Source organism: Curtobacterium sp. NPDC089991, assembly GCF_044748425.1.
In the GTDB taxonomy this organism is placed as follows: domain Bacteria; phylum Actinomycetota; class Actinomycetes; order Actinomycetales; family Microbacteriaceae; genus Curtobacterium.
Window position 1 is genome coordinate 1 of the sequence record NZ_JBIVGB010000008.1, and the last position, 100,345, is coordinate 100,345.

At 70.4% G+C, this 100,345-nt stretch carries 98 protein-coding genes, 2 tRNA genes and 1 pseudogene; 34 read left to right on the forward strand and 67 right to left on the reverse strand.

Annotated features, from left to right (window positions below):
• Nucleotides 1-440 precede the first annotated feature (440 nt).
• The 15 genes from tyrS to infC all read right to left on the reverse strand — a co-directional run bounded on the left by tyrS (nucleotide 441) and on the right by infC (nucleotide 16,746).
• A complete protein-coding gene (gene tyrS / locus ACIPV1_RS18110) occupies nucleotides 441-1,754 on the reverse strand; it encodes a tyrosine--tRNA ligase (protein ID WP_123936793.1) in 1,314 nt (437 codons plus the stop codon).
• A 127-nt stretch (nucleotides 1,755-1,881) separates the two neighbouring features.
• Complete coding sequence (locus ACIPV1_RS18115; protein WP_402726969.1) at nucleotides 1,882-2,577, reverse strand: DNA-3-methyladenine glycosylase; 696 nt, start codon at nucleotides 2,575-2,577, stop codon at nucleotides 1,882-1,884.
• Nucleotides 2,574-4,010 (reverse strand): argininosuccinate lyase, encoded by a 1,437-nt coding sequence (gene argH, locus ACIPV1_RS18120; protein WP_123293380.1) that lies wholly within the window; start codon nucleotides 4,008-4,010, stop codon nucleotides 2,574-2,576. The genes ACIPV1_RS18115 and argH overlap by 4 nt, the downstream gene beginning before the upstream one ends.
• Before the next feature lie 42 nt (nucleotides 4,011-4,052).
• Nucleotides 4,053-5,249, reverse strand: a complete 1,197-nt coding sequence (locus ACIPV1_RS18125; RefSeq protein WP_173170806.1) for an argininosuccinate synthase — start codon at nucleotides 5,247-5,249, stop codon at nucleotides 4,053-4,055.
• 5 nt (nucleotides 5,250-5,254) lie between these two features.
• Nucleotides 5,255-6,181 (reverse strand): ornithine carbamoyltransferase, encoded by a 927-nt coding sequence (gene argF, locus ACIPV1_RS18130; protein ID WP_131921865.1) that lies wholly within the window; start codon nucleotides 6,179-6,181, stop codon nucleotides 5,255-5,257.
• Nucleotides 6,178-7,347 (reverse strand): acetylornithine transaminase, encoded by a 1,170-nt coding sequence (locus tag ACIPV1_RS18135; RefSeq protein WP_402727013.1) that lies wholly within the window; start codon nucleotides 7,345-7,347, stop codon nucleotides 6,178-6,180. Before ACIPV1_RS18135 ends, argF begins: the two co-directional genes overlap by 4 nt.
• A gap of 50 nt (nucleotides 7,348-7,397) precedes the next feature.
• Complete coding sequence (argB, locus tag ACIPV1_RS18140; RefSeq protein WP_123293376.1) at nucleotides 7,398-8,450, reverse strand: acetylglutamate kinase; 1,053 nt, start codon at nucleotides 8,448-8,450, stop codon at nucleotides 7,398-7,400.
• Nucleotides 8,450-9,658, reverse strand: a complete 1,209-nt coding sequence (gene argJ / locus ACIPV1_RS18145; protein ID WP_402726970.1) for a bifunctional glutamate N-acetyltransferase/amino-acid acetyltransferase ArgJ — start codon at nucleotides 9,656-9,658, stop codon at nucleotides 8,450-8,452. Before argJ ends, argB begins: the two co-directional genes overlap by 1 nt.
• Entirely contained in the window at nucleotides 9,655-10,752 is a 1,098-nt protein-coding gene (locus ACIPV1_RS18150; RefSeq protein WP_402726971.1) for an N-acetyl-gamma-glutamyl-phosphate reductase, read from the reverse strand. Before ACIPV1_RS18150 ends, argJ begins: the two co-directional genes overlap by 4 nt.
• A gap of 78 nt (nucleotides 10,753-10,830) precedes the next feature.
• A complete protein-coding gene (gene pheT / locus ACIPV1_RS18155) occupies nucleotides 10,831-13,323 on the reverse strand; it encodes a phenylalanine--tRNA ligase subunit beta (RefSeq protein ID WP_402726972.1) in 2,493 nt (830 codons plus the stop codon).
• Nucleotides 13,323-14,363, reverse strand: coding sequence for a phenylalanine--tRNA ligase subunit alpha (gene pheS, locus ACIPV1_RS18160; protein ID WP_111086283.1), 1,041 nt, complete (start codon nucleotides 14,361-14,363; stop codon nucleotides 13,323-13,325). The genes pheT and pheS overlap by 1 nt, the downstream gene beginning before the upstream one ends.
• A 92-nt stretch (nucleotides 14,364-14,455) precedes the next feature.
• Complete coding sequence (locus ACIPV1_RS18165; protein WP_402726973.1) at nucleotides 14,456-15,319, reverse strand: TrmH family RNA methyltransferase; 864 nt, start codon at nucleotides 15,317-15,319, stop codon at nucleotides 14,456-14,458.
• 65 nt (nucleotides 15,320-15,384) lie between these two features.
• Nucleotides 15,385-15,768: a 50S ribosomal protein L20 gene (gene rplT, locus ACIPV1_RS18170; RefSeq protein WP_111086285.1), complete on the reverse strand. Its 384-nt coding sequence runs from the start codon at nucleotides 15,766-15,768 to the stop codon at nucleotides 15,385-15,387.
• A 27-nt stretch (nucleotides 15,769-15,795) separates the two neighbouring features.
• Complete coding sequence (gene rpmI, locus ACIPV1_RS18175; RefSeq protein ID WP_111086286.1) at nucleotides 15,796-15,990, reverse strand: 50S ribosomal protein L35; 195 nt, start codon at nucleotides 15,988-15,990, stop codon at nucleotides 15,796-15,798.
• 60 nt (nucleotides 15,991-16,050) lie between these two features.
• Complete coding sequence (infC, locus tag ACIPV1_RS18180) at nucleotides 16,051-16,746, reverse strand: translation initiation factor IF-3 (protein WP_123293372.1); 696 nt, start codon at nucleotides 16,744-16,746, stop codon at nucleotides 16,051-16,053.
• Between the two features lie 288 nt (nucleotides 16,747-17,034).
• Here infC and ACIPV1_RS18185 point away from each other — a divergent pair, with 288 nt between their 5' ends.
• Nucleotides 17,035-17,391 carry a DUF1844 domain-containing protein gene (locus ACIPV1_RS18185; RefSeq protein ID WP_173170823.1) on the forward strand — a complete coding sequence of 119 codons (357 nt, stop codon included), beginning with the start codon at nucleotides 17,035-17,037 and terminating at the stop codon, nucleotides 17,389-17,391.
• 109 nt (nucleotides 17,392-17,500) lie between these two features.
• Here ACIPV1_RS18185 and ACIPV1_RS18190 read toward each other — a convergent pair whose 3' ends face one another.
• Complete coding sequence (locus ACIPV1_RS18190; RefSeq protein WP_402726974.1) at nucleotides 17,501-18,841, reverse strand: phosphotransferase; 1,341 nt, start codon at nucleotides 18,839-18,841, stop codon at nucleotides 17,501-17,503.
• A 141-nt stretch (nucleotides 18,842-18,982) separates the two neighbouring features.
• Between ACIPV1_RS18190 and ACIPV1_RS18195 the strand changes: the two genes are divergently transcribed.
• From ACIPV1_RS18195 to ACIPV1_RS18210, 4 genes are all read left to right on the forward strand, one after another.
• Complete coding sequence (locus tag ACIPV1_RS18195; protein ID WP_402726975.1) at nucleotides 18,983-20,443, forward strand: CHAD domain-containing protein; 1,461 nt, start codon at nucleotides 18,983-18,985, stop codon at nucleotides 20,441-20,443.
• 49 nt (nucleotides 20,444-20,492) lie between these two features.
• Nucleotides 20,493-20,948, forward strand: a complete 456-nt coding sequence (locus ACIPV1_RS18200; protein WP_131877385.1) for a MaoC/PaaZ C-terminal domain-containing protein — start codon at nucleotides 20,493-20,495, stop codon at nucleotides 20,946-20,948.
• 87 nt (nucleotides 20,949-21,035) lie between these two features.
• Nucleotides 21,036-22,898, forward strand: a complete 1,863-nt coding sequence (locus ACIPV1_RS18205; RefSeq protein WP_402726976.1) for a glycoside hydrolase family 2 protein — start codon at nucleotides 21,036-21,038, stop codon at nucleotides 22,896-22,898.
• A gap of 151 nt (nucleotides 22,899-23,049) precedes the next feature.
• Nucleotides 23,050-24,279, forward strand: a complete 1,230-nt coding sequence (locus tag ACIPV1_RS18210; protein ID WP_402726977.1) for a hypothetical protein — start codon at nucleotides 23,050-23,052, stop codon at nucleotides 24,277-24,279.
• A gap of 61 nt (nucleotides 24,280-24,340) precedes the next feature.
• Here ACIPV1_RS18210 and ACIPV1_RS18215 read toward each other — a convergent pair whose 3' ends face one another.
• Complete coding sequence (locus ACIPV1_RS18215; protein WP_402726978.1) at nucleotides 24,341-25,390, reverse strand: amidase domain-containing protein; 1,050 nt, start codon at nucleotides 25,388-25,390, stop codon at nucleotides 24,341-24,343.
• Between the two features lie 110 nt (nucleotides 25,391-25,500).
• Here ACIPV1_RS18215 and ACIPV1_RS18220 point away from each other — a divergent pair, with 110 nt between their 5' ends.
• The gene (locus ACIPV1_RS18220) at nucleotides 25,501-25,884 is read left to right on the forward strand and encodes a hypothetical protein (RefSeq protein ID WP_402726979.1); all 384 of its coding nucleotides are present in this window, start codon (nucleotides 25,501-25,503) and stop codon (nucleotides 25,882-25,884) included.
• 25 nt (nucleotides 25,885-25,909) lie between these two features.
• On the opposite strand, the gene ACIPV1_RS18225 is transcribed toward ACIPV1_RS18220, so the two are convergent.
• The 7 genes from ACIPV1_RS18225 to galU all read right to left on the reverse strand — a co-directional run bounded on the left by ACIPV1_RS18225 (nucleotide 25,910) and on the right by galU (nucleotide 33,284).
• On the reverse strand, nucleotides 25,910-28,552 hold the full coding sequence (locus ACIPV1_RS18225) for a P-loop ATPase, Sll1717 family (protein WP_402726980.1): 2,643 nt from the start codon (nucleotides 28,550-28,552) through the stop codon (nucleotides 25,910-25,912).
• On the reverse strand, nucleotides 28,549-28,980 hold the full coding sequence (locus tag ACIPV1_RS18230) for a hypothetical protein (RefSeq protein ID WP_402726981.1): 432 nt from the start codon (nucleotides 28,978-28,980) through the stop codon (nucleotides 28,549-28,551). Before ACIPV1_RS18230 ends, ACIPV1_RS18225 begins: the two co-directional genes overlap by 4 nt.
• A 302-nt stretch (nucleotides 28,981-29,282) precedes the next feature.
• Entirely contained in the window at nucleotides 29,283-29,825 is a 543-nt protein-coding gene (locus tag ACIPV1_RS18235) for a hypothetical protein (protein WP_402726982.1), read from the reverse strand.
• Between the two features lie 481 nt (nucleotides 29,826-30,306).
• Nucleotides 30,307-30,382 (reverse strand) — tRNA-Ala (locus ACIPV1_RS18240).
• A gap of 73 nt (nucleotides 30,383-30,455) precedes the next feature.
• A complete protein-coding gene (locus ACIPV1_RS18245; protein ID WP_402726983.1) occupies nucleotides 30,456-31,547 on the reverse strand; it encodes a hypothetical protein in 1,092 nt (363 codons plus the stop codon).
• A gap of 99 nt (nucleotides 31,548-31,646) precedes the next feature.
• The gene (locus tag ACIPV1_RS18250; protein WP_111086296.1) at nucleotides 31,647-32,306 is read right to left on the reverse strand and encodes a GNAT family N-acetyltransferase; all 660 of its coding nucleotides are present in this window, start codon (nucleotides 32,304-32,306) and stop codon (nucleotides 31,647-31,649) included.
• Nucleotides 32,307-32,393: 87 nt separating this feature from the next.
• Nucleotides 32,394-33,284 carry a UTP--glucose-1-phosphate uridylyltransferase GalU gene (gene galU / locus ACIPV1_RS18255; protein ID WP_111086297.1) on the reverse strand — a complete coding sequence of 297 codons (891 nt, stop codon included), beginning with the start codon at nucleotides 33,282-33,284 and terminating at the stop codon, nucleotides 32,394-32,396.
• Nucleotides 33,285-33,399: 115 nt separating this feature from the next.
• On the opposite strand from galU, the gene ACIPV1_RS18260 reads away from it, so the two are divergent.
• The 3 genes from ACIPV1_RS18260 (at nucleotide 33,400) to mscL (ending at nucleotide 34,842) form a co-directional block, all read left to right on the forward strand.
• Complete coding sequence (locus ACIPV1_RS18260) at nucleotides 33,400-33,984, forward strand: 5-formyltetrahydrofolate cyclo-ligase (RefSeq protein ID WP_123293363.1); 585 nt, start codon at nucleotides 33,400-33,402, stop codon at nucleotides 33,982-33,984.
• 1 nt (nucleotide 33,985) lies between these two features.
• Nucleotides 33,986-34,270 carry an FmdB family zinc ribbon protein gene (locus ACIPV1_RS18265; RefSeq protein ID WP_123293362.1) on the forward strand — a complete coding sequence of 95 codons (285 nt, stop codon included), beginning with the start codon at nucleotides 33,986-33,988 and terminating at the stop codon, nucleotides 34,268-34,270.
• A 71-nt stretch (nucleotides 34,271-34,341) separates the two neighbouring features.
• Nucleotides 34,342-34,842 carry a large conductance mechanosensitive channel protein MscL gene (mscL, locus tag ACIPV1_RS18270; RefSeq protein WP_402726984.1) on the forward strand — a complete coding sequence of 167 codons (501 nt, stop codon included), beginning with the start codon at nucleotides 34,342-34,344 and terminating at the stop codon, nucleotides 34,840-34,842.
• Nucleotides 34,843-34,983: 141 nt separating this feature from the next.
• On the opposite strand, the gene ACIPV1_RS18275 is transcribed toward mscL, so the two are convergent.
• Together ACIPV1_RS18275 and ACIPV1_RS18280 are read right to left on the reverse strand one after the other, a co-directional pair.
• On the reverse strand, nucleotides 34,984-35,568 hold the full coding sequence (locus ACIPV1_RS18275; RefSeq protein ID WP_123936808.1) for a CDP-alcohol phosphatidyltransferase family protein: 585 nt from the start codon (nucleotides 35,566-35,568) through the stop codon (nucleotides 34,984-34,986).
• 314 nt (nucleotides 35,569-35,882) lie between these two features.
• On the reverse strand, nucleotides 35,883-39,755 hold the full coding sequence (locus ACIPV1_RS18280; protein WP_131846099.1) for an ATP-binding protein: 3,873 nt from the start codon (nucleotides 39,753-39,755) through the stop codon (nucleotides 35,883-35,885).
• 140 nt (nucleotides 39,756-39,895) lie between these two features.
• On the opposite strand from ACIPV1_RS18280, the gene ACIPV1_RS18285 reads away from it, so the two are divergent.
• The 4 genes from ACIPV1_RS18285 (at nucleotide 39,896) to ACIPV1_RS18300 (ending at nucleotide 43,626) form a co-directional block, all read left to right on the forward strand.
• Nucleotides 39,896-40,768 (forward strand): HpcH/HpaI aldolase/citrate lyase family protein, encoded by an 873-nt coding sequence (locus tag ACIPV1_RS18285; RefSeq protein WP_402726985.1) that lies wholly within the window; start codon nucleotides 39,896-39,898, stop codon nucleotides 40,766-40,768.
• Between the two features lie 10 nt (nucleotides 40,769-40,778).
• Nucleotides 40,779-41,246 (forward strand): DUF6264 family protein, encoded by a 468-nt coding sequence (locus ACIPV1_RS18290; RefSeq protein ID WP_131877397.1) that lies wholly within the window; start codon nucleotides 40,779-40,781, stop codon nucleotides 41,244-41,246.
• Nucleotides 41,247-41,354: 108 nt separating this feature from the next.
• Nucleotides 41,355-42,602 carry an FAD-dependent oxidoreductase gene (locus tag ACIPV1_RS18295; RefSeq protein ID WP_402726986.1) on the forward strand — a complete coding sequence of 416 codons (1,248 nt, stop codon included), beginning with the start codon at nucleotides 41,355-41,357 and terminating at the stop codon, nucleotides 42,600-42,602.
• Nucleotides 42,603-42,747: 145 nt separating this feature from the next.
• Entirely contained in the window at nucleotides 42,748-43,626 is an 879-nt protein-coding gene (locus ACIPV1_RS18300; protein ID WP_214547183.1) for an aldo/keto reductase, read from the forward strand.
• Nucleotides 43,627-43,721: 95 nt separating this feature from the next.
• On the opposite strand, the gene ACIPV1_RS18305 is transcribed toward ACIPV1_RS18300, so the two are convergent.
• Both ACIPV1_RS18305 and ACIPV1_RS18310 read right to left on the reverse strand, forming a co-directional pair.
• Nucleotides 43,722-44,207: a hypothetical protein gene (locus ACIPV1_RS18305; protein WP_194673306.1), complete on the reverse strand. Its 486-nt coding sequence runs from the start codon at nucleotides 44,205-44,207 to the stop codon at nucleotides 43,722-43,724.
• Entirely contained in the window at nucleotides 44,207-44,617 is a 411-nt protein-coding gene (locus tag ACIPV1_RS18310; RefSeq protein ID WP_123936814.1) for a hypothetical protein, read from the reverse strand. The genes ACIPV1_RS18305 and ACIPV1_RS18310 overlap by 1 nt, the downstream gene beginning before the upstream one ends.
• A gap of 114 nt (nucleotides 44,618-44,731) precedes the next feature.
• On the opposite strand from ACIPV1_RS18310, the gene ACIPV1_RS18315 reads away from it, so the two are divergent.
• Entirely contained in the window at nucleotides 44,732-45,697 is a 966-nt protein-coding gene (locus ACIPV1_RS18315) for an NAD(P)H-quinone oxidoreductase (RefSeq protein ID WP_123293353.1), read from the forward strand.
• Here ACIPV1_RS18315 and ACIPV1_RS18320 read toward each other — a convergent pair.
• Complete coding sequence (locus ACIPV1_RS18320; RefSeq protein ID WP_402726987.1) at nucleotides 45,694-46,398, reverse strand: TetR/AcrR family transcriptional regulator; 705 nt, start codon at nucleotides 46,396-46,398, stop codon at nucleotides 45,694-45,696. The genes ACIPV1_RS18315 and ACIPV1_RS18320 overlap by 4 nt on opposite strands.
• 76 nt (nucleotides 46,399-46,474) lie before the next feature.
• Between ACIPV1_RS18320 and ACIPV1_RS18325 the strand changes: the two genes are divergently transcribed.
• Nucleotides 46,475-47,926 (forward strand): DHA2 family efflux MFS transporter permease subunit, encoded by a 1,452-nt coding sequence (locus ACIPV1_RS18325; protein WP_402726988.1) that lies wholly within the window; start codon nucleotides 46,475-46,477, stop codon nucleotides 47,924-47,926.
• A 66-nt stretch (nucleotides 47,927-47,992) separates the two neighbouring features.
• Here ACIPV1_RS18325 and ACIPV1_RS18330 read toward each other — a convergent pair whose 3' ends face one another.
• From ACIPV1_RS18330 to ACIPV1_RS18360, 7 genes and pseudogenes are all read right to left on the reverse strand, one after another.
• On the reverse strand, nucleotides 47,993-48,769 hold the full coding sequence (locus tag ACIPV1_RS18330) for an amino acid ABC transporter ATP-binding protein (RefSeq protein WP_173170852.1): 777 nt from the start codon (nucleotides 48,767-48,769) through the stop codon (nucleotides 47,993-47,995).
• Nucleotides 48,766-49,622 (reverse strand): annotated as a pseudogene (locus ACIPV1_RS18335) (amino acid ABC transporter permease). The gene ACIPV1_RS18330 and the pseudogene ACIPV1_RS18335 overlap by 4 nt, the downstream one beginning before the upstream one ends.
• A gap of 4 nt (nucleotides 49,623-49,626) precedes the next feature.
• Complete coding sequence (locus ACIPV1_RS18340; RefSeq protein WP_123293348.1) at nucleotides 49,627-50,448, reverse strand: ABC transporter substrate-binding protein; 822 nt, start codon at nucleotides 50,446-50,448, stop codon at nucleotides 49,627-49,629.
• A gap of 244 nt (nucleotides 50,449-50,692) precedes the next feature.
• The gene (locus tag ACIPV1_RS18345; RefSeq protein ID WP_185020994.1) at nucleotides 50,693-51,001 is read right to left on the reverse strand and encodes a DUF3800 domain-containing protein; all 309 of its coding nucleotides are present in this window, start codon (nucleotides 50,999-51,001) and stop codon (nucleotides 50,693-50,695) included.
• A gap of 24 nt (nucleotides 51,002-51,025) precedes the next feature.
• Nucleotides 51,026-51,523 carry a cupin domain-containing protein gene (locus ACIPV1_RS18350; protein WP_235035774.1) on the reverse strand — a complete coding sequence of 166 codons (498 nt, stop codon included), beginning with the start codon at nucleotides 51,521-51,523 and terminating at the stop codon, nucleotides 51,026-51,028.
• A complete protein-coding gene (locus tag ACIPV1_RS18355) occupies nucleotides 51,520-52,956 on the reverse strand; it encodes an amidohydrolase family protein (RefSeq protein ID WP_402726989.1) in 1,437 nt (478 codons plus the stop codon). The genes ACIPV1_RS18350 and ACIPV1_RS18355 overlap by 4 nt, the downstream gene beginning before the upstream one ends.
• Complete coding sequence (locus ACIPV1_RS18360) at nucleotides 52,953-54,641, reverse strand: adenosylhomocysteinase (RefSeq protein WP_402726990.1); 1,689 nt, start codon at nucleotides 54,639-54,641, stop codon at nucleotides 52,953-52,955. Before ACIPV1_RS18360 ends, ACIPV1_RS18355 begins: the two co-directional genes overlap by 4 nt.
• A 49-nt stretch (nucleotides 54,642-54,690) precedes the next feature.
• Between ACIPV1_RS18360 and ACIPV1_RS18365 the strand changes: the two genes are divergently transcribed.
• From ACIPV1_RS18365 to ACIPV1_RS18390, 6 genes are all read left to right on the forward strand, one after another.
• Nucleotides 54,691-54,966, forward strand: a complete 276-nt coding sequence (locus ACIPV1_RS18365; RefSeq protein ID WP_402726991.1) for a glutaredoxin family protein — start codon at nucleotides 54,691-54,693, stop codon at nucleotides 54,964-54,966.
• Between the two features lie 124 nt (nucleotides 54,967-55,090).
• A complete protein-coding gene (locus tag ACIPV1_RS18370; protein WP_402726992.1) occupies nucleotides 55,091-55,930 on the forward strand; it encodes an amidohydrolase family protein in 840 nt (279 codons plus the stop codon).
• Between the two features lie 42 nt (nucleotides 55,931-55,972).
• Nucleotides 55,973-56,842, forward strand: a complete 870-nt coding sequence (locus ACIPV1_RS18375; RefSeq protein ID WP_402726993.1) for a fumarylacetoacetate hydrolase family protein — start codon at nucleotides 55,973-55,975, stop codon at nucleotides 56,840-56,842.
• On the forward strand, nucleotides 56,842-57,669 hold the full coding sequence (locus ACIPV1_RS18380) for an SDR family NAD(P)-dependent oxidoreductase (RefSeq protein ID WP_402726994.1): 828 nt from the start codon (nucleotides 56,842-56,844) through the stop codon (nucleotides 57,667-57,669). Before ACIPV1_RS18375 ends, ACIPV1_RS18380 begins: the two co-directional genes overlap by 1 nt.
• An 87-nt stretch (nucleotides 57,670-57,756) precedes the next feature.
• Complete coding sequence (locus ACIPV1_RS18385; protein ID WP_111086323.1) at nucleotides 57,757-58,434, forward strand: FadR/GntR family transcriptional regulator; 678 nt, start codon at nucleotides 57,757-57,759, stop codon at nucleotides 58,432-58,434.
• A gap of 101 nt (nucleotides 58,435-58,535) precedes the next feature.
• Nucleotides 58,536-58,820 (forward strand): GlsB/YeaQ/YmgE family stress response membrane protein, encoded by a 285-nt coding sequence (locus ACIPV1_RS18390; RefSeq protein WP_123293341.1) that lies wholly within the window; start codon nucleotides 58,536-58,538, stop codon nucleotides 58,818-58,820.
• 94 nt (nucleotides 58,821-58,914) lie between these two features.
• Here ACIPV1_RS18390 and ACIPV1_RS18395 read toward each other — a convergent pair whose 3' ends face one another.
• From ACIPV1_RS18395 to ACIPV1_RS18435, 9 genes are all read right to left on the reverse strand, one after another.
• Nucleotides 58,915-59,871: an aldo/keto reductase gene (locus ACIPV1_RS18395; RefSeq protein ID WP_402726995.1), complete on the reverse strand. Its 957-nt coding sequence runs from the start codon at nucleotides 59,869-59,871 to the stop codon at nucleotides 58,915-58,917.
• Complete coding sequence (locus ACIPV1_RS18400; RefSeq protein WP_159570229.1) at nucleotides 59,868-60,194, reverse strand: L-rhamnose mutarotase; 327 nt, start codon at nucleotides 60,192-60,194, stop codon at nucleotides 59,868-59,870. The genes ACIPV1_RS18395 and ACIPV1_RS18400 overlap by 4 nt, the downstream gene beginning before the upstream one ends.
• A complete protein-coding gene (locus ACIPV1_RS18405) occupies nucleotides 60,194-61,519 on the reverse strand; it encodes an alpha-L-fucosidase (protein ID WP_402726996.1) in 1,326 nt (441 codons plus the stop codon). The genes ACIPV1_RS18400 and ACIPV1_RS18405 overlap by 1 nt, the downstream gene beginning before the upstream one ends.
• Nucleotides 61,520-61,553: 34 nt before the next feature.
• A complete protein-coding gene (locus ACIPV1_RS18410; protein ID WP_111086328.1) occupies nucleotides 61,554-62,471 on the reverse strand; it encodes a carbohydrate ABC transporter permease in 918 nt (305 codons plus the stop codon).
• Nucleotides 62,464-63,429 (reverse strand): carbohydrate ABC transporter permease, encoded by a 966-nt coding sequence (locus tag ACIPV1_RS18415; protein ID WP_402726997.1) that lies wholly within the window; start codon nucleotides 63,427-63,429, stop codon nucleotides 62,464-62,466. Before ACIPV1_RS18415 ends, ACIPV1_RS18410 begins: the two co-directional genes overlap by 8 nt.
• 107 nt (nucleotides 63,430-63,536) lie before the next feature.
• Complete coding sequence (locus ACIPV1_RS18420) at nucleotides 63,537-64,775, reverse strand: sugar ABC transporter substrate-binding protein (RefSeq protein ID WP_243649969.1); 1,239 nt, start codon at nucleotides 64,773-64,775, stop codon at nucleotides 63,537-63,539.
• A gap of 44 nt (nucleotides 64,776-64,819) precedes the next feature.
• Nucleotides 64,820-66,157 (reverse strand): enolase C-terminal domain-like protein, encoded by a 1,338-nt coding sequence (locus ACIPV1_RS18425; RefSeq protein ID WP_402726998.1) that lies wholly within the window; start codon nucleotides 66,155-66,157, stop codon nucleotides 64,820-64,822.
• A 204-nt stretch (nucleotides 66,158-66,361) separates the two neighbouring features.
• Nucleotides 66,362-66,946 carry a TetR/AcrR family transcriptional regulator gene (locus ACIPV1_RS18430; RefSeq protein WP_123293333.1) on the reverse strand — a complete coding sequence of 195 codons (585 nt, stop codon included), beginning with the start codon at nucleotides 66,944-66,946 and terminating at the stop codon, nucleotides 66,362-66,364.
• Nucleotides 66,947-67,007: 61 nt separating this feature from the next.
• Entirely contained in the window at nucleotides 67,008-69,062 is a 2,055-nt protein-coding gene (locus ACIPV1_RS18435; RefSeq protein WP_402726999.1) for an MDR family MFS transporter, read from the reverse strand.
• A gap of 188 nt (nucleotides 69,063-69,250) precedes the next feature.
• Here ACIPV1_RS18435 and ACIPV1_RS18440 point away from each other — a divergent pair, with 188 nt between their 5' ends.
• Nucleotides 69,251-70,210 carry a phosphotransferase gene (locus ACIPV1_RS18440; protein ID WP_402727000.1) on the forward strand — a complete coding sequence of 320 codons (960 nt, stop codon included), beginning with the start codon at nucleotides 69,251-69,253 and terminating at the stop codon, nucleotides 70,208-70,210.
• Nucleotides 70,211-70,295: 85 nt separating this feature from the next.
• Nucleotides 70,296-70,685 (forward strand): hypothetical protein, encoded by a 390-nt coding sequence (locus ACIPV1_RS18445; protein WP_123293330.1) that lies wholly within the window; start codon nucleotides 70,296-70,298, stop codon nucleotides 70,683-70,685.
• 34 nt (nucleotides 70,686-70,719) lie between these two features.
• Here ACIPV1_RS18445 and ACIPV1_RS18450 read toward each other — a convergent pair whose 3' ends face one another.
• The 3 genes from ACIPV1_RS18450 to ACIPV1_RS18460 all read right to left on the reverse strand — a co-directional run bounded on the left by ACIPV1_RS18450 (nucleotide 70,720) and on the right by ACIPV1_RS18460 (nucleotide 73,356).
• Complete coding sequence (locus ACIPV1_RS18450) at nucleotides 70,720-72,177, reverse strand: SPFH domain-containing protein (protein ID WP_402727001.1); 1,458 nt, start codon at nucleotides 72,175-72,177, stop codon at nucleotides 70,720-70,722.
• Between the two features lie 143 nt (nucleotides 72,178-72,320).
• Nucleotides 72,321-73,148: an ammonia-dependent NAD(+) synthetase gene (gene nadE / locus ACIPV1_RS18455; RefSeq protein WP_402727002.1), complete on the reverse strand. Its 828-nt coding sequence runs from the start codon at nucleotides 73,146-73,148 to the stop codon at nucleotides 72,321-72,323.
• A gap of 40 nt (nucleotides 73,149-73,188) precedes the next feature.
• Nucleotides 73,189-73,356, reverse strand: coding sequence for a hypothetical protein (locus ACIPV1_RS18460; protein WP_165901387.1), 168 nt, complete (start codon nucleotides 73,354-73,356; stop codon nucleotides 73,189-73,191).
• 410 nt (nucleotides 73,357-73,766) lie between these two features.
• Here ACIPV1_RS18460 and ACIPV1_RS18465 point away from each other — a divergent pair, with 410 nt between their 5' ends.
• Entirely contained in the window at nucleotides 73,767-74,204 is a 438-nt protein-coding gene (locus ACIPV1_RS18465) for a MarR family winged helix-turn-helix transcriptional regulator (RefSeq protein ID WP_123340836.1), read from the forward strand.
• A gap of 116 nt (nucleotides 74,205-74,320) precedes the next feature.
• A complete protein-coding gene (locus tag ACIPV1_RS18470; protein ID WP_123936834.1) occupies nucleotides 74,321-75,760 on the forward strand; it encodes an MATE family efflux transporter in 1,440 nt (479 codons plus the stop codon).
• 233 nt (nucleotides 75,761-75,993) lie between these two features.
• Here the strand turns inward: ACIPV1_RS18470 and ACIPV1_RS18475 are convergent, their stop codons facing one another.
• From ACIPV1_RS18475 to ACIPV1_RS18485, 3 genes are read right to left on the reverse strand one after another with little or no spacing between them, the layout of a single operon-like run.
• Nucleotides 75,994-76,599: a copper resistance protein CopC gene (locus ACIPV1_RS18475; RefSeq protein ID WP_402727003.1), complete on the reverse strand. Its 606-nt coding sequence runs from the start codon at nucleotides 76,597-76,599 to the stop codon at nucleotides 75,994-75,996.
• 41 nt (nucleotides 76,600-76,640) lie between these two features.
• Nucleotides 76,641-76,808: a hypothetical protein gene (locus ACIPV1_RS18480; protein ID WP_159570266.1), complete on the reverse strand. Its 168-nt coding sequence runs from the start codon at nucleotides 76,806-76,808 to the stop codon at nucleotides 76,641-76,643.
• Nucleotides 76,805-77,023: a hypothetical protein gene (locus ACIPV1_RS18485; protein WP_402727004.1), complete on the reverse strand. Its 219-nt coding sequence runs from the start codon at nucleotides 77,021-77,023 to the stop codon at nucleotides 76,805-76,807. Before ACIPV1_RS18485 ends, ACIPV1_RS18480 begins: the two co-directional genes overlap by 4 nt.
• Between ACIPV1_RS18485 and ACIPV1_RS18490 the strand changes: the two genes are divergently transcribed.
• Nucleotides 77,022-77,753 carry an alpha/beta hydrolase gene (locus tag ACIPV1_RS18490; protein WP_402727005.1) on the forward strand — a complete coding sequence of 244 codons (732 nt, stop codon included), beginning with the start codon at nucleotides 77,022-77,024 and terminating at the stop codon, nucleotides 77,751-77,753. The two genes, ACIPV1_RS18485 and ACIPV1_RS18490, sit on opposite strands and share 2 nt — an antisense overlap.
• A gap of 109 nt (nucleotides 77,754-77,862) precedes the next feature.
• Here ACIPV1_RS18490 and argG read toward each other — a convergent pair whose 3' ends face one another.
• Nucleotides 77,863-79,305 (reverse strand): argininosuccinate synthase, encoded by a 1,443-nt coding sequence (gene argG, locus ACIPV1_RS18495; protein WP_402727006.1) that lies wholly within the window; start codon nucleotides 79,303-79,305, stop codon nucleotides 77,863-77,865.
• A gap of 110 nt (nucleotides 79,306-79,415) precedes the next feature.
• Here argG and ACIPV1_RS18500 point away from each other — a divergent pair, with 110 nt between their 5' ends.
• Nucleotides 79,416-79,970 carry an RNA polymerase sigma factor gene (locus ACIPV1_RS18500; RefSeq protein ID WP_123293323.1) on the forward strand — a complete coding sequence of 185 codons (555 nt, stop codon included), beginning with the start codon at nucleotides 79,416-79,418 and terminating at the stop codon, nucleotides 79,968-79,970.
• The gene (locus tag ACIPV1_RS18505) at nucleotides 79,967-80,845 is read left to right on the forward strand and encodes a hypothetical protein (RefSeq protein ID WP_131877445.1); all 879 of its coding nucleotides are present in this window, start codon (nucleotides 79,967-79,969) and stop codon (nucleotides 80,843-80,845) included. The genes ACIPV1_RS18500 and ACIPV1_RS18505 overlap by 4 nt, the downstream gene beginning before the upstream one ends.
• Nucleotides 80,846-80,865: 20 nt before the next feature.
• Here ACIPV1_RS18505 and ACIPV1_RS18510 read toward each other — a convergent pair.
• From ACIPV1_RS18510 to ACIPV1_RS18540, 7 genes are all read right to left on the reverse strand, one after another.
• Nucleotides 80,866-80,937 (reverse strand) — tRNA-Arg (locus ACIPV1_RS18510).
• A 13-nt stretch (nucleotides 80,938-80,950) separates the two neighbouring features.
• Nucleotides 80,951-82,054: an epoxide hydrolase family protein gene (locus ACIPV1_RS18515; protein WP_402727007.1), complete on the reverse strand. Its 1,104-nt coding sequence runs from the start codon at nucleotides 82,052-82,054 to the stop codon at nucleotides 80,951-80,953.
• Nucleotides 82,055-82,115: 61 nt separating this feature from the next.
• Nucleotides 82,116-82,790, reverse strand: a complete 675-nt coding sequence (locus ACIPV1_RS18520) for a cation diffusion facilitator family transporter (protein ID WP_133938850.1) — start codon at nucleotides 82,788-82,790, stop codon at nucleotides 82,116-82,118.
• The gene (locus tag ACIPV1_RS18525; protein ID WP_133938848.1) at nucleotides 82,787-83,140 is read right to left on the reverse strand and encodes a helix-turn-helix transcriptional regulator; all 354 of its coding nucleotides are present in this window, start codon (nucleotides 83,138-83,140) and stop codon (nucleotides 82,787-82,789) included. The genes ACIPV1_RS18520 and ACIPV1_RS18525 overlap by 4 nt, the downstream gene beginning before the upstream one ends.
• A gap of 167 nt (nucleotides 83,141-83,307) precedes the next feature.
• Nucleotides 83,308-83,802, reverse strand: coding sequence for an HNH endonuclease (locus ACIPV1_RS18530; protein WP_111085210.1), 495 nt, complete (start codon nucleotides 83,800-83,802; stop codon nucleotides 83,308-83,310).
• A gap of 365 nt (nucleotides 83,803-84,167) precedes the next feature.
• Nucleotides 84,168-85,211 (reverse strand): C40 family peptidase, encoded by a 1,044-nt coding sequence (locus ACIPV1_RS18535; RefSeq protein ID WP_123293317.1) that lies wholly within the window; start codon nucleotides 85,209-85,211, stop codon nucleotides 84,168-84,170.
• A 177-nt stretch (nucleotides 85,212-85,388) separates the two neighbouring features.
• Nucleotides 85,389-86,084, reverse strand: coding sequence for a metal-dependent transcriptional regulator (locus ACIPV1_RS18540; RefSeq protein ID WP_111085212.1), 696 nt, complete (start codon nucleotides 86,082-86,084; stop codon nucleotides 85,389-85,391).
• A 174-nt stretch (nucleotides 86,085-86,258) separates the two neighbouring features.
• Here ACIPV1_RS18540 and serC point away from each other — a divergent pair, with 174 nt between their 5' ends.
• Nucleotides 86,259-87,374, forward strand: coding sequence for a phosphoserine transaminase (gene serC / locus ACIPV1_RS18545; protein WP_402727008.1), 1,116 nt, complete (start codon nucleotides 86,259-86,261; stop codon nucleotides 87,372-87,374).
• A 96-nt stretch (nucleotides 87,375-87,470) separates the two neighbouring features.
• Here the strand turns inward: serC and ACIPV1_RS18550 are convergent, their stop codons facing one another.
• The gene (locus ACIPV1_RS18550) at nucleotides 87,471-88,181 is read right to left on the reverse strand and encodes a DUF3027 domain-containing protein (protein WP_402727009.1); all 711 of its coding nucleotides are present in this window, start codon (nucleotides 88,179-88,181) and stop codon (nucleotides 87,471-87,473) included.
• A gap of 4 nt (nucleotides 88,182-88,185) precedes the next feature.
• Nucleotides 88,186-88,563, reverse strand: coding sequence for a cold-shock protein (locus tag ACIPV1_RS18555; protein WP_131846066.1), 378 nt, complete (start codon nucleotides 88,561-88,563; stop codon nucleotides 88,186-88,188).
• 109 nt (nucleotides 88,564-88,672) lie between these two features.
• On the opposite strand from ACIPV1_RS18555, the gene ACIPV1_RS18560 reads away from it, so the two are divergent.
• The 5 genes from ACIPV1_RS18560 to ACIPV1_RS18580 all read left to right on the forward strand — a co-directional run bounded on the left by ACIPV1_RS18560 (nucleotide 88,673) and on the right by ACIPV1_RS18580 (nucleotide 94,993).
• Nucleotides 88,673-88,918, forward strand: a complete 246-nt coding sequence (locus ACIPV1_RS18560; protein WP_123340886.1) for a hypothetical protein — start codon at nucleotides 88,673-88,675, stop codon at nucleotides 88,916-88,918.
• A 28-nt stretch (nucleotides 88,919-88,946) separates the two neighbouring features.
• Entirely contained in the window at nucleotides 88,947-90,710 is a 1,764-nt protein-coding gene (locus ACIPV1_RS18565) for a helicase-associated domain-containing protein (protein ID WP_402727010.1), read from the forward strand.
• Nucleotides 90,711-90,758: 48 nt separating this feature from the next.
• Entirely contained in the window at nucleotides 90,759-92,456 is a 1,698-nt protein-coding gene (locus tag ACIPV1_RS18570; RefSeq protein WP_402727011.1) for a DNA repair helicase XPB, read from the forward strand.
• A 51-nt stretch (nucleotides 92,457-92,507) separates the two neighbouring features.
• Entirely contained in the window at nucleotides 92,508-93,203 is a 696-nt protein-coding gene (locus ACIPV1_RS18575) for a response regulator transcription factor (RefSeq protein ID WP_017888045.1), read from the forward strand.
• A 65-nt stretch (nucleotides 93,204-93,268) separates the two neighbouring features.
• Entirely contained in the window at nucleotides 93,269-94,993 is a 1,725-nt protein-coding gene (locus ACIPV1_RS18580) for a cell wall metabolism sensor histidine kinase WalK (protein WP_123936847.1), read from the forward strand.
• Between the two features lie 124 nt (nucleotides 94,994-95,117).
• Here ACIPV1_RS18580 and ACIPV1_RS18585 read toward each other — a convergent pair whose 3' ends face one another.
• From ACIPV1_RS18585 to ACIPV1_RS18610, 6 genes are all read right to left on the reverse strand, one after another.
• On the reverse strand, nucleotides 95,118-96,014 hold the full coding sequence (locus tag ACIPV1_RS18585; protein WP_123936848.1) for a hypothetical protein: 897 nt from the start codon (nucleotides 96,012-96,014) through the stop codon (nucleotides 95,118-95,120).
• 297 nt (nucleotides 96,015-96,311) lie between these two features.
• Nucleotides 96,312-97,934, reverse strand: coding sequence for a chaperonin GroEL (gene groL, locus ACIPV1_RS18590; RefSeq protein WP_111085221.1), 1,623 nt, complete (start codon nucleotides 97,932-97,934; stop codon nucleotides 96,312-96,314).
• A gap of 261 nt (nucleotides 97,935-98,195) precedes the next feature.
• Entirely contained in the window at nucleotides 98,196-98,399 is a 204-nt protein-coding gene (locus tag ACIPV1_RS18595; protein ID WP_111085222.1) for a cold-shock protein, read from the reverse strand.
• 181 nt (nucleotides 98,400-98,580) lie between these two features.
• Nucleotides 98,581-99,186, reverse strand: coding sequence for a LytR C-terminal domain-containing protein (locus tag ACIPV1_RS18600; protein ID WP_111085223.1), 606 nt, complete (start codon nucleotides 99,184-99,186; stop codon nucleotides 98,581-98,583).
• Nucleotides 99,183-99,524: a DUF3263 domain-containing protein gene (locus tag ACIPV1_RS18605; RefSeq protein WP_243692318.1), complete on the reverse strand. Its 342-nt coding sequence runs from the start codon at nucleotides 99,522-99,524 to the stop codon at nucleotides 99,183-99,185. Before ACIPV1_RS18605 ends, ACIPV1_RS18600 begins: the two co-directional genes overlap by 4 nt.
• A 96-nt stretch (nucleotides 99,525-99,620) precedes the next feature.
• Nucleotides 99,621-100,190 carry a DUF2332 family protein gene (locus tag ACIPV1_RS18610; RefSeq protein WP_402727012.1) on the reverse strand — a complete coding sequence of 190 codons (570 nt, stop codon included), beginning with the start codon at nucleotides 100,188-100,190 and terminating at the stop codon, nucleotides 99,621-99,623.
• Nucleotides 100,191-100,345 lie beyond the last annotated feature (155 nt).

The window sequence follows — 100,345 nt, forward strand, 5'->3', positions numbered from 1 at the left end:
ACCTGAACAACCGAAGCTGCCCAGGCACGAGGTCAATCAATAAATTGGCATTGACAATGTGCACGCTGTTGAGTTCTCAAGGACCAGACGCACTCGCTCTTCGGCTCAGGTTCGAGCTCCAGCCACGAGGCTTGTGTACTTGGCTTGCCACCGGTGTGTCGTCGGACCCGGAGGTCCTGTGGCTCATCCCCGAGGGGAGAGAACCGGTGGGTTTGTCATCCTAGGCGTCGAAGCGATCGAGCACAAGGCCAGATCTGATCTTCAGTGGAGGATGGTCCCGCTTGAGGGCCGACGTGCTCTGGGCTTTCGCTCCAGCCGCTCCGCCGCACCTTTGGGGTGACGAGTAGGAACTTTACGCAGGCCTGGGCGAGTGTGCCAAGCCAGGCCCGATCCCGGGCGTGTCGCGTTGTGCAACACGCGTCGCCCGGGTGCCGGGGCGATCAGGCCAGCGTCACGCCGGCGAGGGTCTTCTTGCCGCGGCGGAGCACGAGGACTCCCCCGGGCAGGGCGAGGTCCGACAGCGGTGCGGTGGCGTCCTCGGCTCGGACGTTGTTCACGTACACGCCGCCCTGGTCAATCGCCCGGCGCGCTTCGCCGAGGGACTTCACGAGCTCGGTCTCGACGAGTGCCCGGGCCACGTCGGCTCCGGCCTCGATGGTGACCGACCCCGGCAGCTCCGCGATCGCCGACCGCAGGGTGTCCGGATCCAGCGCACCGAGGTCCCCGTTGCCGAACAGCGCGGCCGCAGCGTCGATCGCGGCCTGGGTGGCGTCGAACCCGTGCACGAGCGAGGTGACCTCGAACGCGAGGGTCCGCTGCGCTTCGCGCCGGAACGGTTCGTCGGCGACCGCCTGCTCGAGTCGCTCGATCTCGGCACGGGACAGGAACGTGAACTCCCGCAACCGGGCGATCACGTCGGCATCCGCCGTGTTGAGCCAGAACTGGTACAGCGCGTACGGCGACGTCATCTCGGCGTCGAGCCAGATGGCGTTGCCCTCGCTCTTGCCGAACTTCGTGCCGTCCGAGTTCGTGATCAAGGGTGTCCCGAGCGCGTGCACCGTCGCACCCTCGGCACGACGGATGAGCTCCGTCCCCGAGGTCAGGTTGCCCCACTGGTCCGAGCCACCCGTCTGCAGCGTGCAGCCGTACTGCCGGAAGAGCTCGCGGTAGTCGAGGCCCTGCAGGATCTGGTAGCTGAACTCCGTGTAGCTGATGCCCGCGTCGGAGTTCAGCCGCGCGGCGACGGCGTCCTTCTTGAGCATCGAGTTCACCCGGAAGTACTTGCCGACGTCGCGCAGGAAGTCGATGGCGGACATCGGTGACGTCCAGTCGAGGTTGTTCACCAGCCGGACGCCGTTGTCACCGTCCGGACTGAGGAACCGCGACACCTGTCCCTGCAGACGCGCCACCCACTCGGCGACGGTCTCGCGGGTGTTCAGCGTGCGCTCCGCCGTCGGACGCGGGTCGCCGATGAGCCCCGTCGATCCCCCGACGAGCGCCAGCGGCTTGTGCCCGGCGAGCTGCAACCGACGCATGGTCAGGAGCTGCAGCAGGTTGCCGCAGTGCAGCGACGGTGCCGTGGGGTCGAAGCCGCAGTAGTACGTGATCGGATCACCGTCGAGGGCCTCTTGGAGTGCGGTCTCGTCGGTCGAGACCTGCACCAGACCGCGCCAGCGCAGTTCGTCCCACACCGAGGCGAAGGTGGGGTCGTTCTGCTGGCGCGTCAGGACGTCTTGAGCGGTATCACTGGACACCCCGCCATCGTAGCGGCGGCGCACCACCGACAGCGCGCCGTCGACCGGGAGGCCCGTGGTGCGTCTGGGCCCACGCCGCCGGTTCCGGCGCGACGCGCCAGCGGCGGGCCGGCCGTGCCGGTGGGGATCAGTCGAGGGCACCCTTGTGCCGTCGGTACGTCGAGACCGTCGGGTCGCCCGTCAACCAGAAGCGCCAGGGGTACTGCGCACCGCCGGCGATGCCGCCGACGCCGGTGCGCGGTCCGCGCGAGATGCGCGGGACCGGACCCGTCCCGCCGGGGCCGGGTGCGGTCTCGGTCAGGAGTTCCTCGACGACGCGGGCCGGAGAGGCGGAGGCGAGCCGCGCCTCCAGGCCGGGTGCCAACGTGAGCACGAACGGACCGGACCCGTCGAGCAGCGAGGTGCCGTCGTCCTGTCCGAGCACCGCGCCGAGGGCGCCACCGAGGTTGCCGGGGCCACGCGCCAACGCGACGTCGGCGACCGACGGGCCACGTCGTCCGCGTGCGGTGTCGACGCCCTCGATCACCTGCGCACCGCGGAGCAGGGAACCGGAGGAGATGCCGGCCGGTGCACTCACGACGTTGACGCAGGTGTGGATGCCGTACGAGCGGTACGCGTACAGGGTGCCCGGCGACCCGAACAGGTGGCGGTTGCGCTCGGTCGGACCGCGGTGCCCGTGCGAGCCGGGGTCGGTGGGGCCGAAGTAGGCCTCGACCTCGGTGATGCGCAGGGTCACGCCTCGGCCCGCGATCGTCGCGCCGAGCAGCGCCGGGGCGATGCGCGGCGCCGGCTTAGCGAGCATCGCGAGCAGCCCCTCGGTCATCGCGTGAAGGGTGCGCCCTCGGCCAGGTCGTGGACGCGACGCGTGACGGACGCCAGCTGCTCGGCCACACGGTCCGGAGCGGTTCCGCCGACACCCGAGCGGGACGCGACACTGCCCTCGATCGTGAGCACGGCACGGACCCCGGGGGTCAGGTGCTCGGAGACCGACCGGTACTCGTCGTCGGTCGGGTCGTCGAGCTCGATGCCCCGCTGTTCGCAGTACCGGACCAGCGCACCGGACACCTCGTGCGCATCGCGGAACGGGACGCCCTGACGGACCAGCCACTCGGCCACGTCGGTCGCGAGCGAGAAGCCCTGCGGCGCGAGCTCGGCCATCCGGTCCGTGTCGAACGTGAGCGTCGCGATCATGCCGGTGAAGGCCGGCAGCAGGACCTCGAGCGTGGCGACCGAGTCGAAGACGGGCTCCTTGTCCTCCTGCAGGTCGCGGTTGTAGGCGAGCGGCAGTCCCTTCAAGGTCGCGAGCAGGCCCGTCAGGTTGCCGATCAGACGACCGGACTTGCCGCGCGCGAGCTCGGCGATGTCCGGGTTCTTCTTCTGCGGCATGATGCTCGAGCCGGTCGAGAAGGCGTCGTGGAGCCGGACGAAGCCGAACTCCTTCGTGTTCCAGAGGATGACCTCTTCCGACAGACGCGAGACGTCGATGCCGATCTGCGCGAGGACGAACGCGAACTCGGCGACGACGTCGCGGGCGGCCGTGGCGTCGATCGAGTTGTCGGCCGGGCGGTCGAACCCGAGCTCCGCGGCGATCGCGGCGGGGTCGAGACCGAGCGAACTGCCGGCGAGGGCACCGGCGCCGTACGGGCTCACGCTCGCGCGGCCCGCCCAGTCGCGGAGGCGCTCGAGGTCGCGGACCAACGGCCACGCGTGCGCCAGCAGGTGGTGCGCGAGGAGGACGGGCTGCGCGTGCTGCAGGTGCGTGCGACCCGGCATGATCGCCGACGGGTGCTCGTTGGCCTGCTGGGTGATCGCGTCGACCAGGTCGATCACGAGCCGACCGATCCGGCGCCCGTGGTCGAGCATGTGCATGCGGCCGAGCGTCGCGATCTGGTCGTTGCGGCTGCGGCCGGCGCGGAGCTTGCCGCCGAGCTCCGGACCGAGGTCGGCGATGAGGAGGCGCTCGAGGGCACCGTGGACGTCCTCGTCTGACTCGTCGGGCTGCAGCGTGCCGTCGGCGTGCGCGGCCTCGAGCCGGTCGAGTCCGGCGAGCATGCGCTCGAGCTCGTCCGCCGTCAGGTACCCGGCCGTGTGCAGGGCCCGGGCGTGCGCGCGGGAGCCGGCGATGTCGTACGGGGCGAGCTGCCAGTCGAAGTGCGTCGACTTCGACAGCGCTGCCAGGGCCGCACTCGGGCCGTCGGCGAAGCGGGCGCCCCAGAGGGCTCCGGTGTTGGTGGCGTCGGTCTTCTCGTCGGTCATGTCGTCCTGCGTCGTTGTCGTCGGGCCGGGTGGCGGCGGGTGTCAGTTCGCCGCGTCGCGGCGGGCGGAGATCTTGCTGGGGAGCGACCAGAGTTCGATGAAGCCCTTCGAGAGGGACTGGTCGAACGTGTCGCCGGTGTCGTACGTTGCGAGGTCGAAGTCGTACAGGCTCTGCTCCGAGCGACGGCCGGTCACCGTCGCCCGACCGCCGTGCAGCTGGAGGCGGACGTCGCCGGAGACGTGCTGCTGGGTGTGGTCGACGAAGGCGTCGAGGCTGCGCTTCAGCCCGCCGAACCACAGACCGTCGTAGACCAGGTCGGCCCACTCCGACTCGACACCGCGCTTGTAGCGGTTCACGTCGCGCTCGAGGGTGAGGCGCTCGAGCTCCTCGTGCGCCGTGATGAGCGCGATCGCCGCAGGGGCCTCGTACACCTCGCGCGACTTGATGCCGACGAGGCGGTCCTCGACGACGTCGATCCGACCGACGCCGTGCTTGCCGGCCACGGCGTTCAGCTCCTGCACGATCCGCAGCACGCTGAAGCGCTGCCCGTCGAGCGCCACCGGGACGCCGCGCTCGAACGTGATGGTCACCTCGTCCGGCTCGCGCGGGACGGCGGGGTCCTGCGTGTACGCGTAGAGGTCCTCGGTCGGGGCGTTCCACGGGTCTTCGAGGAAGCCGGTCTCGACGGCCCGGCCCCACACGTTCTGGTCGATCGAGTACGGCGACCGCTGCGACTGCTGGATCGGCAGGGCGTGCTGCTCGGCGTACGCGATCGCCTTGTCCCGGGTCAGGGCGAGGTCACGCACCGGTGCCACGCTCCGCAGGTCCGGGGCGATCGCCGCGACGGCGGCTTCGAACCGGACCTGGTCGTTGCCCTTGCCGGTGCAGCCGTGCGCGACGCTGTCGGCACCGAGCTGCTTCGCCGTCAGCGCGAGGTGCTTCGCGATGAGCGGGCGGCTCAGCGCCGACACCAGCGGGTAGCGCTTTTGGTACAGCGCGTTGGCCTTGAGGGCCGGCACGATGTACTCGTCGGCGTACTCGTCCTTGGCGTCGACCACGATCGACTCGACGGCCCCGCAGTCGAGCGCGCGCTGTCGGATCGCGTCGAGGTCCTCGCCGCCCTGGCCGACGTCGACCGCCAGCGCCACCACCTCTTTGCCGGTGGCGTCACGCAGCCAGCCGATCCCGACGGAGGTGTCGAGGCCGCCGGAGTAGGCGAGGACGACGCGGTCAGCCATGGTGCTCAGACGTTCGCGGCGAGGAGCCAGGCCAGCAGCGCCTTCTGGGCGTGCAGACGGTTCTCCGCCTCGTCCCAGATGATGCTGCGCGGCCCGTCGATGACGTCGGCGGTCACCTCGTAGCCACGGTCGGCGGGCAGGCAGTGCATGAACACCGCGTCGTCGGCAGCGTGCGCCATCAGGGCGTCGTCCACGCGGTACCCGGAGAAGGTGTCGAGGCGCGACTGCTTCTCGGACTCCTTGCCCATCGACACCCAGGTGTCGGTGACCACGACGTCGGCACCGGCGACCGCTGCCACCGGGTCGGTGACGACCAGGACGGAACCGCCGGTCTCGGCCGAACGGTGCTCGGCGTCGGTGACGACCTGCGGGGACGGCGAGAACTCGGCGGGAGCCGCGACGCGGACGTGCATGCCCGCGGTCGCGCCGGCGAGCAGGTACGACTGCGCCATGTTGCTCGCGCCGTCGCCGATGAACGCCACGGTCTGGCCCGCCAGCGTGCCGCGGTGCTCGCGGATGGTGAGCAGGTCGGCGAGCAGCTGGCAGGGGTGGAAGTCGTCGGACAGTGCGTTGACGACGGGGACGGTCGTGCCGGCGGCCATCTCCTCGAGACCGGCCTGCCCGTAGGTGCGCCAGACGATCGCCGACACCATGCGCTCGAGCACGCGGGCGGTGTCCGACGGGGTCTCCTTGCCGCCGAGCTGGCTGTTCGCCGTCGAGATGATGAGCGGGCTGCCGCCCAGGTCGGAGATGCCGACGTGGAACGACACCCGGGTGCGGGTCGACGACTTGTCGAAGATGACCGCGACGCTCTGCGGGCCGGCGAGGGGCTTCGCACCCCAACGGTCGGCCTTCATCTGGTCGGCGATGTCGAGGATCGCGGACTGCTCGGCCTGGCTGAGGTCGTCGTCCCGGAGGAAGTGGCGGGTCATGCGGAGGTCTCCTGGGCGGCAGCGACGGCCGCGAGGCTCTGGGCGAGGATCGACACGAACTCGTCGATCTCGGCGTCGGACACGATGAGCGGCGGCGCGAGGCGCAGGCTCGACTCGTTCGGGGCGTTGATGATGAGGCCACGCTCGAGGGCGGCGGCGTTGACCGCGGCCGCGATCGGGCCGGTGAGCCCGACGCCGATGAGCAGACCGGTGCCGCGGACCTCTTCGACGAGCGGTGAGCCGATGCCGGCGATGCCGGTCCGGATCCGCTCGCCCTTGACCACGGCGGCAGCGACGAGGTCCGCGCGTTCGATCTCCTCGAGCACCGCGTTCGCCACGCGGGTGCCGAGCGGGTTGCCGCCGAAGGTCGAACCGTGCTGACCGGCCGAGAACAGGTCGGACGCCCACCCGAAGGTCACGAGCGCACCGATCGGGAAGCCGCCGGCGATGCCCTTGGCCACCGTGACGGCGTCGGGGGTGAAGCCGTGGCCCTGGTAGGTGAACCAGTTGCCCGTCCGGCCGACACCGGTCTGGATCTCGTCGAGGATCAGCAGCGCACCGTGCTCCTCGGTCAGCCGGCGCGCGGCGAGCAGGAAGCCCTCGGGCAGGTCGACGACGCCGGCCTCGCCCTTGATCGGCTCGATGACGATCGCCGCGACCGTGTCGTCGATGGACGCCTCGAGCGCTGCGACGGTGGAGTCGATGTGCTCGACGCCCGGGATCATCGGCAGGAAGTCCTGCTGCAGCGCGGGCTTGCCGGTGAGCGCGAGTGCCCCCATCGTCCGGCCGTGGAACCCCTGCTTCAGCGCGAGGATGCGGGTCTTCTGCCCGTCGGCGCCCTTGTTCAGGCGCGCGAGCTTGAACGCGGCCTCGTTCGCCTCTGCCCCGGAGTTGCCGAAGTACACCCGCCCGGCGTCGACCGCACCGGTGATGCGCTTGAGGCGCTCCGCCAGCTCGAGCTGGGGCGGCGTCGCGAAGTAGTTCGACACGTGCACGAGCTTCGCGGCCTGGTCGGCGATCGCCTCGACCAGGACGGGGTGCGCGTGGCCGAGCGAGTTGACGGCGATGCCCGCCAGGAAGTCGAGGTACTCGTTGCCCTCGACGTCCCAGACACGGCAGCCCTGTCCGCGCTCGAGCATGATCTTCGGCGGGGTCAGGGATCGCATGAGCGACGCCCCGAACCGGTCGTTCCAGGTCTCGGTCTGCGTCTCGCTGCTCACGGCTGCTGCCCCTTCTCGGTCGTGCTGGCCACGTGTTGGCCGGTGCTGGTGCTCGTCGACGGTGCTGCGACGCGTCGGCCGATCTCGGCGTGGGTCATCTGGTTCTCGGTGCGTCGGCTCGGGTCCGGGATCACCTCGGTGCCCGCACCGCGCAGGGTGAAGACCTCGAGCAGGATCGAGTGCGGGATCCGACCGTCGATGATCGTCGCCCCGCCGACCCCGCCGACCACGGCGTCGAGGCACGCGGTCATCTTCGGGATCATGCCCGACTCGAGGGACGGCAGGAGCGCGCGGAGCTCCTCGACCGCGATGAGGTCGACGAGCGAGTCACGGTCCGGCCAGTTGCGGTAGAGGCCGGGGACGTCGGTGAGCATGATGAGCTTCGACGCACGCAGCGCGATCGCCAGGGCACCCGCGGCCGCATCGGCGTTCACGTTGAGGGCCTGGTCCGGGTGGGCGTCGTCGATCGCGATGCTCGAGACCACCGGGATGCGGCCGGCCTCGATCGCGGCGAGCACCCCTGACGGGTCGACGTGGGTGATGTCACCGACGTGCCCGAGGTCGTACTCCTGCCCGTCGACGACCACGCCCTTCTGCTCGCCGGTGAACAGGGACCCGCCGTCGCCGAACACGCCGACGGCCAGGCCCTCGCCGTGCTCGTTCATCAGGTCGACGATCTCGCGGTTGACCTCGCCCGCCAGGACGTCGCGGACGACCGAGATCGCCTCGGTCGTGGTGACGCGGTAGCCGCCACGGAACTCGGACTCGATCCCCTGCTCCTTGAGCGCGGCCGAGATCTGCGGACCCCCGCCGTGCACGACGACGGGGTGCAACCCGGCGTAGCGGAGGTAGACCATGTCCTCGGCGAACGCACGCTTGAGGTCCTCGTTCACCATCGCGTTGCCGCCGAACTTGACGACGACGACCTTGCCGGAGAACCGCTTGAGCCACGGCAGGGACTCGATCAGGGTCGCGGCCTTGACGGCGGCGAACTCGTGCTCTTCTTCCTTCGTGAGGGGCGTCCCGGCCCCTTCGGTGTCGTTCGCCATCAGCTGGAGTACGCGCTGTTCTCGTGCACGTAGTCGTGCGTGAGGTCGTTGGTCAGGATCGTCGCCGAGTGCGTCCCGACGCCGAGGTCGATGCGCACGTGGGTGTCCCGCGGCGTCAGGTCGACGGTGTCGCTCGGCTGGTCCGGGGCGCCGGCGTGGCAGACCCGGACACCGTTCATGCTGACGTCGACCGCGTACGGGTCGAAGTCGGCGTCCGTGGTGCCGATGGCCGCGAGGACCCGGCCCCAGTTCGGGTCGTTGCCGAAGACGGCCGCCTTGAACAGGTTGTTGCGCGCGACACTCCGGCCGACGGTGACGGCGTCGTCCTCGGTCGCGGCGTGCACGACCTCGATCGCGATGTCGTGGCTGGCGCCCTCGGCGTCCTGCTGCAGCTGGCGGGCCAGGTCGGCGCAGACCGCGGTCAGGGCTTCCTGGAAGTCGCCGACCTCGGGCGTCACCCCGCTCGCACCCGACGACAGCAGCACGACGGTGTCGTTCGTCGACATGCAGCCGTCCGAGTCGACGCGGTCGAAGGTGATGCGGGTGGCCGCGCGGAGCGCCTGGTCGAGCTGGTCCGGGGTCTGCACGGCGTCGGTCGTGATCACGACGAGCATCGTCGCGAGTCCGGGTGCGAGCATGCCCGCACCCTTCGCCATGCCACCGACGGTCCAGCCGTCCTCGGTCACCACGGACTGCTTCGCCCTGGTGTCGGTCGTCATGATGGCCGTGGCCGCGTCCGGGCCGCCATCACCGGTGAGCGCAGCGCCCGCGAGGTCGACGCCCCGGAGCACGTTGTCGCGGAACGTCTGGTCGCCCACCCCGATGAGGCCGGTGGAGCAGACGACGACGTCGCCCGCACCGATGCCGAGGGCGTCACCGACGGCTTCGGCGGTCAAGTGCGTGGTCTGGAAGCCGAAGGGGCCCGTGAAGCAGTTGGCACCGCCGGAGTTCAGGACGACGGCGCGCGCGACGCCGTCACCGACGACCTGGCGGGACCAGATCACCGGATGCGCCTGCGCGCGGTTGCTGGTGAAGACCGCGGCCACGGCCGCGTCGGGGCCGTCGTTGACGACGAGGGCCACGTCCGGCTTGCCGCTGGTCTTCAGGCCGGCGGTCACGCCGGCAGCGCGGAAACCCGCTGCCGCGGTGACGCCCTGGAGGCCCGGTTCGCCCTGGGTGGGCTTGCTCACGTCGGTGAGGTCGGTCACGGTGCGACTCCGTCCACGCTGAGGCCCAGGGTCTCCGGCAGACCCAGGGCGATGTTGGTCGACTGGACGGCGGCACCCGCCGTGCCCTTCGCGAGGTTGTCGAGAGCCGTCACGGCGACGACGCGGCCTGCGGCCTCGTCCACCGCGATACCGACGAGTGCGGTGTTCGCACCGATGGTGTCCGAGACCCGGGGGAACTCGCCCTCGGGCAACAGGTGCACGAACGGCTCGTCGGCGTAGGCCTGTTCCCAGGCGAGCCGCACGTCGCGCGCGCTGACACCCGGGGTGAGCTTGGCCGTCGTCGTCGCGAGGATGCCCCGCGACATCGGGACGAGCACGGGCGTGAACGAGATCGTCACGTCGGCAGCACCCGCCACGACCAGGTTCTGCTGGATCTCCGGGACGTGCCGGTGCGTGCCGCCCACCGCGTAGGCGCTGGCGGAACCCATGATCTCGGACGCCAGGTAGGTGTTGGCGAGCTTCTTGCCGGCACCGCTCGGGCCGACGCTCAGCACGGCGACGATGTCGTCCGACTCGACGAGCCCGGCCTGGATGCCCGGCTGGATGCCGAGCGTCACCGCGGTGACGTTGCACCCGGGGACCGCGATCCGCTTGGTGCCGACCAGGGCCGAACGCTGCTTGCCCTGCGACGCGATGTCCTCGACCTCGCGCCACTCGTCGGCCGAACCCGGGGTCGGGGCGGCGAGCAGGAGCTCCGGCAGGCCGTAGGTCCAGGCGCCGTGGTAGTCACCGCCGTAGAACTGCTCCCAGGCTGCGGGGTCCGTCAGACGGTGGTCCGCGCCGCAGTCCACCACGAGGGCGTCGTCGCCGAGCTCCTCGGTGATCGCCCCCGACTGACCGTGCGGCAGCGCCAGGAACACGACGTCGTGCCCGCGGAGCGTCTCGGCCGTCGTCTTCTCGAGGGTCAGGTGCGACAGCGACCGGAGGTGCGGCTGCGTCGCGATCAACGGCTGTCCGGCGTTCGAGAACGCCGTCACCGTCCTGACGTCGAACTCGGGATGGGCGGAGAGCACGCGCAGGAGCTCACCACCCGCGTAGCCGGAGGCTCCCGCCACGGCGACGGATACGGACATGGGATTCCACCTTTGGTCGGACTGGTCGTCGAGAGAGTCGGAGGCGGCGACCCCGGGCGGTGCTGATCCCGTCGTGGGTCAGTCGCGCAGGGTCGCCCCGAATCGCTCGCCGGCACGTCGGACTGCGCCGTCACGGGCCTCGGTGGCCTCGGCAGCGGTCAGCGTGCGGTCCGTGGCACGGAAGCGCAGGGCGAACGTCAGGGACTTCTGTCCCTCGTCCACGCCGGAGCCCCGGTAGTCATCCACGAGCCGAGCATACTCCAACAGGTCTCCGGCACCAGAGCGGACCGCATCCAACACGTCACCGGCCGGCACCCCGGCGTCGACGACCAGGGACAGGTCCTGCGTCGCTGCCGGGTACGACACGATCGGCGCGACCGCGACGAGGTCGGGGGCCGCGGCCACCATGGCGTCGAGGTCGAGCTCGACCACGGCCACCACGCGGGGCAGCACCGCAGCGGCGGACAGCTCCGGCAGGAGTTCGCCGGCGACGCCCACGACGGTGTCGCCCACGAGCAGCGACGCCGCGCGGCCCGGGTGCAGGGACGGGTGGGTGGTCTGCACGACGCGCAGTTCCACGCCGACGGCCCACGCGACCTGGCGAGCCGCGTCGATCGCGTCGGCGATGCCGTACGGCTCCGCCGCGACGCCCGCCTGCTTGCCGACGCGGTTGCCGGTGAGCAGGGCGGACACGTGGAACGGCTGTGCGGGCAGGGACGCGTCGAGCGCCTCGAGCGTCGCGCGGTCGGGCAGCGCGGCACCGGCCGGGACCTCGTCGGTGCCGAGCGTCACGCCCGTCGCTGGAAGGAACACCCGCGAGGTCTCGTAGAGCGCGACGTCGAGCAGGCCGCGCGAGACGTTCCGGCGAGCGGCGTCGACGAGGGCCGGCACACCACTGCGGCGGAGCAGGTTCTGCTCGCTGTCGAGGGCGTTGGCGAGGACGACGCTCGGGCCGCCCTCCGGGTCGATCCCCGGGTAGGCGTCCTGCGTCGCGGCGGAGACGAACGGCGCCGTCACCGCTTCGACCAGACCCGCGGCGGCGAGGGCCGCGGAGATCCGACGGCGCGCCTGCTGGTGCGGGGTGAGCCCGCGTCCGGGCGGGGCCACGGGGAGCACGCTCGGGATGCGGTCGTACCCGACGATCCGCGCGACCTCTTCGACCAACGTGGTGTCGTCGGTCAGGTCCGGACGCCAGGTCGGCGGGGTGACGGCGAGCTGCGCGCCGTCGGCCTGCACCGTCGCGCCGATCGCACGGAGGGTGTCCACGACCTCGGCGTCGCTGTAGTCCACGCCGATGAGCTCGGCCGGACGCGAGGTCCGCATGGCGACCGTTGCACGGGGCTCGGTGTCGACGAGCGTGGAACCGAGGGCATCGGCCGTGCCGCCGGCCAGCTCGACGAGGAGGTCGACGGCACGGTTCGCAGCAGCCTCGGCCACGAGCGGGTCGACGCCGCGCTCGAACCGACGGGAGGCCTCGCTCGGCAGCTTGTGGCGGCGAGCGGTCCGCGCGATCGAGACCTGGTCGAAGCCAGCTGCCTCGATCAGGACGTCGGTCGTGCTCGCCGAGATCTCCGTCCGGGCACCGCCCATCACGCCGGCGAGCCCGACGGGGCCGTCGTGGTCGGTGATGACGAGGTCCTCGGGGTCGAGCTTCCGCTCGGCGCCGTCGAGGGTCTCGAGCGTCTCGCCAACAGCGGCACGACGGACGCCCAGGCCACCGCGGACGGTCGACAGGTCGTAGCCGTGCAGCGGCTGGCCGAGCTCGAACATGACGTAGTTCGTGATGTCGACGGGCAGCGAGATCGAACGGACGCCTGCCAGGGCGAGACGCGACACCATCCAAGCCGGTGTCTTCGCGGTGGGGTCGATGCCTCGGACGACGCGGGTGACGAAGGTGCTCGCGCCGACGCGACCGCGGATCGGAGCCTGGTCGTCGATCGTGACCGAGAAGCCCTCTGCCGTGCGGGGTGCGACGCGGTCGACGGGGTCGTGGAAGCTCGCGCCGGTGGCGTGGGCGTACTCACGCGCGACACCGCGCATGCTCAGCACGTACCCGCGGTCCGGCGTGACGTTGATCTCGACCGCCGCGTCGTCGAGGCCGAGGAGCGCGATGGCGTCCTGGCCGACGTCGGGCTCCATGTCGAGGTCTGCGAAGCGGAGGATGCCCTCGTGCTCGTCACCGAGACCGAGCTCACGCGCGGAGGCGATCATGCCGTCGGAGACGTGGCCGTAGGTCTTGCGGGCCGCGATCGGGAACGGTCCGGGCAGCACGGCGCCGGGCAGCGTCACGACGACGAGGTCGCCCACGTCGAAGTTGTGCGCACCGCAGACGATGCCGCGGGGCTCGGGCTCACCGACGTCCACCTGGCACCAGTTGATCGTCTTGCCGTTCTTCTGCGGTTCCGGGACGCGCTCGAGCACCCGGCCGACCACGACGGGGCCGGTCAGGTCGAAGGTGTGGACGTCCTCTTCCTCGAAGCCGACCGACACGAGCGCCGCGTGGACGTGTTCGAGGGTGACGTCCTCGGGGAGGTCGACGGACTCGCCGAGCCAGCGGAGTGGGACGCGCATCAGACCACCGTTCCGAACTGCTGCGAGAAGCGGATGTCGCCCTCGAGGAAGTCACGCATGTCGTTCAGGCCGTTGCGGAACTGCAGCGTCCGCTCGATGCCCATGCCGAAGGCGAAGCCCTGGTACTCGTCCGGGTCGATGCCGGCGGCACGCAGGACGTTGGGGTTGACCATGCCGCAGCCGCCCCACTCGACCCACCGCGCGCCACCCTTGGCGTTCGGCTGCCAGACGTCCATCTCGGCGCTGGGCTCGGTGAACGGGAAGTAGTTCGGGCGCAGGCGGATCTGCGCCTCGGCACCGAAGACCTGGCGGGCGAAGTGCTCGAGCGTGCCACGCAGGTGCGCCATCGTCAGGCCCTTGTCGATCGCGATGCCCTCGACCTGGGTGAAGACCGGCAGGTGCGTGGCGTCGAGCTCGTCGGCGCGGTACACGCGGCCCGGAGCGATGACGTAGAGCGGGAGGTCGCGGGACAGCAGGGACCGCACCTGCACGGGCGACGTGTGGGTGCGCATGACCAGGTGCCGGTCGACGGGCTCGACGAAGATCGTGTCCGCCATGGCCCGGGCCGGGTGGTCCTGGTCGAAGTTCAGGGCGTCGAAGTTGAACCACTCGTGCTCGAGCTCGGGGCCCTCTGCCACTTCCCACCCCATGCCGACGAAGATGTCCGCGACGGCTTCGTTGAGCAGCGAGAGCGGGTGGCGCGAGCCGGTCGGGCGGTGGGTCGGCAACGCGGTGACGTCGACGCGCTCGGCCTCGAGCCGCGCGCGCTCTTCAGCCACGGCGAGGACCGACTCCTGCTCCGCGATCGCCGCGTTCAGCCGCCCGCGGGCCTGACCGACGAGCTTGCCGGCCGCGGCCTTCTGCTCCGGCGGGACGCTGCGCATCGACGCGTTCATCCGAGCCAGCGGCGACTGCTCACCGGTGTGCTCGGCCCTGGCCTGCTTCAGTTCGGCGACCGTCGTCGTGGCGCGGACGGCGGCGAGTGCTGCATCCACGGCGTCGGCGACGGCCGATTCGCTGATCTCGAGAGGTTCTGACACGAGACCCAAGCCTACCGGCCGACGGGATACCACCCGCCTGCACCGATCAGACGGTGGATGACCGTCAGTACCGGCAGGCCTGTGGAGGAACGTCAGCTCCGGAGTGCGAACGCCGACTCGTACAGGCAGACCGAGGCCGCCGTCGCCAGGTTCATCGACTCCGCCTGACCGTAGATCGGCACCTTCACCGCACGGTCGACGAGCGCGAGGTCCTCGGTGGTGAGCCCGCGAGCCTCGTTGCCGAACACCCACGCGGTCGGACCGTCGAGCATGCCATCGGCCCGGACCACCGGCAGGTCGTCGCCCGAGACGTCGGCCGCGAGCACGGTGTACCCGAGTGCCTTCGCCCGCGCGATCGTGTCGGCCAGGGTCACGCCGACCGACACCGGCACGTGGAACAGCGAGCCCGTGGTCGACCGGACGACCTTCGGGTTGTACGGGTCCACCGACCGCCCGGTGAGGACCACCGCGTCGGCGCCGGCGGAGTCGGCGGCGCGGATGATCGTGCCGGCGTTCCCCGGGTCCCGTACCTCTTCGAGGATGGCGACCAGCCCCGGCAACGCGGCCGGCTCGTCGGCGTCCCCACGGGCCTCCAGGTCGACGGCAGCAGCAGCGTCACCGACGCGACGGTCCGGGAAGACGTCCTTGACCGACGTCGGGAACTGCTGGCAGACGGCGACGACGCCCTGCGGCGTCACGGTGTCCGCCATCGCGTCGAGGACCTGCTCCGTCACGAACCAGGTGTCGACCGGAGCGTCGTCGAGCCCGTAGCGGGCTGCGGCAGTCGGCGTCACGTAGAGCTCGCGCAAGAGCTCCGGGGCGTACTCGAGTGCTTCACGCACCGCCTGCGGCCCCTCCAGCAGGAAGAGGCCCGTTTCGGCACGGACGTCCTTCTTCGACAGGGCCGCGACGGCCTTCACGCGTCCGGCACGGGGGTTCTCGAGGAGTTCGCTCACGACCCAAGTCTAGGAACGACGAAACCCCCGCCGTGCGGCGGGGGTTTCGCGAGCAGAAGAACTGACTACGCAGCCTTCGGGGCCGAGGTGTCGGCCGGGAGGGCCTTCTTCGCGGTCTCGACGAGCGCGGTGAAGGTCTCGGGGTTGTTCACCGCGAGGTCGGCGAGGATGCGACGGTCGACCTCGACACCGGCCAGACCCAGACCCTGGATCAGACGGTTGTAGGTCAGGCCGTTCGCACGGGACGCAGCGTTGATGCGCTGGATCCACAGGCGACGGAACTCGCCCTTCTTCGCGTGACGGTCGCGGTACGCGTAGACCAGGGAGTGGGTGACCTGCTCCTTGGCCTTGCGGTACAGACGCGAACGCTGGCCGCGGTAACCCTCGGCGCGCTCGAGGATGACGCGGCGCTTCTTGGCGGCGTTGACCGCTCTCTTTACTCGTGCCATTGCACTATTCCTTTACGATCCGGGGGCTCAGTGGCCGAGGAGCTTCTTGACGTTCTTCGCGTCTGCCTTGGAGAGGACCTGGTCCTCGTTCAGGCGGGCCTTGCGCTTGGAGCTCTTGACCTCGAGGTTGTGACGCATACCGGCCTGCTGCTTCATGACCTTGCCGGTACCGGTGATCTTGAAGCGCTTCTTCGACCCGGAGTGGGTCTTCTGCTTGGGCATGGTGGTGCCTTTCCGTGGGATGGATGGGAGCCGCGTCGTTGCGGGGTCGGTCTGGGTGACCTACTCGGCGGGAGCGTCGCTCTTGGCCGGTGCCGTGTCCTGCGCGGGAGCCTCGGCCGGGGCCTCGGTCTCGGTCTCGGCGTCCGAGTGGTCCTTCGCAGCGTGCTCGGTGGCACGACGCTCGGCCTTCTGTGCAGCGCGCTTCGCGTTCTGCTCGCCCTTGACGTCGGACTTGTTCTTCAGGGGGGCGATGATCATCGTCATGTTGCGGCCGTCCTGGGTGGGACGGGACTCGACGACGCCGAACTCGGCGATCTCCTCCGCGAACTTGTGGAGGAGACGGACACCCTGCTCCGGACGCGACTGCTCGCGGCCACGGAAGAGGATCATCGCCTTCACCTTGTCGCCACCGAGGAGGAACCCCTCGGCGCGCTTGCGCTTCGTCTCGTAGTCGTGCACGTCGATCTTCAGGCGGAAACGGACCTCTTTCAGGTCCGTGTTCACCTGGTTGCGACGGGCTTCCTTGGCCTTCTGAGCGGCTTCGTACTTGAACTTGCCGTAGTCCATGATCTTGGCCACGGGCGGCTTCGAGTTCGGCGCGACCTCGACCAGATCCAGTTCGGCTTCCTGCGCGAGGCGCAGTGCCATGGCGATCGGGACAACGCCGACCTGCTCACCCTGCGGGCCGACGAGTCGGACTTCGGGAACGCGGATTCGGTCGTTGGTACGGGGATCGGTGATGCGGAGCTCCTTCAATCAGGTGGTGGTCGCCCGGGACGTTTGCCCTGGACGACAGCACGAGAGAGGAGATCTGACGCACGGATCGGAACCCGTTCGGCAGCCGCCCTGCGTCGGATCCGTGGACCCGACCGACGCGTGCACCCAGTTGCTGTGCACTCGCGGAGCGGTGGTGACCCGGTAGCCTGGTGGAACGCGGCCGCGGGTGGGAGAGACTCCTCTTTCGTGACACCGTCCGAGCGCTTCAGGAGAACCTGATGGCACACGGACAGCATCTGCCGCGAGTGAGTCTAGCAGAGGAGCACCGTGACCGACACCCCGATCGACGACGACGGCAGCGGCATCGACGCCGCCAGGGACATCTCGGAGGTGCCGGCCGTCGAACTCATCAACACCGTGGCCGTGCACCTGCTCAGTGCCGCCGCCGTGAAGGTCGGCCTGGCCGACGACCCCCAGGAGCAGACCGACCTGGACGAGGCGCGCAAGCTCATCACCGCACTGGCCGGACTGGTCACCGCCGCGGCGACCGAGATCGGCGACCACCACGCCCGTCCGCTGCGCGACGGGCTGCGCTCGGTGCAGCTCGCGTTCCGCGAGGCATCGGCGATCCCGGACGCACCGGGCGCCGGACCGGGCGAGAAGTACACCGGCCCCGTCAACTGACGGCTGGCGGCTGGCGACTGACGCGCGACGGGCACTGTCCGTCACGGCGTACGACGGGAGGCCCGTGGCGGGATCGCCACGGGCCTCCCGTCCGCCTTCGGGTGCGCGGTCAGGACCCGCTGCGGCCGACCAGGCGCGTGACGGCCGCGAGCGGGATGCCGACCCAGTCGGGTCGGTTCCGGGTCTCGTAGACGACCTCGTAGACGGCCTTGTCGAGCTCGAACGCATCCAGGAGCTCCCGGTGCGCGCCGAGGTCGGTGCCGGTCCCCCGCTGGTACCCGTCGAGGAACCGCACGCGTGCCTCGTCCGCCCAGCCCGCTGCGTCGACCGGTTCCGCGTCGTGCGCCAGGGCTCCGGCGACGTAGTCGAACGACCGGAGCATGCCGGCCACGTCACGGAGCGTGACGTCCGGCAACGAGCGTTCGGCCAGGGGGCGGAGCGGCTCCCCCTCGAAGTCGAGGAAGACCCACCCGCGCGGCTCGGGGGCAGCGAGCACCTGCCCGAGGTGCAGGTCGCCGTGGATGCGCTGCAGGTCCGGCCAGGGCGTCGCCGTCGCTGCCGCGTACACCGCTCGGATCGCGTCTGCGTGCTCGGCGACGGCCGGGGCCTCACGCGCGGCGGTGTCGAGCCGCTCGTGCATCGTCGCGACGGCGGTCCGTCGTCGCGCCTCGTCGGCGGGCTCGGACGGCAGCGCCTCGGCGAGGGTGCGGTGGACTTCGGCGAGCGCCGCCCCGAGCTGCTCGGCCCGATCGCCGAAGGGCGTGCCGGCGTGCGCTTCCTCGAGGGCCACACGCCAGGCGTCCTCGAGGCCCGGCAGGAACTCCTGCGCGAACGCGAGGTGACCGGTCGCCGTGCCGCTGCCCTGCCCGACGTCGGGCCAGCTACCCCGCAGTGCGCCGTAGACCTGGGGGACGCGTGCGCTGCCGGCTGCAGACAATGCGAGCTGCGTCGTGACGTCGGGGTTGTCGCCGTGGTGCAGGACGCGGAACACCTTGATGATGACGCGGGCACCGGACTCGGTGTCGCAGATGACCGAGGTGTTGGACTGCTCGCCGGTCAGGACGCGGGCAGCCGTGACGGTGCCGATGGGGCGGAGGCTCTGCGGGTCCGCGTCGATGCGTGCGGCGAGCGCCGTGATCCACGCGTGGTCGGCGGTGGCGTCGGCGATGGTGCCGTCGGGGCCGCTGGTCACGGGTGACTGGTAGAGGACCGGAGCCGCGGGTGCTGCGGGGGCTTCGTCGAGGACGAGCCGGGTGCCGTCGGCGGTGGAGAGGGTGCGGAGGCGCGGCACGGACCCCTTCGACGCGTACCACCGGCGGTCGGCGATCCAGGACTCGAGGTCGTGGTCGCTCGGGGCGGTGGCGCTCGGGGGTGCGGTGTCGCGGGTGTCGGGTGCGGTGTCGCGGGTGTCGGGTGCGGTGTCGCGGGGGTGGCGGGCTCCGTCGCTCATGCAGCGGACCGTACGCGCCGAGTGCTGGCGAGGTGCCGAGTCCGTCACTCATCCCTGCACAGCTCGCGGTTCTGGGCCGTCCGTCCACAGAACGCGCCTGCGCTCGGACCGCACGGGTGCTGGCGGACGACACTTGCGGACATGCCGAGCCAGCACCCCGCCCCCGACACCGCCCACACCGATCCCCGCCGGAGCTGGCGGATCCCCGACGACCGCCGGTTGCCGGCACTCGAGCCTCTCGCATCCGCCGTCGAACGGCACGAGCCCGTGTCGCTCCGCGAGACCGTGTGGGACTCCGACGAGCGCGTGCTCGCGGCCGAAGGGGTGACGCTCACCCGCGCCCAGGACGGTTCCTGGAGCCTCGACCACGGCGACGGCCCGGTACCGGTGGGCGCGGACCTCGATCGACCGGACGGCGAGCAGCCCCCGCGTGACGGGGTCGAGGTGTTCCTGCGCGGGCGGGCGGTGGCGACGGTCCGCCTCCGGGACACCACGACGACGCTCGTGACCCTGCGCGGGAAGGACGGTCGGGTCCGAGCCGAGATCGCCGACGTCCGGGTGGACGAAGGCGACCCGGACACCTCCGTGCTGCGGTCCGCACGGTGGTGGGCGCTGTCGGACGACGGGCGGGACGGCACCACGGCACGGGCCGCGGAGCGAGCACTGGACGACGCGGCCACCGAGCCGCCGTCGACCTCGGCGGTCGTGGTCCCGCCCGCCCCCGTGCTCGCCCCGGAGCGGCGCGGCAACCGGGCGAAGCGACCACGTTCGGGCACCGCTGCGGCGTTCGTGCTGCGGGTCCTCGAGTCACTCCGCGCCGACCTCGTCGCGGTCGACCCCCGAGTCCGCGCCGACGACCACGAGTCGGTGCACGACTTCCGGAAGATGGTCCGTCGGCTGCGGAGCGTGCTCGCGGCGTACCGCGGAGCCCTCGACCGCGAGGCGACCGAGGCACTGCGGGCCGCCCTCGCCGAAGCCGGACGTGTCGCCGGGGTCGCCCGCGATGCCGAGGTCCTGCACGGCGGGCTGTTCCGGTCGGCGGCTCGGACCCCCGAGGGCTTCGTCGACGCGCCGACACTGGACCGGATCGGCGAGCAGGCGGCGGCACTCCACAGCGCGGCCGCAGCGGAACTCCGCCAGGCCCTGCGCTCGGACGACTGGTTCCGCACCCTCGACGCGCTCGACCAGCTGCTGCTCCGCGCCCCGGCCGGACCGCACGCCGACGACGCCGCCGCCGCCTTCGTGGCGCAGCGCATCGACCGCGAGCGCGCTCGGGTCCGACGACTGGTCGACGGTGGCGCGGCGGGTCTCGACGTCCTGCACGAGATCCGGAAGGCGGCACGGCGCCTGCGGTACGCGCTGGAAGCAGCCGGTGACGTCGCCGACCTCGGGAAGCGGCGGCTCAGCCGGCTGCGGCGGGTGCAGGAGACGCTCGGTGACGCCCTCGACGCGGCACACGCGGCAGATGCCTACCGGCGGCTCTCCGGGCCCGCGGCCCGGGACGGCGCCGACACCTTCGGGTACGGGGCGCTGGCGACGGCCGAGCACGCCGTGCTCGAGCGGGGGCTGCGACGTTCGCGGAAGGTGCTCGCCCGACTGTGAGCGCGGCCGGGCGTGAGGCTCGTCGCGCTCCTCTGCGAGAATCGCGGACGTGCCCCACTACCTCGAGGACCTCGCCGCCGGACAGACCTTCACGACCCCGGGTCGCACGATCACCGAGGCGGACGTCGTGTCCTTCGCCTCGTGGACGAACGACAACAACCAGGTGCACACCGACGTCGAGTTCGCCGGCAAGACCCGGTACGGCCAGCGGGTCGTGCACGGGCTGCTCGGCACCTCGCTCTGCCTGGGGCTGATCGCACGGACCGGGGTGTTCGAGGGGTCGGCCGTGGCACTGCTCGGGATCGACCAGTGGCGGTTCACCGCGCCGGTGTTCATCGGGGACACCGTGACCTGCGAGGTCGAGATCCTGTCGACGCGCCTGACGAGCTCCGGCACGACCGGCATCGTCGAGCGGACGGTCTCACTGCGGAACCAGCGCGGCGACGTCGTGCAGCAGGGACGCATGGACGTGATGGTCCTGACGCGCGGCGCCGCGATCGCCTGACGTCGCCCCGAGCACCCGCCGGGTTCTCCGGACGGCAATCGTTGCGACGCCCTTTACAACGATGTACCGGCGCGGGAGCATGGACCCATGAGCACGCTCGACGGCACCGTGGCCGCACCTGACACCGCATCCGCTCCCGCACTCCCCCTCGCCTCGCGGCAGGACGGCACCTACCCCCGGCCGCAGATGCTCCGCACCGCGTGGGCTGACCTCGACGGCACGTGGTCCTTCCGGAACGACGGCGACGACACCGCCTGGCGCACCGGGTTCCCCGACGCCCGCGACATCGTCGTGCCGTTCCCGCCCGAGTCGGTCGCCTCGGGCATCGACGAGCCCGGCTTCCACCCGGTGGTCTGGTACTCCCGTGCGATCACCCGCGCCGATCTCGAGGCCGCCGGTCTCGGCACCGCCGCACCCCGACTCGTCCTGCACTTCGGCGCCGTCGACTACCGCGCCCGCGTCTGGATCGACGGCCAGTTCGTCGGCGAGCACGAGGGCGGCCACACGCCGTTCTCCTTCGACGTGACCGACGCCCTCGCCACCGACCCCGACGCTGTCCACACCCTGGTCGTCCGCGCCGAGGACGACCCGCACGACCTGACCCAGCCCCGCGGCAAGCAGGACTGGCACGAGGACCCGCACGCCATCTGGTACCGCCGCACCACGGGCATCTGGCAGACCGTGTGGCTCGAAGCCGTGCCGACCGCCTCGATCGAGTACCTGCGTTGGACGAACGTCGACCACGCCACCGTCCGCCTGACGGTCCGGATCGCTGGCGGCCGCACCGGCGGCGAGCGCCTGCGCGTCGTCGCCCGGTGGGACGAGCGTGACGAGCACCTCGCCACCGTCGAGGCCACGCTCGGTGACACCTCGGACGAGTTCGACGTGGTCGTGCCGATCGCGCGCCAGACGAACGGGCAGGCCGAGGACGAACTGCACTGGACCCCGGACGCCCCGCGCCTGGTCGACGCCACGGTCTCGCTCCTCCCCCGTACCGGCACGACGCCGATCGACTCCGTCGCGTCCTACTTCGGGCTCCGCACCGTCGGCGTCGACGGCGGCACCTTCCTGCTGAACGGCCACAGCTACGACGTCCGCAGTGTCCTGAACCAGGGCTACTGGCCGGACTCGCACATCGCCGCGCCGTCGCGCGAAGCACTGCGCCGCGAGGTCGAGCTCATCAAGGAGCTCGGCTTCAACGCGGCCCGCAACCACCAGAAGATCGAGGACCCCCGGTTCCTGTACTGGGCGGACCGACTCGGCATCCTGGTCTGGGGCGAGGCCCCCGGTGCCTACGCCTTCTCACCGCGTGCCGTCCAGCGCCTGATGCGTGAGTGGATGGACGCCGTCGAGCGTGATGCATCGCACCCGTCGATCGTCACGTGGGTGCCGGCGAACGAGAGCTGGGGCGTGCAGCACATCAGCACGGATCCGGCGCAGCAGGCCTACGCCCGGTCCCTGGCCGACGTCACGCGGGCGATCGACCCGACGCGTCCGGTGATCTCGAACGACGGGTGGGAGCACACCAACTCCGACATCGTCACGATCCACGACTACGAGGGTGCCGGCGACGCACTCGCCCGCACCTACGCCGACGACGCAGCACGCACGGCGCTGTTCACCCACTTCGGCCCGTCAGACCGCTGGGTGCTTGTGGGTGGCGCGCAGGACCTCGGCCAGCCGGTGATGCTCACCGAGTTCGGTGGCGTGAACTACCAGCCGGGTGCACAGCGCGAGGACGGCTGGGGCTACACCTCGGCCACCGACGGCGACGACTGGGTCACCCGCATCACGGCACTGTACGACGCGATCCGGGCGAGCTCGTTCCTGGCCGGCTCCTGCTACACGCAGCTGACCGACACCATGCAGGAGACGAACGGCCTGCTCAACGCCGACCGCTCCCCGAAGGTCCCGATCGAGCAGATCCGTCGCGCGGTCACCGGTCGCTAGCCGGGAGGCCCGCACTTCGTGAGCAGGAATGGTCGGGTCCGGTAGACGGACCCGACCATTGCTGCTCACCATGAGGGCAGATCGGCGCGCAGCCCGACGCACGGCCGCCCGCTGGCGCGGGCCCGAGCCCTGGTCTGCGAGGATCGGGCGGGTGACGAGCGTGGCGGAGACGAGCCGGGCCTCCCGGTCGGGGGTGCGCAGCCTGCTGACCGGACCCCGCAGCGCGTGGACCGCGCCCCTGCTCATCTGGGCCGCCTCGCGCCTGGTGAGCACGCTGCTGCTCGCCACGATGTACGTGCTGGCGACCGCGAACGGCTGGACGTTCGCGTCGTACCGGCAGGACCCGTCGTTCTTCACGTTCTCCGGATCGTGGGACGCCTCGTTCTACCGGACCATCGCGGAGCACGGGTACCCGGCCACGCTCCCCCTCGACGATGCGGGCCACGTCGCGCCGAACGCCTGGGCGTTCCTGCCGGTGTTCCCGGCCATCGTGCGGGCCGTCATGACCCTGACGGGGGCCTCGTTCTGGGTCGCGGGAGTGCTCGTCGCGACTATCGCCGGCGCCGGGGCCTGCGTCCTGCTGTACCGGCTCGTGCTCGCGGTGGGCTGCTCGCACCGGGCCCGCTGGGCCACCGCACTGTTCGCGTTCGCGCCGACCGGGTTCCTGCTGCAGGTCGCCTACGCCGAGAGCCTGCTGCTCGTGCTGCTGTTCGGAGCGCTGCTGGCGCTGGTCCGACGGCGGTACTGGCTGATCGCGCCGCTCGGGGTGGTCGCGGCGTTCACGAAACCCGGGGTCCTCGCGTTGGCCGTGGCGCTGGCCGTGCACCTGGTCGTCCGGTGGGTCGGGTCCCGCCGGTCTGCTCGACCTGCCGAGGTGTTCCCGTGGCGTGACCGCATCGCGATCGTGGTCTCCGGCCTCGTCGTCGCGGCGGCGGGTCTGGCCTGGCCGGTGATCGCCTCGGCGGTGACCGGGCGGCCGAACGCCTACCTGGACACCGAACTGTCGTGGTGGGTGGGGTTCGTCGGGCGACAGCACTTCGCCCCGTTGACGCCGTGGTTCACGATGGCATCGACGTGGCTCGGACCGCTTGGCATCGTGCTCGTCGTCGCGGTGCTCGTCGGCGCGGTGTGGTTCTTCTCGCGCAGGAGCACCCGGGCCCTCGGGCCGGACGTGCTCGCGTTCACGGCGTCGTACGGGCTGTACCTGGTCGCGGTGTTCCTGCCGCAGCAGTCGTTGCCGCGGCTGCTCATGCCGATGGCGCCGTTGCTCGGGTCGGACGTGTTCGTGCGGACGCGGCGGCGAGCGGTGACGTGGCTCGTGGTCGGGGTGTGCCTGCAGCCGGTCGCGATCGTGCTGCTCTGGTTCCTCGGGTACCCCTGAGCTGTTCGGGGTGTTCCTGAGCTGCTCGCGGTGCTCCTGAGCGCGGCGCGCGCCCGTCGGGCTACGCGTCGAAGGTGTGGAACCAGGCGCTTCCGCCCGGGTGCTGCACCGTGATCATCTCGTCGAGGTCGCGGTACGGGCCGTCCTGGTTGTGGCTCGCCGACTTGATGCGGATGGTGCCGTCCGACTCGGTGAAGACCTCGGACACGATGGTGGTGTGGTCCGGCGATCCGTTCGCGTTCCAGTCGTAGAAGACGATGTCGCCGACCTTGACCTTGTCGCGCTCGTCCGAGGAGCGCCGGGTGAGCCCGAACTCCGCAGCGTTCGTCTCGAGCCACGGGTCCATCGTCGGGCAGTACGTCCACGTGGCGCTGTGCTCGGCACCGGCTGCGCGGTTGTACCAGTCGGAGCGCTGCTCCCAGCCGCGGGCGATGAGCGTCTGGCTGACGTAGTTCGCGCAGTCGCCGCCGATCGGGTTCATGGTGCCGTACTCGGACAGGTTGTAGTCCTTCCAGTGCGCCATCGCGTACTGGAGCTGCCGGTCGACGTCGGTCAACGCGGCGTAGGCCATCGACGACGTCGCCACCGCGGTGGACGCATCGGGCACCGGCGCTGCCGTGGGGGTCGGCGTCGCAGTGGCCGAGTCCTGCGTCGCGCCGGTCTGCCCGTCGTTCGCGGCGCTGCCGTTGCCGTCGGACGACTGGTTGGCGGACGGGGTCGGCTCGATCGACTCGGTGAAGAGCGCGACGGCGGCGTCACCGGCGGTGTACATCGCCTGGTGTGGAGCCGTGAAGGTGACCTTCGACTCGGTGGCCGTGACGTCGCGGGCAGCGACCCCGCCGACGGTGACGCCCTTGACCGCGGCGAGACCGGTGCCCGCGACGGTGACCGTGACGCCGCCGACGAGCGGGACCTGCGCAGGGGTCAGGGACTTCGCGGCGGGCTTCGGGGTGGTCGTGCTCGTGCCGGCCTCGGCGTTGTCGTCCTTGCCGCTGCTGCTGTTCTTCTTGCCGGCATCGTCACTGCCGGACGAGCACGCGGCGACCGCGAGCCCGATCCCGGCGACACCGGCGAGGGACAGGAGTGCGCGGCGGTTCATCGAGGCAGTCATGACACAGCCAGCGTAAGCGACACACCTGACGTTCCGGCACGGCATGATCGTCGTCGGGGGGCGAGCGTCCTCCGTGTCCGCACGGACGCCTTCGAGAGGATCAGCAGACAATGCCCGAGAGTCACGACTTCTTCGTCGCCACCGACCCCGAGACCGCTCGCGGCCAGGTCCGCTCGGCACTCGCCAACGAGGGCTACACGGTGGAGGACGCCGAGCAGGGCGCGCTCCGAGCCACCCGCGGCAGCCTGGGCCTCACGCTGCTCATCGGCGGTCTCGCGAACGACCGCACCTTCCACACTCGGCTCGACGTGCAGATCATGGTCACCGCGGACGGCCGCACCGTCGCTCGACTGCTGCGCGGCTCCGGCAAGTCCGCGATCAAGGGCGGGGCGATCGGGATCTCGCGTGGCAACCGCGCGTTCGAGCAGGCCGCGAACGCGATCCACACGTCCTTCGTGCAGTCCGGCATGCTGATCGAGAGCATCGCCGGCTGAACTCTGAACCGTTAATACATCGTGGTTACTGCTGCCCCTGACGGTTCATACCCAAGGGTCGTCGGTAGATATCCGGCACCCTGTAACGCCCGTCGGTAAACCGAGAAACAAGCCCGACCTCCCGCGCTAGCTCCACCTCCCCGGACAGCTCCTCATCAAACGGTGTACGACCAATTTCCCGAAGCTCCTGCAGTATCTCCTCGAGCTCAGGAAACTCCTCCTCGAGAGCATCAAGGGCGCCCTCACTGACGGAATCGAGCGCCTCAGTCAGCGCCCTCGGGCGAATTAAGGCACGCGAGTAAGGGGCCCCTTGCTCGAGCGTCCGCTCCTTCTCTACTGCGTGTTCGAATAGCCCGATCAAGTGACGAGGAGCGTGGTCTTCGTTCACATCCGCCAAGCGCGCCCAAACCCAATTCTGAGTGAAGGCCGTCTTGCCGCCAGACATCCGTTCACCTACGAGAACTCGCCAGACAGCCAATACGATGTCGTCGGGCCAATATTCAATGTCCGTATTGAAATTGAATGCCCTCTCCGGAGCAAGCCCTGCATCATCTTGCACGAGCGCCGCTTCGACATACGTGCGAAATTCCCCGGACCGCCAGACCTGCCGAATTACGAGCCTTAGGTAGTCGTACTGATCATTCCAGGCGAGGACCGATGCCTCCGACCGAAGGTGCGTTCGGTTTGGGATATCCACCGAGCGGAAGATGTCTTCACGCAAGAACACCTTGAAGTGAAGTCGCTTGAAAGCTCGCGCCTCACCATTCAGAAGCAGTAGCAAACCGGTCACGGCACGATTACGGAGGCCCCTATCCGTATTAAACCCGGTATCTAAACCGTCGAAAAGGGCGTAAATGGGGGCGTCGAGGGATTCATCAACCTCTCCGAGCCAGTCCGCAATAACTACGTCGGCATCCGGGATAGCCAACAGGCTACGCACGTCGGCGAGCAGCGCCTGTCCGCGGTACGTCGAGCTCAGTTGCTCCGCTTTGAGCTCCGGGAGGCTGCCGGGCCGTGAGATGTGTCCGTCACGGAGCAAAGCGAGCAGAATAAGCGCGCGCCAGGCCACATCCCACGGCAATCCATGCTCAATGAGGATTTTGTCGAGGTTTGTATACTGAGCCGCGCTGATTCCCAGAGGACCCGGATCCTCCCCAGCCGGCATAGTGACCGCAACGCTCTTGATTCGCTCGTTGAAGTGGATCTGCCGGAAAAGAAGAGTCTTTCCGGTCCCCTTACGGCCGATGACGAGGCGAGTGTCAGAACGAAGCGCCTTAGCAACTGCCTCCGTACTCACAAAAATGTCGCGAATATCCTCCGCGCTTTGCCCATCCGCCGTCTGTCCAGTGAATCCGAGCGATTCGAGGACCTCCAGCTTTGACGGAATAATCTCATTGCTTGCTTCACCAGGACCGGCCACCTCGGCTGTTTCGACGAAGCCAGCGATCCACTGCGCGATCGGTTCATATGCCCCGTGCAGCGAAGCACCGCGCGCGGTGTCGCTAGAAGCGATCTCTTCGTTGTAACCAACTACATGGATGATCTCTTCCAAGTCATCGAACGGCTTATTGCCCTCATTGTCGCGAGCGGGTGCCAACCACTCACTAATCCAATTCAGGGCGCGCTGTTGCGCGCGTGCAAAGTTTTCCTCACTCGGAGCAACCGGTGAGACGACGAATCGAGGCTCAGGTGTTAGACGCACCCCATCAGCCGTTGCACGCGACGATCGGGCAGAAAGCAGGGCGCGCGTAAGAAGCGATGTCCCGACTCGCGCCTGCGGATGAGGCAGGAACGCAATGATTGCCAAGTCCGCGATATCGAAGAGAAGCGGGGCCGCGATCGGACTAAGTCCAGTGCGGGAGTCGACGAGAATTACATCAGGACGAACGGCAACGTCCAACTCTCGTATCGCGTCGACAAGCACGCGTAGTGGGTTGAAGTCTTCCCGATACCAGGCCTCGGGGTCGATCAACCCGAGGTCGCGGGCGTAGGAGGGCGATATTGTACCTGCGTGAAGAACCTCAAGTCGACTATTCGCGTCAGCTGTGGGAACGCGAATGAACGAGTCAGTAAAACCGGTCGGCACTTCACCATTGATATCGATAGAGCCGAGAATGTCGACGACTCCAGGGCGCTCGACCGCTTCGGCTTCGACTCCGAAGAGCGCAGCAAGACCCGGGGCCTCAAGGTCCATATCCACACAAAGAACGGCTAGCCCTTGCGCCGCGAGGTTGTAGGCCGCATGGGCTAAAGCAGTCGAGCGACCAACCCCGCCGCGTAGAGAATAGAAAGTCGCCACGATTGGTGGAGTCAGCTGTTCCTGCCTCGAAGAGGGGAGATGCACCTGCAGCGTCGGACTCGCGCTACCCTCGGCCAGGGTGTCAGCCCAGAGCGGCAGGTCCTCGCTATCTCGTTCGATTCGGACGTCGTCTGGACCGTCAACTTCCTCAGGCGAAAGTAGAGCGAGTGCTGCTATCTCTTCATCGTCTACGATGTCAAGCACGGCTTCGCGACGTGCTGACTTGTCCATCAGACGAAATCGTGAAGACACGATCCGCAATCGAAGGCCGCGGAAGTCATCGGGGATGACCGTTACCTCGTCGTGCACATCGTCGAAGAACGCCTCAAGTGACTGCACCAAGGTGTCAAGATCGTCTTGCTCGATCATCGACGGCTCCTATCTTCTCGTATGCGTGTGCGCCGGAGCTTTCGATCGACCATCCGCTGTACCCGCTTGTCCACAGTGTGCATCAGGCGCTGCATCCGTTTAATTTCGTCGAGGTCAAATCCGCTTGGAAGCTCACTCTGATACCGAAGGGATACATCGCGGATTTCTGCTGTCCTTCGAAGCTCAGTCGACAGACTGGTTCTCGGAACTCCCCCCAGTTCGAGCAGCTCGATGAGATTATGGGATTGCTTCATTTTACTCTGATACCGAGGTAGCTGAGCTAGAAGCGCTTTCGCGTAGCACTCGACGGCAAAGCCGTAGAAATAAAGCGCAGCAAGTGTCCGACCATCGCCGTGCAGACTAGATGCATCGATTTTCCGAGCCTCGGCCACACCTCGCCATTCGTGCGGCGTGCTTGGATCCTGCACCTGCCCCTCCTAACAGTATCTGTTGGACCAACTCTAGCCGGGAAGCCGCCCCTCGTCACGGTGCCGGGCTCGCGCGACTTGCCGCCACGCCAGCATGCCGTGGTTACGCTCACTTCTGGATTCATCTCCCAGGCAATTGTCTCGCTGCGTCCACGGTCCGCGAAGATCGGCCCGGGTAGGGCGATTCTGGCACAAGAGGCGGGGAAGGGAAGCAGCATGGCTCTCGACAACCGGCAGCCCGAACAGCGTCCACTTTGGGTAACGGATCTTGGCGAACATGCCCCTTGATCAGGTCAGCGCGATCAGGTGCAGGAGACGTTGCGGTCGATGGTGCCGGAGCCGTAGGGCACCTCGACCTGGACCATGGCGATCCGTCCGCCGGGCAGCGGTGTGCCGGAGCAGGCTTTGCGCGCCTTGGTGACGGTGCTGCGACCGAGAGCGATCCAGTTCGATCGTCCGTAGAGCGGGCTGTTCGACTTGACCGGACCTGCGATGGTCTTCCACTGCGAGACCGTCGAGTACAGGCCGATCGTGCGGACCCCACCGGCCTTGAGGCCAGTGATCATGCCCTGCATCGCAGCGCGGTTCTGCGCAGTGTTCGACTGGTAGGACAGCCCAGTCTCGACGTCCAGCCACCATCGGTAGGCGGCCGGGCGCCCGGCACCACGGATGGTGACGTCGTCGTACGCCCTCGCGTACCCGTACATGTACGAGCACGCCAGGGTGAGCTGCTTCTTTCCGCCCTTGGTCGCGCACTTTCCGAACGGGTTCGACGGCGTCTTGCCGCGGTAGGCGTTCGACGTCGGCCAGACCTTCGCCTTGAGTCCCGGGTTGGCGAACAACACGTACAGCTGTGTCTTGGGCTGAGTCGATCCGCCTACGGACTGTGCAGCCCAGCGAAGCTGTTCGGCGAGGCACGGGTTCGTTGAGTCACCGAGGGAGCCGTTCACCCCGACGATGGCGAAAGCTTGACCCGTCGGCACCTGAGCGCCGCACTGCGGCCAGGAGATGTCGACGCCCAGCGGCGTGACAGCGGCAGAAGCCCCCGAAGCCGGCCCTGCCACTGCGAGGCCCGCAGCCACGACGACGGCGGCCGAGATGGTCGCGACAAGACGACTGAGACGGTTCATGTTCTCCCCCTGACTGGACCTGCGCGTGGGCGGGCCGCGCCCCGTCGGCGCACCGGGAGTCTAGAACGATGCGCTCAGCAACACACCACCCCTGTTCGCGAACTGTGCACGACGACACAGTCACGCGACCCTGTGGAACACACCGAACGCAGAACGGCCCGGAACCTGTCGGTTCCGGGCCGTTTCGGCATTGCCTTGGTGGAGCTAAGGGGATTCGAACCCCTGACCTTCTCATTGCGAACGAGACGCGCTACCAACTGCGCCATAGCCCCAAGTGCTCGACCACACTAGCACCACCGTTCGGCCGATCCGAAATCGTGGACAGCCGGTCGGGCGAGCCGCGACTCAGACCGCGCGGCGCCGACGCATGATCGCGTCGAGGTCGGCCTGCTGGTACGCGTCGTCGTCCAGGACTCCCATGCCGGCCCACTTGCTCGGCGGACCCGGCGGCGTGGTCGGCTCGTCAGGGATCTCTGCGACGAGCTCGGGCACGGCGGGAGCACGCAGCCCCAGCCGCTCGGCGAGACGCCCCTGGTCGTGGGCGGACAGCGACGCGGCAGCGTCCTCGAGCTCGGGCCGCATGCGTGACACCCGGGCGAGCGACGGGTCGGCCTCGCCCACACGGATGGCAGCGGCTTCGGCGTCCGCCTCGGCCTTGGCCTCGGCGACGCGCTCCTTGAGTCGCGCAGCGAGCTCGGCGGACGACTCCGGCGACGCAGCGGGCGCTGTCGGCCGCTCCACGTACAGCGGCTTCGGCACCCGGTTCGGGGTCCAGCTGCGGTCCTGCGCGGGTTCTGCGGACTGCTCGGTCGTCAGCGGCGGTGCCGGGTCCGTCCACGTGCTCGCAGGCCGGGAGGCACGGGTCGCGCCCGCCTCGGCCGCCGCGACACGGGTCTTCCGTGCCGTCGCCACCTGGTGCAGCTGGGCCAGGACGGCTGCGGACCCACCCGCGGCGAGGAGCCCCGCGACACCGACGAGCCACAGGGCGGGCGCTGCGACGAAGACGACGAGCGCGACGACGACGCCGAGCGTGCCGAACAGGGTGGCTCCGAGCCGGGAGCGTCGCATGCGCATCGCGGTCAGTGCGGGCACCGACGACGCACGCTCGAGGACGGGGGCCTGCTCGGCGAGCCGACGGGTGATCTCGCGCTGGCGTGCGGCCTCGTGGGCGCGGACGATGGCGGTGCGCTTGGCCTCTTCGGACCGAGCGACGCGCTGCGCCTCGGCCAGGGACTTCGCGTTCATCTCGACACGGACCTCGTCGGGCAGTTCAGCGGTCTGCGCCAGGATCCGCAGGGTCTGCTGCAGCCGGATCGCGTTGCGTTCGGTGGCCAGGTACTGGCGTCGGGCAGCCCACGACGGCATCAGGTAGACGAGCCAGAGGACGGCCGCGACGAGCAGGACGATGCCGCCACCCCACGAGCCGATTCCTGCCATGGGGACACGGTAGGGGCGGGGGTATCCCCGTCGCGTGATTGCGGAACGCGTGTTGCGCGTGTCGCGGCGGAATCCGTGGGACGTGCCACGGGCCTCCCGTCAGAGCCGCGGCGTGGTGGTGATCGGCAGCGCCGCTTCGTCACGGGCCGCGAGCGGCACGGCACCGAGGCCGGGTGGCACCTGCCCGCGGACCCAGCGCTCGAGGACGCCCTCGCGGACCTCTTCGGCGACGAGCGCGAAGCAGAAGTGGTCGCGCCAGTCGCCGTTGATGTGGATGTACCGGCGGCGCAGCCCTTCGTACCGGAACCCGAGCTTCTCGACGACGCGCAGGGACGGGGCGTTCTCGGGCCGGATGCAGATCTCGATGCGGTGCACCCCGACCGCGCGGAAGCAGTGGTCGACGGCGAGGGCGACCGAGATCGGGGTGACGTTGTGTCCGGCGGCGTCCTCGACGACCCAGTAGCCGATCGAGGCACTGGCCAGCGACCCGTAGGTGATGCCGGAGACGTTCAGCTGCCCGACGAACCGGCCGTCGAGCTCCATCGCGAACGGCAGTCCGAGTCCCGCGCGGGCGTTGGCCTGGAGCGCGCGGATGCTGCCGCGGACGTCGGTGGAGACGTGTCCTGAGGGGTTCGTGGCCTCCCAAGTGCGGAGCCACGAACGGTTCGACGCGAGCGCGAGGTCGAGGTCGCGCGTGTCACGGAGCCGGAGGGGCCGGATGGTGACCCGCCCGTGGGACAGGGTCGGGATCGTCGTCATCGCTTGGTTCCTCCGGGATCCCGCCGCTGTGCGGGACGGGGTGTCCCGCCCGGGTCCGTGTGCACGGTCCCGGGCGGGATGGCCGACTCATTCGCCCGCGTTGAACTCCTTCAGCCACGACTTGAGGTCGGGGCCGAGGTCTTCGCGGTCCGAGGCGAGCTGCACGATCGCCTTGATGTAGTCGAGTTTGTCACCGGTGTCGTACCGGCGTCCACGGAACACGACGCCGTACACGCCGCCGGTCCACTCCTCGGCGCTCGCCATCTTCATGAGCGCGTCGGTGAGCTGGATCTCGCCGCCCTTGCCGGGCTCCTGCTTCTCGAGGACGTCGAAGACCTCGGGGCGGATGACGTAGCGGCCGATGATGGCCAGGTTCGAGGGCGCCTCGCCCTGCGGGGGCTTCTCGACGAGCCCGGTGATCTTCACGACGTCGTCGGTGTCGGTCGGCTCGACCGTGGCGATGCCGTACAGGTGGGTCTGCGACTCGGGGACCTCGAGCAGCGCCACGATCGTGGCGTTCTTCTCGCCCTGGACCTCGATCATGCGCTTGAGCAGCGGGTCGCGGGCGTCGATGATGTCGTCGCCGAGGAGCACGGCGAACGGCTCGCGGCCGACGTGCATCTTCGCGCGGAGCACCGCGTGGCCGAGGCCAAGCGGGTCACCCTGGCGCACGTAGTGCATGTCGGCGAGGTCCGTCGACTGGTTGACCTTCTGCAGCTTCTCGTGGTCACCCTTCTTCTTCAGGGTCTCCTCGAGCTCCGACACGTGGTCGAAGTGGTTCTCGAGTGCGTTCTTGTTGCGGCCCGTGATCATCAGGACGTCGGTGAGTCCTGCGTCGACAGCCTCTTCCACCACGTACTGGATGGCTGGCTTGTCGACGACGGGGAGCATCTCCTTCGGCATCGCCTTGGTCGCGGGGAGGAAGCGAGTGCCCAGCCCTGCCGCTGGGATCACCGCCTTGGAAATCTGGAAGCCCATGCCCCAGACCGTATCCGATCCGGGTTTCCGGGGCATGTCATCGCTACTGGGGACACGGCATCAGCGCGTTTCCCGGCGGGAAGCCGCAACGGATGCGCTCGGTAGACTCCTGCGCATGATCGCTGATCTCGGGAACGAGAAGCGCGCCCTGCGAGCCGAACTCCGGCAGCGGCGGCGCACCCGGACCACGACGGAACGCGACGCGGACAGTGCGGCGCTCACCGCGACCCTGCAGCGCTTCGCCGAGGAGCGCCAGGTCACCTCGCTGGCGCTCTACCTGTCGGCGTCGGACGAGCCGAACGTCCGGCCGTTCCTGAACTGGGCGTTTGCGCACGACATCCGGGTGCTCCTGCCGGTCACGCGCGAGGACGGCCTGCTCGACTGGGCCGTCGGCGACGGTGAGAGCGAGACCGAGGGGATCTTCGGCATGCCGGAGGTGGTCGGCGAGGTCCTGTCGCCGATCGCCATCAACGACGTCGACGCGATCCTGGCCCCCGCGGCGGCGGTCGGACACGACGGCGTCCGGATGGGCTGGGGCCGCGGCTACTACGACAAGACCCTCGGGTCCATGGCGAAGCGTCCGCCCGTCTATGCTGTGATCTTCGACGCGGAGTACCTCGACGAGGTCCCTCGCGAACCCCACGACGAACCCGTCGACGGCATCATCACGCCGTCGCGCATCATCACGTTCCGGAGCTGACGTGCCCACTTACTCGTACCGTTGCACCGAGTGCGACAACGCGTTCGACATCAAGCAGTCGTTCTCCGACGCCACCCTGACCGAGTGCCCGGTGTGCGGCGGTGTCCTGCGCAAGGTGTTCTCCCCCGTCGGCGTGACGTTCAACGGCGGCGGCTTCTACCGCACCGACTCCCGCCCGGCGCCGAAGTCCGAGGGCTCGTCGAGCACGCCGGCCAAGTCGGAGACGAAATCCACCCCGGCCAAGACCGAGTCGAAGCCGAGCACGCCGAAGCCCAGCGCCTCCTGACCACGAGCGCTCCTCGCCGATAGGTTGATGGGGTCGCCGTCCGGCGACTGTCCTCGACCGGAAGGAGTCCCGTGAAGGGCTTCAAGGAGTTCCTGCTCCGCGGCAACGTCATCGACCTGGCCGTCGCAGTCGTCATCGGTGCTGCGTTCACCGCCATCGTCACCGCCATCGTCAGCGCCGTGATCAATCCGGCAATCGGCGCGGTCTTCAACGCGTCCAGCCTGGACAAGGCGCTGCCCGTCGTCATCCCGACCGTGTCCGGCGGGAACGCGACGATGTACTTCGGCGCGGTCATCGGCGCGGTCATCAACTTCGTCATCGTCGCCGCGGTCGTCTACTTCGCCCTCGTCGTACCCGTGAACCACCTGAAGAAGGTGGCGTTCGAGCGCGTCAAGAACGACGAGCAGCAGACCCCGCAGGACGTGCCCCCGACCGACGTCGAGGTGCTGCTCGAGATCCGTGACCTGCTCCGCTCCCAGAACGGTGTCTCGACGAGCACCGGGACCGGCGCCCACATCGCCCCGAGCACCGCTCCCGAGGGACCCGGCATCGGCGGCTCGACGAAGCTCTAGCAGGGTCGTCCCCGCCGAAAGCGCCGCGATCGCGCCCCTCCACGGCCATCGCGCCCCGACTCTTCGGGGCGCGATGCCCGTTCGGGGGCGCGATCGTGCGCTACCGGCCGCAGCCGGCGTCACGCTGCGGCAGGGGGCGCGTCAGGCGGCCGTGACCGCTCGCCGCTTGGCGAACATCGCCGTCGCGTACTGGATACCCGCCAGGACGTGGCCCACGGTGCCGAGGTAGACGAAGACCAGTGCGACGACCCGCACCCACGGCGCGTTCTCGTCGACGGCGTGCACGGCCGAGAACAGCAGCACCGGCAGCCCGACGAAGAGCAGTGCGGAGCGGATCTTGCCGGTCCACGTGACGTCGAGGTCCGGGTTGCCGTGGAACAGCACGCTGGAGAGCACCACGAGCACCAGGTCGACGAGCACGACGACGGCGACGACCCACCACGGCAGCAGGCCGGTCAGCACGAGCGACAGCACGATCGCGATGATGGCGAGTCGGTCGGCGACGGGGTCGATCGCCTTGCCGAGCTTCGAGCCCTGGTCGAACTTGCGCGCGATGAAGCCGTCCGCCCAGTCGCTCACGCCGATGACGACGAGTGCGACCAACGCCCAACCCGGGTGTCCGGCGACGACGAGCCACACGAAGACCGGGATCAGCAGCAGCCGGAACAGCGAGATCAGGTTCGGCCAGGTCTGCCAGTCGGGGCGCTCCCGCACGGTGTCAGTCATCGCAGGCCAGGCTACCTGCTACCAGTGGGGCGGGACGTCCGCCCGGAGACGGACATCGTTCTCGCCGGATCCGTGGCGCGCCGGCTCCGGCGCGGGGGTGGGGTCCGAGCCCGGCACCGGCTGGGTGGTGACGCGTCTGCGGCGCTGCACCGGGCCTCCCGACAGGTCGTCCGTCTCGCGTTCCGGAGACGCTGACCGGACGGGAGGCGCGGCTGACGACGCGTCGTCGGCTCGCGTCCACGTGCCCACCAGCTGGGCCGTCTCCGGCGTCACCGGACCGGCGGGCCGGGAGGCCCGCCGACTCGCCCGAGGAGTCATCGGCGGGCGGGGATCGGCGGGATCGAGATCTCCTGCGTGGCGCCACGGTCGACACCGAGCACGGCGGCGACGGTGTTCGCGACACGGTCCGGGTCGGAGAACAGCTGGAACGCGTGCACGCGGACGTAGTGCCATCCGAGTCGGCGCAGGACCTCCGGGCGGAGGCGGAGTGACTCGCGCAGCGACCCCTTGACCAGCGACGCGTCGGTCTCGATCGTGACGCAGACCCCGCCGTGCGCGGCCACCAGGCCGAGCTTGCCGCGGTGTCCGAGCGCGACCGGGATGCCGCGCATCTCGAGTCGGCGGGCCAGGTCGACGAGCAGCGGGTCGGAGTCGTCCGGCACGTACTCGGCGGTGGTGCGCGCACGCACCTCGGCCAGGATCTCGGCGAGGGCGACGGTGCCGTGGCCCATGCGCTCGGCCTCGATGTCGGACGGCTGGAAGCACGTCACGATCACCATCGAGCGGCGCGCACGGGTCATCGCGACCGCGAGCAGCCGCTCGCCGCCGGGCTTGCCGAGCGGACCGAAGTCCCGCAGGACGCGGCCGTGCGGGGTGCGGCCGTAGCCGATGGAGAACACGACGCGGTCGCGGCTCTGCGCGACCGACTGCTCGAGCGTCGCCACGATGAACGGCTCGGCGCGGTCGCCGATGACGAACTCGGTCAGGTCCTTGTGGCCCTGCGCCGCGGTCAGCACGGCCTGCTCGACGCGCACGGCGTGCTTCGCCGAGGCGGTGATGACCATGAGCGACTCGGACGGGCGGGTGCGGGCGTGGTCGATGACGAGGCGGACGACGCGGTCCACCTCGGCGTCGACGCTCTCGACGGCGCCGGACTCGGGGTCCGGCACGGCCTTGCCGTCGCTGACGTAGTCGAGCGCGATCGAGCCGTGCCCGAGGAACGAGCCGGCCCACGGCAGCGACTCGATCTTGCCGCCGTAGAAGCGACGGTTCACGAGTTCGGCCAGGTCCTCGCCGCCGGCGCGGTACGACCGCGAGAGCGACAGGGTCGGCAGCAGCGTGGAGAGCTTCGCCAGGGCGGAGTCGGCGTGGAAGGCGTCGAGGGTGCCCTCGTCGACTTGCAGCGCACGGTGCTCGGGGTCGACGGCGATGCGGAACGGCGACGGCGTCTGCGTGACCGGGTCACCGAAGACGACGGTCTGGCGCGCACGACGGACTGCTCCGACGGTCTCGGCGATCGTCACGGCGCCGGCGTCGACCAGGATCACGGTGTCGAACGGCATCGTGTCGGCGATCTGCGACACCTCGTACGGGCTCGCGAGCCACACGGGCGCGATCGACCGGGACAGGTGCGGTGCGGAGTCCTGGAGCAGCCGCGAGGTGATCGCACCCTCGCGCAGCTGGGTCTTCAGCGCTGTGGCCTCTTCCGGCCAGTCGACGAGTCCGACCTTCCAGTTCTCGGCGAGCTGCCATGCCAGGCCCTGGGAGACCCCGGCCGCGTGGGCGTCGTCGACGAGGCGGAAGTCGGCCTCGACCCGGTCGAGCATGTCGGTGTTGGCGCCGAGCAGGGCCCGGTCGGACTCGAGCATGGTCTCGAGCGCGGACTGCCACCAGGCCAGTTCGAGCTCGGCCGGTACCTGGAGGTCCGGCACGTGCCGGTTCGCCAGGTCGGTGATGAGCGGCTCGAGCTGCAGGTCGCGCAGGGTCTGCATGAGCTCGGTGCGCTCCTGCAGGTTGTGCAGGACGTCGGACTCGGCCGCGAGCTCGGCGATGGTGGGGACGAGCTGGTCGACCGGGGTGTTCGCGAGCTGACGATCGCGCTCGGTCCGGCCGAGCGGCTCGTCGAGGCGCGCGAGGTCCTCGGCGACGTTCGAGAACAGCACCTGCACGTCCGCGATGCCCGTGGGCACCTCGGGGTTCACGCCGGCGGCGACGTAGCGCTGCCAGAGCACGCGCTGCTGCTGCACCCGGGTCAGGGCCTCGTGCAGGTCGGAGACGTGCACGCCGGGGCGGACGTACTCGCGAGCGAGCTTCTTCAGGCGACGGCGGTTCGTCGACGACATCGGAGCGCCCTCGCCACGAGGGGCGGTGGCGGCGACGAGCTCGGACACCGAACGGTCGAAGACCACCGGCAGGAAGCGGTCGAGGGTGTCACGGATCTCGGTGAGCAGGCGCAGGTAGATGCCGAGCTCGTTGATCGTCGTGAACTGGCGCATGTGCGTCGAGCTCACCAGGTCGTGCGCCCGGCGGAGCAGCGTCGGCAGCCCGTCGGAGTCGAGGTCCTTCGCGATGCGGTGGGCGCGCTGGGCACCGTCGCTGGTGGAGAACTTCGCGCCGTACCAGGGCGAGTCGTCGGGGCCGTAGCGGAACTCACCGAGGTTGGCCGCGCTGACCATCGTCTCGGCGACGCGCGAGCGCCCCTCGACCATGGACGCCACGGACTGCTTCGACAGCCGCGCGGTCGTCGACGGCGGGACCGGCAGGAGCGACAGGCGCGAGAGCTCGACCAGGCAGTCGAGCACCGAGACGCCGAAGTCGGCGTCCTTGCGGGTCAGTGAACCGCGGTAGTCCTTCAGGACCTTGCGGAGCCGGACCAGGGCGTCGTCGACCTCGCGCAGGTTCGGACGGGCCGCCTTCTCGTTCCGGGCGATGGCACGGACGACGTCACGGCGCAGGGTCGACGGCGTGACCGCGACGCCGGGCAGCTGGACCTCGCCGAAGCGCGCCGCGATGCCCCGCAGGGTCGCACGGCGCGGGCTCACCACGAGGACGCGCTTGTTCGCGGCGACCAAGCCGCCCAGCGCGTTCACGATCGTCTGGGTGCCGCCGGTGCCGGGCAGGGTCTTGACGACGATGGAGTTGCCGGCCGCGATCTGCGCGATCACGTTCTCCTGCTCGTCGTCGGCGTCGAGCAGCAGCGTGTCGGTCTCCGGGCTGCGCTCGTCCGACGGGGTCTGCTCGACCGGGTGGTACGACTGCTCGACCTGCCACTTGGCGCTCGGGTTGCCGGCCAGGGCGTCGAGCACGGGGTGGGACAGGTCGCCGGTGTCCTCGACCAGACCGGTCGCGACCTCGGCGAACGTGGAGACCACGAGCCGGGCGTGCACGGAGAAGCCGGGGATGTGCGCGGTCAGGCCACGCAGGCGGTCGATGACGGGGTTCGGGGTGAACGAGCCGTCCTGCTGCGCGAGCGCCACGAAGGACTGCGCGTCGAGGATGACGCCGAACTGCTCGTGCAGGGCGTCGGCGAGACCCGGGTTGAGCACCGGTTCGCCGAGCAGCCGGACCTCGAAGTCGCGGCCGTGGCGGCGGATCGCCAGCGGGCGCAGGAGCACCGGGCCGCGGAACTGCTCGTCGCCGTGCTTCCAGTCGGCCATGCCGATGCCGAGCTTCACGGCGTCGATCCCGCGCACGGTGGCGAGCTCGGTGCCCTTCGCCTCGACCTGGCCGGCGGCGACGCGGGCGGCACGGAGCGCCACCTCGTCGCGGATCAGGCTGGACAGCAGGGTGGTCTTGCCGGTGATGAACTGGGCGAGGCCGCCCGGGTGCGTCGTCGACAGTTCGATGCGCGCGCGGGGGTGGTCGCTGAAGTGGGTGAGCGGGCTCGTGCCGCCGACGCCGGTGAGCTGGCCGCGCCAGCCGTCCCACGTCGGTTCGGCCGCGTTGCCCGCCTGCAGCCGGGGATCGCCGAGGCTGATCGCCTGCGGGCTGGTCAGCTGCAGTTCCGGGCGGAGCGTGCGGTCCGGTTCGTCGTCGGTCCGGTCCTCGTCCACGTCCTGCTGCTCGTCTCGGTCGTCTCGCTCGTCGCGGTGGTCGCGCTGACCGCGGTCGTCTCGCTCGTCATCCGGGCGCTCGTGGGCACCCTCGACGGGGACGTCGTCGTTCACGTCGTCCTCACCGTCGGTCACCCTGTCCGCTCGCCACACATCCGACACTGTAGGCGGGAACGAGCGCCCTCTCTGGCAATGAACCGAGGTTTCGGGGTTTCCGGTACACGGTGAAGCACTCCGGTCCGCGCCCGACGCGTCCGATGTGGTACCAACGGGGCATGGCCATCGACGACCGCACCACCCCGTCCGCCCCCACGCCGAACCGGCGTCGATCGGTCCCCGCCGAGATCTCCCGCTCGTGGCTGCTCGTCTCCGGCACCGCGACCGACCGGTTCGATAAGTCCCAGCGGTCCCGCGCCGACCAGATCATCCTGGACATCGAGGACGCCGTCGACCCCGCCGCCAAGCCCTCGGCACGGCAGGGCGTCGCCGCGTGGCTGGCCGGAGGCGGCGAGGCCTGGGTCCGGATCAACGACGTCACGACCGACTTCTGGGCCGACGACGTCGAAGAACTCCGCGGCCTGCCCGGACTGCAGGGCGTGATGCTCGCGAAGACCGAGTCCCCGGCCCAGGTCACCGACACGTGGCACCGGCTCGGCGGCCAGACCCCGGTGATCGCCCTGGTCGAGTCGGCGCTCGGCATCGAGGAGTCCGTCTCGATCGCGCGGGCCCAGGGCGCGTTCCGGCTGGCGTTCGGCTCCGGCGACTACCGCCGCGACACCGGCACGAGCGCCGACACCCTGGCGATGGCGTACCCGCGGTCGAAGCTCGTCGTCGCCTCGCGCGTCGGCGACCTGCCCGGCCCGATCGACGGCCCGACGGTGGGGTCGTCGCACCCGATCCTGCGCGAGCAGTCCCAGGTCGCGGTGTCACTCGGCCTGACCGGCAAGCTCTGCCTGGACACCGAGCAGCTGCCCGTCATCAACGAGGTCATCTCCCCCACCCCGACCGACGTCGCCTGGGCGCAGGACTTCCTCGACGACTTCGAGGCCCGCGGCAAGGTCATCCGCGACGGTTCCGACCTGCCCCGCCTGGGTCGGGCGCAGAAGATCCAGCGGCTCGCACAGGCGTTCGGCGTGGAAGCGCGGTAGGACTGCTCCCATGACCTGGTCCAACGTCCCCGGCGGTCCGCCGCAGTCCTCGCCCGGCCCCCAGGACCCGCAGCGCGCGGCCTGGGAGCACAGCGGCACCACGTTGTTCCCGCCGGCGAAGCTCGCCGACCGGATCTCGACCGTGCTGCTGCTGGCCTTCGGCGCCGTGATGACGATCGTCACCGCCGTCGTCGGCATCATCGCGGTCATCTCGGCGACCGCGACCTGCGATGCCTCGGCCGGGTGCTCGCCCGGCGGGTACATCGGCGGCACGGCCATCGCGGTCGGCGGCGCGTTCGTGATCGGCGTCGCCACGATCGTGCTGGCGATCGGCGCGTGGATCCGTCGGAAGTCGTCGTGGTGGATCGCCGCGGTCGGCTTCGTGCTCGCGATCGCCGTCATCACGTGGGGTGGGGTCGTCTTCGCGAACGCCGCCGACGACGAGACCGCGTCGTCCTCGGTGTCCGCGAGCGCCTAGCGCCGACGCGCACCACTTCTCCGACAGGACACGAGGTGATCACCTCGTGTCCTGTCGCGTCGTGCGTGCGCACAGTGCGCGGGTCCGACAGGGCGTAGCGTCCACGGCATGGTGACGGTGTCGCGGACGACGGTCGCGGTGGTCGGTGGTGGCCCCGCCGGGGTCGTCCTCGGTCTGCTGCTCGCCCGGGCCGGCATCGCGGTGCGCGTCATCGAGCAGCACGACGACTTCAACCGGGACTTCCGCGGCGACACCGTGCACGCCTCGACGATCCGGCTGCTCGACGAGCTCGGCCTCGGCGAGCGCTTCCGGGCCCTGCCGCAGTCACGGCTCGACGACTTCTCCCTGCCCATGTCCGACGGGTCACGGCTGCTGCTCGGCGACTTCTCGCGGCTGGATCCTCCGTACGACCACGTGGCGATGGTGCCGCAGTGGGACCTGCTCGACCTGCTCGTGACCGCTGCCCGGCAGGAACCGTCGTTCGACATCGCGATGGGCCTCGCGGCGACCGGGCTCATCGAGGAGAACGGCACCGTCACCGGGGTGCACCTCCGCCGGCGCGACGGCAGCGGCGAACCCGAGGAACTCCGCGCCGACGTCGTGATCGCGTGCGACGGACGGAACTCGGTCCTGCGCCGGGCGGCGGGGCTCGTGCCGCGGGCGTTCCCGGTGCCGTTCGACACCTGGTGGTTCCGGCTCCCCCGTCGGTCGGGCGACGCGGCGAGCGCCCTGACCCCCGCGTTCTCGGGCAACGACGTGCTGCTGAGCTTCCCGCGGCCCGACTACCACCAGGTCGCGTACTTCGCTCCGAAGGGCTCGGACGCGGCGCTGCGGGCCGAGGGGATCGACGCCTTCCGGGAGCGGGTGGCGCGGCTCCGTCCGGACTTCGCCGACCGGGTCGACGCGATCGGGTCGATGGACGACGTGCACGTGCTCGCCGTCCGGATGGACCGGTTGCGGCGGTGGTGGCTGCCGGGGCTGCTGTGCATCGGCGACGCGGCGCACGCGATGTCGCCCGTGGGTGGGGTGGGGATCAACCTGGCGGTGCAGGACGCCGTGGCGACGGCGGGGATCCTGGTTCCGTCGTTGCGGCACGGGCTCCGAGGTGCGGGGCTGGACGGTGCGCTGGCCGCGGTGCAACGCCGCCGGAGGCCGCCGGCAGTGATCGTCCAGTCGGCGCAGGCCGTGCTGCACCGCGTCGTGTTCGAGCGGGCGTTCGCCGGACGGCTGCAGGACGGGCCACCGCTGCTGCCCGTGCTGCTCGCCCGGTACGTGCCGCCGTCGCGGGGTCTCTACGCCCGGGGCATCGCGTTCGGGCCGCTTCCGGAGCACGCGCCGAGCTGGGCGCGGCGCTGAACGGAGCGGGCGCGGTGGACGGGACCGGATGGCGGACGGGAGGCGCGGGGCGGGGCCGCCACGGGCCTCCCGGTCGGCGGGTGGTCACCACCACTGCGCGACGCACCCTGTGCGCGACCGCGCAGCCCCGGCGCATGCTGGGGCCATGAAGCAACGAGTCATCGGAGACGTGTCGGTCAGCGCCATCGGTCTGGGCGGGATGCCCATGTCGATCGAAGGGCGCCCCGACGAACGACAGTCCATCGCGACCATCCACGCCGCGCTCGAGAACGGTGTCACGCTCATCGACACCGCGGACGCGTACCACCTGGCCGCCCACGACGAGGTGGGGCACAACGAGGAGCTCATCGCCCGGGCGGTCCGCGAGTTCCACGGCGACACCGAGTCGATCCTCATCGCCACGAAGGGCGGACACCTGCGACCGGAGGCCGGCGCCTGGGCGCAGAACGGCCACCCGGAGTACCTGAAGCAGGCAGCGAAGGCGTCGGCGAAGCGCCTCGGCGTCGAGGCGATCGGCCTGTACCAGTTCCACCGTCCGGACCCCGCGGTCCCCTACGCCGAGTCGGTCGGCGCGCTCGGCGAGCTGCTCGACGAGGGCGTCATCCGGATGGCCGGCATCTCGAACGCGGACCCCGACCAGATCCGGACGGCGAACGAGGTCCTCGACGGACGACTCGCCTCGGTGCAGAACCAGTTCTCGCCGAAGTTCCGGTCGAGCGAGCCGGAACTCGAGCTCTGCGACGAGCTCGGGATCGCGTTCCTGCCGTGGAGCCCGCTCGGTGGCATCGCGAGCGCCGCCGACCTCGGCACCGCCTACGAGGACTTCGCGTACATCGCACGCGACCGTGGCGTGACCCCGCAGGTCATCGCGCTCGCGTGGGAGCTGCAGAAGAGCGACGTGGTCGTCCCGATCCCCGGGGCGTCGCGGCCGCAGTCGATCCTCAACTCGCTGACCGCACCGACCGTGAAGCTGCGGCCGGAGGACGTCGCCCGTCTGGACGCGTCGCAGCCGGCGGCCGTCTGAGTCGCCTTCGTCCTGCCGCTCCACGACGCGTGACGACGCCCCGCAGTTCCGGTCGGAGCTGCGGGGCGTCGTGGTGTCGGGGCCGGGTGTGGCGACTAGTTGCTCGGGCAGACCGCCGAGACCTCGTTGAGCGAGGACTGCACGTCGGTCTGGGCGTCCTTCGCCTCGGCGGAGTCGCTCGAGCCGCTGGAGGTGAGCGCCGAGGCGTACGCCTTCGCGTCCTCGGTGAAGTCCTCGAAGGCGTCGTGGACGTCGTCGTTGGTGACCTTCGGCAGCGCGGCGTCGAGACGGTCGGTGAACTCGCCGACCAGCTTCGCCCGCGCAGCGGGGTCCGCCGGCGCCGAGGACGACGTCTGCTCGGCGATGAACGACTTGAGCTCGTTCTCGACCAGGGCGCACGCCTCGGTCTTGGTCTGCGCGGGAGCGGCGGCCGAGGTCTTCGACGGGGCGGACGTCTTCGACGTCTCCGTCGGGGCGCCGTCGTCGGACGAGCCGCCATCGCTGGACGAGCCGCCGGAGCAGCCCGCCAGCAGCGCCACGGCGACGAGCGCCGTGGTCACCGCGGTGAGGGTGCGGCGCATCAGGAGTTGCACTCCTTCTGGAAGGCATTGCCGGCGTCCTGCACCTTGGTGCTGGACTTCGTGAGCGCCGAGACGTCCGCCGACTGCGGGTCCTTCGCGATGTCCTCGATCTGGTCGACGAGGTCGCCGTAGGCGTCCTCGAACGCCTCGCCCTTGTCCTGCAGGGCGTCGTCGGACAGGTCGTCGACGCCGTCGGAGATCTTCTCGTCGAGCTCCTTGAGCTTCGTGACGGCGGCGTCCGGGTCGGACTGCAGGTTCGCGGCTTCGGACTGCACGCCCTCGGCGGCGGACTTGACCGTCTTCTCGAACTGGGTGCACTGGTCGGCCTTCGACGGCCCGGTCGAGCAACCGGCGAGCAGGGTGAGCGCGAGGCCAGCGGTGGCGAGCGCGATGAACTTGTTCTTCGGCATGGTGGAGAGTCCCCCTCGATCGGTCCGCACTCCCCCGGATGAGGTGCAGATCCGTCATCGAGCGTACATGGGGCACTCACAGGATGACCGGCCGCCCGGCGTACCGTCGAGGGCATGCGCGCCATCACGTTCGACGACACCACCATGTCCGTGACCGATCTGCCCGACCCGGTGCCCGCCGCGGGCGAAGTGCTCATCGAGGTCGCCGCCGCCGGGGTGAACAACGCCGACCTGCAGCAGCGCGCGGGGAACTACCCGCCGCCGCCCGGAGCCTCGGAGATCCTCGGGCTCGAGGTCTCCGGCACCGTCCGGGCACTCGGCGACGGGGTGACCTCGGTGGCCGTCGGCGACCGCGTGTGCGCCCTGCTGTCCGGCGGCGGCTACGCCTCGCTCGTCGTGGCTCCCGCGACGCAGGTGCTGCCGGTCCCCGACGCGGTCGACCTGGTCGAGGCTGCCGGCCTGCCCGAAGCCGCCTGCACCGTGTACTCGAACATCGGCATGCTCGCCGGACTCCGCCCCGGGCAGACCCTGCTCGTGCACGGTGGCACCGGCGGCATGGGCTCGCACGCCGTCCTGTGGGCGAAGGCCCTCGGTGCCACGGTGATCGCGACGAGCGGCGGTGACCGCAAGGTCCAGGCGTCGCGTGACCTGGGTGCCGATCTGGTGGTCGACCACCGCACCGAGGACTTCGTCGAGCGCGTCCTCGCGTTCACGGACGGCGTCGGGGTCGACGTGGTGCTCGACGTCGTCGGACCGTCGTACCTGGCGCGGAACCTGCAGGCCCTCGCACCCAACGGGCACATCGCCGTCATCGCCTCGGGCAGCGGCAGCACCGCCGAGCTCGACCTCGGCGCCCTGATGCGGAAGCGGGCGTCGATCAGCGGGACGACCCTGCGCGCCCGGCCGCTCGCCGAGAAGGCCGCGATCGTCGCCGCCGTCCGTGAGCACGTCTGGCCCTTCGTCGCCGACGGCAGCGTCCGCCCGGTGATCGACACCGTCCTGCCACTCGCCGAGGTCGAGGAGGCGCACCGGAAGGTCCGCGACGGCGAGGTCGTCGGGAAGGTGCTGCTGACGCTCTAGGCGCGTGGGCGGGCGGCGCCCGGGTGCCCTGCGCCCGGGTGCCCTGTACCCGGGTGCCCTGCGCCCGGGTGCCCTGCGCCCGGGTGCCCTGCGCCCGGGTCTGCCGCGCTCGGCCGCACCAGGTCGAGCACCTGCCCGCACTTCGCGCCGAACGTCGCACGGAGCAGGTCCGCCGCGTCGCGGTCCTCGTCGAACCGTGCGGGCATGTCGATCGCGAGCATGATCGCGAAGATCATCCCGCTGCCGAGGAAGCCCTGCACCTGGTCGTCCGGGATCCCCGCCTCGTCCCGCAGGAACCGGTAGATCTCGAGGAAGCCGTCGCGTGCGGCCGCACCGATCGCGGGCTCGGCACCGGAGACGAACCCCTGCAGCAGCACGGTGTGCAGGCCCTGCTCGGCAGCGAGGTCGACGAACTGCTCACCGATGACGTGCGCCGGCACGTCATCCGGGCCGAGGGTCGTCAGGGTCTCGCGCCAGGCGTCGAGCAGGATGCCGAGGGTGTCGCGGAAGACCTCGAGGAACAGCGCTTCCTTCGACCCGAACATCCGGACGACGTACGGCTGGCTGATGCCCGCCGCCGAGGCGATCTGGTCGGTGGTGGTGCCGTGGTACCCCTGGCGGCCGAACACCCCGCGTGCGGCTTCGAGGATCATCGCGCGACGCTGCGCTGCCGGCATCCGGACGGCTGTCTCCGTGCTCATGGTTGACATGTTATCAGTCGATTACTACAGTCCGGTGAGACAAGTAATCATCGGATTACCAACGACTGGAGACACCATGTCCCGACGCATCCCCGTTTGGCTCGCGATCGCCGCCGCGTCCCTCCCGATGTTCATGGCGACGCTCGACAACCTCGTCGTCACCAGCGCACTCCCCGCCGTGCACGCCGACCTCGGCGCCTCGGTCGAGGAGCTGCAGTGGATCACCAACGCCTACACGCTCGCCTTCGCCGCCCTGATGCTGCTGGCCGTCGGCCTCGGCGACCGCATCGGCCGCCGCCACCTGTTCATCGCCGGCATCGGCGTCTTCACCGTCTCATCGGCCTTCGCCGCGATGAGCACCGACCCGACCGCCCTCATCGTCTGGCGCGCGGTCGAGGGGGCCGGCGCCGCGGCGATCATGCCCCTGTCGCTGACCCTGCTCGTCGGCAGCGTCCCGGACCGCCTGCGGACCGTGGGCATCGGCGTCTGGGGCGGCATCTCCGGCCTCGGCGTCGCGCTCGGCCCGCTCATCGGCGGAGCCGTCGTCGAGAGCTGGAGCTGGGAGGCGATCTTCTGGCTCAACGTTCCCGTCGGCGTGATCGCGATCCCGCTCGCCCTGTTCGCCCTGCCGAACACCCGTGGCGCCCGGGTCCGGACCGACGTCCTCGGCGTCGTGTTCGCGGGTCTCGGGGTGCTCGGCGTCGTGTTCGGCATCGTCCGCGGCAACGACGCGGGCTGGACGAGCACCGAGGTGCTGGTCGGCCTCATCGGTGGCGGCGCACTGCTCGTCGCGTTCGTCGTCCGCCAGGCCACGACGGCCGCACCGCTCCTGCCACTCCGGTTCTTCCGCGACCGCAGCTTCACCCTCGCCAACCTCGTCGCCATGACGTTCTCGTTCGGCGCGTTCGGGTCGGTCTTCATCCTGATCCAGTTCCTGCAGGTGGTGCAGGGCCGGTCACCGCTCGAGGCCGGCGTCTGGACGATGCCGTGGACGCTCGCACCGATGGTCGTCGCGCCGCTCGCCGGGATCATCGCACCACGGGTCGGCACCCGGGTGCTCATCGCCGGCGGCATGGCGTTCCTGTCCGCCGGACTGTTCTGGATCGCCGCCACGATGTCCGCCGACGTCACCTTCACCGGCCTCCTGCCCGGCTTCCTGCTCGCCGGCATCGGCATGGGCGCCGTGTTCGGGCCGATCTCGACCGCCGTGCTCGCGCGGATGCCGCAGGACGACCACGCGAAGGCCTCCGGCGCGAACTCCACCCTGCGCGAGATCGGCGTCGCACTCGGCATCGCGGTGCTCACCGCCGTGTTCACCGGTGCCGGCGGCCAGCTCACGCCCACCGGTTACGTCGACGCGGCACAGCCCGCCGTATTGGTCGGAGCGGCCGTCGTCGCGGCTTCGGCACTCGTCGCCGTGTTCCTGCCGGCAGGTCGCGGATCCCACGTCCCCGAGGTGGTCGCCGATGACGACCTGGGCCCACGCCGCCGGTTCCGGGTCGACGCGCCAGCGGCGAGCCGGCCGTGACGGTGGGGAGAGGCCCGGCCCACGCCCGCCGTCCCGGCTCCCGTCGCGTAGTCGCCCGGTCTGGTCCTAGGCGTGGACGCGGGAGAGGAACTCGACCAGCGCCGGGTGCTGCGGGGCGTCGAGGACCTGGGCGGGGACGCCCTGCTCGACGACCTCTCCCCGGTGCAGGAACACGATCCGGTCGGCCACGTTCCGCGCGAAGTGCATCTCGTGCGTGGTCATCAGGATCGTCGACCCCTGCCGCTTCAGCTCCGTGACCAGGTCGAGCACCTCACCGACGAGCTGGGGGTCGAGGGCACTCGTGACCTCGTCGAGCAGCAGGAGCTCGGGGTCGGACGCGATCGCCCGGACGATGGCCACGCGCTGCTGCTGGCCGCCGGAGAGCCGGTCCGGGTAGGCGTCGGCGAACTCCGCCAGCCCGATCCGTTCGAGCAGCCGACGCGCGGTCGCCTCGGCCTCGGCCCGGCCGACGCCGTGCACCTGCCGTGAGGCGAGCGTCACGTTGTCGAGCACGCGCATGTGCGGGAACAGGTTGAACTGCTGGAAGACCACGCCGATCCGCGCACGGACACCGTCGACCGCGACGCGGGGATCGGCGATGTCGGTGCCCTGCAGCAGGATCTCGCCGTCGTCGATGCCCTCGAGCAGGTTCACCGTCTTGAGCAGGGTCGACTTGCCCGAGCCGGACGCCCCGATGACGCAGATGACCTCGTGGCGGTGCAGCGTCAGGTCGATGCCGCGCAGGACCTCGTGCTCGCCGAAGGCCTTGCGCAACCCGCGCAGCTCGAGGACCGCAGCGTCCGCACCGGACGCACCACGGGCCTCCTGGCCGACCTCGCTCATACGGTCCCTCCGATCTGCTCGCGCCGCTGCTGGCGGCGCGCGATCGCGTCCGTGACGCGGATCAGCGGCAGGCTGATCACCACGAACAGCAGCCCCGCGACGAAGTACGGCGTGAAGTTGTAGGTCTCCGCCTGCGCGATCTGCGCCGAACGGACCGCGTCGACGGCGCCGAGGATCGACACCAGGCCGACGTCCTTCTGCATCGAGACGAAGTCGTTCATCAGTGCCGGTGTGACCTTGCGGATCGCCTGCGGCAGCACCACGAGTCGCAGCGTCTTGGCGTGCGAGAGCCCGAGCGACCGCGCGGCCAGACGTTGCGAGGGGTGCACGGCCTCCATGCCGGCACGCAGGACCTCAGCGATGTACGACGAGTACGTCAGGACGATCGCGATGGTGCCCCAGACCTCGGCGGGCAACCGCGGGAACACCCCGAGACCGGGGATCCCGTAGCCGACCAGGTAGAGCACGATGATGAGCGGCAGGCCGCGGAACAGGTCCGCAGCGGGAAGAAGACCGGGTTCCGCAGCCCCCGCACCACTGCGAGCAGGGTGCCGAACACGGCGACGCCGATGGCGCTGAAGAACAGGATCCGGACGTTCAGCCAGAGGCCCAGCAGGATGTCCGGGAACGTGTCGATCGCTGTCTGCGGGTCGAAGAACGACTGCTGGACCGCTGCCCAGCCGGGGGTGTTCACGACGCCGAAGTAGGCGATCGCGATCACCACGAGCGTCGACACCACCGACACCACGATCGACCGGCGTCCGCGCTGCCGGCGGTAGAGCCGACGTTCGAGCTCGACCTGGCTCGGCGCGGCTGCGGCGACCGGGGTCCCGGCGCCTGCTGGCACGGTCATGCGGTTACTTCAGGACCGGGGTGTTGGTCTCCGAGGAGAGCCACTTGGTCTGCAGGTCCTCGAGCGTGCCGTCGTCCGTCAGCGACTTGAGTGCCTTGTCCACCTTGCTCGTGAGCTCCGAGCCCTTCGGCAGGACGAAGCCGAACTGGTCGCCCTTGCCGTCGGACGGGAACTGCGCCGACACCGTGCCGTCGTCGAGCTGCGCTGCGGCCATGTAGAACGCCGTCGGCAGGTCGGTGACGATCGCGTCGATCTGGCCCGACTTCAGTGCGAGGACGGCGTCGTCGTTCGAGTTGAAGACCTGCGGGGTGATCCCGAGCACGCTCTTCACGCTGGCGATCGACGTGGACCCGGTGGCGACGCCGATCGCGTCCTTCTTGAGGGCGGCGATGCTCGTGTCGTCGACGGCCTTCGAGGTGCTGGTCGTCACCACGGCCTGCGTGGTCGTGTAGTACGCGCTCGACATGTCGACGGCCTTCTTGCGCTTCGCGTCGATCGAGAACTGCTGGACGTTGAGGTCCCAGTCCTTCGGGCCCGGTGCGATCGCGCTGTCGAAGGTGCTGCGCTTCCACACGACGTCGGACTTGGCGTAGCCCATCTCCTTCGCGACCGCGTAGGCGACGGCGGACTCGAAGCCCTTGCCGGACTCCGGCTTGTTGTCCTCGATCCACGGCGAGTACGCCGGTTCACCGGTGGCGACCGTCAGCTTGCCGTCGGTGACGGTGCCGTCTTCGTTGCTGCCGCTGCCGGCGGCGCACGACGTCAGGGCGAGGGCGGCGACCGCGGCTGTTGCGACGGCGAGGGTGAGGCGGAGGGATCGGGTCACGGTCGGGCCTTCGTGCGAGGGGGGTGGGGGCAGGTCGAAGTGTACTTCGCGGTGGGATACCAACGCGACTCCGGGTGCCCCTCGTGACCCGGTCTCGTGTCACACACCAGTCGACGGGTCGACGTCTGGCTGGTAATCTGGCGACGCGGGCTGAACCGAGCGCATGCTCGGCTAAGGTCTGAGATCAAGGGGCGTCCCAGCACGGGGCGCCCCCTTTCTGTTCTCGGAACGCTCCCGAACGCGATCACGGCCAGACGACGATGGCGTCGCGCCGAGCGTTCGTCACCTCGGTGCGCCAGACGGGCCGCAGCTCGTCCCACATCGTCTCGTCGCAGACGCTGCCGCTCTTCGGGCCAGGCGACTGGAACCGCCGGAACCCCGCGTACGCGACCAGGTCGGCCGCCTGGACGAAGTAGGACGACGCCGAGTCACGAGGCACCGGATCCTCGACGAGCAGCGGCGCGCTGACACGAGAACCCCCTGGTGCGAAGCTGTGCCGCCGGAAGCGCCGGTGGATCGCGCGGACCGTCGCGTCGTCGCCCGCGTCGTGCACGAGGATGATCGGCTTGCCGGTACGTCAGTCGGCCATCGTGAAGTCCTCGAACGAGAAGCCCGGCGACACCAGGCAGCTCAGCAGCACCTCGCCGTCGTTCGGGATCGTCCGCTGCCACACGCCGCCGCGCACGAACGCCTGTGCGTCGTTCACCCGGTCACGTCCGGCGTCGGGCCCGAGGGTGATCCGCGCACCGGGCTCGGGAGCATCGCCGGAGCCGCCGAGTTCGAGCTCGACGGTGTCCGGACCGTGCCACATCCAGATCTCGTCGCTCGTCACCCGGTGCCAGGCCGAGGCCTCGCCCGGGGGCAGCAGGAAGTGGATCAGGGTCGCGGCGGGGCGGTCCCCCGCGGGCGTCGTCACCGTGGCCGGCGAGGTCCAGGTGCGGACGTACCAACCACCTTCGGGGTGCGGCTCCATGCCGAGGGCGATGGCGCGCTTCGGCACGTCGAGCCACTCGATCAGTTCGCCGTCGACGGTGCGACGGGCGGCCATGCCGGGGCGGGGTGCGGTCTCGGTCATGATTCCTCCACAGGGATGACAGGGCGGGCGGGGCGGTCGGGCGATGACGCGGGCACGCCGGTCAGTGCTCCGTCGACGGCGCGGACGACCCCACGGATGACGGTCGCGGACGCACGCCCGGCACCGTCCTCGACGAGCTCGGCGAGTGCGTCGGGCACGGTCCGGGCGTCGACGTCGAAGACGGCCAGGTCGGCGCGGGCGCCCACGGCGAGGTGGCCGATGCGGTCCGGGCCGACGGCGAGTCCCATGGCGTGCGCACCACCGAGCGTCGCCGCAGACAGGAGCCGCTCGTGCAGGTCCCGGTGCCCGTAGCCCTGGGCACGGGCGATCCGGTGCAACGCCGTGACGTCGGCCATCAGGTCGAGGGACGGTGACGACGACAGCGAGTCGGTGCCGATGGCGATCGGGCTGCCCTCGCGCAGGTAGTCGGCGACGGGAGGCGGGTCGAGGCCGATGACGGCGTTCGACCGCGGGCACAGTGCGACTGCGGTGCCGCGAGCGCGCAGGAGCGCCCGGTCGGCAGCGGTCATGTACACGCCGTGCGCGATGTGGCAGTCCGGGCCGAGCACCCCGAGCCGGTCGACGAACGCGGTGGCGCTCGCCCCGAACCCGAGTGCCCGGAGCGCCCGGAACGAGGGCACGTTCGCCAGGTGCCAGTCGTTGCCGTGGCCGACGCCGTCGACGCCGTCGAGTCCGGGGACCGGTCCGAGGGCGATGCGCTCACCTTCGAAGGCGGCCTCGCCGAGGTGCAGGTGCAGGCGGAGCCCACGCTGCCGGACGATGTCGGGGAGTTCGAGGAGGGGCGCGACCTCGAGCGAGTACGGCGCATGCGGCGACAGACCGGCGCCGGGGTTCGTCGGGATCCGGGCGAGTTCGTCGAGCACCTGGTCGCGGCCGTGCGACTGCCAGGCGTCGTTCTCCCAGTCCATCACCTCCCAGTAGGCGATGCCGCCGAGCCCGGCATCCTCGAGCGCGGTGGAGGCCTCGATGTCGGTGACGATGTCCGCGATGCTCGTGACGCCCCCGCGGATCGAGGCGGCGGCACCAGCGGCTGCTTCGGCCCGCCAGTCGTGCGGTTCGGCGTAGTCCTGGTTGAACGCGGACGCCCAGTCCTCGAAACCGTTGTACTGGCCTCGGCCGACACTGGCCATGCCGGTGTACTGCAGGTGCGAGTGCGCGTTGACGAGGCCCGGCAGGAGGGCTCCGCGCCACTGCCGTTCGGTGAACGTCGCACCCGAGCGGGCGAGCTGGTCGACGACCCAGGACCGGTCGCCGACGTGCAGGATGCGGCCGTCCTGCACGGCGACGGCACCGTCGGCGATCGGGGGCGCGGTCATCGGCACGACGACGCGCGCCGAGTGCACGACGACGGAGTGGTCGGCACGCGGGTGCGCGGCGATCGGGTGCACGTCGCTCGGGTGCACGGCGCTCATGCGGGGTCTCCGAAACGACGCGTCCGGACGTCCGGCTCGCGGTCCGCAGGGTGTTCGGCTGGAAGGCCGGGAGGAACGGGGCGCGCTCCGAACGCGGCGAGCGCCACGCGGGCGGTCGCGTCGTCGACCGCGGGATCGATGGGCACGACGGCTCGCTCCAGTTCGTCGCCGCGCTCCAGCAGCATGCGGACGGCCCCGAGCTGCGCGGCGAAGGACAGGTCCATGATCTCGATCGGGTTGCCCTCGGCCGCGGTGATGTTGATGCAGCCGCCGCGGTCGAGCACGATGGGTCCGCCCTCGGCGTCGGGGAACACGAGGCGCTCGGCCTTCGGACCCACTGGCCGCAGTCCGGCTCCGGCGGCGCGGGCGTCGTCGAGCGCGACCTCGTGGTCGACCCCGCCCGCGACGGCGACGACGGCGCCGTCCGCGCACGAGCGCAGCACGCGCAGGTCGATGGTGTCGGCGACCCCGGTGGCGCTCACCACGAGGTCGGCGTCCTGCACCGCCTCGGCGAGCGGCGCGACGGCGTGGCCGGCGAACAGCGCCTGCAGGGCGCGCACCGGGTCGGTCTCGGCGACCGTGACCCGGAAACCGAGGGCGGTGAGCACCAACGCGACCCCCTCGCCGACGTGCCCGAACCCGGCGACGACCGCCGCGCCTCCCGAGATCGCTCGGTGTGTACCGGACGGGAGCCCGTCGACCAGGTCGAGCATCGCGAACACCGTCGACTGCCCGGTGCCGTACCGGTTGTCGAAGAACGTCTTGGTGCGGGCGTCGTTGACGGCGACCACGGGGATGCCGAGCTCGCCCCGCGACGCCATCACGCGCAGGGGTCGGAGGCCGCTCGTGGTCTCCTCGGCCGCGCCGAGCATCGTCGGCAGCAGGTCCGGACGCTCCTGGTGAGCGAGCCGGATGACGTGGGAACCGTCGTCGAGCAGGATGTGCGGCCGGGTGTCGAGCATCGCGAGGGCGAGCGCCTTCTGCTCCGGCAGCGAGGCCGTGCTGCTCGCGTGCACCGTGAGCCCCGCTGCCCGGAGCGACGCGGCCACGGCGTCGTCGGTCTCGTCGGCGTGCGCGTAGACGACGACCTCGGCACCGGCGTCGCGGAGGAGCAGGCTCAGCACCGCCGTCTTCGGCTCGAGGAACATCGCGACGCCGATGCGGGTGCCGCGCAGGAGTCCGCCGTCGCGGAGTTCGGCGGCGACCGCGCGCGAGACGGGCATCGAGCGCCGTGCCCAGCGCAGCCGGGCGTCGGCGGCCGGGTCGTCCTCGGGGTCGCGGCCGGTGGAGACCAGGAAGACGTCGTCGGAGAGCATGGGGACGCCGAGCACGCCGGGGCGGGCGGTGACGACGGGGCCGAAGGCGTCCTCGTCGACCGCGGGCAGGTGCCGGCCGGCGTCGATCACGATGAGCGTGGCGCCGCGGGGGCGGTCCGCCTCGCGCTCGATGACGGGGGTGGAGTCCTCGGGGGAACCGAGGCACCAGAGCTGGTCGATCGGTTCGTGCTCCGCGGCCGGGCGCGCACCGAGGCCGGTCAGCAGGCCGTGCAGCGCCGACGCGTCGCGGAGGTCGCCACCGACGATGCGGAACCGACGGGCCGCGACGAGCAGGTTCGTGACCGCGGCGAAGCGTCGGACGGCCGCCGACGCCCAGGATCGCGTCTCGGGGTCGGGTCCTGGCGGCATGCCCCAATCGTAGGGAATGCGCGGGGCCCCGCCGACGTACTCTCTGGGCATGAGCGATGCATCCACGACCGAAGTGTTCGACAAGGTGACGATGTTCGGCGCGGACTGGTGCCGCGACTGCCGCCGGTCCAAGGCGCTGCTCGACACCCTCGGCGTCGACTACGAGTACGTCGACGTCGAGCAGGACCTGTCGGCGGCCGACCGTGCCGAGGCGATCAGCGGGCGGAAGAACATCCCCGTCGTGGTGCTGCCGAACGGCAAGCACTTCGTCGAGCCGTCGGACGCCGAGCTGCGCGCCGAGCTCGAGGCCCCCGGCGCCGTCTGAGCCGCGGACTTTCGCGCCCAGCGACACGTCACGCCGACAGGCGCCCGTGACGTGTCGCTGGGCGCGAAAAGTCGTCGGCTGGCACACCCGGGCGGACATCGGATGAATCGGGCATCATGAGGGCGTGATCATCGACGCTCACCACCACCTCTGGGACCCCGCCGACCGGCCGTACCCCTGGATGGACGACTCCGTCGCCCCGATCCGCCGCCGGTTCGACGTGGACGACCTCCGCGCAGCGACGCAGCACACCGGCGTGACGCGGACCATCGTCGTGCAGGCCGTGCACGATCCCGACGAGACGGCCTGGCTCCTCGAGCAGCCCGCCCCCGTCGCGGGCGTCGTCGGCTGGGTTGACCTGACCGCGCCGGACGTGGCGGACCGGATCGCCGCCGTCCGTGCGCTCCCCGGCGGTGATCGCCTCGTCGGCATCCGGCACCTGGCACAGGACGAACCGGACCCCGGCTGGCTCGGCCGCCCCGACGTCGCCCGCGGGGTACGAGCCCTCGCCGGTGCCGGCCTGGTGTTCGACTTGCTCGTCCGCGCCCGAGAGCACTCGGCCGCGCTGGCCCTGGTCGACGCCGTCCCCGACGCATCGTTCGTGCTGGACCACGCCGGCAAACCATCGATCGACACGGGTGACCCGGCCTGGCCCGGACGGATGGCCGACTTCGCTGCACGCCCGAACGTCACGTGCAAGGTCTCCGGCTTGCTCACCGAGGCCGGACCGGACTGGCGCGACCGCCCGGTCGACCGGTACGTCCGTGAGGTCGTGGAGCAGTTCGGCCCCGAGCGGTCGTTGTTCGGCTCGGACTGGCCGGTCTCGACCCTGGCGACCGGGTACGCGGCGGTCGTGCAGCGGACGACGGACGCACTCGCCGACCTGTCGACGACCGAGCACGACGCCGTCTTCGGCGGCACCGCGGCGCGCATCTACCTTGTCCCGAGGACCACGCAGACATAGGATGTTTCTGGCTGCACTGGCGCAGCCGGAGAGCGAGGAACGATGCAGTTCGCACGACTCGGCCCGGCGGGGAGCGAGATCCCCGTGGCCATCGACACCGACGGCGAGGTCTTCGACCTCCGCTCGATCACCAGTGACATCAGCGGGTCCTTCCTGGCCTCGGACCCGGTCGGCCGCGTCGACCACGCCCGCAGCGCCGGCGACCTGACGATCATCGGCCGGGACCGGGCCGACGGCATGCGGCGCGGGGCACCGATCGCCCGCCCCGGCAAGGTCGTCTGCATCGGCCTGAACTACCGCGACCACGCCGCCGAGACCGGCGCCGACATCCCCACCGAACCGATCGTGTTCATGAAGGACCCGATGACGGTGATCGGCCCCGACGACGAGGTCCTGATCCCCCGGAACAGCAGGAAGACCGACTGGGAGATCGAGCTCGCGATCGTCATCGGCCGCACGGCTCGGTACTGCGAGACCGATGCGGACGCCGAGGCCTCCATCGCCGGCTACGCCATCGCGAACGACGTGTCCGAGCGGGAGTTCCAGCTCGAACGCGGCGGGCAGTGGGACAAGGGGAAGTCCTGCGAGACCTTCAACCCGCTCGGGCCGTGGCTGGTGACGCCCGGGTCGCTCGCCGCCGCCGGCCTCGACCCCGCGGCACTCGCGCTCCGGCTGACCGTCAACGGCGAGGTCCGGCAGGACGGCACCACCGCCGACATGATCTTCCGTCCTGTGGAGATCGTCCGGTACCTGTCACAGTTCATGGTGCTGTACCCCGGCGACGTCATCAGCACGGGGACCCCGGCAGGCGTCGCGCTGGCCGGACACGCGCCCTACCTGCAGCCCGGCGACGTCATCGAGCTCACCGCCGACGGGCTCGGCTCGCAGCGCCAGACGGTCGGAGCAGCCTGATGGCGGACGCAACCGGCAGCGCCGGCACCGGCGGCGGCGCCGGCCGCACTAGCAGCGCCGGCGGAACCGGCTCCGGCAGCGCCGGCAGCCACGACGGCGTCCGGGCCATCGTCACCGGGGGCGCGTCCGGCATCGGCGCAGCGATCGCCGCTGCCCTGCGGGACCGCGGTGCGACGGTCGCCGTGCTCGACCTCCAGCCGTCGACCGCCGAGGGGTTCCTCTCGGTCACGTGCGACGTCAGCGACGACGCGTCGGTCCGCGCCGCCGTCGCCACCGCCGTCGAGCAGCTCGGCGGCCTCGATGTCCTGGTCAACAACGCCGGCATCGGCGCCCAGGGCACGGTCGAGGACAACGACGACGACGAGTGGCGCCGCGTGTACGAGGTCAACGTCCTCGGGGCCGTCCGGCTGTCGCGGGCTGCGCTCCCCCACCTGCGGGCCTCTGGCAACGCGAGCATCGTGAACACCTGCTCGATCGCCGCCACTGCAGGGCTGCCCCAGCGAGCGCTGTACTCGGCGACCAAGGGCGCGATCGCCGCCCTGACCCGCGCGATGGCCGCCGACCACATCCGCGAGGGCATCCGCGTCAACGCCGTCAACCCCGGTACGGCCGACACTCCGTGGGTCGCGCGGTTGCTGTCCACCGCGGGCGACCCGGCCGCCGAGCGCGCTGCCCTCGAGGCCCGGCAGCCGCACGGTCGGCTCGTGCAGGCGGAGGAGGTCGCCGAGGCGGTCGCCTACCTGACGAGCCCGCTCGCCCGGTCCACGACGGGCGTCGACCTGGCCGTCGACGGCGGGATGCAGGCCCTCCGGCTGCGGCCCGCTTGATGGTCCGGCCGTGACGACCGGGAGGCCCGGCTATCGTCGACCTGTCGGCTCGCGTCCGCGAGCGGGCCGGGATCAGGAGGTGGTGACGTGGCGTCGCTGACCGACGATGCGATCGCACGCATCCAGCAGATGATCGTGAGCGGTGAGCTCCAACCCGGGCAGCGCCTCCCGCCCGAGAAGGAACTGAGCGAGTCGCTCGGCCTGTCCCGGAACAGCCTGCGCGAGGCGGTGAAGGCCCTCGAGCTCATCCGCGTGCTCGACGTCCGTCGTGGCGACGGCACCTACGTGACGTCGCTGGAACCGGGCGTCCTGCTCGAGGCTGTGTCGTTCGTCGTCGACATGCACCACGACCGGTCCCTCGTCGACCTGCTCGAGGTCCGCCGCATCCTCGAGCCCGCGTCCGCCGTCCTGGCGACCGCGCGGGCCTCGGAGCAGCAGATCGACGAGCTCGCCACGCTGATGCAGTCCGTCGGCGAGGACACCGGTGTCGAGGACCTCGTCGCCCACGACCTGCTGTTCCACTCGACGATCGCGGGCATCGGCGGCAACCAGTACCTGTCTGGGCTGCTCGACGCCCTGTCGAGCAAGACCGTGCGGGTGCGGGTCTGGCGGGGGCTGACGCAGAACGGCTCGGTGCAGCGCACCCTCGACGAGCACGCCGCCATCGTGGACGCCATCCGACGCCGGGATCCGCAGCTCGTGCAGGCGCTCGTGGTGTCGCACGTCGAGGGTGTCGAGCGCTGGCTGCGGCGTTCCCTCGACTGAAACCGAGAACGCGTGCAGCCGGGTGGGTGTTGCGTCGGTCGTCGGCCCTGAGCACGACATCCGTCGCGCTCGGACCGGCCGCAGAACACGGAGGAAACACCATGGGCGTCCTTGGCACCATCATCGGTCTTATCGTCGTCGGCCTGATCGCCGGCGCCATCGCCCGGCTCGTCGTCCCCGGCAAGCAGCACATCTCGATCCCCATGACCATCCTGCTGGGCATCATCGGCTCGTTCGTGGGCGGGTTCCTCGGGTTCCTGATCTTCCGCCACGACCTGATGGACGGCTTCTTCCAGCCGGCCGGCATCATCGGTTCGATCATCGGCGCCATCATCGTGCTGATCATCTACATCCGCTTCTCGGGTCGCAGCGCCAAGACCCGCTAGGCACCAGCACCCCCGCCGGAACCAGGTTCCGGACACAGCACCGCGGAAACGCCTGGTGCGGTGTCCGGAACCTGGTGTCGTTTCGGCAGGGACGTCAGTCGTGCAGCAGGCCCGCTGCACGGAGGTCGTCCCACAGGGCCTCCGGCACCACGGCCGCCGCCCGCTCGACGTTGGAGCGCACCTGCGCGGCGGACTGCGCGCCGAGGGCGATCGCGGCCACCGCAGCCGCACGGCGCGGGAACGCCAGCGCCGCCTCGGGCAGCGTGACCCCGTGCCGCTCGCAGACGTCGGCGATCGCGTTCGCCCGCGCGACGAGTGCCGCCGGTGCCGTGGCGTAGTCGTAGGTCGCCGTGGCGTCGGGCCGGTCCCGCCCGAGCAGTCCCGAGTTGTAGACCCCGACCGCGACGACCGCGACGCCGAGCGAGGCGCACCGGGCGACGAGCTCCGCCGCCGGCTGTTCCAGGAGCGTGTACCGGCCCGCGAGCATGACCACGTCGCACAGCCCGGTGGACACGGCGGCGTCGAGGGCCTCGACCGAGTTCGACCCGACGCCGACGGCTCGGACCACGCCTTCGTCCCGCAGCTCGGCGAGCGTCGGCAGCGCCTGCGTCAGGCCGTCCTCGAGCGAGTAGACGTCGGGGTCGTGCAGGTACGCGACGTCGACGTGGTCGAGTCCGAGCCGGTCGAGCGACTCGTCCAACGACCGCCGCACGCCCGACGGTGAGGGGTCCCACTGCCGCACGGTGTCGTTCGGCACCGCGAACCCGCCGGAGGCCAGGTCGTCCCCGTCGCCACGCCCGGGGACGAGCAGCCGCCCGACCTTCGTCGACACCAGGAACGCGTCGCGCGGACGGTCGGCGAGCGCCGCCCCGAGCCGCCGCTCCGACAGCCCGAGGCCGTAGTGCGGCGCGGTGTCGAACCCGCGCACGCCGGCGTCCCAGGCGGCGTCGACCGTGGCACGGGCGTCGTCGTCGGACACCGGGCGCAGCAGGTTGCCGATGCCGGCGCCGCCGAACCAGAACGGACCGCGGTCGAGGTCGAGGCCAGTCATGCGTCCACCTGTCCGGAGAGCGACCAGACCTGCGGCACACCGTCGTCGTTCCCCGAGTAGTCGTCGTCGGCCTCGAGCAGCGGGTTGATCGTCTCCTGCCACTCCGCGTTGACCGGGTCGTCGGCGAGCGCCCGACGCATCGCCCGGTAGTCCTCGACCTCGATGAGGTGGATCAGGTCCTGCCCGTCACGCCACACCGTCCAGTCGTGCACCCCGGCATCACGCAGCCGGGCCGCGAGCGCGGGCGGGATCGACGCGTGCACGGCGTCGTACGCGGCCTCGTTCCCCGCCCGCAGCCGGGTCCTCGACAGGATGCGCTGCATCAGTCGCGCAGGAACAGCTCGACGACCGGCACGGCGACGTCGGGTCGCACGATCGGCAGCGTGAGCGTCAGCGTCCCCGCCGGCTGCCCGCCGAGCCCGGTGTTCTGCGCGCGGGTCCCCGGCGGGATCTCGCGGAAGTGCAGCTCCGACGCGTCGTTGAGCAGCTGGGCGTAGGCGACGCGTCCGGCCAGGTCGGGCAGGTGCACGTGCTCGAACGGCCACGCGAACAGGTGCAGGTACAGGCGGTTGCCGTTCTGCGTGTACACGGTGTTGCGCGGCGCGACGAACGACGACGGTCCGGCGCCGTAGACGGACCGGGCGTGCTGGTGCATCCACGTCCCGATCCCGTCGAGGGTGTGGCGGGAGACCCCGTCGAACTCGCCACGGCCGGTGGGACCGATGTTGAGCAGCATGTTCCCGTTGTTCGAGACGCCGTCGACGAGCATGCGGACGAGCAGGTCGACGGGCTTGAGGTTCACGTTGTCGCGGTCGTAGCCCCACGATCCGTTGAGCGTCTGGCAGGCCTCCCACGGCACCTGAGCGCCGTCGACCTCCATCGGCTTGTCCGGCTGGTACTGCTCCGGGGTGACGATGTCGCCCGGCAGGTCGAGCCGGTCGTTGACGATGATGCCGGGCTGGAGCCGTCTGGTCAGTTCGAGCAGCTCCGCGGATCCCCAGTCGTCGCGACCCTTGCCGCCCCAGATCTCCTCGTGGTCGTTGTCCCGGTACGAGAAGTCGTAGAACAGGTAGTCGACCTGCCCGTAGTCGGTGAGCAGCTCCTCGACCTGCCCGTGCAGGTACTCCCGGTAGCGCGACATGTCGCGGCCCTGGTTGAACGCCTCGATCTCCTCGGGCGAGTCGTCGCGCCTCGGGTGCACGCCGTCGACGGTGAAGTCCGGGTGGTGCCAGTCGATGAGCGAGTGGTAGAAGCCGACCCGCAGTCCCTCGGCCCGGACGGCGTCGACGAACTCGCGCACGATGTCGCGGCCGAACGGGGTGTTGGTGGACTTGTAGTCGGTGAGCTTGCTGTCCCAGAGGCAGAAGCCCTCGTGGTGCTTCGTGGTGAGCACGACGTACTTCATGCCGGCTTCGCGAGCACGGCGGGCCCAGTCGGCGGCGTCGAACAAGTCGGGGTCGAAGTGGTCGAAGTACTTCTGGTAGTCGGCGTCGGTGATCCGTTCGCGGTTCTTCACCCACTCGTGCCGTGCCGGCAGGGCGTACAGCCCCCAGTGGATGAACATGCCGAACCGGTCGTGGGTGAACCAGGCGGGCAGGCCGCTCGCGTCGGTCGCGGTCTGCGGCTCTGCAGGTGCGGTGATGGTCATGAGGCCAGTGTTCCTTTCAGAGGGGGGAGGGGTGTCACCGGCCGCCGAGGCCGCTGGTGACGATGCCCTTGACGAGGTGCTTCTGCAGCAGGACGAGCAGGATCACGGTGGGCAGCATCGAGATCACCGACGCCGCCATCACGAGGTTCCACTCGGAGCCCTGCTGGCCGAAGAACTGCTGCAGGCCGAGTGGGATGGTGCCCCGGGCCTCGACGTCGTTGACGATGACGAGGGGCCAGAGGAACGAGTTCCAGTACGAGATGAACGAGAACACCGCGAGGACGGCCATGGTCGGTCGGGCGAGCGGCATCATCACCGAGAAGAAGGTCCGGATCGCGCCGGCCCCGTCGACCCGGGCGGCGTCGTCGAGTTCCTGCGGCACGGTCAGGAAGAACTGCCGGACCAGGAACGCGCCGAGGGCCGTGAACGCCCACGGGATGATGAGTGCCTGGAACGTGTCGACCCAGCCGAAGCCCTGCATCATCACGTACATCGGGATGACGAGGACGTCCTGCGGGATCATCAGCGTGACGAGGAACAGCAGGAACACCGTGTTCCGGCCGCGCCAGCGCAACCGTGAGAACGCGTACCCGGAGAGCACGGCCACGGCGACGTTGATCGCCGTCCCGACCGCCGCGACGAAGACGCCGTTGAGGATGAAGCGGGCGAACGGCAGGTAGGTGAACGCCTGCACGTAGTTGTCCCACTCGAGCGAGCGACCCCAGAGCGTCGGCGGGGTGGTGAACACCTGGTCGGCGGGCTTGAGGCTCGTCGCGACCATGTAGATGAGCGGCGAGACGAACAGGAGCGTGACGAGGCAGAGCAGGGCGTACCCGATCGCGTGCCGGACCCGCCCCGGTCGTGGCGCGGACTTCGTCCTGGCGACGGCACGCGGGTTGACCGTCCGGTTCGACGTGGTGGCAGCGACGTGCCCGCGGACCGCTTCACTCATAGTGCACCCACCGCTTCTGCCCGAGGAACTGGACGGCCGTGATCCCGAGGATGATGACGAACAGCACCCAGGCACCGGCCGAGGCCAGACCGAGCTGCTGGTTCTGGAAGCCGGTGTTGTAGATGTACTGCACGAGGGTCTCCGTCGCGGTGCCCGGCCCGCCCTTGGTGAGGACGAACGGCTGCACGAACACCTGGAACGAGGTGATCAGCGTCATCATCGTCGCGAAGAACACGGACGGCGAGATGAGCGGGAACTTGATGGCCCAGAAGGTCTGCCAGGCGTTCGCGCCGTCGAGCTGCGAGGCCTCGATCTGGTTCTCCGGCACGGCGTCGAGCGCCGCCGAGAAGATCAGCATGTTGTAGCCGAAGCCCTGCCAGACGCTCATCGCGACGATGGCGAGCATCGCCCAGTGCTCGTCGGCGAGGAAGTTCGGCGCGTGCACGCCCACGGTGGACTGCAGTGACGCGTCGATCGCTCCCCCGGGCTGGTACAGCATCCGCCACACCACGACGTTCGCGACGATCGGCGTGATGGTCGGGATGAAGAACAGGACGCGGAAGACGTGCCGGCCGGCGATCCGCGGCGTCAGCCATGCGGCGAGCCCGAGCGACACGACGAGGTTGAGCGGCACGTAGAGCACCACGAACAGCGCCGTGTTGAGGGCGACGGTGCGGAAGACCGGGTCGGCGAAGAGCCGGGCGTAGTTCTCGATGCCGGCCCAGCTGCGCTCGCCGAGCATGGGCCAGTTCATGAAGCTGACGACGAGTGAGGCGACGATGGGGAACGCCGTGAAGACGACGAGTCCGATCGAGTGCGGCGCCGCGAACGCGGCACCCCACCAGGAGCGGCGCCCGAGCGCGCTCGTGTCCTCGCCGTCCTTCCGCCGCGGGGTCGCGGCTCCGACCGCGACCGCGGGGACGGCCGCTTCGGCCGGTGGGTCCTGGATGGTGGTCATGCGACGACCTCCTCGTCGTTCGCGCGGTCCTGAACAGGGGATGGATCGGACGGGAGGCCCGTGGCGGGGCCGCAACGGGCCTCCCGTCCGATCACTGGTTCAGCTGGTCACTGCGTGCCGAGCTGGCCGGCGATGGAGGACATCGTCTCCTTGCCGGAGGTCTGCCCGTTCACCGCCTGCAGCGCGTACTGCGTGAACAGCTGGGAGAGCTGGTCGCTCTGCTTGTTCCCGAGGAGCGGCGAGGACTTCGCGAGCCCTGCCTTGAGCGCGGCCTCGGCGCCGTCGATGCCGGCGCTCGAGTACCACGCCGACTGGGCCGCGGTGCGGCCGGGGAAGGCTCGTCCCGCTTCGGCGAGCGAGGTCAGGACCTTCTCGCTGGTCATCGTCTGGACGGCCTTGAACGCCTGCTCCGGGTACTTGCACTGCTTCGAGACACCGAAGCCGGAGCCAGCGGCGAAGGTCGACGGACCGGACGTCCCCGCGGGGAGCGTCGTGACCCCGAGGTCGAACTTCACCTTGGCCTTCTGGCTGATGAGCGACCACGGACCGTCGGTGTACATCGCGACCTTGCCGGCGGCGAAGTCGTTGCCCGGCGTCGACGCGTCCGACGACGCCTGCGTCGCGTAGCCCTTCTTCACCAGTGTCGAGAGCCAGTCGAGGCCGTCCGCGAACTTCGCGTTCGACGCGTCGAGCTCGCCGTCGGACGTGATCACCCGGCCACCGTTGTAGCCGTAGACCATCGACTCGAGGTTGAGGTCGCCCACCGTCGAACCGAACATGGTGACGCCCTTCGCCTTGAGCGCGGCGCCCGCCGCCTCGAAGTCGTCGACGGTCCATCCCGGCTTCGGCTCGGCCACGCCCGCCTTCGTGAAGACGTCCTTGTTGTAGAACATCATGATGGGCCCGGTGTCGTAGGGCAGGCCGTAGAGCTTCCCGTCGACCTTCATGCCGTCGAGCGCGGTGCTGTCGAACGCGGACAGGTCGGTGCCGTCCTGCTTCGCGAGGTCGTCGAGCGGCAGCAGCGAGGACGTGTAGTTCGCGGTGCGGAGCGACTGCATGCTCACGACGCACTGGGCGCCGCCCGCACTCAACTGCGTGCTGAGCTTCGTGAAGTAGTTCTCGAACGGCGCGCCCTGGATCGTCAGGGTGATGTCGTCCTCGCTCTTCACGGTGTCGGCGACCTTCTGCCAGGCGGCCTTGTCCTCCTTCCCGGCGATCCACATGGACCAGGTCAGGGCGTCCTTCGACTGGCTTCCACCGGCACTGCTGCCGGAGGAACAGCCGGTGAGCACGAGGGCCGCAGCAGCTGCTGCCGCGAGCCCGGTGATGATGCGTCGTCGTTGCATCGGAGTCTCCACTTCGTCGTGGTGATGGGGTGTGTGGGGTGGGATCAGGCGACGCGGACCGCGTCGGGGACCGTCTCGGTGTCGACCACGGCCCAGGCCGGGCCGTCCGGGAACGCGTAGGCGTCGAGGGAGTCGGCGAGCATCTCGGTGCCGGCTCCCGGAGCGGTCGGCGGCCAGTAGCGGCCGTCGTGGACGTCCACCGGGGTCACGAAGTGCTCGTGCAGGTGGTCGACGAACTCGATGCAGCGGGTGTCGAGGTCGCCGGTCAGCGCGACGGCGTCGAACATCGACAGGTGCTGCACCGCCTCGCACAGGCCGACCCCGCCGGCGTGCGGGCACACCCGGACGCCGTGCTTCGCGGCGAGCAGCAGGATCGCGAGGTTCTCGTTGACCCCCGCGACCCGGGTGGCGTCGATCTGCAGCACCGACATCGACCCGGCCTGGATGAGCTGCTTCGCGATCACCCGGTTGGCCATGTGCTCGCCGGTCGCGACCGGGATCGGGGCGATGCGCCGGGCGATCTCGGCGTGCCCGAGGACGTCGTCGGGGCTCGTGGGTTCCTCGACCCAGGCGAGGTCGAACGGGCTCAGCCGTTCGATCCAGGTGACGGCCTCGTCGACGTCCCACCGCTGGTTGGCGTCGACCGCGATCCGGATGTCGGGGCCGACCGTGGCGCGGGCGATGCCCATCCGGCGGACGTCCTCGTCGAGGTCGCCGCCGACCTTGAGCTTGATCTGCTCGAAGCCCTCGTCGACGGCCTCGCGGCAGAGCCGGGCGAGCTTCTCGTCGTCGTAGCCGAGCCAGCCCGGGGTCGTCGTGTACGCCTGGTAGCCCTCCGCTTCGAGCCGGGCCCGACGGGTCGCACGGTGCGGTTCGGCAGCCCGGAACAGCTCGAGCGCCTCGTCCGGGGTGATCGCGTCGGTGAGGTACCGGAAGTCCACCAGGTCGACGAGCGCCTCGGGACTCAGGTCCGCCAGGAGCGCCCACAGCGGCTGTCCCGCACGCTTGGCTCGGAGGTCCCAGAGCGCGTTCACCACGGCGCCGATCGCCATGTGCATGACGCCCTTCTCCGGGCCGAGCCAGCGCAGCTGCGAGTCGTGGACCATCGCGCGCCAGGTGCCGCCCATGTCGGCGAGGACCGCTTCGGCGTCGGCGCCGACCACGTGCCCGCGCAGGGCGGCGATCGCGGCTTCCTGCACCTCGTTGCCGCGGCCGATCGTGAACACGAAGCCCGTGCCGACGTGTCCGTCCAGGGCGTCGGTCGTGATCTCGACGTACGCGGCGGAGTAGTCGGGCGCGGGGTTCATGGCGTCGGATCCGTCGTGCTCCCGAGAGGTCGGGAAGCGGATGTCGCGCACGTGCAGACCGGTGATGCGGCTCATTCGTGTCTCCTGCCGTCCGGTCTCCGTCGACCGAACGAGGCAATCAAAACATCGGATGTCTCGCGCGTCAAGAGAACTCTTCGTCACGTTCTGGTCTCGAACGGGGCCGAGTCGTCGGATGGCTGTGCGGCTTGCGACCGGACCACGGACGGGAGGCGCGGTGCGGGTCGGACCCGCGCCGCGCCTCCCGTCCGTGGTCGCGTCTCAGGCGGAGGCGAGCCGGCCCATCTCGGCCACCACGCCGCGGAGGCGGTCCGCCAGCTCGTCGCGCGAGCCGTCGGCGAAGCGGTGTGCCGACTCGATGAGCGCCGCCATGACGAGCGTCACCGCGGTCCGCGCGGAGTCCACGTCGGTGCGCTCGGCGGCGACCGTGAACACGGCGAGCCGGGCACGCGCCATCCACTGCAGCATCGCGGGCACCATCTCGGGTCGCGCCTGCACGAGTTCCTTCATGCGACGGCGGTCCGCCGGCAGTGTCACCGTCCGGGCGACGAGGTCACAGAGGTCCGACACGAGCGGGCCCTCCGCGGTCAGGAACGCCTGCCGTGCCGCCTCGGGCACCGAGCTCTCGGGGAGCCCGAGTGCCGCGTCGCCCTTCGACGGGAAGTAGTTGAAGAAGGTGCGGGGCGAGACGCCGGCGTCGGCGCAGATCTCCTCGACCGTGACGCCGGCCAGGCCTCGGTCGGAGACCAGCGCCAGCGCGGCCTGGTGGATCGCGTGCCGGGTCTGCTGCTTCTTGCGTTCCCGCAGGCCGCTGTCGCCTGCCGGGTGCGATTCGATCGTGCTCACTGCTGCTCCTGGTGCGGGTCGGGGCCTCCCGTCTGGTGACGAGAGGCCCCGGTGGCCGGTCCTACGCGCGGTCCCGCTGCACGGGGATCGATCCGGTGACGGGTGCCGTGGGCGATCCCATCGTGTCGGCCGCCTTGACGGCCTGCACCTCGAGGTCGTCGGCGGTGCCGGCCTGGTCCGCCTGCTCCTGCAGGGCCGAGCTCTTGCGGAGCGGCGGCGCCTTGAAGAACCAGCTGAGGATGAACGCCAGCAGGATCACGGCGAAGCCGACCCAGTAGACGGTCACGGCCGACGCGTTGAAGCCGGTCATGAACGGCTTGGTCAGCGCCGGGGTCGCACCGTTGAGGTAGGACGTGTCGCTCGTCTCGCTGCTCGAGCTGCTGCCGTCGCCGGCTCCCTTGTCGATCTGCTTCGACAGTTCGGGGGCGAGCTCACCGACCCAGTACGAGCGCTGCGAGGCGTCGGACCAGTCGACCACGAGCTTGCCGTCCTGCACGCTGGCGTGCGCCTTGTCGGCTGCGGCGGTGAGGGCCTGCTGCTGCACGGCCTCCGGGGCGCCGGTCGTCGCAGCGGTGACCTGCGCGGTGGCCTGGTCGAGGCCGGACTGCACCTGCGACTTCACCGGGGTGACGATCGGGTTCCAGATCTGCTCCATGACGCCCGCGTTCGCCTTCGCCGTGGCGACGGTCGGGTTCAGGGCGGCGTCGAGCGCACCGGACAGGTTCCTCTGGTCCGCGGTGGCGTGCAGGATGTTCGCCGGCATGATCGAGAACAGGATGCTGAGCAGCACCGCCGTACCGAGCGTTCCGCCGATCTGGCGGAAGAACGTGGCGGACGACGTCGCCACACCCATGTCCCGCGGCTGCACGGAGTTCTGGGAGGCGAGGGTGATGCTCTGCATGAGCTGCCCGAGGCCGAGGCCGATCAGGAACATGCCGATCATCAGGAACCAGAGCGGCTTGTCGATCGTCATGAACGTCAGGACGACGTAGCCGACCGAGACCAGGGCCGTGCCGATCACCGGGAAGATCCGGTAGCGACCGGTGCGGGCGACGATCTGCCCCGAGGCGATCGAGGCGATCATCAGACCACCGATCATCGGCAGGGTCGCGAAGCCGGACTCCGTCGGGGTCAGCCCCGTGACGATCTGCAGGTACAGCGGGATGGTCAGCATGGCGCCGAACATCGCGAAGCCGACCAGGAACCCGAGGATCGTGGCCATCGAGAAGGTGCCCGAGCGGAAGAGCTTGAGCGGGATGATCGCGTCGTCCTTCATCAGGGTCTCGATCACCAGGAAGGCGACGAGCCCGAGCGCACCGATCACGTAGCAGGCGATGGCGCCGACCGAACCCCACCCCCAGGTGCGGCCCTGCTCGGCCACGAGCAGGAGCGGGACGAGCGTCGCGATCACCGAGGTGGCACCCCACCAGTCGATGCGCGGCTTCGCCTTGGCGTCACCGAACTTCGGCAGGTGCAGGAAGGCGATGACCATCAGGAGGGCCGCGACGCCGATCGGCACGTTGATCAGGAAGACCCAGCGCCAGCCGGTGACACCGAGGATCGTGCTCGCGCCGGCGAACAGGCCACCGATGAGCGGGCCGATGACGGACGAGATGCCGAAGACCGCGAGGAAGTAGCCCTGGTACTTGGCGCGCTCACGCGGGGCGAGGATGTCACCCATGATCGCGAGCGGCAGCGACATCAGCGCACCGGCACCGATGCCCTGGAACGCACGGAACGCGGCGAGCATGATCATCGAGGTCGACATCGTCGAGAGCAGCGAGCCGAGGATGAAGACCGCGATGCCGAAGATGTAGAGCGGGCGGCGGCCGAAGACGTCGGAGAGTTTGCCGTAGATCGGCGTCGTGATGGTCGACGCGATCAGGTACGCGGTCGTGACCCACGCCTGCTGGTCGAGACCGTGCAGGTCGTCGCCGATGGTGCGGATCGCGGTGCCGACGATCGTCTGGTCGAGCGACGACAGGAACATGCCGGCCATGAGGCCGTAGATGACGAGCAGGATCTGACGGTGCGACATGATCGGCTTGCCCGGCGTGCTGACCGGGGAGTCGTCTCGTCCGCGCGACACCTCGACGGGTGCGGTGGCAGTAGACATGGGGGTCCTTCAGGGGTGCGTGGTGGTCGTCGTGCGGGCAAGGGACGCCGGAGCGTGTGTGGCGGGCCGTCGAACGGCGGGTCAACCTTGCAGACGCTGCAACTTTACATCATCAGCACGTTTGCTGCCAACGCAAACTTGCCATCCGTGCACGTTCGTGAACGGCTTCTCAGGTAGCGTCATCGGCCATGGGGCGAACTGCGTGGACGGACGTGCCGGCGATCCTGCGCGACCGGGTGGAGCAGACCCTCGGCGGAGCGGTGACGACCACCGAGTCCCAGACCGCCGGGTGGTCGCCGGGGAGTGCCGACCGTGTGGTCACGGCGACGGGGCGACGGGCGTTCGTCAAGACGGTCTCGCGATCGCGGAACGCCGATGCCTTCGCCCTGCACCGCCGGGAAGCCCGCGTGGTGGCGCAGCTGCCGTCGACGGTGCAGGCGCCGCCCCTGCTGGACGCCTTCGACGCCGCCGTGGACGGCGACGAGTGGGTCGTCCTGGTCCTCGACGACATCGAGGGCAAGCACCCCGGGGCGGCACTCGACGGCAGCGACACCGCGGCGGTGCTCGATGCGCTGGACACCCTGCCGCCGGCGACCGGCGACCTCGGCACGCTCCCCCGGATCGCCGACGACCTGCGCCACGAGTTCGGCGCCTGGGACCGGATGCTCGGCGACCCCACCCTTGCCGACCGGGTCGCCGAGGTCGTGCCGGCGCACGTGCTCGCCGCCGGCCCCGCGTTCGCCAGCACCGCCGCCCGGGCAGCGACCCTCGTCGACGGCGAGCACCTCGTGCACGCCGACTGCCGTGCCGACAACCTGCTCGTCGACGGCTCCGGGGTCGTCTGGGTCGTGGACTGGCCGTGGGCGAGCATCGGCGCGCACTGGCTCGACCCGCTGACCTACCTGATCGACACACTCGTCCGCGGCGAGGACAGCGACGTCGAGCACCACCTCGCCACCCACCCGGTGTTCGCCGGTGTGCCTGCCACCACCATCGACGCCGTGCTCGCCGGTCTCGCCGGTCTGTTCTTCGAGCACGCGCTGCCGCCGGCACCGCCGAACATGCCGACCATCCGTGACTTCCAACGGCGCGAGGGTCTGGCCGCTGCGGAGTGGTTGCTCCGCCGGTGGGACACGACACCGCACTGACGACGGGCGACGGGCGACGAGCAACAGGCGTCGGGTACCCCGTCTGTCCAGCAAGCGCGGCGCCCCGGAGCGTACGGTCCCCCGCATGACTGATGAGCACCGCACTCCGCGTCCCGAAGACGACGCAGCGCGCCTCGGTCTCGTCGTCGTCGGAGAAGCAGCAGCGCTGCACTCCGGTGACGAGGCGGCACTGGACGCGAGCGAACAGAACATCCGCGACACCATCGACGAGATGATCGACGAGCCCCTGACCCCACGCCAGGAGCAGGTGATCGAACGTCTGGCATCCGCCGGCGGGACCCTCACCGCCGGACTCAGCGGTGCGCTCGCGGCGCAGACCGGACGGAGCGTCGACGACATCCTCGAGGGTGCGGCGCGCAGCGTCGTGTGGCAGCAGCGGCTCGCCGACCAGCGCGAGGACGCCGGTGGCCAGCAGCGCGAGCGCCGCGACGAGAACGGGCGCGACGAGGACTGATCCTCGCCACGCCCGCCCCGGGTACCGCTGACGACTACTCGATCGGCTCCGCGACACCGGTGGACTGCTCGCGGACGACGGCCCGTGCGGCGGCCTGCCCCGTCGTCGAGCTCTTGACGATGTCGCTCAGGGTGAACCCGGCGGTCGTCCCGAGCAGGGCGTCGACCTCGCTGAACTGGCTCACGATGCTCTTCGACAGGGCGCCGGCGCCGTCGGAGGACACCACGGTCAGCTTGTCGATGTTGCCCATCGGCGCCGCGAGCTCGCGGGCGATGCTCGGCAGGGTCTCGATGGCCTTGACGCGCAGGACAGCCTCGGAGTGCTGTGCGAGTGCGTCGGCCTGGGCCTTCGTGGCGTCCGCCTCGGCCTGACCCTTGGCGCGGATCGCGTCGGCCGCTGCCTCACCTTCGGCACGGGAGGCGTCGGCGGCGAGCTTGCGCGCCTCGGACTCGGCCTTCGCCTCGGCGGCGATCGCTTCGGCGGAGATCCGACGGGCCTCGGCCTGGGCGCGGGCCGTCTCGACCTGGGCACCGGCGGCCGCTTCGGCCTCGACGCGGGTCTTGCGCGCCTGCGCCTCGGCGACGGCGGAGACCTCGGACTCGAGCTCGGCACGGCGCAGCTCGGCACGCTTCTGCGCGGTGATCTGCTCCTGCTCGACGACGCCCTGCGCCGCACGGGCCTGGGCGAGCGGACCGGCGGCTGCGGCCTCGGCCGATGCCCGGTCGGCGTCGAGCTGCAGTGCGGCACGTCGGATCGCCAGGGTGTTCTCGGCTTCGGCGATGGCCTGGTCGGCGGTGGCACGGGCTTCTCGCGCTTCGCGGTCGGCCTGCGCCTCGGCGTTCTCCGCCTCGAGCCGGACGCGGGCGCGCTCGGCACGACCGAGGTCGCTGATGTACTCGTTGCGGTCCGAGATGCCCTTGATCTCGAAGGAGTCGACGTCGAGCCCCTGGCTGTGCAGGGCCTCCTTCGCCACGTCGAGCACCGCGACGGTGAGCTGGTCGCGGTTGCGGATGATCGTGGACACGTCGGTCGCACCGATCGACGCACGGAGCGATCCCGACAGGACCTCGCGCGCGAAGTCGTCGATCTTCTTCTCCTGCCCGAGGAACCGCTGCGCGGCCGCCCGGATCGAGGCGTCGGTCTCACCGACCTTGACGAGCGCGACCGCTTCGACGTCGATCGTCACGCCGCGGGAGTCCTGCGCGTTGACGTTGATGTCGATCGCCCGGGAACTGAGCGAGAGCTTCGCGACCTTCTCGAAGAACGGTCGGACGAGGACGCCGGCGCCGAGCACGACCTTGATGCCGGACTCGACGGTCTCGGTTCCGTCGTCGTTCTTGACCTTGCGCGAGCGCTTGCCGGTGATGATGAGCGCTTCGTCGGCGCCGGCGTTGCGGTACACGACCTTCGCGTAGATCAGCGCGATCACGGCGAGGACGATGATCCCCACGATGATCAGCGGGATGGCTCCGAGCGCGAACAGGACTTCCATGACTCCCCCTCCGGACCAGGCGCCAGCCTGGATTCCGCATCTGTTGTTCCGTCGGCTCCCATCCTAGGAGATCGCGCGGACGGACAGGAGGCGCGGTGCAGGATCACCTGCAGCGCGCCTCCTGTCGATGGTCGCGTCAGCGCCTACGCGCCCGCACGCCACCAGTCGTCGAACGGCGTCGCCGGCACCTGACGCTTGTGCTCGGTCGCGCGGTACCGCGACTCGATCGCCTCGGCGACCTCGATCGGCACGTCGTGCCCCTGCAGGTAGGCGTCGATCTCGGCGTAGGACAGCCCGAGGTTCGCTTCGTCCGTCTGGCCGGGCGTCTCGTCGAGCAGGTCCGCGGTGGGGGCCTTCTCGTACAGGCGGGCGGGCGCACCGAGGTGCTCGAGCAGCTGCCGCCCCTGGCTCTTCGACAGGCCGGTGAGCGGCGTCAGGTCGACGCCGCCGTCGCCGTACTTCGTGAAGAAGCCGGTGACCGCCTCGGCCGCGTGGTCGGTCCCGACGACGAGCAGCCCGCGCTGGCCGGCGACGGCGTACTGGGCGACCATGCGCATCCGGGCCTTGACGTTGCCCTTCACGAAGTCGCTCAGCTCGACACCCGAGGCAGCGGTGTCGAGCATGACGCCGTCGACGCCGTGCTCGATGTTGACGGTGATGCCGGGGTCGGCTGCGATGAACTGCAGGGCGAGCTGGGCGTCGTCCTCGTCGGCCTGCACGCGGTACGGCATGCGGACGGTCGTGAACTCGGCGGGGTGGCCCTCGGCGCGGAGGGACTCGACCGCGAGCTGGGTCAGGCGCCCGGCGAGCGTGGAGTCCTGGCCGCCGCTGATCGCGAGCAGGAACCCCTTCGCGCCGGTCGTGAGCAGGTAGTCACGGAGGAACCCGACACGGCGGGCGATCTCCTGCTCCGGCTCGATGGTCGGCTGGACGTTGAGGTCCGCGGCGATGGCGGCTTGGAGTTCACGCACCACCCCAGTATCCCGCTGCACCCGCCGGTGTGCACAGCGTTCAGCGGACGGGTTCTGCGTCCACCGGCCGGATCGTGTTGTCGTGGTCGACGCCGATCGCGCAGGTGCAGACGACGCCGAGCGTCTCGGCGCTCTGCGTCAGCCGGAACCGCTCGACGTGCGGCGGGCCGACTCGACGGTCGAGCGGGTGGGTGTCGTGATCGTGCACGGTGGTCCTCACTGACTCGTGGTGGTGCGGATGTCCGGTGCGGTGGCGGTCCGAACCGCCACCGCACCGGAGAGCCCGAGGCGACCCGAACGCCGCGGCCTCGTGGAGACGCACGCCGGTACCCGCCGGCGCGCGTCGGAGTTCATGGACGCCGGCGGCGTCGCGCTCGGAGCGCAGTGCGAGTCATGGGTCCCTTTCCCGGGCGGAGGTCCGCCGCTGCTGATCCATCCCCCGGCGGTTCGACGGGAGACCCGAACGGTCCGGCACCGGACCGAGGACGACGGCTGGTGAGGCCGTCTTCCTGTGCAAGCTACCAGCGCCACACCCCGAGGCCATACCCCCGTTCCGGGGCCGAGCCACGGGTCGGACCCTCGTTGACAGTTAGAGATCAAACAGTTAGAGTTCTGATCATGCAGGCACCGGATCTCACCACCCCGCTCGAACTCATGCGGTGGATCGGATGGGCACAACGCAAGGCGGCTGACGAGTGGGTCCGTGATCGGGACCTCACCCGCGAGCAGAGCTTCGTGCTCGGGTACCTGCAGCAGAACCCCGGGGCGATCCAACGCGACATCGCCGAGATCACCCGGACCAGCGCGGCCAGCGTCTCGAGCCTCCTGCAGGGCCTCGAGCGGCGCGGCCTCGTCGAACGGCGACCCGACGCCACGAACGGTCGGACGAAGACGGTGCACGCCACCCCGGCGGGCATCGACCTCATCGCCGGCTTCACCGACGCGATGGTCGCCCTCGACGACACCCTGCTCGCACCACTCGACACGGACGAACGCGCCACCCTGCGGCACCTGCTGCAGAAGGTGACCGCGGAGCTCGCACCGCCGACGCGGTAGCGCCGCCCCGGCACCGACGTCACCGGCGCGCTCGACGCGCCACGGGCCTCCCGGCCCCACCCCCGCACGCGACGGCATCCCGTCGCGCCCTCAGCCCTGCCCACGAGGAGGCAGTCATGACCACCACCACCCCCGAGAACACCGCCGCGGCCACCAACCGCTGGTACCTCTCCGCCGCCCCGATCGCCCGGGCCCTCGTGCACCTGTGTGTGCCGATGGCCGCTGCGATGGTCGTCAGCGCCCTGTACAACGTCATCAACGCCGGCTTCATCGGCTCGCAGCACGACACGTCACTGCTCGCCGCGATCACCTTCGGCACCCCGCTGCTCGGCATCGTCATGGCCGTCGGCGGCGTGTTCGGCGTCGGCGGCAGTGCCCTGATGTCCCGTCTGCTCGGCGCCTCGGAGCACGACCCCGCCAAGGCGCAGGACATCAAGCACGTCGCCTCGTTCGCGCTGTGGGGAGCCGTCGTCACCGGTGCGGTCCTCGCCGTCGTCGGGCTCGTGCTCCTGCGCCCCCTGGTCGCCGTGCTCGGTGCCGACGCAGCAGCTGTCCCCGCCACGAGCGAGTACGTCGCCGTGATGCTCGCGTTCGTCCCGGTGCTCGCCTCGTCGTTCGCCCTCGAGCAGATCGTCCGCTCCGAGGGTGCTGCACGCCAGGCGATGATCGGCCTGGTCCTGTCGACCATCGGGAACCTGGTGTTCGACGTGCTCTTCATCCTCGTGCTGCACTGGGGCGTCGGCGGCGCAGCGCTGGCGGTCGGACTCGCGAACGTCGTGTCGATCGCCTACTGGGTGACCTGGCTGCAGCGGAACAGCGAGAACGTCAGCTTCGCGCCGAAGTGGTTCACGCTCCGTGCCGACATCCTGAAGCCCGTCTTCGGCATCGGCGTCGGCGAACTGCTGCAGTCCGCCTTCCTGATCGTCACGACGCTCGTGCTCAACAACCTCGCCGCCGCCTACGGCGACGACCCGCTCGCCGCCATGGGCGTCGCGGTCCGCATCGCGCAGGTGCCGGAGTTCCTGGTGATGGGCGTCACGATCGGCGTACTGCCCCTGCTCGCCTACGCGTTCGGCAAGGGCGACGCCGCACGTCTCCGGGCCGCCCTGCGCGGAGCCGCCTTCACGGTCGGCGCGATCGTCCTCGTGTTCTCCGGCGCGGTCTTCACCTTCCGCGAGCAGGTGTTCACGATCTTCTCCGGCGACCACTCGGTCCTCGCGATCGGCCTGACGATCCTGACGGCGCAGCTCGTCGCCGCCATCGTGAACGGGTTCACGGGGTTGCTCACCTCGCTGTTCCAGGCGACCGGCATGGTGCTGCCCGCGATGGTGCTGTCGCTGGCGCAGGGCGTGCTGTTCATCCCGATCGTCATCGTCGGCAACCTGTGGTTCGGACTCGCCGGGATCATCTGGGCGCTGACCGTCACCGAGGTCATCGTGTTCGTCGCCGCGGTGGTGCTGTGGCTGGCGTCGCGCGGGAAGATCGCGCGCGGCCTGGCCGCCGGCAGCGAGGAGCGGGCGGACGCCGCACTCGAGGAGGCGCCCGCCGCCGCGTAGCGCGGTGCGCGGTGCGGTGCGGCGCGCTCGCATGGTGAGCAGAAGAGGTCGGGTCCCGTTCCAGGACCCGACCTCTTCTGCTCACCAAGCGGGGGTGAACGTGGCCAGCGTCTGACGGGAGGCCCGTGGCGGCCGGGTGGCGGGCCTCCCGTCCGGCGCGTGGCCGGGTGGCAGGCACGGCGCATGGTGCGCAGGAATGGTCGCGTGGCGCTCGGCCACCCGACCATTCCTGCTCACGAAGTGCGTCGGGTGCGGCGCAGGAGGAGCACGACGACGGCCCCGGCTGCGAGGACCGTGCCGGCGCCGAGCGCGACCCAGACGCCCGGGGCGATGCCGGGCGCCGAGTCGGGCGCGCCGTCGGATGCCCCGGTGGCGGTCGCCGTCGACGTCGGAGTGGGGGTGACGGGGTCCGACGTGGGCACCGTCGTCGCCGGAGTCGTCGCGGATGGTGCCGCGACCGCGGCCCGGTACTCGAACCCGTACGAGCCGTCGATCGGGTGGCCGTCCGGCGACACGTACCGCCAGAGCACCGTGTACGCGCCGTTCTCGAGGTCGACGGCCTTGCCCATCGTCATGCCGGAGACGGTCACCTCGCCCGTCGACACGTCGGTGCCGTCGGCGTCGGTGACCTGGATCCGCAGTCCGGCGTCGAGACCGGCGAGCGGTGCCTCGCTGAACGTCAGGTCGACCCGGTCGAGCGGTTCGGTGATGACCGCGCCGTCAGCGGGCGAGCTGCCGGTGAGCGCCGAGTGCGCCGAGGCCGGCTGGACCCCGACGAGCGCCAGGAGCCCTCCGACGACGATCGCGAGGGAAGCTGCCGTCGTTCGTCCTGTCCGCATGCACAGACTCTACAAGCCGTAGAGCAGCGGACCGGGACGGATCAGATCTGCTCGCCGAGGAAGTCGGCGTAGGACGGCTCGCGCCGTGCGTCACCCGTGCTGGTGGAAGCGTGACCGGTTCCTTCGAGGCGCTCGGCCACGAGGGCTTCGAGGTCCTCCGGCGACCGGAGGCCGTGGCGGTGCCAATCGTGCTGCATCCTGGCGGTCATGACGACCAGCCCTTCGTCGAGATGATGCGCATCTCGGATTCGTCCGGATCGACCCGCTGTGCCAGACCCCACATCTGTGAGGAGCATCGTGACGACGGGTCCCTGATGACCGATCCAGTTCCTCCACGGTAGGGGTTGCGGCCGACGCCGTCGAGCGCGGTGCGCTTCTCGGCCGATCGCACGCCGCCGCCCGGATCGCCGTAGCGTCGGGGCATGGAGATCCTGTTCGTCCACGGCGCCCTGGTCCGCGACGGTGCCTGGTGGTGGCAGCCCACCGCCGACCTGCTGCACAGTCGCACCGGAACCCGCGGCCGCACCGGCATCCGCAGCCGAGCGGTCTCGTTGCCGTCCTGTGGCGAGGGGCCGTCGGGACACCCCGACGGTGGGCTCGCCGAGGACGCAGCCGCCCTGCGTGCCGCCCTCGACGACAGCGACGGGGCGATCGTCGTCGGGCACTCCTACGGCGGCACCGTCATCGCCGAGGCCGGACGGCACGACGCCGTCGCTCACCTGCTGTACGTGTCCTCGTACCTGCCCGACGTCGGCTCCGCGCAGGCCGGCATCATGGCCGACGAGCCCGATCCCGTGTCGATCGGACCGGCCGGTGACGGAGTCCTCGCAGTCGCCGGGCACGACGCGGCGTCCTTCGGTACCCGCTTCCTGCAGGACGCCGACACGAGCACCCAGCAGGCCGCCTGGGACCGGGTGACCGCCCAGTCGGCGGGGGCGTTCGTGACACCGACGACGGCAGCAGGGTGGCAGGACGTCGACTCGGCTTATCTCGTCTGTACCGAGGACCGCAGCACCACCGCGGGGCTGCAGCGCGCGCACGCGGCGCGGGCGACGCGGAGCGTCGACGTGCCGACCGGGCACCACCCGTTCATCACGCGGCCCGACCTGGTCGTCGAGCAGCTGGAGCTGCTGCTCGGAGGTGCCACGGCCTGAGCCGGGGCAAGACGACGGACGGGAGGTGCGGTGCCAGCTGGCACCGCACCTCCCGTCCGTCGGGTCCGTGCCATCAGGGCACGTGACCAGTCGCCTGGTCTCGCTCCGGTCAGTCGGTGCCGGAGTCGAAGGCTGCGCCCTCGGAAGCGAGGTCCGTCCGGCGTCCGAGCGCATCCTCGGCGTCCGAGGCGATGACGGCGCCACCGAGGATCTCCTCGGACTCGCCCGCCTCGAGCTCGCCGACGAGCTCGGCCGTCGCACCGCCGATGAGACCGGCGGCCGCGTACTGCTCGAGCCTCGACCGGGAGTCCGCGATGTCGAGGTTGCGCATCGTCAGCTGCCCGATGCGGTCGTCCGGACCGAAGGCGGCGTCGCCGACCCGCTCCATCGAGAGCTTGTCGGGGTGGTACGACAGCGCCGGGCCCGTGGTGTCGAGGATCGTGTAGTCGTCGCCGCGACGCAGGCGCAGCGTGACCTCGCCGGTGACCGCCGACGCGACCCAGCGCTGCAGGGACTCGCGGAGCATGAGCGACTGCGGGTCGAGCCAGCGGCCCTCGTACATCAGGCGCCCGAGTCGGCGGCCCTCGTTGTGGTACGACGCCACGGTGTCCTCGTTGTGGATCGCGTTGAGCAGACGCTCGTAGGCGATGTGCAGCAGGGCCATGCCCGGTGCCTCGTAGATGCCGCGGCTCTTCGCCTCGATGATGCGGTTCTCGATCTGGTCGGACGCGCCGAGGCCGTGACGACCGCCGATCGCGTTCGCCTCGTAGACCAGGGCGACGGCGTCCGTGTACTCCTCGCCGTTGATCGCGACGGGGCGACCGGCCTCGAAGCGGATGCTGACGATCTCGGTGGCGACCTCCACGTCGTCACGCCAAGCGGCGACGCCCATGATCGGCTCGACGATGTCCAGGCCGCTCGAGAGCTCTTCGAGGCTCTTCGCCTCGTGCGTTGCACCCCAGATGTTGGCGTCGGTCGAGTACGCCTTCTCGGTGGAGTCGCGGTACGGGAAGTCGCGGGCGACGAGCCACTCGCTCATCTCCTTGCGACCGCCGAGCTCCTCGACGAACTCGGAGTCCAGCCACGGCTTGTAGACGCGCAGACGCGGGTTCGCCATCAGGCCGTAGCGGTAGAACCGCTCGATGTCGTTGCCCTTGTAGGTGGAGCCGTCGCCCCAGATGTCGACGCCGTCCTCCTTCATCGCGCGGACGAGCATCGTGCCCGTCACCGCACGACCGAGGGGCGTCGTGTTGAAGTACGTCTTGCCGCCGGAACGGATGTGGAACGCGCCGGTCTGCAGGGCGACGAGGCCCTCCTCCACCAGGGCGCTCTTCGCGTCGACCAGGCGGGCGATCTCGGCACCGTACTCGTGCGCGCGGCTCGGGACGGCGTCGATGTCCGGCTCGTCGTACTGACCGATGTCAGCCGTGTACGTGCAGGGGATCGCCCCCTTCTCGCGCATCCAGGCAACGGCGCAGGAGGTGTCGAGACCCCCTGAGAACGCGATGCCGACTCGTTCGCCGACGGGGAGACTGCTCAGGACCTTGGACACGGGGTCAATCGTACGGGGAGACCGGGGCACACTACCGTCCAGCGCGACGGTTGTGGAGAACTCGTCCCGCGAACCGGGAACCGATCCGCTGCGCCCGGACAATACAGGGCATGAACCAGATCACGGGGGACCGAGCGGACTGGGCGCTGGGCATCGCCGGCGACGGCCGAGCGGTCGGACGCGTCTTCGACCGCCACGCCCCACGCCTGCGCCGGCACGCCGTCGGCCTCGTCCCCACACCGGCCGACGCCGACGACGTCGTGGCCATCGCGTTCCTCGAGGCCTGGCGGAAGCGCGAACGCGTCCGCTTCGTCGACGACTCCATGCTGCCCTGGCTGCTCGTCACGGCGACGAACACCGCGCACAACCTGACCCGCGCCACCCGCCGTCACCGGCTCTTCCTCGGGAGGTTCCCGGTCGACGACCCCGCTCCCGACCCCGCAGAGTCGTTCACCGACGCCGAAGCGGTCGCAGCATTGCGCGGGCTCCCGATCGCAGACCAGCGGGTCCTCACTCTCTGCGTGCTCGAAGGCCTCGGCGAACGCGAAGCGGCCGCAGCCCTCGGGGTCGCACCGGGCACCGTGAAGTCCCGGCTCCACCGGGCGAAGGCACGACTCCAGCAGCAGTACTCGACGTCAGCGGAACCCCTCGGAGGCACACTGTGAACGACCACATCTCCCCTCGTCTCGCCGCGATGCGCGACGCCCTCGTCGCCGACGTCGACGCAACGGCCCACCCCGCGCGTCCGCGGCGACGACGACCCACTCGCGGCACGGTCGCCGCGGTCGTGACGGCCTTCGCCGTCGGCGCCGGACTCACCGGAGGGATCACGGCTGCGGCGCTCCCCGGCGCCACCGCGGACGCCGCACGCGAGGATCTGCTCGCGACGACGACCCGCTACGGGACGGTCGAGGTCAACCACGCATCGATGCTCGGCTCCCCCGCGTTCACCGTCACCCACGGCGACGCCTCGTTCTCCCTCGGCGCTCGGCCGGAGGGAGCCGACCGCGTGACGCTCACGTGGGAGTGTCTCGACCCCGGCACCTTCACGGTCGAGGTCGGCGGGACGACCGTCGCCGACGCCGTCGCGTGCACGCCGGGTTCCATGCCGCGATGGAGCCTCTCCCCGCTGACCGGATCCGGAGCGGCCGCCGTGTCGGTCTCCGGTGGCGGCGGTGCCCGCTACGCCGTGTGGGCGTCGTGGGCCCGGTCGGCACGGATCGCGCAGCCCTCGCCCCAGCAGCAGGCTGCGATCGCCGACGGGACCATCACCCTGGCCGAGTACACCGCCGCCTTCGACCGGCTCGCGGCCTGCATGGCGCAGGCAGGGCACCCGATCGGCGACGTGGCGCCGTCGTGGTACGCCGACGGCTTGTGGTCGAGCACGGGCCCCGGCGCCGGCCCGTGGTACATCTGGTCGACGCCGACCGAAGCCGTCGACGTCCTCGACACGCAGTGCGCACCGCGCGAGTTCGAGCAGGTCGACACTATTTGGCAGGGCGAGCACCCGATCCCGGAGGACCCGCCGGCCGCGGGGTGATCCGCGGCGCCCGGCTTCGGTGCCCCTGGAGGGACTCGAACCCCCAACCGTTTCCTTAGGACGGAACTGCTCTTCCATTGAGCTACAGAGGCTGGCCCGTCCACTCTAGCGGCGGAACGGCTCCAGGAAGGTCGTCAGCTCGTCGACGTACAGCGCCGGTTGCTCGAACGGCGCGAAGTGCCCGCCGCGCGGCATCATCCGGTACGACACCAGGTTCGTCGTGCGCTCGAGCCACGCCCGCGGCGGCTCCACCAGGTCGCCGGGGAACAGCGAGAAACCGGAGGGCACCTCGACCCGTCGGGCCGACTGCTCCGGCGGGATGGCGGCGTTCGCGTGGTACATCCGCATCGCCGAGCCGATCGTGCCGGTGGCCCAGTACTCGGTCAGGAGTGCGAGCACCTCGTCCTGTGTGTACACGGACCACAGGTCACCGTCGCAGTCGCTCCACGACCGCAGTTTCTCGACGATCCACGCGGCGAGCCCGGCGGGTGAGTCGTTCAGGCCGACCGCGACGGTCTGCGGCTTGGTGCGGTGCATCATCGCGTAGGCCCCCTCGGCGTCGCGCCACCGTGCCGTCGCCGCGACGAACCCGCGCTCCTCCGGCGACAACGTGTCCAGGTCGATGCCGGGCCAGGCGAGCCCGCCGTCGATGCGGTGCACGGCGACGACCCGGTCGGCGTGGTCGAGCGCGAGGTACCGGGCGACGTGCGTGCCGATGTCCCCGCCGGCGACCGCGAACCGTTCGTAGCCGAGCTCGGTCATCAGCTCGGCCCACATGCCGGCGACCGCTCGGGCGTCGATCGGCTGCGGCGGGGCGTCGGAGAACCCGTACCCGGGCATGTCCGGCACGATCACGTCGAAGCCGGCCTCGACGAGCATCGGCAGGACCTTGCGGTACCGCCATCCGGAGTCCGGCCAGCCGTGCGCGAGCAGGAGCGGCAGCGCGTCGGGCGTGCCCGCTCGGGCGTGCAGCACGTGGATCCCGGTGCCGTCGATCGTCAGCCGTCGGCTGGGCAGCGCGGCGAGCGCCGCCCGGTGCGCGTCGAAGTCGAAGCCGTCGGCCCAGTACTCGATGAGTGACCGGAGCTCGTCGACGTCCGCCCCGAGTGACCAGCCAGCGCCGGCGGGTGCATCCGGCCAGCGCGTGGCCCGCAGTCGCGCGCGGAGGTCCTCGATGGTCGCGTCGTCGATCTGCGGTGTCTCGCCCATGCCCGCGACGCTACTCAGCGGGACCGACACCCGGGCGGCGGTCACCGCACCCGAGCCCGCGTCAGCAGCAGTCGCAGGCGTCGGCCGCGCGCTCGCCGGTCAGGGCGGCGACCGGCTGCTTGCATGCGTCACCCCGCCAGGCCTCGAGCCCCTCGCGCACCGCGAACACGACGACCACCAGGCCGGCCACCGGATCAGCCCACGACCAGCCGAACAGCGTGTTCAGGAGCAGCCCGACCAGCACCGCGGCGGACAGGTAGCTGCACACCAGGGTCTGCTTGGAGTCCGCGATCGCCGACGCCGAACCGAGTTCCTTGCCGGTGCGCCGTTCGAGCAGGCTGAGGAAGGGCATCACGGCCAGGCTGACCGCCGCCAGCACGATCCCGACGGTGCTGTGCTCCGGCTCGCGCATCCCGGTCAGGGTCAGCACCGCGTCGACACTGACGTACAGCGCCAGTGCGAAGAACGACACCGCGATGACCTTGAGCGCGACGCGCTCCCGCGCTTCGGGGTCCGGTCCGGCGAACTGCCACGCGACCGCTGCGGCGGACAGGACCTCGACGACGGAGTCGAGTCCGAAGCCGATCAGGGCGGTCGACGATGCCACCGAACCGGCGACGATCGCGATGACCGCCTCGATGACGTTGTACGTGATCGTCGCGGCGACGATCCACCGGATCCGTCGCTGCAGCACCCGTCTGCGATCAGGAACCGCCCGGACGGTCGCGTCGGTCATGCGCCGGGTCCGCAGCAGAGCGGGACGTCGCAGTCCTCGTCGGTGCAGGCTTCGCCGTCGTCGACGGCGAGCACGACCTCGAGGAGCGAGCGGATCGCAGCCCCGAGGTGCGGGTCGGCGATCTCGTAGCGGGTGGAGCGCCCCTCGGGCACCGCGACGACGATGCCGCATCCGCGCAGGCAGGCGAGGTGGTTCGAGACGTTCGAGCGGGTGAGCCCGAGGTCGGCCGCGAGCCGGCCCGGGTAGACCGGCGCTTCGAGCATCTCGAGCAGGATCCGGGAGCGCGTCCTGTCCGCCATCGCCCGGCCGAGCCGGTGCATGACGTCGAGCCGCGGGGCTATGGTCAGCATTCACTGACCATACAGCGTTCGCTGACTTGTTGCGAGCGAACGGCGGACGGGAGGCCCGTGGCGGGCCCGCCACGTGCCTCCAGTCCGTCATCGAGTGAGCACAAGACGACGGGTCCCCGCCCGCGACCCGTCGCCTTCTGCTCACTGGGCGCCTGCAGCGCAGGCCGCTACGCGGCCACGAGGTACTCGTCCCACTCCGCCTGCGGACGCTCGATGCCGCGGACGACCCACGACGAACCGTGCGGGATCTTCGGACGGAAACGCAGCCGCCACCCCATCTCCTGCGGGGTGCGGTCGCCCTTCTCGTTGTTGCACGCCAGGCAGCAGGCCACGAGGTTCTCCCACGAGTCCTGCCCACCGCGCGACTTCGGCTGCACGTGGTCGATGGTCGTCGCGTGCCGGTCGCAGTACGCGCACCGGTTCGCGTCACGGCGCAGGACGCCTCGCCGCGACACCGGCACGAGTCTCGAGTGCGGGATGCGCACGTACCGGGTGAGGATGATGACGGACGGCCGATCGAAGCTCGAGGTGGACCCGGTCACCGGGTGTTCGAGGTCGGCTGCGACGACGGAGGCCTTCTGGTTCATGACCAGCACGAGGGCTCGTCGGAACGAGATCACCGCGAGGGGCTCGTAACCGGCGTTGAGGACGAGAGTGCGCATTGGTTCCCTTCCGACGTGCCTGGACGGCTTCCAGGCGCTGCGGGTGCGTCGGACCGGGGTCCTTCGCAGGTGACCGTCGCTCGCGCACACGTCCCCTGAACCACGAAGAGCACCACCCGGATGGGAAGTGCTCTGGTCATGCAGGGGCGTGCTCGTGCACGCAGGCGGTGGTCGACCGTATGTCGATGCGCGCGCGCCGACCCATGGTGCGGGTCGTGCGGAACAACGACATGGGGTCTCCCTGCTCGGGGCCTTGCGGACCGGTGCAGCGCCAGGCTACGTCAGAAACCGGCCCGACACGAGGGTGCACGGGCCGGTTTCGGCGATGTTCACGGGTTCGATGCCCCGCGGTCGGGTCTGATGCCTCAGATGCCGAAGCGGACGATGTGGTAGTCGCTGGTCCAGATCGGACGGATCGACACGGAGCCACCGGGCTTCGGGGCGTCCATGATCATGCCGTTGCCCATGTAGAAGCCGTCGTGCGCCTCGTTGTTGAAGATGACGACGTCGCCGGGCTGCGCCTCGGACTCGGGGATCGTGGTGCCGGCCTGGTCCTGCAGCGGCACCGAGTGCGCGAGGTTGATGCCGTACTGGGCGTAGACGAACATGACGTAGCCCGAGCAGTCGAAGCCGGACGGGTCGGCGCCACCGAAGACGTACGGGGTGCCGATGTACTGCTTGGCGGTGGCGACCACGGCCGGCAGCGAGAACGGGGTGTCCGCGGCACTGGAGCTGGCCACGTAGTCGGCGGCGGACGGGCCGGTGTACGAGGCGTACTGCTCGGCGGTCTGGGCACGCGCCGCCTGCGTGGCCGATGCTGCCTGCTCGGCTTGCTCAGCGGCTGCCTCGGTCGCTTCGGCCTGGTCGGCTGCAGCCTGCTTGGCCGCTGCGCGTGCGTCGAGCGTCGCGGTCGACGTGGCACCGTAGCCGTCGCGGCTGGTGCCGGCCAGCGCGACGGCGTCGGACACCGAGAACTCCTGGCTCTCCGTCGCACGGACCTGGCGCTGCGCGTTCGCCGCCTCGGTGCCGGTGGAGGTCTGCGCGGCGAAGGCCGGCGCGACCGCCACGGTGCCGAACATGCCGGCGGCCACCGTCAGGACGATGGGGGCGAGGAACTTGCGCTTGCGCGACGACGAGCTCGCCTTGGCAGCGGTCGCGGTGGCTGCGGCCTGTGCGGCACGACGGCCACCGGGGAGCGGGGCAGAGCGGACCGGGACGACCTTGCGGGTCGGGCGCGCGTCGGCCTGGCGGACGGACCGCCGGGTGAGCGGTGCGTCGGTGGCGTTCTCGGTGTTCGTCGGGTTGGCGGGCGTCTGGTCGTCCGCGGCGGAACCGGTCTGCGTCAAGGGTGTGGTCTCCGGCGTCTCGTCATCACGCTGCCGTGGGTGTCCGGCGACGTGCAACCCCATCCGTTCGTCATCGTTTCCGATCGAGGCAGGAGACGGGTTCGAGACGTCCTGCCACGGGTCTCCGGCTCAGGCGCAGCGCGGGGACTCGACGAGTGTACGGGGCCGTCGTTACCTTGTCGAGATGAAACGGGCCGTTTGTAACGAAACGGTAAAGAAGCCCTGGTCAGGGCGGTGAAATCAGTCCCGCTCGATGTAGACGTGCTGCGCGACCTCGACGGGGAGCTCGATGCCCGAGTCCTCACCCTCGACGCGGACGGCGACGTAGGCCCCGGCGCGCTGCACGCTCGCCAGACGACCGGGCATGACGCCGGCCGTGCGGAGCTGGTGCAGGAGCTCGGGCTCGAACTGCACGGGCTCGCCCAGACGACGGATCACACCGGTCGCGACGGCGTCGGTGCCCTCGGTCGCGGCGACGATGTTCTGCACGCCGTCGAGGAACCCGGCGGCCGCGGGGCCGCCGATCTCGGCCAGGCCGGGGATCGGGTTGCCGTAGGGCGACTCGGTCGGGTTGCCGAGCATCTCGAGCAGGCGGACCTCGACCTGCTCGCTCATGACGTGTTCCCACCGGCAGGCCTCGTCGTGGACGAACGCCCAGTCGAGTCCGATGACGTCGGCCAGCAGGCGCTCCGCCAGACGGTGCTTGCGCATGACGTGGGTGGCCCGGGAGCGCCCTTCGTCGGTGAGCTCGAGGTGGCGGTCGCCGGAGACGACGACCAGGCCGTCGCGCTCCATGCGGGCGATGGTCTGCGAGACCGTCGGGCCCGAGTGGCCGAGGCGCTCCGAGATGCGAGCGCGCAGCGGAACGATCGCCTCCTCCTCCAAGTCGAGGATGGTGCGAAGGTACATCTCCGTGGTGTCGACGAGATCGGTCACGGTCCGCCTCTCATGTCTGGGCCCAGCGGCCACCACCCTACTTGTTCGGACCGACGAACTCCGACCGACACTTGCACGGGGCAAGAAGAGGGCCGTGGCCACAGCGCTCCAGGCCTCCCCGTCCGGCCGGTACAGGCGCACCAGCACTGGGATCGCGCTCGGTAGGATCGGTGCATGGCAGACATCGTCATCCCCGCCGAACTCCTCCCCACCGACGGCCGCTTCGGCTGCGGACCGTCCAAGATCCGCGGCGCGCAGCTCGAGTCCCTCGTGACGCGCGGGGCCACGATCCTCGGCACGTCCCACCGCCAGAAGCCCGTGAAGGACCTGGTCGGCAGCGTCCGCTCCGGGCTCGCCGACCTGTTCCAGGTCCCCGAGGGCTACGAGGTCGTCCTCGGCAACGGCGGCTCGACCGCGTTCTGGGACGCCGCCGCGTTCGGCCTCATCGAGCGTCGCGCAGAGAACCTGTCCTTCGGCGAGTTCGGGTCGAAGTTCGCCAAGGCCGCCGGCGCCCCGTGGCTCGAGGCACCGCACGTCGTCGAGGCCCCCGGCGGATCGCTCGCCGCGCTCGAGCCCGTCGACGGCGTCGACGTCTACGCCTACCCGCACAACGAGACCTCGACCGGCGTCATGGCCCCGGTCGTCCGCGCCGCCGGTGACGCCGGAGCACTGACGGTCGTCGACGCCACGAGCGCCGCCGGTGGTGCCGCGTTCGACGTGGACGCCGCCGACGTCTACTACTTCGCCCCGCAGAAGAACTTCGCCTCCGACGGCGGCCTGTGGCTCGCGCTGTTCTCCCCCGCCGCGATCGAGCGCGTCGAGCGCATCGCAGCGAGCGGTCGGTACATCCCCGAGTTCCTGTCGCTCAAGAACGCCGTCGACAACTCGCGCCTGAACCAGACGCTGAACACCCCGGCGATCTCGACGCTGCTGCTGCTCGACGACCAGGTCCGGTGGATCAACGAGTCGGGCGGCCTGGCCTGGGCGGACACCCGCACGAAGACCTCGTCGTCCACGCTGTACGACTGGGCCGAGTCGGTCGACTACGCGACGCCGTTCGTGACCGACCCCGCAGCCCGCTCGCAGGTCGTCGCCACGATCGACCTCGACGACTCGATCGACGCCAAGGCCGTCGCCGCGACCCTGCGCGCGAACGGCATCGTCGACACCGAGCCGTACCGGAAGCTCGGGCGCAACCAGCTGCGCGTCGCGACGTTCACCGCAATCGACCCGGACGACGTCGCGAAGCTCGTGCAGGCGATCGACTTCACGGTCGACGCCCTGCGCTGACCCGTCCGTCGCGCGGGCCAGCGCCGGCGACGAACACCACGGAAACGACGAAGCACCACGGGATCCCGTGGTGCTTCGTCGTTCTTCGGGTGCGTGTCAGGAGCGGTGGAAGTCCGGGTCGACCTCACCGGCATCGAGCTGGGCGCCGTCGAGGTCGGCGTCCGGGTCAACGGGCTGCACGCGCTGCGCGCGACGACGGCGAGGGGGCTGCGGGGCGTCGTCGACGTCGTCGTCGTCCGCATCAGCGGTGTCGGCGAGCGCATCGACGTCCACACCATCGATGTCGTCGTCGTCCGGTTCGTCGAGGTCGTCCTCGTCCGCTTCGAACTCGGCGTCGTCGTCGTCCTCGTCGTCATCCGACTCGTCGTCGGCTTCGTCGTCGTCCGAGTCGTCGTAGTCGGCGTCCTCGTCCGACTCGTCATCGAAGTCGTCGTCGTCCTCGTCGTCCGACTCGTCGTCGTCGCCCTCGTCGTCGGACTCCTCGTCGGACTCGTGGTCCTGCGCCGCCCGGTACTCGGCCAGTCGCTCGGACCACGGCACCCACTCCGGCGCGACGAGCGAGCCGTCGCCGGGCATCAGCTCGACCTCGAGCACGGTGGGGTCCTCGTCGCCGACCTTCGCGACGCTGACGGTCCAGCGCCAGCCGGGGTAGCCCGGCATGCGGTTCGCGAACAGGACGGAGACGACGCCGTCGCCCTCGTCCACGGTGCCGACGGGCGCGCCGATGCTCGACTCGGGGGTCACCTCGAGCAGCGCGGTCCGCGCCAGGTCTGTGTAGTCAACGGGTACTGCGTCGCTGTCTGTCATGGCGTCACGCCTCCAACTGGTCTGCGACGTGCCGCAGGATGGCGGCGAGTCGATCGCCGTTCTTCGGGTAGCGGCCGTGGCGGAGGTCTCCGCTGATCCGGTCGAGTTCCTTCACCAGGTCCTCGACGATCACGGCCATGTCGTCTGCGGAGCGACGGGTCATCCGGGACAACGACGGCTGCGGGTCGAGGAGCCGCACGGACAGTGCCTGCGACCCCTTCTTCCCCTGCACGACGCCGTACTCGAGCCGGGATCCCGCCTTCACGGTCACGACGCCTTCGGGCAGCGAGGACGCGTGCAGGAACACCTGGTCGCCGTCGTCTCCGGTGATGAAGCCGAAGCCCTTGTCGTCGTCGTAGAACTTGACCTTGCCGGTGGGCATGCGTGGACTCCTCGAGGTCGTGGTACGGCCGTGGTGCGTCGGATATCCTGGGTCGATGGCCAATCCGACCCGATCAACCGGGAACCCGCAGGATTCCGCAGAACCCCCGGTGACGTTCAATCGTACCGAACGCGCTCTGGCGTTCATGGTCGGTGGCATCTTCATCGCTGCGTTCCTCTGCATGGCGGCGATGATCGTCATGTGGTTGACGGTCCCGAGCGCGCAGGGCTCCATGCCGTGGCCGGTGATCATGGCGATCCCGCTCGTCGGTTTCCCGATCGGCATGGTCCTGGTCTTCACGCTCCTCGCCATCACCTGGACGCGCCGCGCACGAGCCAACCGGACGGCTCGCTGAAGTCCGCCCCGGACGCTGGCACCGGACGATGACGACCACCGCCGACCTGGCCGCCCGACTCCGGGCGTTGCCGGACGACTCCCTCGAACGACTCGTCGCTGCGCGGAGCCTGCCCCCGGCCGCCCTCGGCGAGACCGGTCCGCAACGGATCACCGACTTCTTCGACCTGGCCGAGGCGCTCCGCACCGACGACGCGGTCGACGCCGCCGTCGAGCACCTGCCCCGCGCCACGATCCTGGCGCTCCGCGACGGCGGTGACGCCGACCGCCTCGGTCCGGCGATCACGCTCGGCCTGGCGGACGAGGACGGCGCTGTCGACGACGCGGTCGCCGCACGCGTGGCCGCCCACCCCGACCTCGTGGCACTGCGATCGACGGGAGGCCCGGATCGCCCCGACCGCGCCGCCCACGCCGACGACGTGGCCGGCCAGGACCGCGCGCGCACCACGGGCGCGGAGCAGGCGTTCTCGAGCATGACCGTGCTCGCCGAGCTGCTGCGTGCGGTGGACGCCGGCACCGTCCGAGAACTCGTCAAGGGCGGCATCGGCACCCCGCTCGCGAAGACCCTGGCCGAGCGCATCGGCACCGACGCCGACGTCGTGCCCGGCCGCCTCGCACTGCTCGACCGGGTCGGGTTCGCCGCCCCGGGGTCCGGCCGGTGGACGGTCACCGACGCCGGACAGGACTGGCTCGTCGCCGACTGGCCGGACCGCTGGGCGACGCTCGTGTCGGCCTGGGCGGACACCCTCGGCCCCGCGGTGCACGAGGTCCTGGCACTCGCCGACGACGACCTGCGCGACCTCGTGGCCCTCGGCCGCTGGGCGTACCCGGCGGGCTCCCGCTGGCTCGACGCCGTGCTGCTCGACGCGGCCGGCACCGCCGCGTCGCTCGGACTCGCGGTCGACGGCATCGTCACGAGCACCGGCCGAGCGCTGCTGGACGGTGACGCCGGGCCCGCGGCGGAGGACCTGCCCGGCACCGTCGACCAGGTGTACCTGCAGCACGACCTGACGGTGATCGCCCCCGGCCCCCTCGCCCCGGTCGACGACGCCGCCCTGCGCACGGTCGCCGTGCTCGAAGCTCCCGGACTGGCCGCCCGCTACCGCATCTCCGAGGACACCCTGCGCACCGCCTTCCGCGCCGGGCACTCCCGCGACGACGTCCTGGCGCTGCTCACCCGGCTGTCGTCGACCGGCGTCCCGCAACCCCTCGCCTACCTGGTCGACCAGGTCGCCGGACGCGACGGCAGCATCGTCGTCGACCGCGGCGAGGGCGGGGTCGGCACCGTCGTCCGCGGCACCGCGGACCAGCTCGACCTGATCGGTGTGGACGCCGAACTGCGGCAGATGGCGTGGGAGCGCAGCGACCTGACGACGCTCACCACCCGTTACCCGGCGCACGTCGTGCACACCGCGCTCGAGGACCAGCGCTACCCGGCCGTGCTCGCGACCGGCGCCCGCCCCGAGACGCACCACGGGCCTCCCGGTCGGCGCAGCCCCACCGGACGCTCGCCGGAACAGGCGGCGCACGCACTCGTGGAACGGCTCCGCCTGACCACCCAGCGCGGCGACGCGGAGCCGGAGCAGGAGTGGCTGGGGCGGCAGATCGACCTGGCCGTGCGCGGTCGCACGCCGATCCGGCTGACGGTGCGGATGCCGGACGGCTCCGAGCGGCCGTTCTCGATCATCCCGACCTCGGTCGCCGCCGGACGCGTCCGTGGGCGCGACACCAGTGTGGACGTCGAGCGCACGCTGCCGCTGTCGCTCGTCGTGTCGGTCGAGAGCGACGCCTGAGGTGCACGGTCACCCGAACGCAGGTGACGACGGCTAGGCTGGCAGGTCATGAACGGACCGCTGATCGTGCAGAGCGACCGCACCGTGCTCCTCGAGGTCGCACACCCCGACGCCGAGGACGCACGCCACGAGCTCGCGGCCTTCGCCGAACTCGAACGCGCCCCCGAGCACGTGCACACCTACCGCATCACCCGCCTCGGCCTGTGGAACGCACGGGCCGCCGGACACGACGCCGAGGCGATGATCGCCACCCTCGAGCGCTTCGCCAAGTTCCCGGTGCCGCAGAGCGTCACCGTGGACATCCGCGACACGGTGTCCCGCTACGGCCGACTCGTCATCCGGCGCGAGGAACGCGAGGACGCCCCGGTCATCGCGAACTCCCCCACCGAGGAACTCGAGCGCCTGCCCGTCCTGCTCCTGACCGCCGAGGACCCGTCCGTGCTGGCCGAGGTCATCCGGTCGAAGCGGATCAAGCCACTGCTCGGCGACATGCGGACCCCCTCCGAGGTCGAGCTGCAGCCGTGGGCACGCGGGCAGATCAAGCAGGAACTCGTGAAGCTCGGCTGGCCGGCCGAGGACCTGGCGGGCTACACCCCCGGGCAGCCGCACCCGATCGACCTCGACACGGCCGAGTGGCACATGCGCCCGTACCAGGAGCAGGCCGTCGACACCTTCTTCGCGCAGGGCTCCGGTGTCGTCGTGCTGCCCTGTGGCGCCGGCAAGACCCTGGTCGGCGCCGGGGCGATGGCGACCGTCAAGGCGACCACGCTCATCCTCGTGACGAACACCGTGTCCGCGCGGCAGTGGCGCAGCGAGCTCCTCAAGCGCACGACCCTGAAGGCCGAGGACATCGGCGAGTACTCGGGCAGCGTCAAGGAGATCCGGCCGGTCACGATCGCGACCTACCAGATCCTGACCGCCCGTCGGAAGGGCGAGTACACGCACCTGTCCCTGCTCGACGCCCTCGACTGGGGCCTCATCGTCTACGACGAGGTCCACCTGCTGCCGGCCCCGGTGTTCAAGCTGACCGCCGACCTGCAGGCCCGCCGACGCCTGGGCCTGACCGCGACGCTCGTGCGCGAGGACGGCCGCGAGGGCGACGTGTTCTCGCTCATCGGTCCGAAGCGCTACGACGCTCCGTGGAAGGAGATCGAGGCCCAGGGCTACATCTCCCCGGCCGAGTGCTACGAGGTGCGCATCGACCTGCCGCACCAGGAACGCCTGGAGTACGCGGCCTCGAGCGACGACGAACGGTACCGGCTCGCCGCCACCTCGCCCGCGAAGACCCCGGTCGTCCGCGAGCTCATCGAGAAGCACCGCGGCGAGCAGATCCTGGTGATCGGGCAGTACATCGACCAGCTCGACGAACTGGCGGCGTCGCTCGACGCGGCCGAGATCACGGGTGCGACCCCGGTCGACGAACGTGAGCGGCTGTACGACGCGTTCCGTGCCGGCGAGGTGGACGTGCTCGTCGTGTCGAAGGTCGCGAACTTCTCCATCGACCTGCCCGACGCCACCGTCGCGATCCAGGTCTCCGGGTCGTTCGGGTCACGGCAAGAAGAAGCGCAGCGCCTCGGTCGACTGCTCCGCCCGAACAAGGACGGCCTGCCCGCGTCGTTCTACACGCTCGTGGCGCGGGACACCGTCGACCAGGACTTCGCGCAGAACCGGCAGCGGTTCCTCGCCGAGCAGGGGTACTCCTACACGATCCTGGATGCCGACCAGGTCCAGGCGCCCGTGGGCTGACGTACGCACCGCTCTCAGGAAACCACTAGGGAACGGTCAGAAGATAGGACCATGAGCGATGGCCCCAAGATCCTGATCGTCGACGACGAGCCGAACATCCGCGACCTCCTGACGACCTCGTTGCGCTTCGCCGGGTTCGCTGTCCGTGCCGTCGGCAACGGCGCACAGGCGATCTCGGCCGTGCTCGAGGAAGAACCCGACCTGATCATCCTCGACGTAATGCTCCCCGACATGAACGGCTTCGGCGTCACCAAGCGCCTGCGGTCGTCCGGGTACACCTCGCCGATCCTGTTCCTCACCGCGAAGGACGACACCGAGGACAAGATCACCGGCCTCACCGTCGGCGGCGACGACTACGTCACCAAGCCGTTCTCCCTCGACGAGATCGTCGCCCGCATCAAGGCCATCCTCCGTCGCACCATGAACGACGAGGAAGACGCGATCATCCGCGCCGGCGAGCTCACCATGGACCAGGACACGCACGAGGTCACGATCGGCGACGCGCAGATCGAGCTCTCCCCCACCGAGTTCAAGCTGCTCCGCTACCTGATGCTCAACCCGAACCGCGTGCTGTCGAAGGCGCAGATCCTCGACCACGTGTGGGAGTACGACTTCAACGGCGACGCCGGCATCGTCGAGAGCTACATCTCGTACCTGCGTCGCAAGCTCGACCAGTACTCGGCCGAGCCGATCATCCAGACCAAGCGCGGCTTCGGGTACATGCTCAAGGCGTCCAAGGCCTCGTAGCACCTCCGTTCTTCACGGCGGTCGTCCGGTTTCACCGGGCGGCCGCTGTCTATCGTTGGGGCAGCATGCACACGCGAATGAGCCGCTGGTGGGACGGGATCTCCCTGCGCACCAAGATCACCGGGATCACGGTGCTCCTGGTGGCGCTCGGCCTGCTCGTGGCCGGACTCGGCACGATGACCGTCCTGTCGACGTACCTGATGGCGCAGCTCGACAACAACGTCAAGGGCACCACGGAGCAGCTCGAGGGCCAGAACATCAGCGACGGCGAGCAGTACTGCAAGCTGTCGGTCGTGTTGTCGCAGAGCGCCTACGTGGCCGCGTACGACGCCGACGGCGACCAGATCTGCCAGACGAAGGCATCGAGCCGTCCGGACATCCGCGAACTGGACTTCTCCGCAGCGGCGCAGAACGGTGCACGCTTCTCGCTCTACGACAGCCAGCACAACCACGAGTGGCGCGCCCAGGTCATCCCGGCCTCACTGCAGAACCAGACGAGCGGCTCCACCGAGACCGGCTTCGTGCTCGTCGCAGTGTCGAGCGCCGACACCGACCAGACCATCGCCCGATTCACCGTCATCTTCCTGGGCTTCGGCATCTCCGTGATCCTGCTCGGCGCCATGCTCACACGGCTACTCGTCACCGCCACGTTCGACCCGTTGCGCGACGTCGAGGACACCGCCGCACGGTTCGCCGCCGGTGACTTCAACCAGCGCCTCGAGGCCGACACCCCGAACACCGAGGTCGGGCGACTGAACCGCTCCCTCAACGTCATGCTCGAGCGCATCGACACCGCGTTCGAGGACCGCCAGCGCACCATCGACCAGATGCGCCGGTTCGTCGGCGACGCCTCGCACGAACTCCGCACCCCGCTGGTGTCCCTGCGCGGGTACGCCGAGCTGTACCGGATGGGCGCCCTGCGCAAGGAAGAGGACGTCGCCCAGGCGATGGAGCGCATCGAGAAGGAGGCGAAGCGGATGGGCCTGCTCGTGCAGGACCTGCTCCAGCTCGCCCGCATCGACGAGTCCAAGCCGCTCGAGCTCGGCCCGGTCGACCTCGTCGCCATCGCCCGTGACTCGGCGCTCGACACCATGGCGTCCAACCCGGACCGCGAGATCCAGGTCCTGGTCGAGGACGCCATGACGGGCGAGAGCGTCCCCCAGGCAGTGCGGCCGCCCGCTTCGTCGTCCTCGCTCTCGTCGGGGTCGTCGGACTCGTCGGGCTCCTCGTCCGACACGGGCGAGGTCCCCCCGGCATCGCCCACGTCGGCGAACACCACGGGTCCCATCGCATTCTCGCGGCAGACGATCGCGCGGCTGCGTGCTCGGCGCACCCGGGCGATGGACATCGAGGCCGGTGCCGCTCCCACCGACGAGACCACGCCGCTTCCGACGGTCGTCATGCCCCAGCGTCCCCCGATCGTGCTGGCGGAGGAGAACAAGATCCGCCAGATCGTCACGAACCTGATGGGCAACGCCATGCGGTTCACCGAGCACGACGACCCGATCGAGATCGGCGTCGGGGTGGACGACGACCGCGGCATGGCCCACATCGACGTCATCGACCACGGTGAGGGGATCCCGGCGCAGCTGCGCGACAAGATCTTCCAGCGGTTCTGGCGTGCCGACACCTCGCGTGCACGGGACACCGGTGGCTCGGGCCTCGGGCTCGCGATCGTGTCGGGCATCGTCGCGGCGCACCACGGCTCGGTCGAGGTGTTCGACACCGAGGGTGGCGGCGCGACCTTCCGCGTCTGGCTGCCGCTGCTGCCGCGCGACTACGCCGCCTGACGCGGGCGCTTGCCGACTGGTCACGAACCGTCGCCCCGCAACTGTCCGTGCGACGAGCCCTGACCACTCGACGTGCACCCGACAGCACGTTGCGACCACTCTGTGGCGCCGGACTGCCGGGAGTTCACGTCCGGCGGAGACGGATCGTGACCGTCCGCGCCTCGAAGGCCTGGCGAAGCCGCTCCAACAGCACCGCTGGCCGCCCCGCGTCGGCAGCCGTCGCGTGGATGATGAGCCAGTCGTTCACCACGAATCCGTTGTCGCGTCGCTGGTCGTGACGGAACGCGTCGCGCTCCCGGTGGTGGTCGCCGTCGTACTCGAGACCGATCCGGAGCGCCGGCCAGACGAGGTCGACGCGACCAAGGAACAGCCCGCTCGGGTCGTGCACGTCCAGGTTGAGTTCCGGCTCCGGGAACCCTGCGTCCTCGACAGCGAGCCGGAGCCAGGTCTCCATCGCGGACTCTGCCCCCACGCGGATCCGGTCAAGCGCGCTCCGCGCCCGGCGGACGTAGCGGCTGCCCGGCAACACCGCCGCCCGGAGGTCGTCGATCGTCGCCAATCCGGATCGGCCGACCAGGTGATCACCGACCGCAACGAGCGCGGGGACGTCGAGACTCGCAGCACACTCGAACCACATCGCGGACGGGGCACTGACCCGGTGGCCCCTGTGCTCCACCACCTCGGGCTCTGCACGTCGGTGCCCGACGACGTTCGGACGGCGCATCCGCACCCCGTTCTCAACCGTCGTCACGTGGACGGCCGTCTCGGACCGCATCGACGCGGGAAGCGGCGCACCCCAGAGCCGAGCGGCCGTGGTGTGGCTGAAGTACTGATCAGGGCGCATCACCTGCGCGACGGCCTCGAGGAAGTCCGCCGACCCTGCCGGCGCGCGAACACCTCGGACCGGCGCGACGAGGTCACTCCGGCGGAGCCGCTCGGGATGCACACCCTTCCCCACGGCCTCGGCCACCGTGAAGGTGCGGACTTCGAGGGCTCGGGGCAGGCGGCGCGGCGTCGGCATCTGGCCAGCTTGAGGCGCGGGAGGGGGACGTGAGGCACGGGCGGACCGGACTGTGGAAGAGGAGGCGAGCCGGGCCTCCTGTGCAGGACTGGGCTCCGCCCGAGCCGGCACGCGTGCCCACCAACGGCCAGAACACCCCGTTCGCACGTCGGCGACCGGTCGCCTGCTGTCGGTACGCGCTCGCGCTGCCGACGTCTGGTGACCGCTCGGCGAACCTGAGCGGCGCGCCACCCCCCCCCCCCCGCACGCGGAAGGGCCCCGCACGCGCAGCGTGCGGGGCCCTTCCGACAGGACTGCTTAGAAGTCCATGCCACCCGTCGGGTCGCCGGCCGGAGCGGCCGCGGCACGCTCGGGCTTGTCGGCGACGACGACCTCGGTCGTCAGGAACAGACCAGCGATCGACGCAGCGTTCTGCAGCGCCGAGCGCGTGACCTTGGCCGGGTCGATGATGCCCGCGGCGATGAGGTCGACGTACTCGCCGGTCGCGGCGTTGAGGCCCCAACCTGCTTCGAGCTCGCGGACCTTGGCGGCCACGACACCCGGCTCGAGACCGGCGTTCAGCGCGATCTGCTTGAGCGGTGCGTCGATGGCGACGCGGACGATGTTCGCACCGGTCGCCTCGTCACCCTCGAGGGTGAGTGCGTCGAGCGCGACCTTGCCGGCCTGGATGAGGGCGACGCCACCACCGGCGACGATGCCCTCTTCGACGGCAGCCTTCGCGTTGCGGACGGCGTCCTCGATGCGGTGCTTGCGCTCCTTGAGCTCGACCTCGGTCGCGGCACCCGCCTTGATGACGGCGACGCCACCGGCGAGCTTCGCGAGGCGCTCCTGGAGCTTCTCGCGGTCGTAGTCGGAGTCGGTCGCGTCGATCTCGGCGCGGATCTGACGGACACGGCCGGCGATCTGCTCGGCGTCGCCGGCACCCTCGACGATCGTGGTCTCGTCCTTCGTGATGACGACCTTGCGGGCACGACCGAGCAGGTCGAGCGTCGCGTTCTCGAGCTTGAGGCCGACCTCTTCGGAGATGACCTGGCCACCGGTCAGGATCGCGATGTCCTGCAGCATGGCCTTGCGGCGGTCACCGAAGCCCGGGGCCTTGACGGCGACGGACTTGAAGATGCCGCGGATCTTGTTCACGACGAGCGTGGCCAGAGCCTCGCCGTCGACGTCCTCGGCGATGATCAGGAGCTGCTTGCCCGCCTGGATCACCTTGTCGACGACCGGCAGGAGGTCCTTGATGTTCGAGATCTTCGAGTTGACGATCAGGATGTAGGCGTCCTCGAAGACGGCTTCCTGACGCTCGGGGTCGGTGACGAAGTACTGCGACAGGTAGCCCTTGTCGAAGCGCATGCCCTCGGTCAGCTCGAGCTCGGTGCCGAAGGTGTTCGACTCCTCGACGGTGACGACACCTTCCTTGCCGACCTTGTCGATGGCCTCGGCGATGAGCGCGCCGATGGTCGGGTCTGCAGCCGAGATCGACGCGGTCGCGGCGATCTGGTCCTTGGTCTCGATGTCCTTCGCGTTGGCGAGGAGCTGGTCGGAGACGGCAGAGACGGCCTTCTCGATGCCGCGCTTGAGCGACACGGGGTCGGCGCCAGCGGCGACGTTGCGCAGGCCCTCGCGGACGAGTGCCTGGGCGAGGACGGTCGCGGTGGTCGTACCGTCACCGGCGACGTCGTCGGTCTTCTTGGCGACCTCCTTGACGAGCTCCGCACCGATCTTCTCGTACGGGTCGTCGAGCTCGATCTCCTTGGCGATGGAGACACCGTCGTTCGTGATCGTGGGGGCGCCCCACTTCTTCTCGAGGACGACGTTGCGGCCGCGCGGGCCGAGCGTCACCTTCACGGCGTCGGCCAGCTGGTTCAGGCCGCGCTCGAGGCCACGGCGGGCCTCCTCGTCGAAAGCAATGATCTTAGCCATGTGAGTTCTCGTCCCTCCCGGACGTCGTGGGGTCGTGCTGGCACTCAACGTGAGCGAGTGCCAACGCCGATTCTGGCACTCGCCCGGTGCGAGTGCAACACGATCGGGAGGCTCGTCACGTCTTCCCAGGACACGCCCCGCCAACAGCGCACCCCGACCACCGCCGCGGACCTCCCGCCACGCACGTCACGCAGCAGGGGCCACGCACGACGAACGCGCCGCCCCTGACGGGACGGCGCGTTCGTGATGAGTGTCGTGCGTTCAGGCCGGTCGGACTGCCTCCGCCTGCGGGCCCTTCGACCCGGTGCCGACGTCGAACACCACTGCCTGGCCCTCCTCGAGGACCTTGTAACCCGACATGTCGATGGCCGAGTAGTGCACGAACACGTCCTGGCCTCCTCCATCGACGGTGATGAAGCCGAAGCCCTTTTCAGCGTTGAACCACTTGACGGTTCCGTTGGCCATGATCTCTTGCTCCCTGGTACTGCTGTGCGAACGACGTGTTCGTCGTCTGCAAGGGACTCTGCTCGAAGCGCGCCGATCAGGCAAGAGGTGTGACGTTGTTTCACGTCGATTCCGTCAGAAATCAACGTGCCCGAAACACGACCGTCACAAATGCGGGTCGAAAGCGCCCGCGGAATGCGGATCAGCCGGTGTAGTCGGCCCCGAGCACGACGCTCACGTCGGCGTTCGGGAACGCTGCCGACTGCTGCACGGCGGTGACCCCGAGCTGCTTCGCGATGCCCTGCGCGACCGCCGCCTGTGCGGCCTGCTGGTAGTACACGACGGTCGAGGTCGACCCGGTCGTGCCGGCGTCCCCGGTCGAGGCGACCTGCCAGCCGGCACCGGTCAGCGTGGCGCTGGCGCGGGCGGCGAGACCGGTGGTCGTCGTGCCGTTCAGGACGACGACAGTGGTCGTGCCCTGCTGTGCCGGCGTCGCGGCAGCGGCTCCGGAGTCGGCACCCGACCCGGCCGACGACGACGCCGAGGGCTTCGAGGTGGCGGACGCGGACGGCTTCGACGTGGCCGACGAGCTCGTCGACGCCGAGGGCGAGTCCGAGCCGCTGAACGAGTAGCTGCCGTTCAGGAGCGCGAGGACGAGCACGCCGATGCCGACGAGCACACCGGTGGCGAGTGCCGCCCAGGCGAACGCGATCCAGCCACGGCCGCGGCGCTGGGCACCGCGGTGTGCGCCGACCCGGGGGCCGTCGGCGACGTCGTCGAACCGGTCACGGGGGAATCTGGTGCTCATCGTTCCTCTTCACGTCCTTCGGGAGCGGCACCGGGCGCGACGAAGCTGCGCGTCGCCCGGGCGCTGGTGCGCGCGTGGCGGAGCCGCTGCAGCCTGGTGACGAGCTGCGGGTCGTACGCGAGTGCCGCGGGCGAGTCGATCACGCGGTTCAGCACCTGGTAGTAGCGCGCCGCCGACATCTCGAACTCGACCCGGATCTCCGCTTCCTTCGTGCGGTCGTGCCGTGCCCGGTCGTGCTCGAACGACAGCACACGCTGCGCGAGCTCACTGAGCTGGTCAGCGCGGTGCTGGTCAGCGCGGTGCTCGTCAGCACGGTGCTCGTCGGTGGAGCTGGTCACGGCGGTTCCGATCACGGTCGGGTAACGGGTCTCGAACATCGTAGGGGCGGAGAGCATCCGGACCCTGGCACGGCGCTGGACTGTCGCGAACACCGGTCACAGGTTCGGGTCGCGGAACCAGCGCACACGCGTGCCGAACGGGTCCGAGACGGCGACCGCGGTGCCGTCGATCGAGGCCGTGGCGAAGGCGTCCGGATCCGCCGCGCCGACGTCGTCGGGCAGCGTCGCCGCCACACCGCGCAGGATCCCGGTGCGTTCGAGCGCGATCCAGTGCACGCCGCGTTCGCGGACGCGGTCCACGAACCGCTGGCGCTCGGCACCCGGCACGTAGACCAGGGTGCCGGTGGTCAGCACGACCGGCTCCACGTCGTCCGGCAGGGCGTCCAGTGCACGGTCGAGGTCGCCGGGCAGCGTGCCCCGGATCCGCACGGGAGGCACGGCGAGCGTCGCGCGCGCCGCCTCGCGCATCAGGGCGATCCGGTCCAGGGCCTCTGGTGGGACCGCTTCGACCAGACGGTCGAACGCGCCGTCCGCCGAGAGGTCGATCGGGTTCGGGTCGAGCAGCACCCGCGCACCGACGCGGATCGGCCTGCTCGCCGGAGCCGGAAGGACCCCGGAGACGCCCGCGACGAGACGGACCGCGGGTTCGTCGACCGCCGTGTGCATCCGGACGAGCTCGGTGCGCGCCCCGCCGTGGTCGGGGGGGGCCCCGGGGGGGGGGGGGGGGGGCCCCCCCCCGCCCGGCCCCCCCCCCCCCCCCCCCCCCCCCCGCCCGGGGGGGGGGGGGGGCCCCCGCCGGGCGGGCGCCCCGCCCCCCCCGC

Bases quoted from the DNA above. Each gene is read 5' to 3' on its own strand.
- ACIPV1_RS18115 (WP_402726969.1), bottom strand. From the start codon at position 2,577: ATGACCGAGGGGCTGCTCGCGATGCTCGCTAAGCCGGCGCCGCGCATC.
- argH (WP_123293380.1), bottom strand. From the start codon at position 4,010: ATGACCGACGAGAAGACCGACGCCACCAACACCGGAGCCCTCTGGGGC.
- ACIPV1_RS18125 (WP_173170806.1), bottom strand. From the start codon at position 5,249: ATGGCTGACCGCGTCGTCCTCGCCTACTCCGGCGGCCTCGACACCTCC.
- argF (WP_131921865.1), bottom strand. From the start codon at position 6,181: ATGACCCGCCACTTCCTCCGGGACGACGACCTCAGCCAGGCCGAGCAG.
- ACIPV1_RS18135 (WP_402727013.1), bottom strand. From the start codon at position 7,347: ATGCGATCCCTGACCCCGCCGAAGATCATGCTCGAGCGCGGACAGGGC.
- argB (WP_123293376.1), bottom strand. From the start codon at position 8,450: ATGGCGAACGACACCGAAGGGGCCGGGACGCCCCTCACGAAGGAAGAA.
- ACIPV1_RS18150 (WP_402726971.1), bottom strand. From the start codon at position 10,752: ATGTCCGTATCCGTCGCCGTGGCGGGAGCCTCCGGCTACGCGGGTGGT.
- pheT (WP_402726972.1), bottom strand. From the start codon at position 13,323: ATGCGCGTCCCACTCCGCTGGCTCGGCGAGTCCGTCGACCTCCCCGAG.
- rplT (WP_111086285.1), bottom strand. From the start codon at position 15,768: ATGGCACGAGTAAAGAGAGCGGTCAACGCCGCCAAGAAGCGCCGCGTC.
- rpmI (WP_111086286.1), bottom strand. From the start codon at position 15,990: ATGCCCAAGCAGAAGACCCACTCCGGGTCGAAGAAGCGCTTCAAGATC.
- ACIPV1_RS18190 (WP_402726974.1), bottom strand. From the start codon at position 18,841: ATGAGCGACGGAGCCCGCCACCCCCGCGACACCGCACCCGACACCCGC.
- ACIPV1_RS18195 (WP_402726975.1), top strand. From the start codon at position 18,983: ATGCCGAGCCAGCACCCCGCCCCCGACACCGCCCACACCGATCCCCGC.
- ACIPV1_RS18205 (WP_402726976.1), top strand. From the start codon at position 21,036: ATGAGCACGCTCGACGGCACCGTGGCCGCACCTGACACCGCATCCGCT.
- ACIPV1_RS18215 (WP_402726978.1), bottom strand. From the start codon at position 25,390: ATGACTGCCTCGATGAACCGCCGCGCACTCCTGTCCCTCGCCGGTGTC.
- ACIPV1_RS18220 (WP_402726979.1), top strand. From the start codon at position 25,501: ATGCCCGAGAGTCACGACTTCTTCGTCGCCACCGACCCCGAGACCGCT.
- ACIPV1_RS18225 (WP_402726980.1), bottom strand. From the start codon at position 28,552: ATGATCGAGCAAGACGATCTTGACACCTTGGTGCAGTCACTTGAGGCG.
- ACIPV1_RS18245 (WP_402726983.1), bottom strand. From the start codon at position 31,547: ATGGCAGGAATCGGCTCGTGGGGTGGCGGCATCGTCCTGCTCGTCGCG.
- ACIPV1_RS18250 (WP_111086296.1), bottom strand. From the start codon at position 32,306: ATGACGACGATCCCGACCCTGTCCCACGGGCGGGTCACCATCCGGCCC.
- galU (WP_111086297.1), bottom strand. From the start codon at position 33,284: ATGGGCTTCCAGATTTCCAAGGCGGTGATCCCAGCGGCAGGGCTGGGC.
- ACIPV1_RS18260 (WP_123293363.1), top strand. From the start codon at position 33,400: ATGATCGCTGATCTCGGGAACGAGAAGCGCGCCCTGCGAGCCGAACTC.
- ACIPV1_RS18275 (WP_123936808.1), bottom strand. From the start codon at position 35,568: ATGACTGACACCGTGCGGGAGCGCCCCGACTGGCAGACCTGGCCGAAC.
- ACIPV1_RS18285 (WP_402726985.1), top strand. From the start codon at position 39,896: ATGGCCATCGACGACCGCACCACCCCGTCCGCCCCCACGCCGAACCGG.
- ACIPV1_RS18290 (WP_131877397.1), top strand. From the start codon at position 40,779: ATGACCTGGTCCAACGTCCCCGGCGGTCCGCCGCAGTCCTCGCCCGGC.
- ACIPV1_RS18295 (WP_402726986.1), top strand. From the start codon at position 41,355: ATGGTGACGGTGTCGCGGACGACGGTCGCGGTGGTCGGTGGTGGCCCC.
- ACIPV1_RS18300 (WP_214547183.1), top strand. From the start codon at position 42,748: ATGAAGCAACGAGTCATCGGAGACGTGTCGGTCAGCGCCATCGGTCTG.
- ACIPV1_RS18305 (WP_194673306.1), bottom strand. From the start codon at position 44,207: ATGCGCCGCACCCTCACCGCGGTGACCACGGCGCTCGTCGCCGTGGCG.
- ACIPV1_RS18310 (WP_123936814.1), bottom strand. From the start codon at position 44,617: ATGCCGAAGAACAAGTTCATCGCGCTCGCCACCGCTGGCCTCGCGCTC.
- ACIPV1_RS18315 (WP_123293353.1), top strand. From the start codon at position 44,732: ATGCGCGCCATCACGTTCGACGACACCACCATGTCCGTGACCGATCTG.
- ACIPV1_RS18320 (WP_402726987.1), bottom strand. From the start codon at position 46,398: ATGAGCACGGAGACAGCCGTCCGGATGCCGGCAGCGCAGCGTCGCGCG.
- ACIPV1_RS18325 (WP_402726988.1), top strand. From the start codon at position 46,475: ATGTCCCGACGCATCCCCGTTTGGCTCGCGATCGCCGCCGCGTCCCTC.
- ACIPV1_RS18330 (WP_173170852.1), bottom strand. From the start codon at position 48,769: ATGAGCGAGGTCGGCCAGGAGGCCCGTGGTGCGTCCGGTGCGGACGCT.
- ACIPV1_RS18350 (WP_235035774.1), bottom strand. From the start codon at position 51,523: ATGACCGAGACCGCACCCCGCCCCGGCATGGCCGCCCGTCGCACCGTC.
- ACIPV1_RS18355 (WP_402726989.1), bottom strand. From the start codon at position 52,956: ATGAGCGCCGTGCACCCGAGCGACGTGCACCCGATCGCCGCGCACCCG.
- ACIPV1_RS18360 (WP_402726990.1), bottom strand. From the start codon at position 54,641: ATGCCGCCAGGACCCGACCCCGAGACGCGATCCTGGGCGTCGGCGGCC.
- ACIPV1_RS18365 (WP_402726991.1), top strand. From the start codon at position 54,691: ATGAGCGATGCATCCACGACCGAAGTGTTCGACAAGGTGACGATGTTC.
- ACIPV1_RS18375 (WP_402726993.1), top strand. From the start codon at position 55,973: ATGCAGTTCGCACGACTCGGCCCGGCGGGGAGCGAGATCCCCGTGGCC.
- ACIPV1_RS18380 (WP_402726994.1), top strand. From the start codon at position 56,842: ATGGCGGACGCAACCGGCAGCGCCGGCACCGGCGGCGGCGCCGGCCGC.
- ACIPV1_RS18390 (WP_123293341.1), top strand. From the start codon at position 58,536: ATGGGCGTCCTTGGCACCATCATCGGTCTTATCGTCGTCGGCCTGATC.
- ACIPV1_RS18395 (WP_402726995.1), bottom strand. From the start codon at position 59,871: ATGACTGGCCTCGACCTCGACCGCGGTCCGTTCTGGTTCGGCGGCGCC.
- ACIPV1_RS18400 (WP_159570229.1), bottom strand. From the start codon at position 60,194: ATGCAGCGCATCCTGTCGAGGACCCGGCTGCGGGCGGGGAACGAGGCC.
- ACIPV1_RS18405 (WP_402726996.1), bottom strand. From the start codon at position 61,519: ATGACCATCACCGCACCTGCAGAGCCGCAGACCGCGACCGACGCGAGC.
- ACIPV1_RS18410 (WP_111086328.1), bottom strand. From the start codon at position 62,471: ATGAGTGAAGCGGTCCGCGGGCACGTCGCTGCCACCACGTCGAACCGG.
- ACIPV1_RS18415 (WP_402726997.1), bottom strand. From the start codon at position 63,429: ATGACCACCATCCAGGACCCACCGGCCGAAGCGGCCGTCCCCGCGGTC.
- ACIPV1_RS18420 (WP_243649969.1), bottom strand. From the start codon at position 64,775: ATGCAACGACGACGCATCATCACCGGGCTCGCGGCAGCAGCTGCTGCG.
- ACIPV1_RS18425 (WP_402726998.1), bottom strand. From the start codon at position 66,157: ATGAGCCGCATCACCGGTCTGCACGTGCGCGACATCCGCTTCCCGACC.
- ACIPV1_RS18435 (WP_402726999.1), bottom strand. From the start codon at position 69,062: ATGTCTACTGCCACCGCACCCGTCGAGGTGTCGCGCGGACGAGACGAC.
- ACIPV1_RS18440 (WP_402727000.1), top strand. From the start codon at position 69,251: ATGGGGCGAACTGCGTGGACGGACGTGCCGGCGATCCTGCGCGACCGG.
- ACIPV1_RS18445 (WP_123293330.1), top strand. From the start codon at position 70,296: ATGACTGATGAGCACCGCACTCCGCGTCCCGAAGACGACGCAGCGCGC.
- ACIPV1_RS18450 (WP_402727001.1), bottom strand. From the start codon at position 72,177: ATGGAAGTCCTGTTCGCGCTCGGAGCCATCCCGCTGATCATCGTGGGG.
- ACIPV1_RS18465 (WP_123340836.1), top strand. From the start codon at position 73,767: ATGCAGGCACCGGATCTCACCACCCCGCTCGAACTCATGCGGTGGATC.
- ACIPV1_RS18470 (WP_123936834.1), top strand. From the start codon at position 74,321: ATGACCACCACCACCCCCGAGAACACCGCCGCGGCCACCAACCGCTGG.
- ACIPV1_RS18475 (WP_402727003.1), bottom strand. From the start codon at position 76,599: ATGCGGACAGGACGAACGACGGCAGCTTCCCTCGCGATCGTCGTCGGA.
- ACIPV1_RS18480 (WP_159570266.1), bottom strand. From the start codon at position 76,808: ATGACCGCCAGGATGCAGCACGATTGGCACCGCCACGGCCTCCGGTCG.
- ACIPV1_RS18490 (WP_402727005.1), top strand. From the start codon at position 77,022: ATGGAGATCCTGTTCGTCCACGGCGCCCTGGTCCGCGACGGTGCCTGG.
- ACIPV1_RS18485 (WP_402727004.1), bottom strand. From the start codon at position 77,023: ATGCCCCGACGCTACGGCGATCCGGGCGGCGGCGTGCGATCGGCCGAG.
- ACIPV1_RS18500 (WP_123293323.1), top strand. From the start codon at position 79,416: ATGAACCAGATCACGGGGGACCGAGCGGACTGGGCGCTGGGCATCGCC.
- ACIPV1_RS18515 (WP_402727007.1), bottom strand. From the start codon at position 82,054: ATGGGCGAGACACCGCAGATCGACGACGCGACCATCGAGGACCTCCGC.
- ACIPV1_RS18520 (WP_133938850.1), bottom strand. From the start codon at position 82,790: ATGACCGACGCGACCGTCCGGGCGGTTCCTGATCGCAGACGGGTGCTG.
- ACIPV1_RS18525 (WP_133938848.1), bottom strand. From the start codon at position 83,140: ATGCTGACCATAGCCCCGCGGCTCGACGTCATGCACCGGCTCGGCCGG.
- ACIPV1_RS18530 (WP_111085210.1), bottom strand. From the start codon at position 83,802: ATGCGCACTCTCGTCCTCAACGCCGGTTACGAGCCCCTCGCGGTGATC.
- ACIPV1_RS18535 (WP_123293317.1), bottom strand. From the start codon at position 85,211: ATGGGGTTGCACGTCGCCGGACACCCACGGCAGCGTGATGACGAGACG.
- serC (WP_402727008.1), top strand. From the start codon at position 86,259: ATGGCAGACATCGTCATCCCCGCCGAACTCCTCCCCACCGACGGCCGC.
- ACIPV1_RS18550 (WP_402727009.1), bottom strand. From the start codon at position 88,181: ATGACAGACAGCGACGCAGTACCCGTTGACTACACAGACCTGGCGCGG.
- ACIPV1_RS18555 (WP_131846066.1), bottom strand. From the start codon at position 88,563: ATGCCCACCGGCAAGGTCAAGTTCTACGACGACGACAAGGGCTTCGGC.
- ACIPV1_RS18565 (WP_402727010.1), top strand. From the start codon at position 88,947: ATGACGACCACCGCCGACCTGGCCGCCCGACTCCGGGCGTTGCCGGAC.
- ACIPV1_RS18570 (WP_402727011.1), top strand. From the start codon at position 90,759: ATGAACGGACCGCTGATCGTGCAGAGCGACCGCACCGTGCTCCTCGAG.
- ACIPV1_RS18575 (WP_017888045.1), top strand. From the start codon at position 92,508: ATGAGCGATGGCCCCAAGATCCTGATCGTCGACGACGAGCCGAACATC.
- ACIPV1_RS18580 (WP_123936847.1), top strand. From the start codon at position 93,269: ATGCACACGCGAATGAGCCGCTGGTGGGACGGGATCTCCCTGCGCACC.
- ACIPV1_RS18585 (WP_123936848.1), bottom strand. From the start codon at position 96,014: ATGCCGACGCCGCGCCGCCTGCCCCGAGCCCTCGAAGTCCGCACCTTC.
- groL (WP_111085221.1), bottom strand. From the start codon at position 97,934: ATGGCTAAGATCATTGCTTTCGACGAGGAGGCCCGCCGTGGCCTCGAG.
- ACIPV1_RS18595 (WP_111085222.1), bottom strand. From the start codon at position 98,399: ATGGCCAACGGAACCGTCAAGTGGTTCAACGCTGAAAAGGGCTTCGGC.
- ACIPV1_RS18600 (WP_111085223.1), bottom strand. From the start codon at position 99,186: ATGAGCACCAGATTCCCCCGTGACCGGTTCGACGACGTCGCCGACGGC.
- ACIPV1_RS18610 (WP_402727012.1), bottom strand. From the start codon at position 100,190: ATGCACACGGCGGTCGACGAACCCGCGGTCCGTCTCGTCGCGGGCGTC.